We start from the raw sequence: 115,343 nt of genomic DNA on the forward strand, positions 1-115,343 counted from the left end.
GGCATATTCCCAGGCATTACTCACCCGTCCGCCGCTCGCCGCCCAACAAATCCCCCGAAGGTTCAATGTTGTCGCTGCCGCTCGACTTGCATGTGTTAGGCCTGCCGCCAGCGTTCAATCTGAGCCATGATCAAACTCTTCAATTAAAGTTTTGGCTCAATGAAATACTGTTAAACCATTACCGAAGTAATGATTGAATTGACTGTGCCAAATAATAAGTAAACTTAAAATTTGTATTGGTCACTCAGTTTCATTGATAATTCTTTTGTTGACTATCATTTCACGAGTGCCCACACAGATTGCATGGTCAAATTGTTAAAGAACAATACTGATTGGTTAGCGGCTTAAGTTGCCGTGCTCCGTGTCAGTGAGGTCGCATTATAGGGAGAGAATTCGAGAGGGCAACAGATTTTTTGAGAAAAACAAACGACCGAGCACTTTTTGAGCACAGGAGTAAAATATGGCTATTTTTTGTAGCAGAAATTCACAAGAAATTAGTCAAACTCGCTGTACTTTGAGATAACCGTCTCAAGCTTCACCACCTGATCCTGCTTCAAGCGGTCTTTCCAGCTGATAGATACCGTAATCTTTTTGGCATCAGGTACCGGAGAGTTATCGATAACATCTACCTTTCTATTTACAGTCATTCCAGCCATCGAAACTGACTCTGTATGACTTACTATAGAGCTATAAGCAATCGTTCCACCCGCCGCGCTCTGTGCTCGAGTACGAAACACCTCCAACTTTTCTTCAGCCAAGTAAAGCGCATCTAAGGTTTTCAATGCATGCTCAGCCCTTACTTCCATGTAGGATTGCATCTTTATCAGGCCCATCACACCGACAGCCATAATAGTGAGAGCAATGAGTACTTCTATCAGGCTAAAGCCCCTGTGTTCAGAAATCATGCCAAGACCCTTCAGTCCATCCGATTTCATTACTGCTACTACTAAATTTATTAAAATAACTACTGTTATAAGTCATGCCAAAGGAATCATTCAGCAAAGCATTTTGAGAGATATACTTTTTGCTTGTATTATCATAATGTTTTGCATCGAGGAGCAATCCACCGTCTAAATTCAAAGCGCCATGAAGATAAAAACTAGCTAGATTAACGTTATCTCCAAATACAGATGGTATATGAGTTAAATGACTATATGCCTGGCTTGTTTTCCAATCATCAAAATTAAAGGCATATTCATAGTTGTAGTGAAATATCATACCCTGAAATTTCAAATTATTAGGGACAGCCTTAGGGAAGACAGAGAACATACCATCATGGACCAGTACGATAATCCCATCCATGTTATTGGATAGTTTTACTATATCAGTATATATATCTCCTGATACTTCACAGTTTCCTTCGACCCATACACTCTCATACCCACTTGATAATGCCTCCTTAATAGCTTTACCACACTCTGTTATACCTGAGTATTCAAGATGACCTGGCGACGATGGCACCTCGGTAATGACCACATCAAATTTATTATTTTTTACATCATCGTGTTTTACATCAGAAACCCCAAAAAAGTTCTCAAAAGGGCTTAAGTTAGGATCGTGAATAAAGTCACTCTTTAGTGCCGCTATCCCTACGCCATTAGTTTTATGGGAAATAGTACAGTCTTGACTATTAGGCTTATCTGATAATCCACTATTTGTTATAGCCGCATTAGGTACAAATGCATTTCTATACCTTAATGCAATGCACTCCCACCCATCTTCGGCTAGTACTCCAGGGTCTGGCGCATAAATATTCATAGATGAATTCGAGAACATACTTGAACCAGTCTGAATAGCACCGCTTTTTGACTTTGACATGACCTCAGCTGACTTGGTCAAACTCGCCTTTGCCATTGACGCCAGAGAAGCACTGGACGCAATACTAAAGTTCTCGACGGAAGAAAAATGGAAGTTAATTGTTGTGCCAGCAATACTCGCTTCACAGGCATTTGGGTAAAGAGGATTGTTGGGTAAAAAACCGGACACTTTTATTTCAGCAAAAGCACACTCTATAGCCCCCTCCGCTAACCAATGGGCTTTTCTTGCCAGCACTTCATTCTGGGTACGCTTTATCTGGTAAAACACATTTTTATACGAAGCCAAAGAGAACACCAAAGACACAACCAGTATCATGGTTGTCACGAGTAACGTTACAAGGCCTCTCTGTCTATTCATCAGTACCAATTCCTTGTTTTGACCTTAACGTTTTTTGATAAGCTGAACTCATCATCAAGCGTAGAAACATCCAACTGAATAGTTAGAAGCTGGCTGGTTGCTGTCCCTGCATTTAATATCTTTTCCGCTATCTCAAACTTTGTCACTTTCAACTGGGTATAATCCAAGATTGAATGGCCATTTTTACATGTACCTGAAATGTCAATGACCGAGCTCTTGGTCATAAACACATTAAGTTTTTTATCCTTAAGGTAATAGGACCGATAATGTTTTTCACTACCATCGTTATAGCCATACCCAATACACGATGATTTACCCGCAACAGGTGAGTCTAAATAAACCGTTTTCGTTGCCCCGCTGATCACAAATGTAGATGACGCTCCAGAAGCAAAGCCTGCTCGCAAAATATCATCTTTAATCATGCGAAGAGCATCATTGGTATCTTGTGCCAACATCAATTGGAGTGAGCGCTGTGATGCACTATTAAAACCAGAAATGAATACCGACGTTACGGAAGCTAATACCAACAGCGAAATAGCTGTAGCAACTAACAGCTCGACAAGGCTAAAACCACGGTTAACTACTTGGGCAAATACCATACCCATACCCTCCGCGTTCACTGCAGACATATAACCTGCCAGTCATATTACTGGTTGTTACTTCTACGCTTTCATTGTTCCTGACAGAAAAAACAAAGCTACCATTGTAATTTGGCCGTCCGGTCATAGAATCGAAGGAGATTTCGTTAGTATTAAAGGTCTTATAAAAGGAAACTTTAGAAAACTGCTCTCCGATCACCTTTCCAATAATCTCGTTACTGCTAGAAGTCTTTGCCTGTATTATCCAGTCAGCCTCAGTGTCAGTTGCTGAATCACGGCCAATACCAAGCATTTCAACAGTCATGGATTCGCCCCTCATTACCGCCTCTGATTTCGCTTGCGCTAGCAACCACTCAACCTCTGTTGCTAATCGCTTAACTTCATTCGATTGAATAATACTTACGAACGACGGAGCTGCTGAACTGAGCAAAACAGTCAAAACCATCAAGGTTATGAGTAGCTCGAGTAGGGTAAAGCCATTTCTTCGCCAAACTCTTGGTGCTTTTTGCTGTAAACCATACACCGATTCTCGACCCATTCCCCATTTCTGCCTAAATAGTTATAGATAAAACCAATTCAAGTTGATTCATATATTAACACCCAGCCAAAATGCACTGGATAAAGTTAGAGGAAGTTATCGAGTGAGCTCGAAAATTTCAGAGGGATAAATATATGGAAAGACAAAAAGGCGTGACCTTGATCGAGCTATTAATCGCAGTGGCAATAATCGGCATTATTAGTGCTATCGCCTACCCCTCATACGTTGAGCAAACGATGAAAGGATATCGATCGCAAGCAATGGCAGATCTCATGAAAATTCAACTGACACTAGAGGAGCAGTTTACTAAGAATAATAGCTACGCTTTTAATGTAGTCAGTGGAGGAACATGCTCATTTTGCGAATCGAATTTAGATCGCTACAAACTTTCAATTGATTCCAGTGGCTCCGGTGAAAACCGCTATATTATTGCCGCGACACCCCAGTCAACTTCTGGACAAAACAAAGATATCTGTAAAACTTTATCTCTCAACGCTGCCGGGGTAGGTACAGCGTCAGATAATGGCACCGCCATCAGCGGCTGCTGGTAACAGGAAGATACCAACAACGGATTACCCGCAAATTTCAGGCACAAAAAAGCCAGCTTTACGCTGGCTTTTTTATCAAAGACGAAACTAGCCTTAACCGGTCAGATCATCGAAGAACTTCTTCACACCATTAAAGAAACCTTCAGATTTAGGCTTGTGCTTACTTGCACTTTTACCACCTAGGCTCTCTTCAAGTTCTTGAAGCAACTCTTTCTGGCGAGCACTTAGGCTCACTGGCGTTTCAACCACAAGCTTACAGATGAGATCGCCCACTGCACCACCGCGTACAGACTTCACGCCTTTACCGCGCATGCGGAACATACGGCCAGTCTGGGTTTCAGATGGTACTTTCAGGTTCACACGGCCATCAAGGGTCGGGACTTCTACCTCACCGCCAATAGCAGCCATGGTAAAGCTTACCGGTACTTCGCAGTATAGGTTGTTGCCATCACGCTCGAAGATGTTGTGCTGAGCCACATGCACCTGTACGTAAAGATCGCCTGCTGGCGCGCCGAATTCACCGGCTTCACCTTCGCCCGATAGGCGAATGCGGTCACCCGTATCGACACCGGCTGGGATTTTCACAGACAGGGTCTTGGTTTCTTCTTTACGACCTTGACCATGACAAGTACCACATGGGTCTTTGATGATCTTGCCGCGACCGTGACAATGCGGACAGGTTTGCTGAACGGCAAAGAAGCCTTGGCGCATCTGTACTTGGCCTTGACCATGACAGGTACCACATGTGGTTGCAGATGTGCCTTTCTTAGCACCAGAACCGTCACAGGTATCACAGTGAACCAAGGTAGGAACACGGATCTCTTTGCCGCAACCGCGAACCGCTTCTTCCAGTGTCAGCTCCATGTTGTAGCGCAAATCGGCACCACGCTGCGCGCGCTGCTGACCACCACGACGACCACCGCCACCGAAGATATCGCCAAACACATCACCAAAAATATCACCGAAGTCAGCGCCGCCGCCGAAGCCGCCGCCACCGCCCATACCACCTTGTTCAAAAGCGGCATGACCGTACTGGTCATAGGCTGCTTTCTTCTGAGGATCCGTTAGGATTTCGTATGCAGTCTTAACTTCTTTGAATTTCTCAGCCGCTTGATCGTCACCCTGATTACGGTCAGGGTGGAATTTCATCGCAAGGCGCTTGTAGGCCTTTTTGATATCACGCTCTGACGCATCACGACTTACGCCCAGAACTTCGTAAAAATCTCGTTTTGACATACTGATCTGTTACCTGCCTTAATACAGCTACGGGCGCAAGAGTAACCTCCAACGCCCGCGCTCAAATAAGATTATGAATTAACTATCTTATTTTTTGTCGTCTTTAACTTCTTCGAACTCAGCGTCAACAACGTTGTCGTCTTGTTTCTCTTGCTGTGGCTGTTCAGCACCACCTTCTTGAGCTTGCTGCGCTTGAGCTTGCTGTTGAGCGATTTCCATCAGCTTCTGAGAAGCTGCGATAAGCGCCTGAACTTTAGCGTCGATAGCTTCTTTGTCTTCGCCTTTACGTGCTTCTTCAAGCTCGTTTACAGCCGCTTCGATAGTCGCTTTGTCTTCTGCTGGAAGTGCATCGCCTGCTTCTTCGATTTGCTTACGCGTACCGTGAACTAGCTGGTCAGCTTGGTTACGTGCAGTTACCAACTCTTCGAACTTCTTGTCCGCTTCTTTGTTAGCTTCTGCTTCTTGTACCATTTTCTCGATATCGTCGTCGCTCAGACCGCTAGATGCTTGGATAGTGATCTTCTGCTCTTTACCCGTGCTCTTATCTTTCGCAGATACGTGCAGGATACCATCGGCATCAAGGTCGAAAGTTACTTCGATTTGAGGCATACCGCGAGGTGCCGCGTTGATACCTTCAAGGTTGAACTGACCAAGAGACTTGTTGTAGCCCGCTTGCTTACGCTCACCCTGTAGAACATGGATAGTTACCGCGCTCTGGTTGTCTTCAGCAGTCGAGAACACCTGGTTCGCCTTAGTAGGGATAGTGGTGTTTTTCTCGATTAGCTTAGTCATTACGCCGCCCATGGTTTCGATACCAAGAGACAGTGGAGTAACGTCTAGTAGAAGTACGTCTTTAACGTCACCAGCAAGTACACCGCCCTGAACTGCAGCACCGACAGCAACAGCTTCATCTGGGTTTACGTCTTTACGTGGCTCTTTACCGAAGAACTCAGTAACTTTCGCTTGAACCATAGGCATACGCGTCTGGCCACCCACTAGGATAACGTCAGTGATGTCGCCTACAGATAGGTCAGCATCAGCAAGAGCAACTTTTAGTGGCTCAAGAGAACGCTGAACTAGATCTTCAACTAGAGATTCTAGTTTCGCACGCGTCACTTTGATGTTCATGTGCTTAGGACCAGTCGCATCAGCAGTAACGTAAGGTAGGTTCACGTCAGTTTGCTGTGCAGAAGACAGTTCGATCTTCGCTTTTTCAGCCGCTTCTTTAACGCGCTGCATTGCTAGCGGATCGTTCTTCAGGTTGATACCTTGATCTTTGTTGAACTCTTCAACTAAGTAGTTGATCATGCGGTTATCAAAGTCTTCACCACCTAGGTGTGTGTCACCGTTGGTTGCTAGAACTTCAAATGTTTTCTCGCCTTCAACTTCATCGATTTCGATGATAGAGATATCGAATGTACCACCACCAAGGTCGTAAACAGCGATAGTGCGGTCACCGCCTTGCTTGTCTAGGCCGTAAGCCAGAGCAGCAGCAGTTGGTTCGTTGATGATACGCTTAACTTCTAGACCTGCGATACGGCCAGCATCTTTTGTTGCTTGACGCTGAGCATCGTTGAAGTAAGCAGGAACAGTAACAACTGCGCCAGTTACTTCTTCGCCTAGGAAGTCTTCAGCTGTTTTCTTCATCTTTTTAAGAACTTCAGCAGATACCTGAGGAGCAGCCATTTTCTGGCCTTTCGCTTCTACCCATGCATCACCGTTGTCTGCCTTAACAATTTTGAAAGGCATGATTTCGATGTCGCGCTGAACTTCTTCGTCTTCAAAACGACGACCAATAAGACGCTTGATTGCGAATAGCGTGTTTTCAGGGTTTGTAACCGCCTGACGCTTAGCTGGCTGACCAACTAGAGTTTCACCATCTTGAGTGTATGCGATAACAGATGCTGTTGTGCGCTCACCTTCAGCATTTTCAATTACACGTGGCTTGTCACCATCAAGTACTGCTACACAAGAGTTAGTTGTACCCAAGTCAATACCAATGATCTTACCCATCAGGCTTTCTCCGAAATTCGTTTAGCTTATTTGCCAGCCCGTTATCTAAACGCCACTGACAATGCGGTATAACCCGCAGAAAATGATTTACGATGTCGTATGACTACTAAATAGGGGCAGCCAAATTGTTTTCAAGGGCGACACCGAAAAAAAATCAAAAAAAATTAAAAAGCCCGCCTTAAAGCGGGCCTGTTTAATCACAGTCCCGCTTACGCCTGGGTATCGATGTTGCCAGCTGCCGCTTTCGACACCATGACCATCGCAGGGCGAATCACACGGCCGTTCAGCTCGTAGCCTTTCTGCATCACTAGCATCACGGTATTTGGCGCGTGCTCGGCACTTTCCTGGATAGACATTGCCTGGTGGAATTCAGGGTTGAAGGCTTCACCCATTGGGTTTAGCTGCTTCAGGCCGAACTTCTCAACCGTGCCCATCATGGTCTGAAGGGTTAGATCTACACCCTCTACCATTGGTTTGATTGCCTCGTCGTTTTTGTCTGCCATCTCGATAGCACGTTCCATGTTATCGATAACTGGTAGCAGTTCTTCAGCAAACTTGTTCAGGGCAAACTTACGCGCCTTGTCAATTTCCTGCTCGCTGCGGCGACGCATGTTTTCAACATCAGCACGGGCACGCAATACGCTATCTTGCTGCTCACGCACTTTTGCATCGCTAGTTAGCAATGCAGCTTCAAGCTCAGCGATGCGGGCTGCCTGCTGCTCTTCAAGGGTCATTTCAACCACTTCTTCCTCAGCAGATTCAGTTTCAACCGCTTCAACATCTTGCTGCAGCTGTTCGTCCTGTACTTTTTTCTCTTCGTTGCTCATGCTTTCGCTCTCCGCCAAGATCATGGTTTTCAATCGGGGGATAGAATAATCAGCTCTATCCAAAAAACTCGCTTATGCGCCTATTATGGGGATGAAGTTCAATGATTCAAGCCGATATCGATCACAATGCGCGACAACTGTCTAATCCTGACGCTATACTGGCCTTCTCTTTATTTGTCGGATCATGGACATGACACGCGTTTTCCAGACTATCGCGATAATTGGCAAACCCCGTAACCCCGAGGCACTGCAGACCCATATGAGCCTCTACAACTGGCTGGTTGAAAAAGGCTATGACGTACTTGTTGACCACCGGCTGGCCAATGATTTGTCACTACCCAAAGCAGTCTTTTGTGACTTACTGACTATTGGCGACAAAGCCAACCTGGCGGTTGTGGTCGGTGGTGATGGCAATATGCTGGGTGCGGCGCGGGTGTTGTCCCGTTTCGACATAGCGGTGATTGGCGTTAACCGTGGCAGCCTCGGCTTTTTGACTGATCTCGACCCCGACGACTTCGAAGATGAACTCGATCAAGTACTCAATGGCGAATATGTGGTCGAAAAACGCTTTCTGCTAGAAGCGGAAGTTCACCGCCATGGTTTGATTAAAAGCCGCAATGCCGCCCTCAACGAAGCGGTATTGCACCCAGACAAAATCGCCCACATGATTGAGTTCGAAGTCTACATAGACGATACCTTTGCCTTCTCGCAGCGCTCCGACGGACTGATCATCTCGACCCCGACAGGCTCGACAGCTTATTCCCTGTCCGGAGGTGGCCCTATCCTGTCCTCCGAGCTCAATGCGATTTCATTGGTGCCCATGTTCCCGCATACCCTGTCGTGCCGACCGCTGGTCGTCGATGGCAACAGCCGGATCAAATTAATGGTTTCGCCAACCAACGGCAGTACACTCGAAGTCAGCTGTGACGGTCAGGTCTCACTGCCTGTCAGCCCGGGCGATGAAATTCATATTTACCAGAGCCCGGAAACCCTCAAGCTGATCCACCCGAAGAACTACAGCTACTACGAAGTTCTAAGAGGCAAGCTGGGCTGGTCGAGCCGATTATTCTAAGCCAGAACCAACGTAAATAACCGATCCTAAAGCCAACCACCCGGTTGGCTTTTTTGTTTCTAACTTTCAGACCGTTACCTCAGATCAAACTTTCCCGGCAATTTTTTATCTACAGTACTTTACTGTATGTAGATACAGTATATACTGTATGAAAAAACAGGTGTTGATTTAAACAGGTGAACACATGCTGGCTCATATGACGATCTCTAACTTTGCTATTGTCAAAAACCTTGAATTTGAACTTAAACCGGGAATGACCACCATTACCGGTGAAACAGGTGCAGGTAAATCCATTGCCATTGATGCACTTGGCTTGTGTTTGGGTGATCGCGCCGAAGCCTGCATGGTTCGCCCAAATGAAGACAAAGCAGAAATCTCTGCCGCCTTCTCATTGCTGAACAACCAAGCGGCCCGTCGCTGGCTGGAAGACAACGAACTGACTGATGGTGACGAGTGCATCCTGCGCCGTGTCATTACCAAAGAAGGCCGTTCACGTGGCTTTATCAATGGCAGTCCGGTTCCGGCCTCGCAGCAAAAAGCCTTGGGCCAGTTACTGATCAACATTCATGGCCAGCACGCCCACCAGCAGCTAATGCGCCCGGATTACCAGCAACAAATGCTGGATCAGTACGCCGGGCACCATCACCTGATGGAAAAAACCCGCAACCATTACCAACGCTGGCGTCAGGCCAACAACGAATACAAACGCTTGGTCCAAAACCGGGAAGAGAACGAAGCACAGAAACAGCTGATCCAATACCAAGTCAAAGAGCTCAACGAACTGGCTCTGGCAGAAGAAGAATTTGCCGAGATTGAAGAAGAGCACAAGCGCTTGTCCAATAGTGGTGAACTCGCCGTTTCCAGTCAAAACGCCCTGGCCATGCTGTATGACAACGAAGATTGCAATGCTCTGAATATGCTACAAACAGCCTGCCAAGAAGTGGCTAACTTAGGCGAAATCGACAGCAACTTAAGCGCCATCCCGCAAATGCTCGACGATGCCATTATCCAAGTGCAAGAGGCCAGCCAAGAGCTGCGCAGCTACCTCGACAACATGGATATGGATCCACAGCGCCTGATGTACCTTGAAGAGCGCTTGGCCAAGATCATGTCACTGGCTCGTAAGCATTACGTGATGCCGGATGAACTGTACACCAAGCACCAAGAACTGCTCAAAGAGCTAGAGCAGCTTGATTGCAGTGACGAACGCTTGGAAGAAATCGCTGAAAACGTCGAGTGCCTACGCCAGAAATTCTTGGCCAGCGCCGAAAAACTCAGCAAGAGTCGTCAGCGCTATGCCAAGGAGCTCGACAAGAAGATCTCCGATAGCATGCACCAGCTCAGCATGGAAAACGGCGTGTTCAAGATTGATGTCCAGAGCGATACCGAAGGTATGCTCAGCCCGCTAGGCTTCGACACGATAACCTTCTTGGTGTCCACCAACCCAGGTCAGCCGCTGCAGCCGTTAGGTAAAGTCGCATCCGGTGGTGAGCTATCGCGGATTTCCTTGGCGATTCAGGTGATCACCGCCCAGAAAGTCGAAACCCCAAGCCTGATTTTCGATGAAGTCGATGTGGGGATCAGTGGGCCGACCGCCGCTATTGTCGGCAAGATGCTGCGCACCTTGGGGGGATCAACTCAGGTCATGTGTGTAACCCACTTGCCGCAGGTTGCCGGTTGTGGTCACCAGCAGATGTTTGTGGCGAAAAAATCCAGTAAGGGACAAACCGAAACCAACATGTACCCGCTGACTCAGGATGCCCGTGTTAATGAGCTGGCACGCCTGCTGGGCGGCAGTGAAATTACCGAACGCACACTGGCAAATGCGAAAGAACTGCTGATTGCGGCATAAATAGAATAAACTTAACGGGCAGTGCAACTAATTGGTTGTGCTGCAGTCTCAATTACAGTTTTTTTCTTTACTGCTTTTTTACTTCTGCTCGGGGGTTGTTTATCATCGCTGCAGAATAAAGCGAACATGCCGGGATGCTATGAGTTGGAAAAACCTTGCTGCCGTAACTTTAGCGGTCAGTTTATTGGGTGGCTGTTCAGTCGTTGAACGACTGGTTTACCGAATTGATATCAACCAGGGTAACTACCTGGAACAGAAAGATATCGACACCCTCCGATATGGAATGAACAAAGAGCAGGTACAATTCGTGCTTGGCTCGCCTATGCTGGTTCAACCCGAGTATCCAGATACGTGGTATTACGTTTACTACCACAAGCCTGGTCACGGAGAGCCGCAACAGAAGAACCTGATCCTGAAGTTCAGTGCCCAGAATCAGCTGACCAGCCTTGAAGGGGACTACGAAAAAAGCCCCCAATTCATGGAGCAGTTCAACTAAGGTTGCTACATAGCCGTAGTTTCTGGTTGCCAGAAAACAAAAAAAGCTCGCCTTTGGCGAGCTTTTTTATTTGTATCTGTTACCCCAAGAAATTAGGCTTTCTCACCTTTTGCAGCCAAGGCTTCTTGTTTGGCTTGCTCCGCACGCTTGCGTCGGATCTCTTTTGGATCGGCCAGTAATGGACGGTAAATCTCAATACGATCGCCATCGTGCACCGTCGCTTCCAACTTCACATTACGGCTGTAAATGCCTACCTTGTTCTTTTTCAGGTCAATCTCAGGATACAGTGTCAGTACACCGGATTGTTCGATGATCTGCTGCACCTGCATATCCGGCGTGACCGTCACGCGGATCACCTTCTGCACATCAGGCAGTGCATACACCACCTCTACATGGATCAACTTATCTTCAGAAGTCATATATCTCTCGCGCACGCTGGGTAAAGGCAGACACCATGTTATTGGTCAAATCACGGAATACCTTACCGAACGCCGCTTCCACCAAGCCATTGGTAAATTCGAAGTCCAGCTTAAGCTCAACCTTGCACGCCTCGGCATCGAGTTCGGTGAAGTGCCAGCCACCCACCAAGCGGCGAAACGGACCATCGACTAGCTGCATCGCGATCACACTACTGTCTGTCAGATCATTACGGGTCACAAATGTCTTCTTGATCCCAGCCTTAGACACATCAACAGCGGCCATCATATGCTGCTCTGAGCTTTCCAGAATTTTAGTCCCGGAACAGCCTGGCAGAAATGCAGGGTAGGATTCAACATCGTTAACAAGTTCAAACATTTGTTTTGCACTAAACGGTACTAATGCAGAACGGCTGATCTGAGGCATAGCTTCTCCTTACGGTTAAAACGTGCCACCTGTCACGCGAAAACCTATGACAAGGACAAACCCAATGATACCATTACTGGGCTAACAGCCAAAATAAGCGTGTTTATTGTCATCATCTCATTGATTTATAAATAAACACTTTTCGACCAGCCAATGTACTAAAGGCTGGGACAGCAACATTCAAGAGTATTTATGGCCAAGAAAAAACCAAAGCAAAGTAGCAATACAATTGCCAAGAACAAAAGCGCCCGCTTCGAGTTCGCGATCAGCGACGAGTACGAAGCTGGAATATCACTGCAGGGTTGGGAAGTAAAAGCGATCCGCGACGGCAAAGTTAACATGACTGAGAGTTATGTGTTCTTGCGTAACGGTGAAGCCTTCATTTCGGGCATGACCATCACCCCGCTCAACGCCGCTTCTACCCATGTGGTGGCCGACCCAACACGTACCCGTAAACTGCTACTGAACCGTCGTGAAATCGATAAGTTGTCAGGCGCAGTAAACCGTGACGGTGAAACAATTGTCGCCCTTAGTATGTATTGGAAGGCATCCTTTGTTAAACTGAAGATAGGTACAGCGCGCGGTAAGAAGCTTCATGATAAGCGAGCAGATACCAAAGCACGTGATTGGCAGCGCGATAAGGCGCGCATCATGAAAAGCAGCAACCGTTAATAGCAAATAGTCATAAGATGTTGAGGATTGGTGGTTTATCAACCACCTAGTTAGACTTCAGTAGTCTTTCTGTTGACCCTAACGAATTTTCTGATAACATCGATCGAACTCTGGGGCTGATTTAGGATTCGACAGGATCACGAAGGCTTGTGGAGCATGCCGAGGTGCGGTTGGCCTCGTAAAAAAGCCGCAAAAAATAGTCGCAAACGACGAAAACTACGCACTAGCAGCTTAATACCCTGCTGAGAGCGCTCCTGCCCTAGCTTCCGCTTGTAAGACGGGGATTAACAGGGGTTCAAACCCAAACAAGATAGCGAGGGAATCTTTGACTAGAGAGATGAACCGCGAAATAGAATTCTGGTATGTATTTGCATAGCGTGTCAGTTCGCAGTGTAGGTACGAGAATAAAGACTGACTAAGCATGTAGCGCCATCTGTTAGACTGATTTTGGACGCGGGTTCAACTCCCGCCAGCTCCACCAAACGTTTGGAAAGGCCACCTTCGGGTGGCCTTTTTTGTATCTGGCAAAACTCCTCCTTTTGCGCAAGCTATCTCCTTACATCATGTAGATACAGAGCACGTACGTTGATCTTAATCCTTATACTTAGATCTATGCATATCTAATATGTACTCGGGATGAGCATATAGAATAAGTAACCGCTTGTAGTACTCAAGCTATGATATTTATAGCACTTGAGACGTTATTTGGTCGATACGGCTTTATATATCCCAAACCACAAAGTTAAAAAAGCACCAATATGCTCAACAACCAACCCTGCAATTCTAAGAAACAAAAGAATCATGATATCTTGTTGCCCAAGGAAATTAGCCTGGTATGATTACTCAGTATTTAAATTGGAAGAAACAGTAAATGAAAGCAGGTGAATTTCTAGTTATCGACCTATTCGCAGGTCCCGGAGGGCTTGGTGAGGGGGTCTCATCATGTACTACTGAGAATGGTGTTAAACCATTTGATATTGGCGTGTCGGTCGAAAAAGAACCATCTGCACATAAGACATTGACAACTAGAGCATTTTTCAGAAAAATCGCTGATAATCCTGTAGCTAGAAAAGACTATTATAAATACGTTCGTGGACTAATAACTCGCGATGAGCTTTTTTCTATATACGATGAGCAAGCTCAAGCGGCACTTAGGGAAACATTACATCAACCAAGGGCTCTTGGTAAAGATAACGAGCTTATCCATGAAAGGATTCAGGAACTAGTCGCTGGACACCAAGGTCCTAAAATAGTCATTGGGGGCCCACCTTGCCAAGCATACTCTTTAGCTGGTCGTTCGCGTAATGCGGGTATTAAAGATTATAAAGCTGAAGATGATCATCGACATTTTTTATACAAAGAATACTTACAAGTCATCTCTATTGCTCAACCTGAAGTTTTTGTAATGGAAAACGTCCGGGGCATATTATCGGCTAAAGTTGATGGGAAAATGATGTTTCCCCAAATCCTTGAGGATTTAAGGAACCCTAGTGCAGTTACCGGTGTAGTTGGCATATCAGGTTACAAAATCTACTCTTTAGTTGTTGAGGCTGATGATCAGAAGGATCCTCGCTATATTAGCTCATCTGACTTTCTAATACGCTCAGAATTCTATGGTATACCCCAGGCAAGACACCGAGTAATCCTCTTGGGTGTACGTGACGATATTGAAGCTGTTCCTAGAACATTACAACAGGCAGGAGAATATCCAATTACGGTACGAAGTGTACTGAATGACTTACCAAAATTGCGAAGTGGCTTCTCTAAACAAAAAGATGATACGTACATATGGACTAGTACCGTTAAAATGCATGCTAAGCAGTTAAAGCGTGTATTAAGTAATCAGTATTCGGATGAAAAGCTTACAGAGTTAGATTTAACCCCATATGAAAATCTACAGCGTAAAAATTCAGTACATTCCGATATAGAAATTGCAGAAATTCCACAACCACTAAGTAATTGGTTGTTAGATGAAAGTTTAGGCTGTGTACTAAACCATGAAACAAGAGGCCATATGGATGAAGATTTACTTCGTTATGCCTTCTGTGCAACCTACTCATTATTAAATAATGGTATTTCACCTAAATCTCGTGATTTTCCAGCATGCTTAGCACCAGCACATGCTAATTGGGATACAGGGACACATGCCGATCGTTTTCGAGTTCAATCTGCAAATAAAGAAGCTACTACTGTAACCAGCCATATTTCAAAAGATGGCCATTACTTTATCCATTACGATCCAAAACAATGCCGTAGTCTAACTGTTCGCGAAGCTGCAAGATTACAAACATTCCCAGATAATTATCTATTTGAAGGCAACCGAACTCAGCAGTATGTACAGGTAGGAAATGCTGTGCCTCCTTTTTTGGCACAGCAAATAGGTAAGGTCGTAATGGAGCTGTTAGACAAAAGTTGATTTATTCTGGACGAGAGTAATCCGGAGTGCCAATTCGGCTGAGTTATTTGCCAAGCCTTTCTACTAAATATAGGACAAAGCACTAGAAAGGCTTGTGCAAGAGTATCTCTTAGTGAATATACTTAGTAGGTACTTGTTTATCTAACCCGCAAGTAACAACATTAAGACCTTTATTTAATTTTACTCAACATTCTCAAGTGACAACCTTTCAGAATAACGACCCAACAGTTTAACTAATACGGTTGACTGCTTTTCTGATGGTAATTTCGTGGGATTTTTTGCCACTTGCAAAATACGCATCAAGGCAGGTGTTGCAGCATCGTCATCAAGCAAATACATCTCAACTTGTTCCCATGTTTTCTTAGGTGTTTTCAGAACTTTTTCCTGTGCGTGAATACCATCATCTATCATCTGAACCTTTTTTGAAGTTAAAGCTTGTTCCATAGCATCAGCTTTGCTTATCAAGAAAGTATTAACTTCAAGAATATCGCATTCTAATTTCTTTACTGTATCCCAGAATACTTGCCGCTTCGCGTATTCACTAGGATTTCCTACGGGGCGATTATCAGCAAGCAATAATTCATTAATCGCATAAGATAGTTTACGTAGAGTCATCATGATTGGTTCCGGTACAACCGGAGATCTCCACAAAACATCCATATTCCAATCTAAGGATTGCTCACTAATCTCAAGCGATAAGCGAGCAATGGCATATGTAACGAGGTTAGCACGATAACCTGAATACCAATCTTCTTTCATTATCACTTTTTCAAGTGCTCTGAAAATACTTGCTCGACAAATCAACTTACGGAAATACGACTCATTGAACACTAAATCATCTTTCCTCCACTTAGCATCGACAAGATCAGCAAATTTTGCGAAGTTCTTCTGTGCACCTTTACTTACCTCATGTGGTAAGCAGTCCCATGAGTTCATAATCTTCGCGACATCAGTCTTTGTAAGTAGCTGAGAACGAGGGTGAAGTTGCTGAAACTGCTTTTTCTTTGATTGTGTTAGATATGCCTGTGCATCCAGGTACTGCCCTCTTGCCCTTTCATAAAACCAATGCGTCTGTGCATTCTGACCTGCGCGTACAGGAATCCAAACTCTCCTTGAAAACTCTTCCAAACGAACATGAAATGGATGGTTTGAAAAAAGATCTGCGTCTGAAACTTTATTCTGGGAGTTGGCGTACCTGGAAATCTTTGGTACAAGCTCTGTTGATGCCTCATCAGAAAGAACGGTGAGTTTCATTTGCAGAGATATTCGCGATAAGTCAGCCTTATCCTTGACGTATGCACTGTAAATTGAAGCTGTTGTTTGCCCGCCGTTAACAATCTGGAGGTTTCTAAGCTCAACTATCATTGGTCCGTGATTGGTTTGCTCAATGACTACCCCTTGAGCCGTTGTTGTTAATCCGTTGTTATATGCGAAAAAGTGAGTTGGGTCATTCAGGATAGTTGTCCGAATCCCCTTATTTACTTTTCCTCGATGTTGAAGGAAACTTCTGACATTCTGCTCAAGTAGTCGTGCTCCCCATTGCCCATAAAGTGAAACAAGTCTAGCACCAGGCATTACAGCGAGTATTGACTGTTCCCCTTCTGTATCATCATGAGCTACCAAACATGGAAGCGGGTTATCACGAAAATCTATAATCATTTCCTCTCGCTCATTACGAGAGGATTCGAGTTTAAATATCCGCCTAAGATCCCATAAATGGACAGTACAAGGGCGATCATCGATATCATCAATTGTAACGTCACGCATTCTTTCTGAAGTGGGCTGGTTAGACACAACAACAAACCTGATTCGGGATATATCAGACCAGTTATCCAAAATTAGTCGAGCGGTTTGATAACAATTGCTAGATGGCTCAAAGACTGAAGACAAGTGCTCTGTAAGAGTTTTTTTTACAAACTTGGATAGCTTCTTTATTGCTGATTCAATTTCACGCTTCGTTAGTGTTAACGGCTCTTCTGATGAAGAGATTAGAGTTACAAACAATGACAAAGAAAAGTTATTTGTATCAAAAGAGTAACCATCAATCAGCCACCTGCCGGCACCATCTCTGCCATCTTCCACGATCACATAGTCATCAAACTCACCAGCATCAGATAAAAGATCAAGAATGTAGCTAAGAAATTCGAACTCTATTAAACGTCCTTCAACATCTGATGAAGCCTTTACATGTTCGATAAGAGAGGTGTAATACTCTGTCAGTTCATTCATATCAGCCTTTCACTATCTCGCTAATCTCACCAATCGCACATGCCCACTCAGCAGCTAAAGACAGATCAAGATCATATCTGACCCTACCAATAGCCGGTGGAAGGTTATCTCCTGTCAATCGTGGAAAGTCATCTTCAACTCGATACACTCTGGGCTCACCTAGTTCGAAATACAACTCATCGTAACAATCGTCTTTGATGTATCGAGCACTGAGCAATAATTCATCAAAGGCGGCATATTGACTAAGAGGTATCATATTTCTCGTTTCTTCCACAAATTCGTTAAGCGTCACCCCATTACCATCCGAAGATAAACTTCCTGGATATACTGTAAGAAATAAACACCCTTCGGCATCAAGCTGCTCTCGTGATGAGATTTTAACGACACTTGAATCAAATGCATGAGATTTGATTTCTACAGTCACACCAATCGTCTCATCACAGAAGTCCTGCGCCGCTCCCGTCGGCCCCTGCCAACCCAAAACACCGTTTGTAGATATATTGGGGATCCAATTTTCACGTAAAAACTTTAGTTCAGAGATAAGCCCTAAGCACTCCTCTGGACTCAGCTTTCGCCTCCCCTTTTCAAACAACCTTTGCCATACAAGAACTCGACGCTTTAAAATCGCCACAATCTGCTCTGGAGATGTAGAAAACTGACAGGCAGACACAAGATCAAGGCACAGCCGATAAAATACTGTAGCAAGCTCAGAAGCACCGATGACCACCCCTAAATAATGCTCACCATTCGCATCATTAACACGAGCAATGTTTAGCTTTGATGTTCCCTTTATAGATGCAGTTGAAGCAACTGCACCACCGGGAAGCTGAATAGCAACACCAAATTGACCATCTTTACACCGTATCCAGTACCATGAATTATTTTGCTCTTGATCCACTAGAATTGTTGTTAATGCACCAGTTCTAGGTGCTTGCATTTTTGTCCATGGAGTTTCAATACTACTCATAACTCAAACTCATCGATTAACTCTGCACCATATTTTTCAAACCAATCAATAGTCACATTCCACAGAACATCAGGTCGTGGTTCAGAAGACTCAGGAATGGATATGGCCCAACCAAGAACATTACGCTCTGACAAGACATTTTTCATATCAGAACCATCGTACTCACATGCCTTAATAACATGAAAAATTAGCGTAGGCTTCTTTCTCGCAGCTCGGTACTTCTTATCTGCCACAAGTCCTGAACCTTGCTCTACAGCATCAATTTCATCTTGTGTGAGCCCTAACGCTTCGACCCCACGGCTAGTAATCGATTGTTTTCGACTTAACCGTAATTCATGAAGGTTTTTCTCGTTCTTTGGTTTATCAACTATTCCTCTTCGTAGGCGTGCGAACCTCTCTCCATCACTCGCTATCCATTCACCTTCTTTGGGCTTATTTGGCTGATAAACAAATACATCCCAGATTGCAAGTTCATCACCTGAACGTTCTTCTAGATACTGTAGAAACAAGTTATTCTCTGCCCAAAAACCACAACTGGGATGATTATTCAGTGTTCTAAGACCTTTGATAATATTTCCTGCATCTACATTCTTAAAATGAATATGCTGACGATGTGCTTTTGGTATATCAAAACCGCTGTAACGTTTATCCGCTATTCGCCCCAGAAAGTTGGAGAACTCATCAAAGTTGTTTTCAATAACATCTGGTCTTGAGTCAACACAATCTGTTTCCAAAAGCCTGTTATCAAAACGAAGTCGAGTCATAATAGTTTTTGCTGTTCTCATCTTGTTGGCAGCGGTTACCATCAGCGAATCTGGAGACGCCTGAACTCGAAGACCAAACTCGCTTGGAGTCATCTTTCTGCGCTGCATCTCAGCAGCTTGTTCACGCAAGTCGTCAGATGCTTCCGAAATATGAGCGTACCAATCCAAGGACTCGGAGGTAATCCAAAGACGTAACAGATCTTGATATCCATCTCTGTAACCGTACCAACGCCCCATTTGCATGAGGCTGTCATACATTACCGAACGTCGATAAAAGTAACTTACAACCAACCCTTCAAGCGTAAGGCCACGACTGAGTTTAAGGCCGCCTATCGCAATCTGTTTTTTAGGGCCATCTTTTTCATATGTCAGCGAATCGCCGGATTTGCTGTGAACTGTAACCGTTTTAGGTTTCTCCATTTTAGCCAGAGAATTACGTACTTCATCCCAAGACTCTTTGGAGCAACTTTCATAGTGCTTACTCCAGATAAAGTGGAGAGCTTTCATACCCTCAGAGCTAATTTCAGCCCCTAACTTATGTGCGTGTACAGTAATCGCACTCCAATATTCATCCAGGCAAGTATCCACCAAAGGAGTGATATCAGATTGTACTGTCGTTAACCTTGACATATTGATAAGCATTGAGTCATGGTCGTGCTTGATCAGGTACTTACTACGGCGGATATCCTTAATAGCACTGGCTAGAAGGAAAGCTCCAATTGCCTCTTTTAACGACTTCGGTATGGAGGTCACAGCAGTACCCGGCTTGTGAGTTATCGGGAGATGTTCTCCCGCATCTTCAATTTCAACACAAGTTCGATCTGTCACCTCGTTATTCCTAAAGAAATAACGTGCACCGCAGTAATTATTTGGCGGCTCCAATGCCACGATAAAGTCTTTAGGGAACAAATCGTCAGTGTCAGCCCTATCGCCTTCCGAATCTGGATGAATGAATATATTGGCAAAAGGAGTAGCCGTATAAGCAACATAGCTCGATCTTCTACATGCGTGAAGTACTTCACGTATCAGGCGATTGATGGTTTTTGGATCTTCATCATCGTTGCCTGTATTAACTGAAGCATTGTCAGCTTCATCATCAATAATTAAGACAGGCTGTTCCACTCCACCATTTTTTGCATTGACCTCAGAGGTTAGCCAAGTAACAAGTCGCTGCAGTGGATGCTTGTTCTTTTTGGTAACAACAAGAATTGGCTCACTTATTGTGGAAATTCTGTAACGAGGATCCTTCTTGATATCATCGTCACGATCTGTCAGGCAGAATGGAAGCCTTGAGTCATTTGAGCGACCAACCCCTATTATTTTTGTTTCTCGGTCCTTATTGGACTTCCCCGCAATTGAGACACTACCAACAAAATCCTTATCAAGCCTTTCCTGAGTTTGCTGCCTGAGATCCTCTACGGTTCCTGTCAAGACAATGATTAGTTTATAGCCTGCATCGGCAGCCTTGTTGATTAAAGCAGAATAGTTGTTAGTTTTTCCAGCTTGAACATCACCGATCACCATTCCTCTACACGGAAAACCTGAGCTAGACTCAGGGTCGCCGATGAGAGAAAGAATTCGGTCAGTATCAGTGTCAGTCCTTTTTAATACACTTTCCGGTATATCTTTAGTCTTAAAATGATCCTTGAAGCGTCGCCAGTAGTACCAGTCAATCGCCTGCTTCTTGTCTTCTGTTAACCACTCCTTACGTGGTTCATCGCTGGTTAGAATTGCCGCTTCTCCAACGGTAACAGCAACTTTTTCTCGAAAAAGCTTTTCAATAACCTCAATATCAACCTGCTCAAGGTTTAGTTTGGTTCTATAGCTATCTAACTGCTCATCAATCCAGTTTTTTGTAATTTCTCGATCGTAACGGTGTGCATCTTTTTCCATCTGATTCACAACCATTTCAACGATTGTATCCTTAGATAACATTACCTAGCCTCTATCTTATTTATAATTTTCTCGGCCTGCTCTCGAGTAAGGCCAATATTGCTGTCGTTAACTAACGCATTAAAGATAATTTCAAGATCGATTCCGGCTTTGAATAGATTTTCAGCCAATATCTGACTTTGACCAAACAAATCTTCTGAGTCTTGATCTAGTTTTATATTTGTCGCTGATACATCATTTTTTATCAGTGCTAAAGGCAACGCAGTCTCGATAATGCTTACCAAAGCAGACCTTGTTTGACCGCAAGTAATTGACTGTAGCATTACAGCAAGCGCAGAGTGGCTGCGGTTAAGAACGTAATGAACTCGTTCTTTCTCTCTATCATAAACTCGCTGCCAAACTGGCTCTAAATCTAACGATGGCATCTTTGCCCGGCGGGTGAACGTAGTTGATGATTTATTTGAACACTGAATTATTACTCTTCTAAGCTGTTCACGAAGTGAAGCTGGTAAATCTACTCGAGACTTCCGTACGTCAATACGCCATAAATGATCAGCATTGTTATCAAAATCCACTTGAATTCGAGCTAACTTGTTAGCTTCAGATGCACGCGCAAGCCGATACCAGCTACCTGAAGATATTAGCCTTCCTGCACGATAAATATATAAGCCTTGTCCAGCATGATGATCACCGTTGAGAGATACTCTTTGGGCAAATGAGTGAGTCATGCTTGATGGGTGTGGTAATAGATAGGCTTTTATCTTAATAAAGCAATGGCCCAACCTCAGAGTCTCATCAGACAATAAAGTCGATGCTTGCCTACCTGTTTCTGGCTGAGTTGCAAACGGATCCATCCCCTTAATAAGCCGTTTATTAAGGCGCAGAGTAAGCTTCTTTGTACCCTCCCTCCCTCTTATAAACCGATGGAAAGTAAGTGCAAGATGATCAACTAGAGAGCTAAGGCGCCTATCATAAGCTCGCTCAGCACTGGCAGCAGTCAAGTCTAAAGCTCTATCAAAAGTATTCCATATAACTGCAGTACCTTTTGAATGTTCGAATCCAACATCTTGCAGGTACAACTCACAGTCAGCGGGCTTAATAATTTGCGCTATCCACTGGTTTTCTCTCTCAACCAAGTCAAGATCCCACCGTATTCCGTACCAATCATCATAACTGTCTGCCCTACTGATAAGTGTAAGCTTCTTGCATTGAGAAAAAGATGCCGTTTTAAGCCCCATCCCAAATCGACCAAGATCATCAACAGACCGCTCATTCGCGGGGTCCATAGCACCAAGTTGCATGGCATCCTGTACACCACTCGGTGTCATCCCATGGCCATCATCTATGATAGCTAGCACAGGATCACCATTGCGCCACTCAGTGAAGATATCTACATGACTAGCTTTTGCTGATATGGAGTTATCAATTAAATCTGCAACAGCAGACTCCATCGAGTACCCAATACTTCTGAGGCTATGGATAAAGGATCGTACAATAGGAGGTAAAAGAATTGACTCCATAGAAGTATATAGCCCCTAATACATATAGAAATGGACAATTCTAACAAAACACAAAACGTCAAAGCTAATTCAGTCTCTCTTTTTCGCAAAATTAATGACACATGTGACTCATAGTCCGTAGACCATTCCGCTCAGTCACGTCATAGTTACGGTCAGGAGGACTTGCTATGTATGAGCATGAGGATATTGAAAATGAACTGGAATACAAAGGCTTTAGTATCTTCATTGAAGACAACCCAGATCAGTACAGCGAAGGAGTTGAGTACAGTGTTTCTCGAGGAACAGATATTTTAGAAATTGGGCTTGAGTTCAGCTTCACCAACGCAGTAACGTCAGCCAAGAGCTGGGTTGATGAGAACACTTAACCGTTAAGACTGAAGATCTTTATTGTGGCCCAGAACACAAACTGGTTACCGCCTAGAATTACCTATCAACTGAAGCTTGGTAACTTTATAGGTGTCAAAATTAAGTTTCAGCAAAGGTAACGGGGCTCCTCCGCTTACTTCGCAGGAGTGGCAGTTTGCTACCAGCCAGCAGGCTATGAAATCCAGCAGTTGATCTATATCGAACTTGGCAGGCTTACGTATCGCACATTCCCAAACAACCAACACACGCCACCCGTGAGCTTTAAGCCATTGTGTTGAGAGTTTGTCACGCAGTCGGTTTGCTCTGAATTTTGCCAGCCAGAATTGTTTGTTCTTCTTCGGAAAGGTAAAACTAGAACAACCACTATGCGCATGCCAGAAGCAACCGTGGACAAAAATCACAGCCCTATACTTGGGAAAAACCAAGTCTGGCCTGCCCTTGAGTTTCCGGTCATGCAGGTGGTAGCGGAAACCCCGGGCGAACAACAACTTTCTGAAGAAAACCTCAAGTTTGGTATCCCGAGAGCGGAATAACGACATATCCGGCATGGCAGTACCTCTATAGTTCCCCTCTTAAGTTATAGGCCTTAAAATAAGAACCGCAGAGCTATTCTGCGGCCTTTTTCTTCGGGCTTAAAGACTTGTTCAGGACTGCGACTTGAACATCAGTCGCAGCGAAAAGAAGTGGCCTAGCGATCAATCTTTGGAGAGTAAAGCGAATAAGCGGTGATCTGCCCTGCTACAATCGCTGAAAACATGAAGATGGCAGATAAGCCGATATTAGGAATTGGCAAGATGGATTGCTCGAAGACTGATTGGCTCGCGCTGATCAAAACTCGGCTACCGGGAACCAGAATGATGATCCCCTGCACAATATAAATAGAGCCTGTTAGATTAAGAAGCTTGGCAATTTTAGTGCCATACAGGGTGATCAACACGGTTGTAACCCAAGTGCCCACGACCCAGTCGCCACCAAAACCCAAGTACATCGGCCCCCACATCCCCAATACTGCCACTGGTAGCCCAAGCAAAATATCTTGTGGGCGGGCATTGAAGATCACCCCAATAGATGTAGAAATCAACACCAAGCCAAAGACATGCAGCCATAGGGGGATTTCATTGGTATACGGAAGAGTATTCACGGGCCCCCACCAAGCTTCGCCGATGTTCAAACCAATCATCACTCCGATAAACAGTTTGAGTAGGGTTAGCATACTTTGTCCGAGTAAAGCGGTCCCAGAGACCAAATCGTTGAATGCCAAACACTCTAATGAATTAGCAATCGATAATCCGGGGACAAATAAGACTATCGAAGCAATGCACAACGCCCAAACAGGCACATTAGTACCAAGGCTAACGATAAAAGCAACAAACAAACCGGTTAGCAATGCCGCTATAAACTCAGCGGCAATTGCACGGCGGCCATGACAAATCAACTGTACTAGCCAAACCATCAATCCAAGCAAGGTGGCATACCCTACCGCTTCCAGTGTACTCCCAACCAACATCAGATAGGCAGGGGGTATCCCCATATTGGCCAATGCCACAACCCATTTAGGGTAGTGAAAGTCTTGCGCTGGTTTTTCTTTACGAGGTTGATTAATGCGATCAATGGTATTAGCCAGTAAGGCAAGGTCAATAGAGGCGGGTTTGTGGCGCTTTAGAACTACGGTATCTCTCTTGCCAAGAAACTGATAGTTAATCGAGGTTGGCATGGCCTGCACCATGACATCCGCATCATATTTTTTTGCATAGTGCTGAGTATACTTTTCCACCTTATAGGGTGGGCACCCACAACGGTGCAAGGTATCCCCAATTTCTACAACTTTATTAATTATATATTGCGAAGCCATAGCCAGTTCAGAATGAGCCAAAAACGGCGTAAGGTAACAAATAAGTGCCACAGAAACGAGTGAGTAAGATCTCAGAATTAAGATTTTAGCTCTGCTATTTCATACACAATCACTTTTAGCAGTTTAATGCTGCTAAGCCATTGAAATTAAAACGCTAACCATCTTATTAAACACTTATCATATCATTATTATTACGCTTTTTAGGCATCGTATAATATTCAAAAACTTAGCCTAAACATTCGTTATTGCTAACAGTTTACTTGACTGCCATTTCTCTTTTCCTCATATACAGGAATATTACTACCAGCATCAAAAAACTGCGTTAAGCCTAGAAGAGCGCCCCCCTTAACCTGCATAAGGAACTGATTTATATAAGCAAACTGTCTTCAAGCATCAATCAACATCTTCTAATTAGTTGATAGAATTCAGAATTCATACAATGACACACCACCTCGCAAGCATGTAACCGCTGCAGAACACCTCCCCAACCCCACCCGCACATTTCCCCAACAACACAACATAATCACCTTAACATTTGAGGTTTTATAGTGATTCCACCCACGATATTGGTGGACAGATCAAGGTTAGTTCAGCCAGTTCACGTAATATGGCAGTCATAACGGAGGTGCTTTAAATGGCAAATATCAATCAGGACCGTCTGGTCCAACACTTTATTGAACTGGTTAAAATCGACAGTGAGTCGCGCAACGAGAAAGCAATTGCCGAGACACTGGCCGAGCAGCTAGGTGAAATGGGCTTTGACGTACAAAAGCTACCTGTTCCTGCTGAGATCTCCAACGGCTTCAACATCTACGCCAAGCTAGAAGGCAAGCTGGAAGGTACTATCCTGCTAAGCTGCCACATGGATACGGTTACCCCAGGTAACGGTATTGAGCCAATCATCGAAGACGGTATCATCCGCTCGAAAGGCGACACCATTCTAGGCGGCGATGACAAATCAGGTATCGCGGCGATCATGGAAGCGGTACGCTCTATCAAGGCTGACGGCCATGAGCACCAGACTATCGAACTCGCGTTCACTGTATATGAAGAAGGCGGCCTGCACGGCTCGCAGAACTTCGACATGAGCAAGGTTGAATCGCTAACCGGTATTGTATTCGATTCTGGCGGCCCTATCGGCACCATCATCACGACGGCACCGGGCCAGCAAAACCTGAAGGTGAACATCACCGGTAAACCAGCCCACGCAGGCCTTGCACCGGAAGAAGGGATCAACGCCCTTACCGTTGCTGCCGATGCAATCACCAACATGAAGCTGTCTCGTATCGATGAGGAAACCACAGCAAACATCGGTGTGGTGAAAGGCGGCCAGGCGACCAACATCGTCATGCCAGAACTATTTATCGAAGCAGAAGCGCGCTCGCTGGATGACGACAAGCTACAAGCACAAGTCAATCATATGGTAAGTACGTTCGAAGCAGCAGCTGAAAAGCACGGCGCGGAAATCAACATTGCGTCTAAGCGCGCTTACAACGCTTACCGCATTGCTGACAACGACCCGCACGTAGAGCAAATCAAAGCCGCTTTCGAAGCCAACGGCATCGTGCCTATGACCAAGCCAACTGGCGGCGGTAGCGACGCAAACATCTTCAACAGCAAAGGCCTGAAGACGGTAAACCTGTCTACCGGTATGGCGAAGGTGCACACGACGGAAGAGTTCATCAAAATTGATGACATGGTAGAGATCACCAAGTTCTTGTACACCTACCTAACTCGCTAATCCCCTTGAAAGAGGAGGCCTCGCCCTCCTCTTTATCCCCCAAAGGCATACCTGTTTGACTCATCCCCCCCTAGATCCTCTCGGTACTTTTTTGCTATCTGTCATAAATTTCAAACCAATATGAAACAAATTCATAACCAAAACCAATACCGAGAAGCCCTTTCATTGGGAATGGTTATCAACAAACATAAAAACATCGCAAATCAATGATAATGCATTGTTTTAAATAGAATTAATAACAATCAAAAGCAAAAAAAAGCTACAATACCGTCTCTTAAGCCTTCCATCTGTGAGTAACAAAAAGTGATCTTAGTCCAACAAAACTGCCACTAGGATCTTATTTCAATTTGCGAAAATTGTTCCCTTTTTTGCCCATCTTGAAAAAAACTGATATGCCCATAACGAAACCAATCGCATTTTTTATACCTGTTAGATCCCTAAACGATTGTTATCAGTACAATCAATATGACATTTAAGAATGCGTTTTTGCATCAGACAATTTTTCAGCAGGAAGCTAGTGAGTATGGAATATTTAGAACGAATTAAGCGATTAGCTAAAATCCAAGGGATCAGCCAAAAACAACTGGGCGAAGCCCTTGACCTTCAGCAAGGGACTATGAGCCGTAAGCTGTCTGGCAAATACGGTATTGAAGTCCGCGAGCTGGAGAAAATTGCCGAAGCTCTGAGCACGTCAATCAGTTATCTGCTAACTGGCCAAGTGGATACTGGCACTCAGGCGACGACGACGATCAACAGCAACGTTGACCAAGGCACCACCAGCACCTACATCCCAATCATCCACCGCAAGGACTTCATGTCATTTCGCAGTGGCGCTTCGGTGGATGTGATCAGCAAGCGTGCTATCCCGCAACATCTGCTACGTGAAGATTGTCTGGGCCTATTGGTGGATAACGAAAACATTGCTCAGTGTGCACCAGTGGGTAGCTATGCCCTTGCCACCAAAACCGCGGTTTACCAGCCTAAGCAACCGGTATTCGCCTCTGTACGTGGCAGCGAACCTGACTTCTACCACATGACCCAGCTGGCCGATGGAGTTGTATTCTCAACGTCGCAGCCCGACTTCCCTAACTTGTTCGTCAACAACGGGGAATTCCAAATCCATGGTTACATCATCCAGTCAGACTGGGCTTACGACCGTTAATCACAGGTAGCAAAAGTCCTGCTGATTAAGCCAATTTAGCGGCGTGACAACACGCCGCCAAGTCAAATACCAAACCTCTCTGATATGAAGACTATTATTCAGTTTGGTATTAATATAGTAAGCACTCAGATAATGGATGTTTGCTATGCCTAAGATTATTGTCGCCTCAACCAATCCCGCCAAGATTTCAGCTGTTGAAGACGCCTTCAACCACACCTTTCCAGACCACCATTTTACCATTGAAGGGATCAGCGTAGACAGCGGGGTCCGCGACCAGCCAATGTGCGCAGACGAAACCTTGCAGGGTGCAAGAAACCGCGTCAGCAATGCTCGACAAGCTTCACCGGAGGCTGATTATTATGTTGGTCTTGAAGCCGGTATCGATGGGCCTTTTACCTTTGCCTGGATGGTGATCGAAAATGGCGAAAACCGTGGCGAAGCACGCTCGGCATCACTACCGCTTCCACCGCAGGCACTGGACAAACTTCACCAGGGCGAAGAGCTGGGTGATGTCATGGACGAAATGTTCAACCAGACTAATATCAAACAAAAAGGCGGCGCAATTGCGATGCTGACCAACCACCTGCTCAGCCGCAGCTCGGTCTACCAGCAGGCTTTAATCTTGGCACTCATCCCGTTTATTCATCCGGCATTATTTTCAAAGTAAATTAAGCGCTATATTGGTCCGCTGCCGGGAATAAAAAAAGCCCCCTGAACGTGCGTTCAGAGGGCTTTTTTCATTGTATGCTAATAAGCGATATATCAGTTATTAGGACTCTGCTCTTTGAGCAGGGCTGATAGCCACACCTTGATGTCATCATCATGGTGCTTGAGCTCATTGGAGCCCCGAGTGATGGTTGCCACCCCGACTCCCAGCAGTTCACTGATCTTGCGTTGGCTACGCTCGCCGTTGAGCAATTCATGTAGAATATTGACCCGGGAAAGTAACACCGACCGCTCATCGGGCGTGAGCAACAGCCTCAACAAAGTATCGTCTTTCTGCTCTGTTGTTGCCTGGCGTAAAATATCAACCACCTGTTGCCACTCGGTAAATTCCGGAGTTTCTTGAATATTCGACATGTCATCCTCATTTGATGTACTCGTTCTCGAGTACTGATTCTATCCCTTTAACCACCGACAACCTAGCCCTTGTATAAAAAAAGCTAATACTTGGTGTTGATTTCATTATCTGTCAGTAATGGAACCTGGCTTTGGGTCAGGTCGCCATAATAGATTTCAAACATCAAAAGATTCTGAACGTACCCCCGGGTTTCATTGAACGGGATAGCCTCGATAAAGGCGTAGACATCCAATCGGCCGTCGGTCCCTTTGCGCCAGCGTGTCACACGGCTCGGTCCGGCATTATAGGCGGCAAAGGCGAAAATACGGTTGTTGTCATATTGCTCAAGCATCATTTTCAGGTAGCCGCTACCAAGCCGGATATTGACCCCAGGATCAAACAGGCTGCTTTTCCCCTCGTAGTTACGCCCCAGCTTTTTAGCCGTTTCCTTGGCCGTCGCTGGCATCAGCTGCATAAGACCTCGGGCACCAACCGGCGAGACCGCCTCAATGTTAAGCGCACTTTCCTGGCGGGCCAATGCCATCATGGTGGTCACTGGCAATTCACGTTTCTTACTGAAGAAATCAAACCACCACTTGTGGGCAATCGGGAAGCGCAACTCGACGTAGTCCCACAACTGACCGGAAATAGTCGCCTGCACCGCTAGGTGATGCCACTTGTTGGTGGCGGCATAAGCTGCCAAGGCCACGATCTGATCGTTATCCAGCCCCCGCAGCAAATAATGCCACTCGCGGTTCGCCGCTAACAGTTTATCGGTGGCAATCAGCTCCTTGACTCGATCCAAGGTTTGCTCGTACTCCTTGAGCTCAACCCGGGAGTCCCCAACGGTCTTGATCGGATAGGTAATAGGCTTGCCCAGCACGGTGGCGGCAGCGGCACTGTAGAAATCCCGCTGGCCGATGATCTGGTTGTACTTTTCCGCGGCTAGTTCTTTGTTACCTTCTCGCTCAGCCAGGCGTGCCTGCCAGAAAGTCCAACGTGTACTCTGCTTGGCTTTATCAGGCAAGCGGTTCACCCACACCTCGACCTCATCCCACTTGTCTTCCCGCATCGCCTGGCGAATACGGCGCTCGAGCAAACTGACATTGGCAGTTTTCGCCAATGCTTTATCCCGCCACTTCTGCAGCGACTCATCATCGGTAGCCATCAACCGGCTGGCAGTATAATCAGCCAACGACTGGCGCTTGGCTTCCTCAAAGTGCTGCCCTTGTACGGTCTTGTGGTACTGCTTCACCGCTTCTTTGACGTCGCTGCGCACCAGCTTTTTGTAAGCCAATACGGTCAGGTTCTGATTAAGCGGAGTGACTTTGCTACGCTTGGAAAAAGCAGCCACGCCTTGCGGTTTGTCATAGAGATCGATTACTGACTTTCCGGATTGCTTGCTCTTGGCGCCTAACTGTTTGTTAAGGTAATTCAGACGGGCACGATGACCTTCGGCGTACACCAACAGCATACGATCCAGTATCAGGGCATCGGTCCTTTTCCCCGCCTTTTGCCAGGTGTTGAGCAGGGGATCGCAAGCGTCATGGGTCGATTTTCCAGTCAGCCATAGGGTCTTCGCACCTTGCCAAGCCACATCTTTGTTGCCGAGCTTGCTCTGGGCGTAATAGTAATGGCAGCGCAGCACCTGGCTGCGCGGGGGCAGCGGCTGAACATCGACAAAGTTCTGCCAACGCTCGGTGGTTGCAAGGTGGGTCAGGTAGCGATCCTTGACCGTGGTACTGAATGGCAAGGCGGCATATTGCTCGATGAATGCCTCCACCTCACTGGGCGATTTGGCATACAGGGTCTGAATAAATTCGCGGTAATCAAGATAGGGCGTCAGCGGATAATCATCCAACTTACCACGCAACTTCTTGTACGCAGCCTCATCTTTTTCCTCAAGGGAAACTTGGGCCTGTTCATACCATTCACGCTGCTGCTCTAGCGTCGACGCTCGCATAAAGGGCGACAGCAGCAAGCCAACAAACAGCACGAGACCTGAAAATACTTTGACGTTTTTATTGCTAGACACAGCACCCTTCCATTCATTACCCATATTGATTCAGGTCAAACAACCCATGTGTTTTATTGCATATTAATTCCATCTCTACAAGCCTCCCCCACCAGCAAAAGCACTGCCATGTCCAATAGGCAGCCCACTATTGAGCGTAATACCAATTTGCACATTTTAATAATTGTAATATCCGCCCTTGCTATCGCGGGTCAACACCGACCCATGCAGCACAACAGAAAATTAACATGACGATGTTGCAAAGAAATAACGCAAGAAAATGCACTGGCAACACAAAGATGTGTGCTGAGTGGTACCTTAACGCTCACTTGGGGCACTAATTATGAACATTGCTGTTAAACTTATGTCCAGAACAGGTAAAATACCCCTTTCATTTAGTTTAGAGATCGCAAACGGATATGGCTGAATACGTCTATACCATGTCGCGCGTGGGCAAAATCGTCCCACCAAAGCGTCAAATCCTAAAAGATATTTCATTAAGCTTCTTCCCTGGTGCCAAAATTGGTGTACTCGGTTTGAATGGCTCCGGTAAATCAACCCTACTGCGTATCATGGCAGGTATCGATACCGATATTGAAGGTGAAGCTCGCCCGCAAACCGGCTTGAAGGTCGGTTACCTTCCCCAAGAACCGGTACTGGACGAAGAGAAAACCGTACGCGAAATCGTAGAAGAGTCTGTGGCTGATGTTAAACATGCCCTCACTCGCCTTGATGCTGTCTACGCTGCTTACGCCGAACCTGATGCAGACTTCGATGTGCTGGCCAAAGAGCAAGGCGAGCTTGAAGCGCTGATCGAAACCAAAGACGGCCACAACCTAGACATGCAACTTGAGCGTGCGGCTGATGCCCTGCGCCTGCCTGAATGGGATGCGCAAATCAAACACCTATCAGGTGGTGAACGTCGCCGTGTCGCTATCTGTCGCCTGCTTCTCGACAAGCCAGACATGCTGCTACTTGATGAGCCAACTAACCACCTTGATGCGGAATCTGTGGCTTGGCTTGAGCACTTCCTTGTGGATTACAGCGGTACTGTTGTGGCTATTACCCACGACCGTTATTTCCTCGATAACGCTGCAGGCTGGATCCTTGAACTTGACCGTGGTGAAGGTATTCCATGGGAAGGTAACTATACCTCTTGGCTAGAGCAGAAAGATGCCCGTCTAAAGCAGGAATCTTCCCAAGAGCAAGCTCGCCAGAAAACCATCGCCAAAGAGCTAGAGTGGGTTCGTCAGAACCCGAAAGGCCGTCAGGCGAAATCAAAAGCACGTATGGCGCGCTTTGAAGAACTAAACACCAGCGATCACCAAAAGCGTAATGAAACCAACGAGCTGTTCATCCCGCCAGGTGAGCGCTTGGGTGACAAAGTCATCGATGTAACGAACCTGACCAAGTCATACGGTGATCGTGTTCTGATTGATGATCTGTCATTTAGTATGCCTAAAGGTGCGATTGTTGGCATCATCGGTGCGAATGGTGCGGGTAAATCAACCCTCTTCAAGATGTTGAGCGGTGCTGAGCAACCTGACTCTGGCACCATTGATATGGGTACCACCGTCAGCCTTGCTTCTGTTGATCAGTTCCGTGACAGCATGAACGATGACAATACCGTGTATCAGGAAATCTCTGAAGGCTCGGAAATCATCCGTATTAACAACTACGAAGTCCCTGCTCGTGCGTACGTATCGCGCTTCAACTTCCGTGGTAGTGATCAGCAAAAACGCATTGGTGATTTGTCGGGTGGTGAACGTAACCGTGTTCACTTGGCGAAGCTACTGAAAGCAGGCGGCAACGTACTGCTACTCGATGAGCCAACCAATGACCTTGACGTTGAAACACTGCGTGCACTTGAAGAAGCGCTGCTTGAGTTCCCTGGCTGTGCCATGGTGATCTCGCACGACCGTTGGTTCCTTGACCGTATCGCCACCCATATTCTTGACTACCGTGACGAAGGTCAGGTTAACTTCTTCGAAGGTAACTATACCGAATACACGGATTGGCTGAAGAAAACACTGGGCGCGCAAGCGGCTGAGCCACACCGTATCAAGTACAAGCGTATTGCTAAGTAATTCACTTACCCTGCGCGAGATACCAAAAGGGCTGCATGATGCAGCCCTTTCTTTTACCTATCGCGTAGTACCAACTTACAGCGCTACCCGCTCGAACGCCGTGAGAGCTTCCTGCAGATCTTCCACCGCGATAATCTCGATGCCCGGGATCTGTCGGCTGGCATTGGCCTTGGGTACAATTGCCCGGGTGAACCCCTGCTTAACCGCCTCGCGGATCCGCTCCACGCCATTGGCTGCCGGCCGGATATCGGCATTCAGGCCAATCTCGCCAAACACCAATACATCCTGCGGGATAGGGGCGTTTTTGAAACTGGAGAAGATAGACAACAACACAGCCAAATCCGCCGAGGTTTCTTCAATCTTGATCCCCCCAACACAGTTGACGAAGATATCCATGTCAGACAGCATGACCCCGCCGTGGCGGGCGAGTACCGCTATCGACATCGCCAGACGGTTATTGTCATAACCCACCGTCAGGCGGCGGGGATTCTCGGTCACCGAGTTGTTGCACAGCGCCTGTATTTCTACCAGCAGCGGACGAGTCCCCTCCCATAGCGTGGTACAGGCTGAGCCGGCATGGTTCTTGTCCGAGCGGCTAAGGAAAATCGCCGACGGGTTCTTCACCTGCTTCATCCCGGTCTCGGTCATGGCAAAAAAGCATGACTCGGAGTCGGCACCGAAACGGTTCTTGGACGTACGCAGTACCCGGAACTTTTCATCCGCCGTCGACGACAGGGCAAACAGGCCATCAACAATGTGGATCAGCTGCATCGGGCCCGCCACGTTGGAGTCTTTGTTGATGTGACCGACGATCATGAACGTCACACCTTCGGTCTTGGCAAACCGGGTCAGTGCCGCCGCGGATTCCTTGACCTGGCTCGGGCTTCCTGCTGCCGAATCATTATGGGCGACCGTCATGGTCTGGATCGAGTCAATAATCACAAACTCGGTTTTCTGCGCCCTAATATGTTCGATAATCGCTTCCACCGAGGTTTCGGCCACCACATTGATATTATCGAGGTTCTGGGTACCCAAACGCTTCGCCCGTTGGGAGATCTGGTGGATCGATTCCTCACCCGACACATACAGCGACGGTTTCGATGCCGCTACCGAGCCGATACTCTGGAGCAACAAGGTCGACTTACCCGCCCCAGGATCACCGCATAGCAATAGCACGGAGCCCGGTACAATCCCGCCGCCAAACACCCGATCCAGCTCGGAAATACCGGAACTGTAACGAGGCAGATCTTTGGTTTCGACCTCGGACAGTTTTTGTACCTTGGTCGCCGCGCCGGCATAACTGCTCGTACCAGCAGCCGAAGCCGCGCCCACGGCCGAGCGTGTTTTGGGAACTGTGAACTCGGTTATCGTATTCCATGCCGCACACGCGCTACACTGGCCCTGCCAACGGGGAAAGTCTGCGCCACAATCACTACACACATAGGCCCGCTTGGTTTTTGCCATGACTCACCTTGATATATTTGGTTAAACACATCCACAAAAGGGATGTAGAATAGAGCTTGCCTGTAGGTTGAAGAAAAGCTCAACTCGTAGGGAAATATGCCGATAATAAACGAAGAATGAGATAATCAAAAATAACTATGGTGCTTGACGATTACAAAGGACTGATTGAAAGACTGATCCCTGTCTACGATAGCGAGGATTTCGACGACGTCTTCCAGATGATGACCGAAGGCGAAGACGGCCCAACCCGGCTGCAGTTGAAAATGGAATTGAACCGCATCATGTCGCCTTGCATGAAAGCCGTTGACCTGCGCGGTCGCGTTCAGGGGGAATGCCGCCCCTACCAACTCAACGGTCGCCAGCATTGGCTCGATGATGTGGCGATCAATACCTACCACAAGCGGATCAAAATCTTTGGCAACCAGTTCAGGGTCGGCCTTTACGAAGCGCTGATGAACACCCGCAACAACTTCCGGGTAATGCACCAGCAAGGAAAGCTGCAACCCAAACCGGTCGCCCAAGCGGCCCCGCAGCCAGACAACCCGCTTGTGGCACCGCTGCTTCGTTTTGGTCACTACCTCACCCGTGACGAGAACCGCTGGCAAATTGCCACCCAAGTCGTTCTGGAGCTACCGTTGAGCCAAACGATCAATGGGATCAGTGCTGATTTATCTTATTCAGGCGCCAAATTCAAAGTCCCTGCTGCGTTCAGCTATAAGCTAGGTATGAACATTGTGGTGCGCTTTCCGACGCTGGCCGAGAAATTAAATGACCCACGCTTGGTCGAGGGGATGAGCTACCGGATCCTTGGGATTGACGAAAATCCGGATAACGATAGCTATAAGTGGTTACGCCTAAAACTGCTGAGTGACAATACATTGATCAAATCGGTGATTGATCAGGGGCTGAACCAGTCCCAAAACCGGACCCGGCACAACTACGATGACAAAGTTATTCAAATCCGTACCCGTGGTTACGAGCACTGTTTTCTCAAGCACAGTACCAGCCTGCCGGTATTTCTCTCTGATACCCAGCTGACCTACTGCCTGCTGACCCAATACAATCGTCATATCTGGGCCCACTGGCACGATGAAAGGAACCAGCCGGTCCTCAACCACCTAATATCGCAAGAACGCTTGGCCAGCTTGGGCAAGGCGGGCCTGAAACAGTCCAGCACACTGCTGTACAGCTTCTGTCATGAACATGATGGCAAAACCTTCTTCTATTCTGCTGCCCTGCCGGAGATGAATGCTGAGCAGCGCCGGCTGTTCTGGCATGTCGGGGCACAGCGTGACAGCTGGCGGGTAATGCGCTTGAGCTTGCAGCCTATCGACCAAGAAGATATCGACAGCCTCAAGCAAATTGCGCCAGATATGGTCGATAAGCTAAGCACCTTGACCCATGTCGGGGTGTTGCAAGATCTCACTAACCGCTATGCCCAGCAAGATTACCGATTGAGCGTCAAACCGCAACTGCCTAGCAAGACCCTACAGGCATTCCGGCACCCTCGAAACCCGGTTTCGGCAGCCAAAGCGGTGTATTTTGATCCACGACCACAGCGTAGCGAAGACCGATACCTGTTCGATACGCCTATCGCCCTATCCACCGCGGCTAGCCAGACGGTCACAGGACAAAGTATCGACTTTTCTACCCGTGGCCTGAATATCAAACTCACCAGCCCAGTCGCCCTACGCCGCGACGAACAGGTAGAGATCTCGTTTCCCGGCCTGCAAAAAAGCAATAAAAATGGCCCATTGAGCCACGTCCCCTACCACGTCGTCAGGGTCAGCCCTGACTACTGCAATATCCAGCTGACGACAGGAGCAGGGCAACAAGCGGCGCAAAGCGAGCACTTCCTGCGCAAGCTAATACTGCACAATGAAAATAAACTGGTGATGACCGAGGAGAAATTACCGCAAGGAGCGTTGCTGCTGGCCATGCACCAAATGCTGCTGACCAAACTGAAGACGATTCCGTACTTTGCCGAAAAAGTTGACCACAAGATACAATTGAAGGCGGTTGGCTGTAACTTCCCACCTCCGCCGCCGATCAAACTGTTCAACCAACTGGCCGACGGAAAAGGTTGCTCGCTGGAACCATTGTTTCGCAACCGGGTAAAACAATTGCTGGCCGAAACCATGCGCCCGGTTGAGATCAACCAGCCCTACATCCATGAGCTCTATCTGGCGGTTGAACAGCAGCCGGGACAGCCCTTGCGGGTCGATGCCAAGCTACTTGATGAATTCCGCACTATCGAAGAGCGGATCAACTATATCAAACACGCAAAAGCGGCCGGCAACTTTATGGCGCTCAGACTCACCGCCGCCCCGGTCCTCAGCCCGATGACCGCTTTGATAGGCAAAGAGCTGGGCGAGCTTGCCCGACTGGTATTACACCGAGCAAGGGCACTGGAGCAAGAGCTCAATTCGGTCATCGGTGGCGGCGAGATCCTCGACATCACCGATGAGGTGCTGATCAGGCTCGAAATAAGATAACCAGCCTGCTTTCTTTGGTGCCTACCAGCCCAGCTGCTGCGGCACTAAAGAGACCGACAGTAAACAGATCAAGCCCCCGAGATCGGCAAACCGGATAGCCACCGGGGCCTCATCCTCGACTTTCGGCTTGGCATGGTAGGCAACACCAAGCCCAGCGGCGTTGATCATCACCAAGTCATTGGCTCCGTCGCCGATAGCCACGGTATTATGCGGTGGAATGTCATATTGCTCGGCCAAATTGCGCAATATCGTCGCTTTGGCCTGTGCATCAACCACCTCGCCCAGTACCTTACCCGTTAGTTTGCCGTCAACAATTTCCAGCGTATTAGACTGGGCATGGGCCAAGTCCAGCTCTTGCTTGAGGTGATAGGAAAAGTAAGTAAAACCGCCTGATGCAATCGCCGCCTTCCAGCCATAGTGGTGCAGGGTTGCCACCAGCTCACGCAGCTCGGGCATAAATGGTAGCTGACTTTTGACTTGCTCGAGAATGTCGGCATCGCTGCCCGCCAATGCCGCAACCCGCTGACGCAGGCTCTGTTCGAAATCCAGCTCCCCCTGCATCGCACGCTCGGTCACTTCTGCCACCTGCTCACCAACGCCTGCCAATATGGCGATCTCATCAATACACTCGATTTCAATCGCCGTTGAATCCATGTCCATCACCACCAAGCCGGGCTCGCGTAGATCTGGACATTGAGTAAGATCGGCAATATCAAGCTGCGCACTGGTCACGCATCGCTCCAACTGCAATGAATACGGTGTCGCCAGCAACAAACAATCGTATTGCCCCACTTTCCAGGCTGCCGTCAGCGTCAGCGGTGCACCATACGCGGCTTCTATCGCGTGAAGCGCAACCGCATCTATTGAGCGGCCGAAAATCAAGGCTGTCGAGCGCTGTCGATCAAGATTACTGGCCGACACCACTTCCGGGAATCGGTTTAGTAATGAGGTGTGTTTCCTTATTTTGAGCACTTGCAAACCATCCATGTTAAAGTAAACGCTTAAATATCCAAGTGACCTCAAGATGCAGGATGCAACACTGAACCGAGCATTTTGAAGTCGCTTGGCTAAACAACTTACCCTATTGCAAATTACCAGGGCAAGCCCAAAAATGAGATTGGTCTTGAATACACCGCTGATATGATGAAGAAAAAACATACCCAATTCCAAAAAGCCTGGCGGCTATTCATCCTTTTCGGCTGCCTGGCGGCGCTGATCACCATGGTTGAATACGGCTCGAATCTAGCCAAGCAAAACTACCGTACCCTGAGCGATCAAACCCAGCAACTGTCACGCTTGGTTGTCCGACAGGCCGCTGATACGGCATCGACGGACGTGATTGAGAAAAACCAAGACCGGCTGCAAGTGCTGGTCGAGCAACTGGCCAAGGAGCCCTTGCTACTCGATGCCAGCATCTATGATCTGGAAGGCATCACCTTGGCCAAAAGCCAAGACGCCTTACCGCTGCCGCAAGTGACCGGGCTTTCCACCCCGTTGGCTGTTGCCAGCTATGGCCGCCAACAGCTGATTGAGCCAATCATGAGCCAGCACCAGGTGGTGGGCTTTGTTCGTATCACGCTAGAGCACGACAAGCTTATCGCCGAAACCATGGCCGATATTGATGCAATCACCAACATTATCCGTGCCCTGATCGCCAGTGCCATGCTGATCGGTTTCCTGCTCGCCATTACCTTCGGTAACCGCAAAGAAAACTGGCACTTCCCCATCCTGCTCAGCGACGGTAAAAACGACTAGACAGTCCTAATGGGTACGCGGAAAAGTCATAAAAAAGGGCTTGCCAGTGGCAAGCCCTTTTTGGTATTCGAATACGACGGTTGCTTGCGCTTACTCAGCGTCGCCCAGCAAAACGGATTCCAACGCGATTTCCATCATGTCATTGAAGGTCAGCTGACGCTCTTCAGAGGTCGTCGCTTCGCCACGCAAGATGTGGTCGGATACCGTACAGATAGTCAATGCTTTTGCACCGAACTCAGCAGCCAGACCGTAGATACCTGCCGCTTCCATTTCAACACCCACGATGCCGTATTTCTTCATCGTCTGGAAGAAGTCGAAATCAGGGTTGTAGAAAAGATCGGCAGAGAAGATGTTACCCACCTTCACTTCAACGCCTTTAGCTTTTGCCGCGTCAACCGCGTTCTGTACCATGCCAAAGTCAGCCAGCGCTGCAAAATCGTGATCACCAAAACGGATACGGTTGACTTTAGAGTCCGTTGACGCACCCATGCCGATCACAACATCACGCAGGTTCACGTCATCACGTACTGCACCACAGCTACCCACACGGATAATTTTCTTCACGCCGTAGTCTTTGATCAATTCAGTCGCGTAGATTGAACATGAAGGGATACCCATACCGTGGCCCATTACAGAGATCTTACGGCCTTTGTAAGTACCTGTGTAACCGAACATGTTACGTACGTTACACACTTCTTTTGCATCATCTAGGAAGGTTTCTGCAATGTACTTGGCACGTAGCGGATCGCCCGGCATCAGTACTACGTCTGCAAAGTCACCCATTTCAGCATTAATGTGAGGAGTAGCCATCGTTATTTCCTTTCTGTCATCTGTTGGTTTTTTGCATTACCAACTCAATGTAATCTTGTCTTGCAAACACTGTTTCGATCTAGGACAAATATAGACCGAAACAGTAAAAAGAATGGTATTTTTGGGCAGGATATAACTGCCCAGGCCTGTTATAGGAATGACTTACCGTATTCCATGTCAGACGTACCGAAGTACTCTGCCAAGCTTTGGCCGATATCGGCAAAAGTCTCGCGGCGGCCCAGTGAGCCTGCAGCAATTTTAGGGCCAGACACCAATACCGGAATATGCTCGCGGGTATGGTCGGTACCAGGCCAGGTTGGATCACAACCGTGATCAGCCGTTAGGATCAATACGTCGTCTTCCTGAAGCAGCTCAATGATTTCAGGCAAGCGCTTATCGAAGTACTCCAGTGCCGCAGCGTAACCGGCTACATCACGACGGTGGCCGTAGGCAGAGTCAAAATCAACAAAGTTGGTGAATACAATCGTGTTGTCACCCGCTTGTTTGATTTGCTCTAGCGTCGCTTCAAACAGCGCAGGGATACCTGTTGCTTTCACTTTTTGGGTGATGCCACAGCCGGCGTAGATATCAGAGATCTTACCGATCGACACCACGTCACCGTTTTTCTCGTCGACCAGCTTCTGCAACACAGTCGCAGCAGGCGGCTCAACCGACAGGTCACGGCGGTTACCAGTACGCTCGAACTGACCTTTTCCCGGGCCAATGAACGGACGGGCAATCACTCGGCCGATATTGTAATCTGCCAGCTCTTCACGAGCGATTTGGCAAAGCTCTAGCAAGCGATCAAGGCCATAAGTCTCTTCATGACAAGCGATCTGGAATACCGAGTCCGCAGAGGTGTAGAAAATCGGCATACCGGTTTTCATGTGCTCTTCACCCAAGTCATCCAGTACCTGAGTACCTGATGCATGGCAGTTACCCAAGTAACCAGACAGACCAGCACGTGCAAGGATGCGATCGGTCAACTCTTTCGGGAAGCTGTTTTCTTTGTCGGTGAAATAGCCCCAGTCAAACAGGACAGGCACACCGGCAATTTCCCAGTGACCAGACGGGGTATCTTTACCTGAAGACAGCTCGGCAGCATGAGCATACGCACCGGTAATTTCAGCGTCGGCATCCAGACCTTCAGGGAAATAACCCGAAGACTCTTCACAAGCCTTACCCAATCCGAGTTTGTTTAGGTTTGGCAAATGCAGTTTACCGCTGCGCTGTCCGTTGTCCGCTTCTCCGCGGGCACAGGCTTTGGCGATATGGCCCATAGTGTTGGAGCCGACGTCACCGAACTTAACTGCATCTTCAGTAGCGCCAATCCCAAATGAATCTAGAACAAGAATAATAGAACGTTTCATGATGACTCCATTAAACATCTTCAGGGCGAACACGACGGTAAACTTCTGGTGTCGGCTCTGGTTTCTGATCAGAAATAGTAATCGCGGCACGTACTGCCTTGGCTGCTTCTTCCCACTGCGCTTCGTTGCGAGCGTGGATCACTGCCAGCGGCTTGTCGGCATTGGCTTCATCACCCAAACGGATCATGTCACTCAGGCCTACTGCATAATCGATAGTGTCAGCGGCCACACGACGGCCACCGCCCATACCCACAACCGCCATACCCAGTGCACGGGTATCCATGGCAAAGGCATAACCTGTGGTTTGTGCGTATATTGGCTTAACCAGATCAGCTTTTTCCAAGTAGTTGTCGTAATGGGTCATGAAGTCTGCCGGGCCACCTAGGCCTGCAACCATCTTACCGAAACACTCAGCCGCCTTACCGTTATCCAGAACCGCCTGAAGTTTCTCACGTGCCTGCTCGATATCTGTTGCTAAACCACTGTTTACCAACATTTCTGCACACAATGCCATGGTGACTTCAAATAAGCGAGGGTTACGGTATTCACCGGTCAGGAATTGCACGGCTTCACGGACTTCGAGTGCATTACCAGCAGTCGACGCCAGCACCTGGTTCATGTCTGTCAGCAATGCTGTGGTTTTGGTACCGGCACCGTTTGCTACCGCTACGATAGACTTTGCCAGCTCTTCAGAGGCTTCGTAGGTTGGCATGAAGGCACCAGAACCTACTTTCACGTCCATCACTAGCGAACCTAGGCCCGCAGCCAGCTTCTTCGACAAGATAGAAGCGGTAATAAGCGAGATGTTATCAACGGTTGCTGTTACGTCACGGGTCGCATAAACACGCTTGTCAGCCGGCGCAAGATCGCCAGTCTGGCCGATAATTGCTACGCCAGCATCTTTGGTCACTTGACCGAATACCTCGTTGCTCGGGGTAATGTTGTAGCCCGGGATAGATTCCAGCTTGTCCAGTGTACCCCCGGTGTGACCCAGGCCACGACCAGAAATCATCGGTACGTAACCGCCACATGCCGCCACCATAGGGCCAAGCATCAATGAGGTCACATCACCCACACCACCTGTGGAGTGCTTGTCGACAATCGGGCCATCAAAGTTCATGTGGCTCCAGTCGATAACCATGCCCGAGTCGCGCATCGCACACGTCAGTGCCACACGCTCGTCCATGGTCATGTCGTTGAAGTAAATCGCCATAGCGAATGCTGCGATTTGGCCTTCTGATACGGTATCTTTGGCAATGCCCTGAATGAAGAAGTTAATTTCGTCTGCAGTCAGTTCAATGTTGTCACGTTTCTTACGGATGATTTCTTGTGGTAAATACATGGTATTCCCCAGTAAATTCTAGTGTAGGGTCATGACTGTTTACTTAGTCTGTACGCCTTCGCCGTTAACGGCTATTGAGCGCAAAATCTGATTCTCGGGTGCGGGGCAACCGCCCGTTAGGCTGCATAATGCAGTTAGGCAAGAACCAAACAGTAAAGAGTCACAGGTAATTAAAAACAAGGTGGCCAGAAGGCCACCTTATTGGAAAGAATTAGTAGCCGCCTTCAGCCGCTTTTTCGCCTTCGCCAAGCGTGTTCAGAAGGTTAGCCAGTAGGCTTGAAGCACCAAAACGGTAGTGCATGTTGTCAGCCCACTCAGCACCTAGGATACGGTCAGCCATATCTAGGTATTGCTGTGCGTCTTCAGCAGTGCGAACGCCACCAGCAGGCTTGAAGCCAACAGTCTTCGCTACGCCCATGTCTTTGATCACGTTAAGCATGATTTCAGCGTATTCTGGGGTTGCGTTCACTGGCACTTTACCGGTAGACGTCTTGATGAAGTCAGCGCCGGCTTTGATTGAAATTTCAGACGCTTTCTTGATTAGCTCTTCAGTTTTCAGCTCACCGGTTTCGATGATCACTTTCAGCATGATGTCGCCACACGCGGCTTTACACTGCTTAACCAGCTCAAAACCCACTTCTTCGTTGCCAGCCATTAGCGCGCGGTATGGGAATACTACGTCTACTTCGTCAGCACCGTAAGCCACTGCCGCTTTGGTTTCTGCAACCGCGATGTCGATATCGTCGTTACCGTGCGGGAAGTTAGTTACTGTCGCGATACGTACTTCAGGTGTACCCTGTTCACGAAGCTGCTTCTTAGCAACTGGGATAAAACGTGGGTAAATACATACGGCCGCTGTGTTGCCTACCGGGCTCTTTGCGTTCTTACACAACTCGATCACTTTTGCATCCGTGTCGTCGTCGTTCAGAGTGGTAAGATCCATTAGTTTAAGTGCACGTAGTGCAGCCGCTTTCAATTCGCTCATGACTATCTCCAGTCCAATTAGTTTCTACCAAGCTATTTCTACTTAGTAATAGATACGCTTGGCGGTATTCATTGCGCCACCGCCAAACGGTTCGCAGCGCGAACAGTATCCCGCCAACCAGCCATCAGTCGACGGGGTTACGGACTTGACTCCTTGAAGACTCAGGTAAACAATGCACTCGCATTTTCCTGATTGCTATCCTTTTCACCGCATGGGAGGTGACAATAAACACTTCCCAGCAAATGCGCTGTCCTGGCCTGCCTAGCGATAGGTAACACCATGACGGTATTGACCAGAACAGCGAAAATCAGTTTGTGATGGTGCTGCCCTATAATACCAAGCAGACCTTGTTGCCACCACGAAATATGCGTTTCCCAGCGTGGACAATGTGTTTACCCAACGAACAGATTTCGTCAAGTAAAGAATCGTTCGACTATCCACTGGTAGGCAACCCCACCACCATAGACACCGACAATTCCCATTACCCCCGAGAGCACCGGCGGAGCCGGTATCGGCAGTTTAATCGCAGAAAACAATACACCGACAATAAACCCAGCGACCAGCGCCAGCAGTACTTCACTCATAATCAATTTCTCTGTCTGTTACAGCACAAAGAAAAGTGTAGTCTGCTCCGCAATGAAAGTAATGGTAGCAAAGGGGTTTGCCAGAAACCGGAGCGCAATCGATTTTATGGCATCAAATAGAAGCAATAGCGGGGATGTTTACTGGATCTGTTGAAAGGCGATGGGCGATGGGCGATGGGCGATGGGCGATGGGCGATGGGCGAATCAGAGTTTTGTGAAGGCTTAACCCTGTCAAGCTATTGCTTCAGCCCTTTGCTCTACCTCTAGCCTCTAGCCAAGCTCTTTACCTCGATCCAGAAAAACAAAAACGCCGCGGAAGACCGCGGCGTTTTATCAGGTTATCAACTCTCTGCCATTAAGCCAGAGTAATGAATAGACCTGCGATTGTTGCAGACATCAGGTTAGAAAGCGTACCTGCTGCTACCGCTTTCATACCGAAGCGTGCGATGTCGTGGCGACGGCTTGGAGCCAGACCACCTAGACCGCCCAGTAGGATAGCTACTGAAGACAGGTTTGCGAAACCACATAGTGCGAACGAGATGATAGCTTTCGTCTTATCAGAAAGAACAACCTCAGCACCTTCCGCTAGGTATGGGGCAAAGTTCAGGTAAGCAACGAATTCGTTAACTACCAGCTTCTGACCGATGAATGAACCAGCGATTGTTGCTTCTTCCCACGGCACACCGATTAGGAATGCAAGTGGTGAGAAAACATAACCAAGGATAAGCTCAAGTGTCAGCTCAGGCATACCGAACCAACCACCGATGCCACCTAGCATACCGTTGATCAGTGCAATCAGACCGATGAACGCAAGAAGCATTGCACCAACGTTCAGAGCAAGCTGCATACCAGAAGAAGCACCCGCTGCTGCTGCGTCGATAACGTTCGCTGGCTTGTCGTCAGCGTTATTAGCGTCGCTTGCTAGCTGCTCAACAGCTTCTTCAGTTTCAGGCTTGATGATCTTAGCAAATAGAAGACCACCCGGAGCTGCCATGAATGACGCTGCGATTAGGTACTCTAGAGGTACACCCATAGAGGCATAACCAGCAAGTACACCACCCGCTACAGACGCCAGACCACCACACATAACCGCAAACAGCTCAGACTGAGTCATTTTTGGTACGAACGGACGGATAACCAAAGGTGCTTCCGTTTGACCAACGAAGATGTTAGCTGTTGCAGACATGGATTCGGCGCGAGAAGTACCTAGTGCTTTCTGTAGACCACCACCTAGGATGTTGATCACTACCTGCATGATGCCCAGGTAGTAAAGTACGCTGATCAGTGCAGAGAAGAAAACGATTACTGGTAGTACGCGCAGGGCAAACACGAAGCCGCCACCGCCGAACACTTCAAACATCTTGTCTGAAGTCAGGCCACCGAATAGGAAGTTGATACCGTCGTTACCATAAGCGATAACGTTGGCAACGGCTGTAGACATACCATACAGTACGTCACGGCCAACAGGTACATAAAGAACAAATGCACCTAAACAAAATTGAATGGCAAATGCGCCACCCACAGTACGTAGATTAATAGCTTTACGGTTATCAGATAGAAGTACTGCAAGACCTAGCAGTACTGCCATCCCAACCAGGCTCATAAACATGCTCATAGTTTATGGCTTCCCTTTAGTTAAGTTTGGCGTCTCGACAATTCGGCTCATTAAGAGTCCGGCGCATTATACTCATGCAACGGCGGATAAAATAACGCCGGCATCACAGTTTGCAAGGAAAGGGAGTGAAAGTTCAATCCCAAACGTGAGCCCCATCACGGTTTAACGCAAACGATTTACGCAAACGTTTATTTTGTGACAACGCTTCACATCTGAATACCGAAAAGTTCAGCAGTGGTTAAGCTAGTTACCTGCTTAATTTCCTGTTCGCTTTCCGTTCGGATTGCTGCCAGTTCACTCAGTACATTCACTAACCGATCGGGTCGGTTAGGCTCCCCTTGAAATCCATCGACTGGCATATCGGGTGCATCCGTTTCCAACAGTAATGCACCCAATGGCAGTGCTGCTATTGTATTGCGAGTCTTATTGGCACGGCGATATGTAATCGTTCCACCGACTCCAATTTTGATACCTAGATCAATAAGCTGCATCGCTTGTTGATGGCTGCCACTGAATCCATGATACACCCCACCGGCAATCGGCGTATTTTGCCTCAAAACCCGAAGCAATTCGGGAAAAGCCTTGCGACAATGGAGTATGACCGGCAATTCAAAGCGGTTAGCCAACTGTAACTGGGCTGCCAATAACGAAATCTGTTGATCACGGTCGGCATTCACAATGGCAAAGTCTAGTCCACATTCCCCGACAGCAACGCAGCGTGAGTGTTTTTTTTCTCGTTGTTCGGCCTCCGTCGCAAGCTCTGATTCTAATTGAATCAAGGCATTGACATCGTGCTCGGCACTGAAAAATGGGTGCAGCCCCAAGCCAAAGTAGAGCTGGGGAAAACGGGCTGACAAGTCACGAACCGCCTGCCAGTTTCGCTGGCCAACCGCCGGGATCACGATTTTCCCAATCCCGGCCTGATGCGATAATGCCAAGTAGTGCTCGGGATCATCACAAAAGGGCGCAAAGTCGAAGTGGCAGTGGCTATCAATCAGCATCCGGTTTGACCTGTGCTGTACTGTTATCTTGTTTGCCTTTATTCGTTGGATTGCGAGGATCATCACTGTCATAACGGACCGGTGCGCAACAACGGCGGTTCTCGGGGACTAGCCCCATTTTTTCACACCAGCGGTCATAAGCCGCTACCCCACGCTTAATCAACGACATCATGGCTATCTATCCTGTTAGTTTGTGGCTTTGGTGGCCTTGGCTACCATGACGATCATACTACGCCCGGTTGCCAAAATGGTATCCCGGGTATAAAGCGGTGCCTCATCAATGGAATAAATATCATGGGGAGACGGCTTGGCGGTATTGATCACCAAGTGCCAATCACTGCAGTGGCGATCCGGTAGGGTAAACTCGAGAGGATCCCAAAAGGCATTACAAACCACGTACAGTTCGTCTTGAGTGATCGGGTGATACACCGTCAATGCGATAGAGTGGGAGTTTTCCGACCAGTCCGGCTGCTCGGGCTGGATTCCGTGCCAACGGATCCCGACATCCTCCAGCACAGAGTTGAGCGACATATGCATGTTCCAGTCTATGGTTGGTTCGGCGGTACGCAGCTGGCTGAGATGGGTAACAAAGCGCAGTAAGTCGCTGTGGGTATCCACCAGACTCCAGTCGAACCAGCTGAGTTCATTGTCCTGGCAGTAGGCGTTGTTGTTACCCTGCTGGGTCCTGCGGACTTCATCACCCATATTGAGCATCGGCGTACCGAGCGCCAAGAACAATGTGGCTAACATGTTCTTGCACTGCCTATGGCGCAGCGACTCTATCTCTGTAATATCCGTCGGCCCTTCGACGCCATAGTTGCTCGACAGATTATGATTGTCACCATCACGGTTGCCCTCCCCGTTGGCTTCATTGTGTTTCTCGCTGTAGCTCACCAAGTCATTGAGGGTAAAGCCATCATGGGCACAGATAAAGTTAACCGAGCGGTGCGGTGAGTGATGGTGGCTACAGTACATATCCGGAGAGCCAAGGATCCTCGAGGCAAAGCGGCTAACATAGCCAGCATCACCACGCCAGAAAGCCCTGACATCATCACGGAACTTGCCGTTCCACTCGTTCCAGCGATCGCCGATAAACGAGCCAACCTGGTACAGCCCCGCCGCATCCCACGCCTCGGCAATGATCTTGGTGCTGCAGAGGATCGGGTCCGAGTCTATCGACCACAGCAGCGGCGGCTCTTTCATCGGATAGCCCTGGCTGTCGCGGGCCAGTACCGAGGCCAAGTCAAACCGGAATCCGTCAACATGCATCTCGGTCACCCAGTAATGCAGCGCATCGATGATCATCCGGCGCAGGACGCTGTGGTTGGCGTTGCAGGTATTACCACAACCGCTGTAGTTGCCATAGCTGCCCGTTTTCTTGTCCAGCAGGTAGTAAGCGCCATTTTGCAGCCCTTTGAAACAGAATGTTGGCCCGTGCTCATCCCCTTCCGAGGTATGGTTGAACACCACATCGAGGATCACCTCAATATCGGCTTTATGCAGTTCACGCACCAAGGTTTTGAATTCATCGATTGCACTAAGGGGGGCCTTCTCGACACTGTAGTCGGCATGGACAGCAAAGAAATTAATCGGACTGTAACCCCAGTAGTTGCCGCGCCCTTCAGGTGCGTCATCGACATCGAATTGCTGAACCGGCATCAATTCAACCGCCGTCACTCCGAGCGATTTCAAGTACGGAATTTTCTCGATGATCCCAGAGAAGGTACCTTGCTTGGCCTGCACCACACCGGAAGAGGGATGACGGGTAAATCCGGCAACATGCATTTCATAGATAATGGTATCGGTTAAAGAGTGACGAGGAGCCACATCACCTTGCCAGTCGAAGTCACTGTGATCGACCACAATACTCTTCATGCAGGCATCCATGTTGTCTCCCGACTCGATAGCTCGCTGGCGGCTGTAATTACGACCAAAGCCTACCGCCTGACTATAGGGGTCAATTAACACTTTCTCGCAGTCGAAACGCAATCCACGCTCAGGTAACCACGGGCCATCGACCTGGAAGCCGTAATATTGACCATGGCCGATATTCCCCACAAAGATAAACCAATAATGACCGCGCTTGTGCAGTGCAGGGCTCAACTCAAAAGAACGGAAAGGCCCCGCCGCATCGGCACTGGCAAACAGGTGCAAGGTCACCCGGGTGGCATCTTTGGAATAAACGCTGAAATTGACCCCACCCTCACGTACCGATGAGCCAAGTGGAAATGCCTCGCCGGGTAAGGTATAGATCTGATTATCCGCCGCCAACGCGGTACTTAGTGAGGAACCCAGTTCATCAACCCTGTTCATGCCATCATCCTTATGGTTATTGCGCACCAGCGTGCATAACCAGAATAGTAGACTCATTCATAACGGGTAGAGGTAGGCTTCACAAAAAGTATAAAAAAAGCCGTCACAATGTGACGGCTTCGATGTTGAGCTTGATGCCCGTGGCTTATCGCGAATTAGTGCTCGCGGGTCGCTCGGAAATCAATGTCAGGGAAACGCTCTTTAGCCAGGTTCAGGTTAACCATGGTCGGTGCGATGTAAGACAGGTTATCACCGCCATCCAACGCCAGGTTAGACTGGCTCTTACGCTTGAATTCTTCCAGCTTTTTGCTGTCGCCACATTCTACCCAGCGGGCAGTTGCCACGTTAACGCCTTCATAGATCGCTTCAACGTTGTACTCTGCTTTCAGGCGGGCAACCACCACGTCAAACTGAAGCACACCGACTGCACCAACGATCAAGTCGTTGTTCTGCAGCGGACGGAAAACCTGTACCGCCCCCTCTTCCGACAGCTGTACCAGACCTTTTAGCAGCTGCTTCTGCTTCAGTGGATCTTTCAGGCGGATACGACGGAACAATTCAGGCGCAAAGTTTGGAATACCGGCAAATTTCAGGTTCTCGCCTTGGGTGAAGGTATCACCGATCTGGATAGTACCGTGGTTGTGCAAGCCGATAATGTCACCCGCGTACGCTTTCTCGGCACGGGCACGGTCACCAGCCATAAAGGTAACGGCATCAGAAATACTCACATTTTTACCCGTACGGACATGGTTCATTTTCATGCCCTGGCTGTAAGTACCCGATACGATACGCATAAATGCAATACGGTCACGGTGCTTTGGATCCATGTTTGCTTGGATCTTGAATACGAAGCCAGAGAACTTCTCTTCCTGCGCTTCAACGTCACGCTCGTTGGCCTTGCGTGTTTGTGGCGCTGGCGCCCATTTCGTTAGGCCATCAAGCATGTGGTCGACACCGAAGTTACCCAGTGCCGTACCGAAATAAACAGGCGTCAGCTCACCCGCAAGGAATAGCTCATGATCAAATTCAGGACATGCACCAATCACAAGCTCAAGTTCATCACGAACACTTGCAGCAAGATCATCACCCACAGCGACATCCAGCTCTGGGTTATCAAGGCCTTTGATGATACGCACTTCCTGAATTTCATGGCCATGGCCAGATTCATACAGGATCGTTTCATCACGGTGGATGTGGTAAACACCCTTGAATTCTTTACCGCAACCAATCGGCCATGAAATAGGCGAACAAGCCATACCAAGCTCGCTTTCAACTTCATCAAGCACTTCCATCGGATCACGAACATCGCGGTCCAATTTGTTCATGAAAGTAACAATAGGCGTATCACGCAGACGGGTCACTTCCATCAACTTACGGGTTCGATCCTCGACACCTTTCGCAGCATCGATAACCATCAGGCATGAGTCAACAGCCGTCAGGGTACGGTAGGTATCTTCCGAGAAATCTTCGTGTCCCGGGGTATCCAGCAGGTTAACCAAACAGTCATTGTATGGGAACTGCATAACCGACGTGGTCACCGAGATACCACGTTCTTTTTCCATCTCCATCCAGTCAGACTTAGCATGCTGGTTTGAGCCACGACCTTTTACAGTACCGGCTTTCTGGATAGCGTTTCCGAATAACAGAACTTTTTCGGTAATGGTTGTTTTACCCGCATCCGGGTGAGAAATGATGGCAAACGTACGACGTTTGTTCACTTCAGATAGAAAAGACATAACGTTGATAATCCTGTGAGAGATTTCTCTGATTGAACCCGCGACGACCGCACGCAACATGCAGCGGCAGGTTCCAATGTATTTTTTAGGGTGCTGGACCCAAAGATGGCGGAATTATACGCAAACTCCAGCCAAAGAGACAGCGCTAACACGGTTGGTGACAGTGCAAACGGCACTTCGCCGCCTGCTACATCATCATATAAGTCATGATTAATGCATCTTCGCGGCCATCCGGTGCCGGATAATAGCCTTCACGGCGGTTAATTTCATTGAAACCCAAAGATTCATACAACTGATAAGCACGCTGGTTGCTCGCCCTGACTTCCAGCCATACATCTTGCGCATTCAATCGCTCAAGCTGAGACAAGAAACCTTCCAGCAATAACTTTCCGTACCCCTTCCCCTGAAAAACTGGGTCGATAGCAATATTGAGCAAGGTGGCTTCACCTGCTACCAGTTGGCCAAAGCAATACCCCGCCAGCTGGCCATCGATCTCCAGCGCATAATTGGCAGCGATCTTATTGGGCGCCTTGCGGATCATCGACTCTGCCCAAGGGTACATGTGAGCGGCCTGCTCGATACGCCAAACATCATCCAGATGATGTGGCTCTAGTAAAACGATATTATGCGTCATAAGAACAAATCTGTTGCCACAGCGCTTTTTTCGCGCCGGGGTTGGTATGCATCAATTTCAGTGAGGACGACGTCAGTAGCTGGCAGCCTGCCGGGTGGGCCGCTTCACAACCTGCCACCCAACACCATTGGAGGTGGTGCTCGCGAACTTGCTCAACCGCCGCGGCGGGGATACACAGCGCCTGCTCTGGCGCCAGTTTCATACTGCCGAGGATCCGGCCAAACAGCCAACGGTCATGCTCATCCAGCTCTTCGTCACAAACAAACAACAGCTGGCAAGTTTCCGGCAGATCGATCATCGGTTGCTCCTGCTCGGGAAAAAAGCCCGGTTTACGGATCTGCCAATAGGTTAACCCGATCGCCTTCATCAGCTGTAAATCACGCTGTTTCATCCACTCACCTTGATGATGTTCACTTTGGCCCGGAATACTATCAGAATTTATACCAAACTGAGTAATATTCTGGCCTATCCGCGAGAATGAAAAGGGACAGAGACAAGGCGCTCGATACCGGCTCCAAATTACGTTGATGTTGAGCGAAGCATAAAAAAATACCACCTCGCGGTGGTACTTTCATGAAACGAAGACTCAATGGCAGCCTACAGCGCGTTGAACTCTTCGCTGTAACTGATCATGCCGGTCTTACCGTCCATCGCACCCGGTACCACTTCCAATATCATGAAGGCTTCTTCTGGCACTGGCCATGAGCACTGAATACCTTGGGGAGCAGCAGGGGCGAAGCCGGCTTTCGGGTAGTAGTCGCTGTGCCCCAACACCACGATCACCGGGTAACCCAACTCAGCAAGAGTTTGCTTGGCTTCTTCGATCATCGCCAGGCCAATCCCCTGACGTTGGTACTCCGGCTTGATGGCCATCGGGGCCAAACCCTGCCAGTTGTGATCTTCACCGTCGAGCATCACTGGGCTGAAACACATATAGCCGACGAGCTCACCGTCATCATTGCACGCCACCAGCGATAGGGTACGCTTGCCGTTTTCCCGCAACCGCATCACTAACTCTGCTTCAGCCTCGGTCTCAAATACAAACTTAAGCAAGGAATCGATCGGCATAATATCGGCCGGAGCCTCAGATCTAATGAGCATTCATGACCTCTTCTTGCCCAGCCGCCGACTGCATACCTTTATGGATAAAATCAGCTGACTGGTGCAGTACAAATTTAGCCGGTGCCGGAAGCGAATCCAGATCGATGCTATCCATCAGGTTCTTCACTTCCAGTCCCAGCTCGGTATCCCCTTCGATACGAAGGCGACGCTGGAAGAACAGTGTATCAGGATCTTCCTTGCGAGCAGCAATTAATACCAGATCATTGCATTCGCCGCTAAAGCTGACATCTTCCTGCTCGACATGCTCAGCTACCACCAATTGCTCATTCTGGTAACTGATGTACCAGCGCAGATCCAAATCGCGTACTTCCACTTTTAGCCAGCGATCTTCAAGAAATTCAAAATCACCATCTTCCAGGGCTTCCTTGAATACCATGGCCAATCCATCCAGCATCACTTTTTTCTGCAGCGGGAAGGGAGCCAGTTTGGCAGGGACACGCAATAGCGCCGGGCCATTTTGAACCAGCTGTTTTCTAAGTTGAGCAATCACTGAATAATTTTTCCTGTAGTCGGTCGCATATATGTAGTGATTGTATGGCAATATATGGCAGTGTTTTTATGCCTTGAGTCAAAAAATACAGCTTTGAACGGGTAAAACTTGGTATTGTGACAATGACCTAGATATAGTGGTTGCAAACCCACCTGCCACCTCGCGCCTGCTGGCAGAAACTACGGAAGAATGTCCCAAGATCATGCAGACAGAGCAACTGAACCATTGGTTTCCCCTTCTCACTGATCACAGTCCATTCCTGTTTGCAGTACTGGATCATCAGCATAAATATTTGATGGTAAACAACCGCTACTGCGAGCTTAGTGGCCTTAGCCGTGACGATCTCATCGGGCTCGGCGATAGCGACATACTTGGCAAGACATTCTACCACTCAATGCGCCCCTTTTATGATCGGGCGTTCAATGGCGAAACGCTGGAGAGCGAAGTCATCCTCGATGACAACCACCACGATACCAGCATGCACTTCAGCCTGACCCCGCTGCGTTGCGACAATGGCAAGATAAACCATATTGTGCTGCATTGCGTCGACACCTCTGAACGCCAAATTCTGATCAATGCTATCCAAGAACATGAAAAGCATCTGCAGAGCCTCAACCAGCTAATGAATGACGGCAGCTGTATCGTCGAAGGCGACACGGTGATCTCGGCCAATGACAAAGCGGCCTTGCTATTTGGCTTCGAACACCCCAATGATCTCAAGGGTAAGACTTTCAGCAAACTGGTGGTGGATAATCAGCAGCAGCCAGTGACCCGCACGCAGCTGGCTTCACTCCAGCACGGAGAGGCCTGGCTGTGCCAGACCAGCCGCTATTGTCCGCAACAGCAGACACTGCAACTTTCCACGTCAACCGTCGAGGTACTGGGGACGTCAGCGCAACTGGTGCTTCTGCAACCCTACAACCCGGTGGGTGCCAAACAAGACAAGAGCAACCCTTCTATCCATATTGACCCGCTGACCGGGCTACTGAACCGCCATGGGTTCAGCCGCCAGCTAGAGCAATTGATCCACCAGCAGACCCCATTGGTGATGCTGTACCTCGACATCGATAACTTCAAAAGTATCAATGACTCACTTGGACACCATATTGGTGATCAGGTACTGCAGGAAATTTCACAACGGCTCAAGCGACTATTGCCCGACGATGCCATTATCGGCCACCTCAGCGGGGACGAATTCACGATCTTACTGCCAAATCCTGAGCACGATCAACAAGGCAGCCTGATTGCCGATCAGGTCATCGCCCTGATCAACCAACCTTTCGACCTGCACCATTTCAGCAAGCACTTGGCCTGCTCTCTCGGTATGGTGCAATACCCCGGTGACGGCAATGATGCCCGGATCCTGCTGCAAAATGCCGATACGGCGATGTACGAGGCCAAGAACCGCGGCCGCAACCGAGCCGTCAAGTTCAGCGAAGAGATGAACAAAGAAGCCCGGATGCAACTCTGGCTGGAAATCGAACTGCAGAAAGCCCTGCAAAATAATGGCCTCGAAGTGTGGTACCAACCCAAAGTGCATGCCCGTGACTTTTCGATTAACGGTGCCGAGGCACTGGTGCGCTGGAAACACCCGGTTGAAGGCTATATCAGCCCGGCCCAGTTTATCCCCGTCGCCGAGCGCTCGGGGCTGATTGAGCAACTGGGCCAGGTGGTCATGCGCGAAGTCTTTACCACCGTCCGCTACTGGAAAACCCAAGGCCTGCTACCCGGCAAGGTCGCCATCAACCTGTCACCGCAGCAGTTCGGTAACCCCAACCTGATCCATTTTGTCGACAAGCTGCGCAAGGCGACCGGCGTCAACCCCAACGACATCACATTCGAACTCACCGAGAGTGCAGTAATGAGCGATGGCGAACACACGATCCAAATGCTTAATGCGATCAAGAAACTGGGATTCTCACTCTCTATCGATGATTTTGGTACCGGTTACTCGTCCCTGTCCTACCTCGCCCGTTTCCCACTGGACGAGCTAAAGATAGACCGCGCCTTTATCAAAGATATCGAAGATGTGCCCAAACAGCTGACACTGATCGAGAACATCATCAACCTTGGTAAGTCCCTCAACATGAGCGTGGTGGCCGAGGGCGTCGAAACCCGCCAGCAGGCGACCCTGCTGTCCAATCTCGACTGCAACGCGATCCAAGGGTTCCACTTCTATAAACCGCTGCCGAAAAACGAGCTGGAAGCAACGCTGCATAAACACAACCACCATTGATCTAAACAACCATTTTCGGTTCTTTAGCAGCACAAAAGTGGAAAATAAGTTGTCCTAAATCAACAAAACCTGCCTGACATCAAAACACGCGGGCAGGCTGCCCCCTACTATTTGCTCCATTACTTTCATTTCCACCCTGGTAGATAAAAATAATATGGAGCTACTCTGCCCCGCCGGTAACTTACCGGCGCTGAAAACTGCCATTGATAACGGCGCAGACGCGGTTTATATCGGTTTCAAAGACGATACCAATGCACGCCACTTTGCAGGTTTAAACTTTACAGGACGTAAACTCGAGAAAGCGGTGCAATACGTACGTGACCACGACCGTAAGCTGCATGTCGCCCTCAATACCTTTGCCCACCCAGATGGCTTTGACCGCTGGCGCAATGCTGTAGACAACGCGGCGGCCATGGGCGTCGATGCGCTGATTGTCGCTGACATTGCGGTATTGGAATATGCTGCGACCAAGTACCCGGATCTCGAGCTTCACCTGTCGGTACAGGCTTCGGCAACCAACACTGCAGCCATTGATTTCTACCGCCAGAACTTCAATGTCAAACGGGTCGTACTGCCACGGGTATTGTCTATCCACCAGGTCAAACAGCTGGCACGCAATACCGATGTCGAACTGGAAGTGTTCGCCTTTGGCAGCCTGTGCATTATGTCCGAAGGGCGCTGCTACCTGTCGTCCTACATGACGGGCGAATCACCGAATACGGTCGGTGCCTGTTCACCGGCGAAATTCGTCCGTTGGCAGGAAACCCCGACCGGCTTGGAATCACGCCTCAACGAGGTGCTGATCGACCGCTATGCCCACGGTGAGAATGCCGGCTACCCAACCCTGTGCAAGGGTCGGTTCGACGTCAACCTTGACGGGGAAAACCGCCGCTATCATGCCCTCGAAGAGCCAACCAGCCTCAATACCCTTGAGATCTTGCCTGAGCTGTTCAAGGCCAATATTGCCTCGGTGAAAATTGAAGGCCGCCAGCGCAGCCCTGCCTATGTTGAGCAGGTCACCCGCACGTGGCGTGCCGCGATTGACCGCTATCTGGCCTCGCCGGAAAACTACAGCGTTGAGCCGGCTTGGAATGCCTGCCTCGGCAATGTCTCGGAAGGCAAGCAAACCACCCTCGGTGCCTACCACCGTAAATGGCAATAAGGAGCCAACAATGAAATATTCTCTTGGCCCCCTACTCTATTTCTGGCCAAAAATGGACGTTGAGGCGTTCTACCAGCAGGCTGCAGAAGCTAACACCGATATCATCTACCTCGGCGAAACCGTCTGCTCCAAACGACGCGAGATGAAGCCGGCGCACTGGTTCGATATTGCCAAGGCGCTTTCTGCCAGCGGCAAACAGGTCGTACTGTCTACCATGGCCCTGCTCGAAGCCCCGAGTGAAGTCAATGTCATGAAAAAGTACATTGATAACGGCGACTTCGCGATTGAGGCCAACGATGTCTCAGCGATCCAGCTAGCCCATGAAAACAAGGTACCTTTCGTGGTTGGCCCAGCCGTGAACTGCTACAACGCCCAGACCCTCAACCTATTTTTGAAAAAAGGCATGATCCGCTGGTGTATGCCGGTTGAGCTATCCCGCGACTGGCTGCAGAACGTCACCAGCGAATGTGAGCAATTGGGGATCCGTGACAAATTTGAAACAGAGGTGTTCAGCTACGGCTACCTGCCGCTCGCCTACTCGGCCCGCTGTTTCACCGCCCGCGCTGAAGACAAAGCCAAAGACGATTGCGAGACCTGTTGTATCAAATACCCGACGGGGATCACGGTCAACAGCCAGGAAGAGCAGAAAGTCTTTACCCTCAACGGCATTCAGACCCAATCCGGTTACTGCTACAACCTGATCAACGATCAGCCGGGCATGGCGGGTTTGGTGGACGTCGTACGCCTCAGTCCGATGGGTATCGATACCCTGTCGCTGGTCGATAGTTTCCGTGCCAACCAGCATGGTGAGCAGCAACAACCCCTTGAAGGTGGTCATCACTGCAACGGCTACTGGCATAACCTTGCCGGCCTTAATATCGAGTAGCACTAAGGGCTATTAGTACCTTGAACGAAAAAACCGCGGCAATGCAATTGCCGCGGTTTTTGTTTAAAGCTTGTCTTATCCTGAAGTGACTAAATCACACTTCTTCTTGCGCTGGCGGCTCGGCCGGTTGGCTAAGACTGACTTCTGTCATCAAGCGGTTGAGCTCAAGCAAGGCAAAACGGTGTTCGACAAACTCGTAGACATTCCCCGACAAGGTCAACTTGTACAGCATCAATGCTGACGAGAAGTCTTTGTTGAAATGGTAACGCTTGCCCAGATAGAAATACGCTTCCGTCAGGCGTTCGGCCAAAACATCGTTATCTTCACTTTCGGTGGCGATCTGGCGCAGGAACTCGGACTCACTGACATCGTCGAGGTAAAGGCGAACAATTTGCCAGCCCCAGTCCTGATGGTCAATGGCGGCGTCATAGCGGTTGCGTAATTTCTCAGCAGCGGCAACCGGGTCTAGCTCCTGCTCGACCAAGTAAAGCCATATCACCCGATAAGGATCATTGATGTTCTGCTGGTAATGGGCATTGAGATCTTCAAACGCCAGCTCATAGCGCCCCCCATAGTACAAGGCAATACCACGGTTACGCTGGGCAAAAGGGTGACGGACATTGAGCTCGAGGGTTGAGTCAAAGGCCTCATAGGCAGCATCGAAATGGGCACCTTGGGTAAAGTACACGCCAAGGATATTGAAAACATCTGGCTGATCCGGTTTCAGAGAAAGCGACTGATTAAAGTCCAGTCTTGCCAAATCACGCAACCCTAGGCTGTCGTGCAGCAAGCCACGCTCATAATAGACCTGAGCCAAAGTTTGGTTATCCAAGTCATCACGCTTTAGCAACTGGTCAATCCGGGCCAACTGAATTTGTTGTTGGATAGTCGGCTGGAACGGTACCGCCATCGGGGGTTGGGTCCATTGCGGCTGAGGTGATGAACAGCCGGAAAGTATCAAGACCAAGGCAAGGCACGCGAGTTTTATCCTATTTGCAATCAATGCAGTTCTCCCTGAATGAGACACGTCTATCTCTAGCATATACCATCGTAGCCCATAAGAGACGCCACCGCGTTCTCCTGACCGATTATTGCAAGGGATTTTCCGGTGAGCTCTCAATAAAATAAAAAAAGGGGCTGAATAGCCCCTTTATATCATGGTTTTAGCAAAAAGCCTTATGCTTCTGGCTTCTCTTCGCCAGCGGCTGCTGGGTTCAGATCAGCTTGTGCTTCTTTCATGCTTAGACGGATACGGCCCTGGCGATCGATTTCCAGTACCTTAACCTTAACTTCCTGACCCATCTCAAGGTGATCGGCCACTTTCTCGATACGCTCTTGAGAGATTTGAGAAATGTGAACAAGACCTTCTTTCGCACCGATAACAGAAACGAATGCGCCGAAGTCAACGATACGCATTACTTTACCAGTGTAGATACGGCCTACTTCAACGTCAGCAGTGATCTCTTCGATACGGCGGATAGCTTCTTTCGCAGCAGTACCTTCAGTCGCTGCAATCTTCACTGTACCGTCGTCTTCGATTTCGATCGTTGTGCCGGTCTCTTCGGTTAGTGCACGGATAACTGCACCACCTTTACCAATCACATCTTTGATCTTCTCAGGGTTGATCTTCAGCGTGTGGATACGCGGAGCGAATTCAGAGATATCTTCGCGAGGTGCGTTGATCGCCTGATCCATAACATCAAGGATATGCGTACGCGCACCTTTTGCTTGGTTCAAAGCAATCTGCATGATTTCTTTAGTGATACCTTCGATTTTGATATCCATCTGCAGTGCAGTGATACCGTCTTGAGTACCCGCTACTTTGAAGTCCATGTCACCAAGGTGGTCTTCGTCACCCAGGATGTCAGAAAGAACAACAAAGTCATCGCCTTCTTTAACAAGACCCATTGCGATACCCGCAACAGATGCCTTGATTGGCACACCTGCGTCCATAAGCGCAAGAGATGTACCACATACAGAAGCCATTGACGATGAACCGTTAGATTCAGTGATTTCCGATACAACACGTACTGTGTATGGGAATTCGTCAACAGATGGCATTACTGCAGCAATACCACGCTTGGCCAGTTTACCGTGACCAATTTCACGACGCTTAGGCGAACCAACGAAACCTGTTTCACCTACACAGTATGGAGGGAAGTTGTAGTGTAGAAGGAAGTGATCTTTCTTCTCACCCATTAGGCTATCGATGATTTGTGCATCACGCTGAGTACCAAGCGTTGCAGTCACAAGCGCCTGAGTTTCACCACGAGTGAAAAGTGAAGAACCGTGAGTACGTGGAAGGACACCAGTGCGTACGTCTAGCGCACGAACCATGTCTTTTTCACGACCATCGATACGTGGGTTGCCAGCGATGATGCGGCTACGTACAACGTTCTTCTCTAGAGAACCAAGCATGTCACGAACTTCGCGCTCGTCCAGTGCTTCGTTTTCTGCTAGCAGTGATTCAACAACGTCAGATTTGATTGCGCCAACTTGCTCGTAACGCGCCATCTTTTCTGTGATTTGGTAAGCCGTCGCTAGACGTGCTTCTGCTTTTTCAGCAACAAGCGCTTTAAGCTCAGTGTTAACAGCCGGTGCAGTCCAATCCCATGCAGGCGTCGCAACTTCAGCCGCGAAATCTTTGATCGCGTTGATCACAACTTGCTGCTGGTCGTGGCCGTAAACAACCGCTTGTAGCATTTGTTCTTCAGATAGACGGTCAGCTTCTGACTCAACCATCAATACTGCGCCTTCAGTACCCGCGACAACAAGGTCTAGCTTGCTCTCTTCAAGTTCAGTGTTGCTTGGGTTCAATACCAACTGATCGTTGATGTAACCAACACGTGCTGCACCGATAGGGCCGTTGAAAGGAATACCAGAGATAGCCAGTGCCGCAGAAGTACCGATCATTGTCACGATATCTGGGTTAACGTCTGGGTTGATAGAAACAACAGTAGCAATTACTTGTACTTCGTTCTTGAAATCATCTGGGAATAGCGGACGAATTGGACGGTCAATCAGACGGGCTGTTAGTGTTTCGCCTTCTGATGGACGGCCTTCACGCTTGAAGAAACCACCAGGAATTTTACCTGCAGCGTAAGTACGCTCTTGGTAGTTAACAGTTAGAGGGAAGAAGTCTTGGCCTTCAACCGCTGTTTTCTTACCAACAACAGAGACGAATACAGACGTATCATCCATGCTTACCATTACAGCAGCAGTAGCTTGACGTGCCATTACACCAGTTTCGATAGTAACCGTGTGGTTACCGTACTGGAAAGTCTTTACGATAGGATTCACGTGAATTTCCTTAATTTATTCCGCTTTCTATTTGCGCCGTTAAGTATATCTGACACAAGGAAAAGCGTCATGTGATGAAAAGCACTTTACGGTAATTTCACGTATCGCGACTAATGAAAATTCCCTCTCGGGAGGAAAACTGTCATTAGTCGCGACCTGAAGGTCGACGAAAACGACTCGTGTTATTACAGATGGAAGTGCAGGGATAAAAAGAAAGGAGCCATTCGGCTCCTTTCAGAAAGCAATCTTAGCGACGTAGGCCTAGACGCTTGATTAGGTCTTGGTAACGATCTAGGTTCTTACCTTTAAGGTAGTCTAGAAGCTTACGACGACGAGAAACCATGCGTAGTAGACCGCGACGGCTGTGGTGGTCGTGCTTGTGGTTAGCAAAGTGACCTTGAAGGTGGTTGATCTGTGCTGTTAGCAAAGCAACCTGAACTTCAGGAGAACCAGTGTCGTTTTCGCACTGCGCGTAATCAGCAACGATTGCTGCTTTAGTTTCTGCATTCAGAGACATAACTCATTCCTAATACAAAGATGTTTCTAATTTGCGCCAGCCAATCTCTGATTCAGCCGACACCCGAGCCGCGGATTATACGTGGAGCACAAAATAACTACAAGAGAATTTGTTAGGAAGAGTCGTTCCTGGTTTCTGCGAAGCATTTACTGCTTGCTATATCGAGTCAAGCTCTCGCTCTTTATCTTTCGCTCTTCCCGCTTCTCCTAGGAACTAGGTTCTAGGCCCCGCTCTGTCCTAGGCCATTGGCTAAAAAAATCCCCAGCACTTGGCTGGGGATTGAGGCATCAGTTACTGCTGAGTTTGCTTGTTCGCCATGACACGTTTCGGTGCCAACTGCCCCTCAGGGTCAACCACACCAATACCGATGAACTCTTTCTGCTCGGCAACGGTGATGCGTACTAGCGTACCTTCTGCTGGCAAGCGGCCTGCCTGCACCGGGTTACCATTTAGGATATATACCGCCGAGGCTGGAGGGATATTCACTTCAGGTAGGTCTTGCACCGCGGTGTCAGTGGGTAACAGGAGCGGATCCAGCAGCTCCGAAGGGGCAATATCTTGCTCCTTAGCCTGCTCTAGTAGCGCTTCAAGCTGCTCGATGGTCATCATCCGCTCCATTGGGTAGTTGGATACTCCCGTCCGGCGCAGGAAGGTGACGTGTGCACCACAACCTAGCATCTCACCAAGATCGTCAACGATAGTACGGATGTAAGTGCCTTTCGACACATGCAATTCCATTTCCACTTCGTTGTTGCTAAAGCGAAGCAACTCCACCGAATAAACAGTGATTTTGCGTGATTCGCGCGGTACTTCAATCCCCTCGCGGGCATATTCGTACAGCTTACGGCCTTGGTATTTCAATGCCGAATACATCGACGGGATTTGATCGGTCGTACCACGGAACTTGGCAATACAGCGTTCAAGTTGGCCACGGTCGACTTTCACGTCGCGGGTCTGCACCACTTCACCGTCAGAATCTGAGGTATCAGTGCGCTCGCCCAACTTGGCAATCACCCGGTAGCGTTTATCCGAGTCCAACAGGAACTGGGAAAACTTTGTCGCTTCACCGAAACAAATCGGCAGCATGCCCGTCGCTAAAGGATCTAACGCTCCTGTATGGCCGGCTTTTTGAGCAAAAAAGATACGCTTCACTTTCTGAAGTGTATCATTTGAACTAATGCCCGTTGGCTTATCCACCAGAATTACACCGTCAATTGGACGGCCCTTACGACGACGTGCCATGCTTTATTCCTCGCCTTCAGCTTCTGGCTCGTCACCGCGGCGATCTTCGTCGTCACGCACAGCTTTTGAGACCAGATTAGAAATACGCATACCTTCAGTCAAAGATTGATCAAAGATGAAGTTTAGCTCAGGCGTCACACGTAGGCGGATTTCCTTACCTAGCAATGAACGGATGTATGGTGCAATTTCACGGAGTGCTTCTAAGCTGCCTTCCGGTGTTTGCTCACCAATTGTTAGGAAAGTCACATACACTTTCGCGTAGTTCATATCTCGCGATACATCAACACTAGAGATGGTTGTCATACCAATGCGTGGATCTTTCAACTCGCGCTGCAGGATCACCGCTAGCTCTTTTTGTAGCTGCTGCGCAACACGCTGGGTGCGGCTAAATTCTTTAGACATTCAATTCCTCTCTTAGAGAAAACTCTCTTGAAAGAATGGGGAGCCGAAGCTCCCCATAAAATTACTTGTTATAAAACAGCTTTTTGGCTCTTGTTATTAGTCAAGAGTACGCTGAATTTCAACAATTTCGTATACTTCGATCTGGTCACCAACGCGAACATCGTTGTAGTTCTTAACGCCGATACCACATTCGTAGCCGTTCTTAACTTCTTGAACATCATCTTTGAAGCGACGTAGTGATTCTAGCTCACCTTCGTAAATAACAACGTTATCGCGCAGTACGCGGATTGGGTTGTTACGCTTGATGACACCTTCCGTTACCATACAGCCCGCGATTGCACCAATCTTAGGTGACTTAAATACATCACGAACTTCAGCAAGACCGATGATTTCCTGCTTGAATTCAGGAGAAAGCATACCGCCCATTGCCGCTTTTACTTCGTCAATCAATTGGTAAATGATTGAGTAGTAACGTAGGTCTAGGTTCTCAGTTTCAATTGTACGGCGCGCAGATGCATCAGCACGAACGTTGAAGCCAAGAAGAATCGCGTTAGATGCTGCAGCAAGCACGGCATCCGTCTCGGTCAGACCACCAACACCAGAACCAACGATGTTAACCTTAACTTCGTCAGTCGATAGCTTACGTAGTGAATCAGCAATCGCTTCAACAGAACCCTGTACGTCAGCTTTCAGTACAACGTTAAGCTCAGCAACTTCACCGGCAGTCATGTTCGAGAACATGTTTTCCAGTTTCGCTTTCTGCTGGCGAGCCAGTTTAACATCACGGAATTTACCCTGACGGTAAAGTGCAACTTCACGCGCTTTACGCTCATCACGTACAACAGTCGCTTCGTCACCTGAAGAAGGCACACCAGAAAGACCTAGGATCTCAACCGGGATAGAAGGACCAGCAGACTCGATGTCTTGACCCAACTCATCACGCATTGCACGAACACGACCGTGCTCTAGACCACAAAGAACGATGTCACCTTTACGTAGTGTACCGGCTTGTACAAGAACGGTTGCAACTGGACCGCGGCCTTTATCTAGGCGTGATTCAACAACAACACCGCTCGCCATACCTTCTTCAACTGCTGTCAGTTCAAGAATTTCAGACTGAAGCAAGATAGCTTCTAGCAGGCCGTCAATGTTAGTACCTTGTTTCGCAGAGATGTGAACAAACATGTTCTCACCGCCCCACTCTTCAGGGATAACATCGTACTGAGCTAGCTCATTCTTAACGTTGTCTGGGTTTGCGTCTTCTTTATCGATCTTGTTCACTGCAACAATCAGAGGAACACCTGCCGCTTTCGCGTGCTGGATTGCCTCAACAGTCTGTGGCATTACACCATCGTCTGCTGCAACAACAAGAACAACGATATCTGTCGCTTGAGCACCACGAGCACGCATTGCGGTAAACGCGGCGTGTCCAGGAGTATCAAGGAAAGTGATCATACCGTTGTCAGTTTCAACGTGGTATGCACCGATGTGCTGCGTAATACCGCCCGCTTCGCCCGAAGCAACGTGCGCTTTACGGATGTAATCCAGTGTTGATGTTTTACCGTGGTCAACGTGACCCATGATGGTAACAACAGGAGCACGAGGAACAACAGATAGGTTTTCGTCACGGTCAGACAGTACCGCTTCTTCAAGTTCATTCTCTTTACGTAGAACAACCTTGTGACCCATTTCTTCTGCAACTAGTGCTGCAGTTTCCTGGTCGATAACCTGGTTGATGGTTGCCATCGCACCCATCTTCATCATCACCTTGATAACTTCAACGCCCTTCACAGACATCTTGTTAGCAAGTTCAGAGACAACGATAGTCTCACCGATAACGACATCTTGCTTAGCAACGGTCGCTGTCTTGTCAAAGCCGTGCTGCATTGACGTCGGCTTGTTCATTTGAGGCTTACCACGACCACGCTGGTTGCGGCCACCGCGGTTGTCTTGCTTAGGACCCGCTTTTTTCTTCTTGCGGCGACGGGTAGTACCACCACCCTCTTCCTTGCGATCTTGCTCGTCTTCAGCTGCGCGTGCGTAGCTAGACGTTGTAGTATGGTAGTCTGCTTTATCCATAGTACCTTTTTCCTGGTCAGGTTTTGACCAGTTCTTTTCATTCATTTCTGCCATTTTGCGTGCCTCTTCTAGCTGACGCTGACTGTCTTCTTCGGCTTTACGCTTGGCTTCCTCTTCCCGGCGACGTTGTAGCGACTCAGCTTCTTTTTTAGCCTGTTCATCAGCGGCGGCGCGTTTGGCTTTTTCTTCGGCCAAACGCTTATCTTCTGCGTCACGCTTCTGCTTGTCCTCAGCATTGCGATCCGCATTCTGTTCTGCATTTTGTTTAGCTTTTTCTTCAGCTAAACGCGTTTCTTCAGCAGCACGCTTAGCAGCTTCTTCAGCTTCGCGTTTTGCCTGCTCTTCTGCTTCACGCTTGGCAGCTTCTTTGGCTGCTAGCTGAGCGGCTTCTTCCGCTTCGCGCTGGGCTGTGTCTTCAGCCTGGCGTTTTGCTTCTTCCGCGGCACGCTGTTCTTCTTCAAGCGCAGAACGCTTTACGTAAGTGCGCTTTTTGCGCACTTCTACCTGAACACTTTTATTTTTGCCACCTGAGCCCGAAACACTCAGTGTGCTTCGGGTCTTACGTTGCAAAGTAAGGCGTGTAGGAGCCTCGCCAGCACTGCTATCGCCACCATGTTCTTTCTTCAGGTGGGCTAACAGTGTCTGTTTTTCCTGTTGGCTTACGCTTTCTTCAGCTTTCTTGCTGATACCAGCATCGGCAAACTGTTGAAGCACACGGTCAATCGGCGTACCAATTTCCTCGGCTAATGCTTTAACTGTAACCTCTGACATGCTGCTTCTCCCTTGCGTATGAATTTTTTATGCTTCGTCACTGAACCAGCAAATGTTACGAGCAGCCATAATCAGCTCGCCCGCTCTTGCTTCATCGACACCTTCGATATCAGTGAGATCATCAGTAGCCTGATCAGCAAGATCTTCTAGCGTTGCAACGCCTTTCGCGGCCAGCTTAAACGCAAGCTCACGCTCCAAGCCTTCCAGACCCAATAGATCCTCAGCAGGCTCAACACCTTCGAAAGATTCTTCCTGAGCAAGGGCAAGCGTGGTTAGCGCTTCTTTCGCGCGGTTACGCAGCTCTTCAACAGTGTCTTCATCCAGACCATCTACACCCATCAGCTCGGCTACCGGTACGTAGGCGATTTCTTCAAGCGTAGTGAAGCCTTCTTCAACCAATACAGTGGCGAAGTCTGCATCAATATCAAGGTGCTTAGTGAACACTTCGATAGACTCTTGGGCTTCTTCTTGGTGTTTCTTCTGAAGATCTTCAACTGTCATCACGTTCAGTTCCCAGCCAGTCAGCTGAGACGCCAAGCGAACGTTCTGACCACTACGGCCGATTGCCTGAGCAAGGTTATCCTTCTCAACAGCAATATCCATAGTGTGGTTGTCTTCATCAACGATGATAGAGCTTACTTCTGCTGGCGCCATCGCATTGATCACGTACTGGGCGGCGTTCTCGTCCCACAGTACGATATCGATACGCTCGCCACCTAGCTCGCCAGAGACAGCCTGTACACGTGCACCACGCATACCCACACATGCACCCACAGGGTCGATGCGCTTGTCGTTAGTCTTCACAGCGATCTTGGCACGAGAACCAGGATCACGAGCCGCACCCATCAGTTCAATCATCTCTTCGCCGATTTCCGGCACTTCGATGCGGAATAGCTCAGATAGCATTTCAGGCTTAGAGCGAGTCATGAACAATTGGAAACCGCGTGCTTCAGGACGTACTGCGTACAGAAGTCCACGAACACGGTCACCTGGACGGAAGTTTTCACGTGGCAACTGGTCATCACGCTGGATAACAGCTTCTGCATTATTACCAAGGTCAATGATAACAGCATCACGGTTAACTTTCTTTACTACACCGGTGATTAGCTCACCTTCGTTGTCAATAAACTGTTCAACGATTTGTGCACGTTCAGCTTCACGTACTTTCTGTACGATAACCTGCTTGGCAGTTTGTGTCGTAATTCGGTCGAAAGTTACCGATTCGATTTCGTCTTCAACGAAGTCGTCAAGCTCGATCGTTTCATCATCAAACTTGGCAGCTTCCAAAGTGATTTCCAGCGTTGGCTGAGTCACTTCTTCAACCGCTTTCCAGCGACGGAAGGTTTCGAATTCACCAGTCTTACGGTCGATAGCTACGCGAACATCGATTTCCGCTTCGTGTTTTTTCTTCGTTGCTGTTGCCAGTGCGATCTCTAGTGCTTCAAAGATACGCTCACGAGGTACAGCTTTTTCGTTGGATACCGCTTCAACGACAGCCAAGATTTCTTTGTTCATTTCTAATGCCCCAATTTAGCGGTTAGAATTTTGGAACCAGGTTGGCCTTGGAAATATTGCTCAGTGCAAATGTTTCTTCATTGCCATCAACATTTAATGTGACAAGCTCACCTTCAACGGCAACGATATCACCTTTCCACTTACGACGGTTGCCCATCGCCATTTTCAACACCAAGTTGACCTCGTGGCCAATAAACTGTTGGTAATGTGCGGCTTTAAAAAGCGGCCTTTCTAGACCCGGGGAAGAGACCTCCAGGTGATAGGCTACAGTGATTGGATCTTCAACATCCATCACCGCGCTTACCTGGCGGCTTACTTCGGCACAATCATCAACGTTGATACCGTTTTCATGATCGATGAATACTCGCAGTGTTGAGTGTTCACCTGCACGGATAAATTCCAGACCGACAAGTTCATAGCCTGTCGCCGTTACCGGCGCATCAAGCAGTTCGGTCAATTGCATCTCTAAAGCTGTCAAGACAACCCCCCGGAAACAAAAAAAGGGCTATAAAGCCCAGTAGATACCTGAATGGTCATGTTTCAGATAATAAAAAACCCCGAATTACGGGGTTTTTTATCACTGGACCCTGATTATCACAGCGGGTCGCTGTGATAGAAAAAACAACCTTACTAATAATAGCTGTTTTTTCGGAAAGTGGTTGCGGGGGCCGGATTTGAACCGACGACCTTCGGGTTATGAGCCCGACGAGCTACCAGGCTGCTCCACCCCGCGTCCGTAATCTGACAGCGATTATATCGCTCAGACATCACTCTTTCAAGTGACAAATAATGGTGCCGAGAAGGGGACTTGAACCCCTACACCTTGCGGCACTAGCACCTCATGCTAGCGTGTCTACCAATTTCACCATCTCGGCTAAATTCTTTATTTACTCAGGAATGTCACTGTTAACGGGTGCATTCTGAGTTGGCTCAACAACTTGCTCAGTCGCCGGAGCGCTTAAGTCTTCCCAACCACTGGTTTCGTGCGCCTGTTTGGTGCTCATGTTGCCAAGCACTAGGCTGATGACGAAAAAAATTGTCGCAAAAACTGCGGTCATTCGGGTCAAAAAGTTTCCAGAGCCGCTCGCGCCAAACAGGGTTCCTGATGCGCCAGCCCCAAATGAAGCTCCCATATCTGCGCCTTTACCTTGTTGAACCAAAACTAGGCCAATAACACCAAGCGCAGCCAACAGATAAATCACAAGTAGAATTTCGTACATGGGTTCCACCTATGGTTAAATTGTTGTGCCGGCTTTGCTTCAGCAGTGCCAGCGCACCCCTTCCATTAGGAGCGGAATGAATACTAGCGAAAGCGCTCTTCACTGACAAGTAAAATCTCCACGAAAACTCTGTTTCTTGAATCACTTGTCGAAGATTTAGACAAAACCGACATCAGTTAGTTGAATTTAGGACAAAATCAGCAGTTTTCTTTCACTGCGTCAGCAATCAGCAAGGCTGATTCTTTGACCAGTGCTGCATCTTCCCCTTCCACCATTACACGGATCAAAGGTTCAGTACCTGATTTACGTAACAAAACGCGTCCCTTATCACCGAGTTTAGCTTCAACGGCTGCGGTTGCAGCGAGAACTGCGTCAGATTCCAACGGATTAGAATCACCTTCAAACCGAACGTTCTCCAATACCTGAGGATACATAGTCATACCATCCGCCAGCTCTTTCAGGGTCATCTTGCTGCCGACGATCGATGCCATCACCTGCAGGCCAGCGACAATACCGTCACCTGTCGTCACCTTATCCAACAGGATAACATGGCCCGAGTTTTCGGCGCCGATCAACCAACCGTGGCTCTTCAACTCTTCCATCACATAGCGGTCACCCACTTTTGCACGGACAAACGGGATCCCCAGGTTCTTCAGGGCATTCTCCATGCCAAGGTTTGTCATCAGCGTGCCGACGACACCGCCTTTGAGCTCACCGCGGCGCAGTGCATCGCGGGCAATGATATAGGCAATCTGATCACCATCGACTTTGTTGCCTTCCTCATCGACCATGATCACGCGGTCGCCATCACCGTCCAACGCAATACCAAAGTTTGCTTTCTCTTCCAACACCTTCGCCTGCAAGGCCGCAACGTCGGTGGCGCCGACTTTGTCATTGATGTTGGTGCCGTTCGGCTCACAGCCAATGGTGATCACTTCTGCACCCAGCTCTTTGAATACGCTTGGGGCAATGTGATACGTCGCACCGTGGGCACAGTCCACGACAATTTTATAACCGGACAAATCATACTTGCTCGGAAAGGTGCCTTTACAAAACTCAATATAACGGCCAGCAGCGTCGTTGATTCGGTACGCCTTACCCAACATTGCGGACTCTACGCAAGTCAGTGGCTTATCCATTTCAGCTTCAATCGCCAATTCAACTTCATCCGGCAGTTTTGTACCTTCAGACGAGAAAAATTTGATGCCATTATCGTAATACGGGTTATGTGATGCTGAGATCACGATGCCCGCTTCCGCACGGAATGTACGCGTTAGGTAAGCAACGGCCGGGGTTGGCATAGGGCCGGTAAAGGCCGCCTGCAAACCGGCTGCTGCCAAGCCTGCTTCCAATGCCGATTCCAGCATGTAACCAGAGATGCGGGTATCTTTACCGATAATTACTTTCTTGGTGCCCTGCTGGGACAACACCCGTCCAGCAGCCCACCCTAGTTTCAATACAAAATCCGGTGTAATCGGGGCCTTGCCCACCAAACCACGTATCCCGTCGGTACCAAAATACTTACGCTCAGCCATTATCTGCTCCTAGCAATTGATCTATTTTCTACCCTGCCCACAGGCATTCATTCGCCCCGTAACTGGGACAATGTCATTTCACACACTTTCAAGACATCAACGGTCTCTTTCGCATCATGGACCCTAATGATCTGGGCCCCTTTCATTGCGGCGATAGTGGCGCAGGCAAGGCTACCAGCCAAACACTCGGCCGGTTGTTTATTTAATAATTTAAATACCATCGACTTTCTCGACATCCCCACCAACAACGGGAGGCCAAAGCGATGGAACTCATCGAGGTGAGCAAGCAACTGGTAATTATGCTCCAGGGTTTTGCCAAACCCATACCCGGGATCCAGCAGCAATTGCTCGCGGGGGATCCCGACCTGCTCACAGGCATGAATACGCTCAGCCAAAAAATCACCGACATCGGCGATAACATCTTGGTATATGGGCTGATGCTGCATTGTACGCGGTTGACCCTGCATATGCATAACACAAATGGGGACACCTGCCTTGGCAGCCGCCTCAAGTGCCCCTTGCTCCTGCAGGGCACGGACATCATTGATCAAATCGGCGCCTGCCGTCACTGCTTCACTCATCACCAGTGCCTTGCTGGTGTCAATCGAAATCCAGCAATCAAAGCGCTGGCGTAGGGCCTCAATCACCGGCACGACCCGTTCAAGCTCATGCTCAGTGGATACTGCGTCGGCCCCAGGACGGGTTGACTCACCGCCAATATCCAGAATCGATGTTCCCGCGGCCAGCATCTCCTCGGCATGGCGCAAGGCCGCATCCATCCGGTTAAAGCGCCCGCCATCAGAAAATGAGTCTGGGGTGACATTCAAAATCCCCATGGTGTGGGGACGGGAAAGATCTAACGTTTTGGTTTTGCTCTTGAGGATCACGTTTACCGCTCCTGGGTATTCGGTGTTCTATATGCAAAAAACCCCGAACTAAGTCGGGGTTTTTGATTAGCTATCAACGATTAGGCTTGTGGCTTATCGTCTTCCTTGTTCTGCACTGACGGAGTCTCAGGTGCTTGCTCAGGTTGCGTTTCGGCTTTTGGTTCAGCCGCCGCTTCCTCTTTCTCAGCACGCTCCTGTCCATCGTCATGCTTCTCATCAGTAGCAGCGTCAGCTTTCATGGTGTCGTCTTCGTTACCCCAGCCTTTTGGTGCTCGGATAACTGACTTACGTTCCATCAGGTCATCAATTTGACCAGCATCGATCGTTTCGTACTTCATTAACGCATCTTTCATTGCGTGCATGATATCCATGTTTTGCTCTAGGATTTCACGCGCTCGCTCGTAGTTGCGGTCAATAAGCGTACGAACTTCATTATCGATAAGCTTCGCCGTATCGTCTGACATGTGCTTGCTCTGCGTGACTGAACGACCAAGGAAAACCTCGCCTTCATCTTCAGCGTAAAGCAATGGACCAAGCTTGTCAGAGAAGCCCCACTGAGTCACCATCTTACGGGCGATATCTGTCGCACGCTCGATATCATTCGAGGCACCAGTCGATACTTTGTCAACACCGTAAATCAGCTCTTCAGCCAATCGGCCACCGTAAAGGCTTGAAATCATCGACTCCAAGAACTCACGGGAGTGGCTGACACGATCCTGCTCAGGCAGATACATGGTGACACCCAGTGCGCGGCCACGAGGAATGATAGAGACCTTGTAAACCGGGTCATGATCCGGCACCAAGCGACCAATAATCGCGTGGCCTGCCTCGTGGTATGCAGTGGATTCTTTCTGATCGTTCGTCATCACCATTGACTTGCGCTCTGCGCCCATCATGATTTTGTCTTTCGCCAGTTCGAATTCCACCATAGACACGGTGCGCTTGTTGCCACGGGCAGCAAACAATGCCGCTTCATTGACCAAGTTCGCCAAGTCAGCACCCGAGAAACCCGGTGTACCACGAGCGATTAGCTCAGGCTTCACATCACCGTCTAGCGGTACTTTACGCATGTGAACTTTCAGGATTTGCTCACGGCCACGTACATCTGGCAGGCCAACCACAACCTGGCGGTCGAAACGACCAGGACGCAATAGCGCAGGGTCCAGTACGTCAGGACGGTTAGTTGCGGCGATAACGATGATACCTTCGTTACCTTCGAAACCATCCATTTCAACCAGCATCTGGTTCAGGGTTTGCTCACGTTCATCGTGACCACCACCAACACCAGCGCCACGCTGACGGCCTACCGCATCAATCTCATCGATAAAGATGATACAAGGCGCGGCTTTTTTCGCTTGCTCGAACATGTCACGGACACGGGATGCACCCACACCAACAAACATTTCAACGAAATCAGAACCTGAAATAGTAAAGAATGGGACTTTCGCTTCACCGGCAATGGCTTTCGCCAACAGGGTTTTACCTGTACCAGGAGGACCAACCATCAGGACACCTGTTGGGATCTTACCACCCAGTTTCTGGAAGCGGCTTGGATCGCGCAGGTAATCCACCAACTCTTTCACGTCTTCTTTGGCTTCATCACAACCCGCTACGTCAGCGAAGGTTGTTTTGATCTGGTCTTCACTCATCATGCGAGCCTTAGACTTGCCGAACGACATGGCGCCTTTACCACCGCCGCCCTGCATTTGGCGCATGAAGAAGATCCAGACACCGATGAGCAAGAGCATCGGGAACCAGGATATAAAGATTGAGGCCAGTAGGCTTGGCTCCTCAGGCGGAGTCCCCATGACCTTTACGTTAGCGTTAATAAGATCGTCTAACAGCTTTTGGTCGTTAACGACAGGTAGATAAGTGACGTATCGCGTGTTATCACGTTTGAATACGGTAATTTCACGATCATTGAATCGCACTTCCCTTATCTGATCCTGACCGATTTCACGGACAAAGGTTGTATAGTCGACTTGACGGCCAGCACTATCACCGGGACCGAAACTCTGAAAAACAGACATCAGAACCACAGCGATGACCAACCACAAAATCAAGTTTTTTGCCATGTCACTCAAGGTGTTAACCTCGCGATAACTAATAGATGAATTTAGGGTACTACAGTTTGTAACCTGTAGCTACAATATATACCTCACGAGAGCGATCTCGTGACGAATCTGGCTTACGAATTTTGACAGCCTTGAACATACTACGCACTTCTGCCAGATATTGGTCAAAGCCTTCACCTTGGAAAACTTTTACCGCAAAGCTGCCATCAGGCGCAAGTACTTGTCTACACATATCTAATGCTAGTTCAACAAGATACATAGCTCTAGGCTGATCTGAAGCCAAGTTGCCACTCATGTTCGGTGCCATGTCAGATAACACGACATCAACCATGTCCGGCTTGATACGCTCAAGTAGCGCATCCAAGACTGCCTCCTCTCGAAAATCCCCCTGCAGAAAACTCACACCAGGCAGCGAGTCCATTGACAAGATGTCACAGGCAATCACCTGTCCCTCATCACCAACAACCTCTGCTGCATACTGCGACCACCCGCCAGGAGCCGCCCCCAAATCAACCACGGTCATGCCGGGCTTCAGAAGCTTATCTTTGTTTTGAATTTCTTCGATTTTAAAAATCGCGCGAGAGCGGTAGCCCTTTTTTTGAGCTTCTAGAACATATTTGTCATCAAAATGTTCCTTCAGCCATCGGCCAGAACTGCCCGAATGTTTTTTCTTACTCATGATTTACCTAATGAGTTTGGGTACTTATCAAGTATACTCAGCAACACCACAAATGGCGTATACTAAACAAATTAGTCATCTAGACTATATGGCGTTAGAATACGCGGTTTTCAACCCTAATTTAATAATAGAGCCGACATGAATCTAAGCACCAAGCAGAAGCAATACCTTAAAGGTCTTGCCCACAACCTAAAGCCTGTTGTCCTAATGGGCGCAAATGGCCTGACTGAAGCCGTGATTGCCGAGATTGAACTGGCACTTAACCACCACGAGCTAATCAAGGTTAAAGTGGCTGCTGAAGAGCGCGAAACCAAGGTGTTGATCGTTGACGCAATTGTTCGCGAAACCAAGGCAGAAAAAGTCCAGGTGATCGGTAAGACACTGGTACTGTACCGCCAGAGCGAAGAGCGTAAGATCGAGCTTCCGCGCAAATAAAAAAGGCCGCCGCTGCGGCCTTTTTTATGCCTGTATCATGGCACGGAATGCCATGATCCATCCTTTACTGATACATTTAATAACAATTTAGTGGAATTAAATGTAAGCGACTTCCGAAATTTCAAACTCACGCGCACCGCCCGGTGTGGTGATCGTCACTTCATCGTCCTGCATCTTACCGATAAGGCCACGGGCAATCGGCGAATTCACCGAAATACGACCGGCTTTGATATCCGCTTCATCATCACCCACGATCTGGTAAGTCACTTCTTCTTCGGTATCCACATCGATCAGGCTGACTGTAGTCCCGAATATCACTTTACCGGTGTTCTGTATCTTGGTGACATCAATCACCTGCGATACAGACAGCTTGTACTCGATATCACGGATCTGTGCTTCACAGATACCCTGCTCTTCGCGGGCAGCGTGATATTCGGCATTCTCTTTCAAGTCACCCAACTCACGTGCTTCACCAATGGCCTGTGAAATGATCGGGCGACGCTTCATTAGTACTTCCAGTTCTTCGCGTAGCAGCTTCTCGCCGCGTACCGTCATTGGAATCTTATCCATAACTCTTATTACCTCAACGCCCGTATAGCCACAGCTATTAGGCAAAACAAAGCCAGTCCGACAGATTCGTCGAACGAAGCGATTACTAATGGGAACACTTCATTCTAAACAAAGATGCCCAAGAGATCATCCTGTTCATTGAGTGGCATACATTACATGACAGGCGCTACCCCAGCCGCCATAAATCATAAAAACTTCACAATCTATACGCCTAACGCATAGTGATTAATATTTATGCGCTAGGGATCACAAATTCACGCATTTAAACAATTTTCCCCACCTAAAAAGGCAAACGATAAAGCCTAAAAATAGCTAAAAAGCGCCTTTAATATCGAACTTTTTTGATCGCAGCTAACCACCTGATATATGGAAAGTTCAGTAACATCAAAGGCATTAAAATCATTGAAATAAAGTATTTTTCAGTTTTTTTTACTAACAGATCAGGCCAGAGACCAGTAAAAAGAACAGCATGCATTTAGCACAGATATGCATACAACAAAATAATTCCAAAAGGATTCGACAATGAACAAGAAACTGATTGCTCTAGCAGTAGCAGCAGCATCAATCTCTTCTGTAGCAACAGCAGCAGAAGTTTACTCTGACGAAACTTCAAGCCTAGCAGTAGGTGGTCGTCTTGAAGCACGTGCTCTAATGTCTGAAGACAACGCTGGTGACAACCAGGTTTCAGACCGCTCACGTGTTCGTATGAACATCGCTGGTAAGACAGACATCACTGATACTGTATACGGTATCGGTTTCTACGAAGGCGAGTACACAAGTTCTGGTACTTCTGCTGACAGCGGCAACGTAAACAACCGTCACATCAATGCTGGTATCGGCGGCGACTTCGGTAAAGTTGTTTACGGTAAGACTGACGGCTCTCTAGGCATGATCACTGACTTCACTGATATCATGTCTTACCACGGTAACGAAGCGGGTGGTAAAATTGCTGCTGCTGACCGTACGTCTAACAACCTTGCATACGTTGGTTCTTTTGACATCATGGGTGACAACCTGACTGTTAAAGCTAACTACGCATTCGAAGGCGCTAAAGACACAGACTCTAGCGACAAGACTACTGCATACGGCGACGGCTACTCTGTTGGCGCAATGTACGTTATGGACATGGGCCTAGGTTTCGGTGCGGGTTACGGTGAGCAAGACGTAAACACTTTCGATGGCAAAATCGTCGATGAAACTCAGAAGAACGCATTCGGTGCTATCTCGTACACTTACGGCGACTTCTACGTTTCAGGTCTATACCAAGACTCTCGCAACACTGTTGCTGACAAAGTACAGGGTTACGAATTTGCTGCCGCTTACACATACGGCAAGACTGTATTCGTAGCGACTTACAACTACCTTGAAGACAAGACTGACAACGTAGACGTTGCAGACTCAATCGCTGTTGACGCAACTCACTACTTCAACAAGAACTTCCGCACTTACGCGTCTTACAAGTTCAACAACCTAGACTCTAAAGATGTTGGTAAAGCAGACGCATCTAACGAGTTCGTTCTAGGTGCACGTTACGACTTCTAATCCCATTTGGGTATAGAGCGTTAACACAGCCTTTTCTAAACACCGGCCTTTGGCCGGTGTTTTTTTATACATCAAATCCAGCAAATAACCCCCTTGCAACTTCCGCCTTTAATAAGCTTTCCTATCTCTGACTTTTTATCTGCCCCATATTGTTTATCATGGTCACTCTGATATTCAAATCTTCATATTCAAAATCTAATGTTCAAAAAATTATCATTACGAATCTTATCGCTCAGAAAATAAGGCCCACCATGCAACTGCCATTTCGTCTTTTGCTTATTACCGTAAGCTTATCGCTGTTTCCCCACGTCGCTGCGGCCAGTACGGAGAATGCCGTACAGCCACCAACAACAGCTGCGGCTTATCACCCAGATTTTCGCTCGCTGCCCGACGGCCATGACACAGCCCTGCTCGTTGCAGAAGCCAATAGCGGCAAGGTGGTTTACGCGCAACGTGAAAGCCAGTACCAACCGCCTGCGAGTACCCAGAAAATGGTCACCGCACTGGCTGCCCAGCTATACCTTGGCAAGGACTTCCGCTTTACCACCCAGCTAGAGCAGCATGGGGATGATATCGTCCTGCGTTTCAGTGGTGACCCCTCTTTTTCACGAAAGCAGCTCACAGAGATGCTGGGCAAGCTCAAGCGGCATTCCGGTGCGACGATTCAAGGCAACCTACTACTGAATGGCAGCCAGTTCAGTGGCTATGAGCAGGCACCAGGCTGGCCGTGGGATATTCTGGGGGTTTGCTATAGTGCGCCGTCAAGTAGCCTAAGCCTTGAACACAACTGCGTACAAGGGGCGCTATACAGCAATCGCCAAGTCGGTGAAAAAACCAGAGTCAATATTCCCAGCCACCAGCCACTGACTGTCACAACCAGTGCGCGGGTGACAACCAAGGAAAAGCAGAAAGCAAGTCACTGTGATCTTGAGCTGATCGATAAAGGAAGTAACCACTATCACCTAAGTGGTTGTCTTGTTAAGCGCGACAAACCGCTACCGCTCAATTTTGCCGTACAGGACACCGAGGCCTACATCAGCCAAGTGCTAAAGGCAGAATTAAAACGACTCGGTATCAAGCTAAAAGGACAAATAAAACGAGATGACAAGGCCACAGACACTAAGGGCAAGGTCATTGCGACTCATCGTTCAGCACCGCTAAATGAATTACTCGACCATATGGTCAAAGATTCCGACAACCTGTATGCCGATAATATTGCCAAAACCCTAGGCGCCAAATATTTCAGCCAGCCGGGCAGTTTTGCCAACGGCAGCAAAGCGATCAAAGCCATCCTCAAGGACAAAGCCAATATCGACCTAGAGCGGGCAATAATGGTCGATGGTTCTGGCCTGTCGCGCAACAACCGCATGACTGCAAGCCAAATGATGGAAGTGATCACTTACATTTACCGGCATGACGACGAGCTAGATCTACTGGCAACCCTGCCAGTCAGCGGCCAGAGCGGTACCCTACGCTACCGCCAGAGTATCCGCCAACAACCACTGAAAGGTAAAATCCGCGCCAAAAGCGGTTCACTATATGGCACCTATAACCTAGCAGGGGTGATCCAAACACAATCCGGCAAGACACTGCTGTTTGTCCAGATGGTGAGTAACTACTTCCCGGCAGAGCGAGATGAAAGTCTCCCCGCCATCGCTCCGCCCATTGAGACCTTCGAGCGCACTCTGTACCAAGGGTTATACAAGCAGTAATAGGGCGTGTTGAACTGACAATGCAGAAACAAAAAAGCGAGTGGCTCATCACCACTCGCTCTTTTATGAGTCGATACTGAATGCTACTGGACTAGGACAGTGCTAGGAATGCATTGACCGTCTTGAAGTAGATAATCATACCGGTAATATCGACAACCGATGCCAATACCGGGCTAACCAGTACTGCAGGGTCAAGCTTCGCTGCACGGGCAATCATCGGCAGCACGCCACCCACTGTTGTCGATAACACAACCTGCAGCGAGATCGCGACCCCGATAGCCATCGAGATATCCATCAGCTCCATACCGATAGGCAACGACGAGCCATCACTGAACATCATCACGCGCCCCATAATAACCGCAGCCAGTACACCGGCGATCATCAGTGCGACACGGAACTCCTTCCACAGCACCTTGGCCCAATCCCGGCACCGTATCTCTTCCATTGCCAGGGCTCGCACCACCAGGGTTGCCGCCTGAGAGCCGGTATTACCACCTGCAGCCGCAATGACTGGCATGTATACAGCCAGCAATACCAACTGGCTGAGGGTATCTTCGTAGTGAGAGATAATCAGGCCAGAGACAATACCCAGCAAAGCTAGGCCAACAATCCAGCCAATACGCTCACGGACATGGCTGAATACGCTGTTTTGCAGATAGTGGCCCGCAGGCTCCGCTTCAGAGCAAATTAAACCCAGGCCGTTAGCCAGATGACGCATGCAGACTTCCTCGTCCATATCATCAAGCAGATCCAACAAGATCTGTACATGGCGAAGAGGGATCTCATGCAAAATAGCAATCGCTTCTGAAATAGGCATCTTAACCAGCAATTTGGCCTGCTCGTCGATGTCATATTTCAAAAACGCGTTGCGTACGGCCAGAACATCGTTCTCAGCCAAGTTTTCGTTTAACAGTGCAGCATCAGCTGCATAGTTCATTACCGCCATGGCGAATCTCCCGATTAGCTAACAGTAACGACCACCAGAATTCGCCATAACACGGCAGGAATGTGCTAGTCCCTATCTGCAGTGACATATTAGTCGATTAGCAGACAGCAAAAAGCCTGTCATTCACCACACATTGGCGAGATTCTATATTGAGATAATGGCTGGGAAAACCGAGGAAAAGTATGTTTGAAAAGGGTCATCAAAAGATGAGAAATAACAGACTATTCCGAACCTGAGGTTAGTTCGGAATCATAGGAGACCGACACCGTTAACAGGTTTGATTTTCCACCTTCATACTCGGGGGATGGTCGGTATCGTTCATCTAAGTCTCCAAAAAAATAAGTATCGCTTATGCGACGCGGCTAATTGTACGCGCTTCAGTTGAGTGTTGCAAAAGGATTTTCAACCACAAATGACACAAAGTATTAATGGCGTCACAGTTATTCAATACCATGACATTAAGGTGAATTCTGCTCGTCCAAAAAACCCGCTACAGGCCCTTTTCGGCATAAAAAAACGGCCTGCTCATGCAGGCCGTTTTATACTATTTTTCGCTAGCGGAAATAGTGATTATGCGTCTTTGATACGCGCGTGTAGCTCTTGCACTGAAGTCACCTTGTTACGGTCATCGGCAGTCCAAGCCATACACGTTGCAAAGGCGGCATTCAGCGTCGTGGTGTAGTTCACCTTCTCTGCCAACGCGCCGCGACGTAGGACTTTCGAGTCTTCAATCGCCTGGCGGCCTTCCGCGGTATTCACAATGTACGAGTACTCGTTGTTCTTGATACGGTCAAGAATGTGAGGACGACCTTCGTGTACCTTGTTCACCAAACGAGGGTTGATACCCGCTTCACCTAGCACGACTGCAGTACCGTGCGTTGCATCCAGCTCGTAACCTTGTTTAACCAGCTTTGAAGCAAGGTCAACCACACGCTGCTTGTCATTACCGCGAACAGACAGCAGTGCACGACCTTTCGCTTGCTTCTCTTTGCCACAACCCAGTTCCGCTTTGGCAAACGCTTCTGCAAACGTGTCACCTACACCCATCACCTCACCGGTAGAGCGCATCTCTGGGCCCAATAGTGGGTCAACACCCGGGAACTTGTTGAACGGCAGTACCACTTCTTTTACAGAGTAGTACGGCGGGATGATCTCTTTGGTAAAGCCCTGCGACTCTAGAGACTGACCAGCCATTACACGAGCAGCGATTTTCGCCAGCGGTGCGCCTGTTGCCTTCGATACGAATGGTACCGTACGAGCAGCACGCGGGTTAACTTCAATCAGGTAGACTTCGTTGTCTTTCACCGCGAACTGGGTGTTCATCAGGCCACGTACGCCCAATTCGAACGCTAGCTTCTCAACTTGCTGGCGCATCACATCTTGGATGTCCTGGCTCAGGGTATAAGCTGGCAACGAACATGCCGAGTCACCCGAGTGAACACCTGCTTGTTCGATGTGCTCCATGATACCGCCGATAACCACACGCTCGCCGTCGCAGATAGCATCAACGTCAACTTCGATTGCATCATCCAGGAAGCGGTCTAGCAGAACCGGAGATTCGTTAGATACGCTGACCGCTTCATTGAAGTAACGGCGTAGGTCTTGCTCATCGTATACGATTTCCATCGCACGACCACCCAGTACATATGACGGGCGAACAACCAGAGGGAAACCAATTTCTTTTGATTTCTCAACAGCCTGCTCCATTGTCGTAACGGTTGCATTTTCTGGCTGTAGCAGGCCAAGACGCTCAACAGCAGCCTGGAAACGCTCGCGGTCTTCTGCACGGTCAATCGCATCCGGGCTGGTACCGATGATTGGTACACCTGCCGCTTCCAGCGCACGAGCCAGTTTCAGTGGCGTTTGACCACCGTACTGAACGATAACGCCTTTTGGCTTCTCGACACGGACGATAGCCAGTACATCTTCCAGCGTTACCGGTTCGAAATACAGACGGTCAGACGTGTCGTAGTCAGTCGAAACAGTCTCTGGGTTACAGTTAACCATGATGGTTTCGTAACCGTCTTCACGCAGTGCTAGTGAAGCGTGAACACAACAGTAATCGAACTCGATACCCTGACCGATACGGTTCGGGCCACCGCCCAATACCATGATTTTGTCTTTGTCTGTCGGCTGTGACTCACACTCTTCATCGTAAGATGAATACATGTATGCTGTATCTGAAGAGAATTCAGCGGCACAAGTATCTACACGCTTATAGACAGGGTGGATGTCGAACTGGTCACGCAGTTTGCGGATTTCAGATTCAGCCACACCCAGTAGCTTCGCCAGACGGGCATCGGCAAAACCTTTGCGCTTAAGCTTGCGTAATACCGTTGCGTTCAGGCCAGCAAAACCGCCTTCTTTAACCGCTTGCTCTTCTTTTACAATATCTTCGATTTGTACCAGGAACCAACGGTCAACATTGGTCAGGTTGAATACGCCATCCACTGACATGCCAGCACGGAATGCATCGGCGATGTACCAAATACGCTCAGAGCCCGCATCTTTTAGTTCATGACGAATGGTAGTTAGTGCATCTGGTGCGTCTAAATCAACCATTTCATCAAAGCCGTTTGCACCGACTTCTAGGCCTCGTAGGGCTTTTTGCATTGATTCCTGCTGGTTACGGCCAATCGCCATCACCTCACCGACTGACTTCATCTGCGTGGTCAGACGGTCGTTAGCACCAGCAAATTTTTCGAAGTTGAAACGAGGGATCTTAGTCACAACGTAGTCAATGGTAGGCTCGAACGAAGCAGGTGTTGCGCCACCTGTAATATCGTTCATCAGCTCGTCGAGGGTAAAGCCGATAGCCAGTTTCGCTGCCACTTTGGCAATCGGGAAACCTGTCGCCTTCGATGCCAGTGCAGAGGAGCGAGATACACGCGGGTTCATCTCGATGATAACCATACGGCCATCTTTCGGGTTGATACCAAACTGTACGTTCGAACCGCCTGTCTCAACACCGATTTCGCGCAATACCGCTAGCGATGCATTACGCATTAGCTGATATTCTTTGTCTGTCAGTGTTTGCGCTGGGGCAACGGTGATGGAGTCACCGGTGTGGATCCCCATCGCATCGAAGTTTTCAATCGTACAAACAATGATACAGTTATCATTCTTGTCACGAACAACTTCTGTCTCGTACTCTTTCCAACCGATCAGTGATTCATCGATAAGCAGTTCGTTTGTCGGTGACAAATCCAAGCCACGACGACAAATGTCTTCAAACTCTTCTTTGTTATAGGCAATACCACCACCGGTACCACCCATGGTGAACGATGGGCGGATGATACAAGGGAAGCCAACCATATCGAGAACCTTGTAAGCTTCTTCCATGGTTTTCGCGGTATCAGCACGCGGACACTCAAGACCAATTGACTTCATCGCTTTATCGAAGCGAGAACGGTCTTCGGCTTTATCAATCGCATCAGCCGTGGCACCAATCATTTCCACGCCGAACTCTTCCAGTACGCCGTGCTTCTCAAGATCAAGCGCACAGTTCAGTGCAGTCTGGCCACCCATGGTTGGAAGAACGGCATCCGGACGCTCTTTTTCGATGATCTTGCGTACGACTTCCCAGTGGATAGGCTCGATGTAGGTAGCATCGGCCATGTCTGGGTCAGTCATGATGGTTGCTGGGTTCGAGTTAACTAGGATAACTCGGTAGCCTTCTTCACGCAGGGCTTTACACGCCTGAGCGCCTGAGTAGTCGAACTCACACGCCTGACCGATAACGATCGGGCCAGCACCTAGGATTAGAACACTTTGAATATCTGTACGTTTTGGCATTGCTTACTACTCCGGCTTAGGCGCTGTGCTGCTTAATTAGGTCAATGAAGTGATCAAATAATGGCGCTGCATCGTGCGGGCCAGGGCTTGCTTCAGGGTGACCCTGGAAGCTAAATGCTGGCTTGTCAGTACGATGGATACCCTGTAGCGAGCCATCGAACAGTGACTTGTGGGTCGCACGCAGGTTTTCAGGCAGCGTTGCTTCATCAGCGGCAAAGCCGTGGTTCTGAGAGGTGATCATGACAACGTCGCGGTCAAGATCTTTAACCGGGTGGTTGGCACCGTGGTGACCAAATTTCATTTTCACCGTTTGAGCACCAGAAGCCAGAGCGAGGATCTGGTGGCCTAGACAGATACCGAAAACCGGTAGACCTTTTTCTAGGAACACTTTGGTGGCTTCAATCGCATAGGTACATGGTTCTGGGTCACCAGGGCCGTTTGATAGGAATACGCCATCTGGGTTCAGGGCCAATACTTCTTCTGCAGAGGTTTGTGCAGGAACCACGGTCAAACGACAGCCACGGTCAACCAGCATACGTAGGATATTGCGCTTGGCGCCGAAATCGTACGCCACAACGTGGTATGGCAGCTCGCTGTCATCTTTGGCTTCAGGTAGGCCGCCTTCCAGCGTCCAAGACCCCTGCTTCCATTGGTATGCTTCAGAGGTTGTTACCTCTTTAGCCAAGTCCATGCCTTTCAGGCCAGGAAACTCTTTCGCTTTTGCCAGTGCCAGCGCTTCGTCCAGGTTGTTACCTGCAACGATACAGCCGTTTTGTGCGCCTTTCTCGCGAAGTAGGCGAGTTAGCTTACGGGTATCGATATCGGCGATGCCAACAATATTCTGGGATTTCAGGTAATCAGAAAGGGACTGTTGATTACGGAAGTTTGAAGCGATTAGAGGGAGGTCACGAATTACCAGGCCTTGGGCGTGGATTGAAGAGGATTCTTCGTCTTCGGAATTGGTTCCGGTATTACCAATATGGGGATAAGTAAGAGTAACAATCTGCTGAGAATAAGAAGGGTCGGTGAGAATTTCCTGATACCCCGTCATCGAGGTGTTAAAAACAACTTCACCAACGGCGGAACCATCTGCCCCAATGGACACGCCGCGGAACACTGTCCCATCTTCCAGGACTAACAGCGCTGATTTGCTCAAGACAACCTCCAAAAAAAATAAAAATGCAGTTAAAACAGATAAAGTTGCAATTACCCATTCCATACAAAGTCAAAACCCGAGTCAAGCCGAATTTTGACAAATTGCGCGCATTCTAGTGACGGCAGCGGAATCTGTCAACAGATCACGAAAAATAAAATTATTTTTCAGCCACCCCACCCTGAAAATTAATAGAGATGGGCAAAACAACAAGAAAACCCCACCTTTAAACGGTCTTTTTTTCATCACTGATTTGGTTTATCGTTTGCCTAGATCGCGCAAAAATAAAAAACAAAAAAAGCAGCATCATTTTGCTATAAAAGCCACACTTTACATCCCTTTTTACGCACAAAATGCAGCCACAGCAACAAACAAGACAAAACAACAACCAAACTCAAGAAAACAGCGTCTATCTTCCAACCCCCACACAAGACGCTAAACAGACGGAAAGAAAGTGGCTGAATATGCACTCACCAAGCATAACGGCGATGCCAGCAGGCTGGTAAAATACCCCTAGGGAATGGCTTGCACCATTCATTGACTGCCACAGTTGCTGTCATTGATCGCCGCCACGCCCGTTATAGGATAAAAAAAACCGGCCAATGGCCGGTTTATTCAGGATAACTTATAGCTCATCGAGCCCCAGTACATCGTGCATGGTATAGAAACCAGCCGGTTTGTTGTGGAGCCAGGCGGCAGCACGGACGGCACCATTGGCAAACGTCATTCGGTCAGTCGCCTTGTGGGTGATTTCTACCCGTTCACCAATATCAGCAAACATCGCGGTATGCTCGCCGACAATATCGCCAGCACGGATAGTGGCAAAACCAATTTCATCACGGCTACGCTCGCCGGTGATCCCTTCACGGGCGTACACTGCGACATCGCTCAACTTGTTACCCATTGCGCCAGCGATCGCCTCGCCCATACCGATCGCCGTACCAGACGGAGCATCGACTTTGTGGCGATGGTGGGCTTCGATCACTTCAATATCGCAGTAATCCCCCATCACCTTGGCCGCTTTCTCCAACAGCTTAAATACCAAGTTGACACCAACGCTATAATTTGGCGCCATCACCACGGATACGGACTGGGCGGCTTTATCTATCTGGGCACGCTCTTCATCACTGAACCCAGTGGTACCAATCACGATTTTCTTGCCGTGCTGCTGGCAGAAAGCCAAATTCGCCAGTGTCGCTACCGGTGCAGTGAAGTCGATAAGTACGTCAAAGTCGTCTGCGGCCTTGACCAAGTCCTCAACAATAATGACCGACACCGCACCGATACCTGCCAACTCACCGGCATCAGCACCAATCAATGTCGATTCGGGACGCTCTGTCGCTGCACCCAATACCGCCTTCTCGGACAAATGTGTCGCTTTCAGTAACTGACGGCCCATACGTCCTGCCGCGCCAGCAATCGCAATTCTCACCATTGCGTTTCATCTCCCTGGTTCTGTTTGGTATTACTCTATGGCTCCCAATGTAGCCTGTTGAGAACGATAAAAAAAGCCCCAGCAATAGCTGGGGCTGATAAATCCAAAAAGCAAACCATCGACGGTTTGTGTTTAGACGTTCTTAACCTGCAATTCGCGCGGCACTTCGAAAAACATATTCTCTTCACGGCCAGTCAATTCGTCTACGCTAGCATCGGTCAGTGACTGGATCCGGGAGATGATCTGGTTAACCAACTCTTCCGGTGCCGATGCCCCCGCTGTAATACCAATTTTCGCTTTGCCATCAAACCAAGCCTGATCGATATCTTCAGGGCAATCAGTCAGGAAACCCGGCGTACCCAGTTTCTCGGCAAGCTCACGCAGGCGATTGGAGTTCGACGAGTTCTTCGAGCCAACCACGATCATCACATCGACATCCGTTGCCATCTCACGTACCGCATCTTGTCGGTTTTGGGTCGCGTAACAGATATCATCCTTACGCGGCCCCTGGATCTCAGGGAACACTTCACGCAGCTTGGTGATCACATCAGCCGTCTCATCAACCGACAAGGTCGTCTGGCTCACGTAATGCAAGTTGCTTGGATCTTTCACGCTCAGCGTTTCGACATCTTCCGGCTTCTCGACCAGATACATGCCACCAGTCTCACTGGCATACTGCCCCATGGTGCCTTCCACTTCTGGGTGGCCGGCATGGCCAATCAGTACCACTTCCATACTGCGACGGCTGGCACGGGCGACTTCCATATGTACCTTGGTCACCAACGGACAGGTTGCATCGAACACGGTCAGCTGACGTGCCTTCGCTTCGTTGCGCACTGCCTGCGATACTCCGTGGGCAGAGAAAATCACAATATTGTCGTCCGGTACTTCATGCAACTCTTCGACAAAAATGGCACCGCGCTGCTTAAGTCCTTCAACCACAAAACGGTTATGAACGACTTCATGGCGAACATAAATTGGCGGCTGGTACATATCCAGCGCACGCTCAACAATACTGATAGCTCGGTCAACACCGGCACAAAAACCCCGAGGGTTCGCGAGTAAGATTTTCATTGCTAACGACTCTTAGTTTTCAATGGCAACGACTTCCACTTCGAAAGTCACACGCTGCCCTGCTAGCGGGTGGTTGAAGTCAACGGTCACAGAGTCACCGAGAACTTCCGTAATGATGCCCGGGATATCGCTGCCGTCGGGTCCGGCAAAGGCGATAATGTTGCCGACTTCGGCTGGGGCATCAGTACCAAACTTGGTACGATCAACATGGTGGATATTATCAGGATTGGGCAAGCCAAACGCATCTTCAGGCTCGAGAGCGAAACTGCTTTTCTGTCCCATCGCCAATCCCAGCAGACATTTCTCGAAATTATCGGTCAGGCTGCCATCCCCCATGGTAAATTTTGCCGGTTTGCCCATCGACTGGGTTGAGTCCGCCACAGAGCCATCTTCTAGCTTAATGGCAAAATGCATGAGAACTTCACTGCTTTCCGTAATAACCGACATGTAGGATCCCTTCTTGAATATTTTATCCGCCCATTTAACAACAAAGCGCCGCCCGTATCAACGGGCGACGCTTAGGGTTATTAAGCTCAAGCAAGGTTAGTGCTTAACGGCTTGCTTCTTTTTATCTTTATCAGACAAAAAGCCTTCGAGGATGATCAACCCGGCACCAATACATATCCCCATATCGGCGATATTAAAAGCTGGCCAATGGTAAGTACCCACATAGAAATCCAAGAAGTCGACCACAAAGCCATGGTACAGGCGATCAAACAGGTTGCCCAACGCTCCACCAATGATCAGGGCGTAGGACACATTCGCCAGTTTTTGGCTTGCCGGAAGCTTGCGCATCCAGAACACCAGCATTGCGCAGACCCCAAGGGCTATCGCTGCGAACAACCAACGCTGCCAACCGCCAGCATCACTCAAAAAACTAAATGCTGCACCTGTATTATGTACATACAGCAAGTTAAAGAATGGCAGCAGTTCAATACGGTTTGGCCAACCGTATTCCATGGTATTCATCACTAGCAGCTTGCTGGCGATATCAATAACAAAGACCAGAGTCGCTAGCCATAGCCAGCGAACCCCAGATTGTTTCAGCGATAGTCTGTTCTCAGACGATAACTTACTCATTAGGCAAACTTACGCTCTTCACCTTCACCTTCGACATTGCTGACACAGCGACCGCACACTTCTTCGTGGCCTTCGATAGTGCCAACATCGGCAACGTGGTGCCAACAACGATCACACTTCGCTGCTTCAGACGCATTCACAGTAACGAACAGACCATCAACGTCAGTTTCCTGCGCGCCTTCTGGCTGGCTGTCGGCAACCACGACTTCTGCTTTTGATGTTAGCAGAACAAAACGCAGTTCATCTTCCAACTTGTTCAGCTTAGCTGCCAAGGCTTCCGATGCGTGCAGCGTGATTTCAGCCTGCAGTGCACCACCGATCACTTTGTCTTTACGTGCACCTTCAAGCAGTTTGTTCACCGCACCACGCACGGTCTGGATTTCAGCCCAGAACTCGTTGTTTAGCTCTTCGCCTTCCGCTAGACCGAATAGACCTTCGAACCACTCACCGGTAAACACGAACTTGTCACGCTGGCCTGGCATTTCATTCCAGATCTCATCGGCGGTAAACGACATGATAGGTGCCATCCAACGAACCAAAGCTTCTACGATGTAGTATAGTGCGGTCTGACAGCTACGCTGCGCATGGCCACCTTGTTTTGCTGTGTACTGACGATCTTTAATAACATCCAGGTAGAAAGAACCCATTTCAACTGAGCAGAACTGCATCAGGCGCTGGGTCACAGCGTGCAGGTTATACTCATCGTATGCCTTGATGATTTCTTCCTGCGCAGCCATCGCACGACCCACAGCCCAACGATCAAGTGCAACCATCTCTTCAGGTGCAACCAAATCAGTTTCCGGGTTGAAGCCGCTCAGGTTCGCCAAGAAGAAACGTGACGTATTACGGATACGGCGGTAGGCATCGGCTGAACGCTTAAGGATCTCATCAGATACTGCCACTTCACCGGTGTAATCCGTTGACGCAACCCATAGACGCAGGATATCGGCACCTAGTTTGTTAGTCACATCTTTCGGCGCCACAACGTTACCGATAGATTTCGACATCTTACGGCCCTGGCCATCTACCACGAAGCCATGAGTCAGTACTTGGTTGTACGGTGCTTTGTCTTTCATCGCTACCGACGAAATCAGTGACGACTGGAACCAACCGCGGTGCTGATCAGAACCTTCGAGGTAAAGGTCAGCACTGTTGCCGTTGTACTCTTCACGGCTATCAACCACCGAGAAGTGAGTCACACCTGAGTCGAACCATACATCCAAAGTATCAAGTACTTTCTCGTACTTAGCGGCATCGTCTTCACCCATGACTTCAGCAGGGTCAAGATCCCACCATGCCTGGATGCCTTTCTGCTCAACCAGTTTTGCTACTTTCTCGATCAGCTCAGCACTGTTCGGGTGAAGATCTTGTGTCTCTTTGTGAACAAACAGGGCAATTGGCACACCCCAAGTACGCTGGCGAGAGATACACCACTCAGGACGGCCTTCAACCATACCTTCAATACGGCTCTGGCCCCACTCAGGCATCCACTGTACGTTCTTGATTTCTTCCAACGCTTTCGCACGTAGGCCCGCTTGATCCATCGAAATGAACCACTGCGGAGTCGCACGGAAGATGATCGGCGTCTTGTGGCGCCAGCAGTGCGGGTAGCTGTGCTCGTAAGCGTGATGGTGCAATAGCGCACCGTGCTCTTTTAGGGTTTCAACAACCGCATTGTTAGCCTTGAATACATGCTGGCCAGCAAACAGTTCGGTGTCTGGCAGGTAAACGCCGTTGCTACCCACTGGGTTCGCCACTTCCAGGCCGTATTTCTGGCCTACCGCGAAGTCTTCCTGGCCATGGCCTGGTGCAGTGTGTACACAACCCGTACCGGATTCAGTTGTAACGTGATCGCCAAGGATCACCGGCACGTCGAAGCTGTAAAACGGGTGGTTGAATTGCACCAACTCCAGATCAGCACCTTTACAGAAACCAAGGTTGTGGAAATGCTCGATACCCGCACGGTCTAAAACATCTTTCGCTAGCTCAGAAGCCACGATCAGGCGCTCTTTCTGCTCGCCTTCAACCTGGATAAGTACGTATTCCAGATCATCGCGGACAGCAACAGCACGGTTTGCAGGCAGGGTCCAAGGCGTCGTGGTCCAGATCACGATAGAGATATCACCTTCACCGGTATGGCCATCGGCACACTGGAACTTAGCAGCGGTCGCCGCTTCATCAGCCGCTTTAAAGCGAACATCGATAGAAGGAGAGACTTTATCTTTGTATTCTACTTCCGCTTCTGCCAATGCAGAGCCACAGTCAGTACACCAGTGAACCGGCTTGAAGCCTTTTAGCAGGTGGCCCTTATCGGCAATTTTGCCCAGCGAGCGGATGATATTGGCTTCGGTGCCAAAATCCATAGTACGGTATGGCTTGTCCCACTCACCCAGTACGCCCAGGCGCATGAAGCTTTCTTTCTGGCCTTCAACCTGACCGGCAGCGTAAGTACGGCACTTCTCGCGGAATTCCGCAGCCGTTACTTTCTGGCCCGGCTTGCCCACTTTCTTCTCTACCATCAATTCGATAGGAAGACCGTGACAATCCCAACCAGGAATATATGGCGCATCAAAGCCTGACAGAGTCTTTGACTTAATAATAATGTCTTTAAGAATCTTGTTTAGCGCGTGACCAATGTGAATATCACCGTTGGCATATGGAGGGCCATCGTGTAGTACGAAGGATTTCTTACCCTTCTTGGCTTTACGAATTTCACCGTAAAGATCTTCATCGTACCAACGCTTAAGCATTGCTGGCTCACGCTGAGCTAGGTTGCCTCGCATCGGAAACCCTGTTTCAGGCAGGTTCAGGGTATCTTTATAGTCGCTCATTGATTCTCGATTCCGTTACTTGGGCGAAGTTGGACATTATTACGCTCAGCCAGCCACACCCGTGCTGACTGCGCATCACGCTCGATTTGTGCTTTCAACGCATCAAATGATTCAAATTTTATCTCGTCGCGCAGCTTATGGCATAACACGACGTCAATCTGGGCTCCGTAGAGATCAGATTGGAAATCAAATAGGTGCACTTCCAGTTGGCGGCGCACACCATTTACCGTTGGTCGTCGACCGACATTGGCCACCCCGGCAAGCGGTGTGTCGGCCACGCCGTGGACTTGGACGGCATAAACGCCAGAAACCGGCGAGACCCGGCGTTTTAGTGGGACGTTGGCTGTCGGAAAACCGATAGTCCGTCCTAATTTTCGGCCATGGGAGACACGTCCACCAATACTGAAAGGACGTCCTAACATGGACTCTGCCAGCTCGAGCTGATCGTCGGCCAATGCCTGACGAATAGCAGTACTGCTGACACGCTGCTCGGAGACGCAGAAACTCTGGGTACTCACGACAGTAAAGCCAAATTCTTTACCGGCGGCTTCCAACATAGCGAAATCGCCACTACGGCCTTTGCCGAAGCGAAAATCGTCGCCAACTACCAGAAACTTAACACCCAATTGCTCAACCAACAAGCGGCGGACAAAATCTTGTGCCGACAAACTGGCAAAGTGGTGATTAAAATTCACGCACAGAAAACGCGCCAAACCTTGCTCTTTCAAGCGTAAGTATTTGTCGCGAAAGCGGGTTAACCGAGCTGGCGCGTTATCGCCAGCAAACAGCTCCTGAGGCTGGGGTTCGAAGCTCATGACTGTCGCCGGACAGCCCAGCTCCTTCGCCTTGGCCATGACATTGCTAAGCACTGCCTGGTGACCTAGGTGAACGCCATCAAAATTACCAATCGTCAGCACGCAATCGCGGTGCCTAGGCTGGATATTATGTATTCCTCGGATCAATTCCATGCGTCAAGTTCATTTTCGCAGAGTGAAAAACTGACGGATTATATACCCAAACCCCTACCTTATGCATCAACCAGCGAGATTTTATCGGCGATTTATCGCCTCCCGCTGGCTCTTTCGGCTCAGTTAACTGGCCGCACGCAGGTGGCGGGGGCGGATCCCCATCAACATGACAACCACCAGATACACGCCGGCACCAGCGCCGATCAACCCAGCCAACCAACTAGCCCGGCTCAGGAAGCTCCATTCCAACCAGACTGCCATATCAGGCAGTAACCACAACAGTGCACCGGTCATCGCCCCCCCTGCAATGACAAGACGCATGACGAACCACAGAGTCTCGGCGGTCACCTTGTACACACCGGCAATGTGCAGGCCGCGGTACAGCAACGCTGCATTGACCAACGCAGACAGTGCCGTTGCCATCGCCAGACCAACGTATCCGTAGAAGTAGGCAAAAATGGCATTGAAGACCATGTTCGTAACCATGGCAATGATGCCAAACTTAACCGGGGTCTTAGTGTCTTGCCTTGCGTAATAGCCCGGTGCTAGCACCTTAATCAACATAAAGTTCAGCAAACCGGACGCATAAGCCAACAAGGACATCGATGCCTGATGGACATCATTAGGGCTGAATTCACCCCGCATAAACAAGACCATCAGCATCGGCTTAGCAAGTACCATCAGGCCGAGCATTGCCGGAAGACCGAGCAGCAGCACCATGCGTACCCCCCAGTCCATGGTATGGGCAAATTGCTCCGGGCTTTGATCAACGTGCTTGCGTGACAGTGCAGGCAGGATCACCGTGGCAATGGCAATACCGAACAAGCCGAGCGGAAACTCCAACAGGCGGTCGGAATAATACAACCAACTGATCGAGCCGGTCGCCAGGAAGCTGGCAATAAAGGTATCAAACAGCAGGTTGATTTGGCTGACCGAGACACCGAACAGCGCCGGGATCATCAAGGTGCGGATCTTCACCACCCCCGGATCATGCCATCCCCATTTGGGTTTCACCAACATGCCTTCTTTATACAAAAACGGCAGCTGGAACAAAAACTGGATCAGACCACCGAGGAAGACCCCTAGTGCCAAGCCTATTTCAGGCTGGCTCAAGTTCGGTGATACAAACCAAGCACAGGCAATAATCGCGACATTAAGAAAGACCGGAGTAAATGAGGAGACGGCAAATTTCCCCAGCGTATTGAGGATCGCCCCCGACAGCGCAACAAAGGTAATAAACCACAAGTAAGGGAAGGTAATCTTCAGCAACAGGCTGGCCAACTCGAATTTAGGTGCCGACGGCCCGTCATTGAGCCAATCGATAAACCAACCGGCTCCGAACAAGGCGGTCACCACACCGGAGCCCAAAATGCCCAGCAGGGTAACGATAGAGACAATCACGCCCAAGGTACCCGACGCCCTTGCTATCAATTGGCGGGTACGGTCTATCTCACCGGACGCATGGTATTCGGTCAGAACGGGGACAAATGCCTGCGAAAAGGCGCCCTCAGCGAATAGCCGCCGCAGAAAATTAGGTATTTTATTGGCAAAGAAGAAAACATCAGCCGCAGCCCCGGCCCCCATTAGGTTGGCGACCACGACATCCCGCACCAAACCAAGCACTCGAGAGACCAATGTCATGGTGCTGACAATCAGTCCTGAGCGCAAAAGACGCTTGCTCACAAAAAAAACCTCATAAAGATGGCCCCAAAAGGTGACTTCCGTAGCCAAATGCTGGTAAAATCTGCCGCCATATTAACCGTGTTAATCCGCAAGTGCCAATTCAATTGGTTAGGCGGTTATTTGCACAAATCATTTGACAACTACGGGCAAAAGAGGCATAGTCCTCGGCCTTAAAATGTCACCGTACCAAGTTTTGGAGTTATACCCTTGGCTAACATCAAATCTGCTAAGAAACGTGCGATCACTTCAGAAAAACGTCGCCAGCATAACGCTAGCCGTCGTTCTATGATGCGTACTTTCTTCAAGAAAGTAATTGCTGCTATCGAAGCGGGCAACAAAGAAGCTGCTACTCAAGCTTTCAATGAAATGCAACCTGTTATGGATCGCATGGCTACTAAAGGCCTGATCCACAAAAACAAAGCTGCACGTCATAAAGCTCGTCTAGCTGCTAAAATCAAAGCTCTTTAATTTGAGTTTCTGATTTCGATAAAAAAACCGGCTAACGCCGGTTTTTTTATATCTGCTTTTCAACAATCGCTGCGCTGCTAGGTCCCGCAATACATCTTGTGTAACAACTGTATCATCGCTTTGACCTCATCGCTCTTGAGCCGGTAATACACCGTCTGAGCGACCTTCCTTGTCTCTACCAGGCCATCGCGCCGCAACCATGCCAGATGCTGTGATAAAGCCGACTGGCTTAGCCCCAGCCGCTCACTCATCATACCGACCGACATCTCTTCTTCCAGCAAGTAACACAGGATGAATAAACGCCGCTCGTTGGCCATTGCTTTTAGCAGAGCTACGGCTTTAGGGGCATTTTGCTCCATTTGCTGTAGTTCCATACTGCTACCACCAGTCAATTAAGTTAACGCTAATGTACTTAATTTAAACATGGTTTTCTAGCACACTGTATGGATATTTGACTCAATCGAACAAAAAACCGCAACCTTATTTAAACAGTTTTCTAAAATCCGCCTCACATATCCGCTTAACCGCTGGGTGCATGATCATCCGCTCGGCGAAAATAACATAGTACTCCTCGCGAATTTCCTTCACCCGTTTCACTTCGCGGATATTGTGGTTGGTATCTTCCAGTTCAGCGGCATAAATCGACGGGGCGACGAACATCGACTGCTGATACAAGCCAAACGCTTTCATCAGGGCTGCATCATCAAATTCGCCGAGGATGTTGGGGGTGATACCCATCTGATCAAACCAATGGATCAGCTTGCGTCCCATAGCCGTACGACGGCCTGGGATCAATAACTTGTAATCCTCAATGCAGGCCGGAAAGTTCAGTGGCTTATCCGGCTCGGTACAGAAGAAGCTCATGGTCGACTCCCCGAGCTTCTTACTGTACAGGCCAGGGCTTTGGGTAGAGTCCACCGGACAGTCCGACAGGATCATATCCAGCTTGTGCTGTGACAGCTGCTCCAGCAACATTTCGTGGGTTGACTCATAACAACGCAGATGAATGCGATCATCTTCAGGCAAGCCTTCCATCAATACCTTGCTGACAAGACGTTTTGACAGCGCATCGGCGACCCCCACTTCCAGCAACAGATTCTCGCGCTGGGTGTAATTGACGATATCCAGCATTTCATAGCTGAGATCGAACATCTTATCGGCGTACTTGAAAACCAATTGGCCCAATTCGGTCGGTTCGATATTACGGCCGACCCGCTTGGTCAATTTACCTTTGAGGCGCTCTTCCAGCGCCCTAATCTGTCCGGTGACCGTCTGCGGCGCCAAAAACAACGCATCGGCTGCCTTGGTGACCGAGCCCTGCTTGCAGACCATCCAAAAATAATAAAGGTGGTTGTAGTTAAGATGAGACATGTTTAGCAACCATTTTCCATAAGCAGTGTATTTCCAATCGGGAGGGCAAGGGCCAACATAGAGGTTGAGCAACCAAGTACAAGAAGAGTTTACGGTAACGTCGTCAAGTTACCAAAATGCTGATTGGAAATTCGACTGCCCTAAAAATAAAAACCCAGAAGCCAGCTTACGCTGAGCTTCTGGGCGCTTCAACCGTAATCATTCATTCACCAATGAAATATTACACTTATTCAGTTTTCATATAGCGAAAAAAATGTTTATCACTCAACCGTCGAAGGTGTCTTTTGCTCAATCGACGTCATTTTTCGATAACGCTCGCCAACCCGCTGTTCAAGGGCCCGGGAGCGGAATGAGCTATCAGTCTCAACCATAGCCGTGGTCTCTGCTGCCGACTTCCCCTGATTCAACCCCGCCAAGTAAGCTTGGCAGATGTCAGAGCTGCTGTCTTGGTTACAGCTTTGATAATCCGGTACCGCCATCGCAGAAGCTGACACCATGATCCCAACAATAATCAATGCGCGTTTCATATTACACCTCCATTTTCCTTGGCAACACGACTGCTCCTTGGCAACGACCGGCTTAGCATCATGTAACCCAATACAGCGGATACTGTCGACCCCAACAAGATTCCTAGACGAGAGTATGTACTGAAGTCCTCAGGTGCACCGACAAAGGCCAGCGACGAAATAAAGATGGACATGGTAAAACCGATACCACACAGTACTGAGACCGCAAAAATCTGCTTAAACCCAATCCCTTCCGGCATGGTAGCCAGACCGGTCTTGATAGCCAGGTAGCTTGCGGAAAAAATACCTAGCGGCTTGCCAATCATCAGGCCAAGCGCAATACCCAGCGGTAACATTGATGTTAGGCCAGACAAAGACACGCCATCGAGCGAGATCCCGGCATTGGCAAAGGCAAATAGCGGCAGAATAAAGAATGCGACATACGGATGCAGGGCATGCTCCATTTTCTTGAGCGGTGAATGCTCGTCAGACAAGCCGTTGTCACCAGCAAGCGGAATCGCAAAGCCCATCACCACACCTGCCAGCGTTGCATGGACACCAGACTTCAAAACGCTGACCCAAAGGATCAAGCCAACCACCACGTACCACGAAATTTTGGTGACATTTTTCGCATTCATGACGAACAGGGCTGCGGTTGCCGCAAACGCAACAGCTAGCGCAAGCGTCGATAGGTCACTGCTATAGAACAGGGCGATAATTACGATAACACCCAGGTCATCGATAATAGCCAGCGCCAGCAGGAAGACTTTCAGGGTGACAGGGACACGGCTCCCCAGCAGGGCCATAATACCTAGGGCAAAAGCGATATCTGTAGCAGCGGGGATCGCCCACCCTTTCACCGCCATTGGGTCAGCAAAATTAAATAGGACATAAACCAGCGCCGGCGCAATCATACCGCCCACAGCCGCAATAGCAGGGAAAATCGCTTTTTCCTTGGTGTTGAGCGCCCCTTCAATCAACTCACGCTTTACTTCCAAGCCAATGAGCAGGAAAAACACAGCCATCAAGCCATCGTTGATCCAGTGAGAGATAGATAGCCCTGCAACATAGGTGTGCAGTGTGCCGTTATATAAATCCTGCAACGGAGAGTTTGCTATCACCATGGCCACCGCTGCCGCGATGATCAGGATAATCCCACCAGCAGATTCTAGTTTTAAGAATTTACGAATCGCATCGGTCATAGACCGGAACTCCTTTGCATGAAACATATATCACAATAAAAATGTAAATTTAGTTTAGACGTCACAGCACTAAACTGTTAAATCGTTTGTTCGGAGCATACACATCGGAAAAACCGAACAATAACACCTCAATACAAGCAATAACCGTACTGTCTTATTTACACTGTCATATTTGTCATTTATCACTGATTAAAAAGACATCGACTACTAAATAATTCTAAAAAAACAACATTTACAAGAGAAAAAAATTTAACGACATCATGAAACATTTAAATCAAAAAACACCCTTTGAAATCATACCTTTAAACTCAAAGTAAAATATTCATTACACTGAGAACAACGACTTCACTTCGCAAAAAGAGCACAAACTTACTTTGTGACAGTAACTGTCATATTTCTGAAATATTCGATCTCTACCATCGCCCTCAGATTTCAAAAATATGAAACCCAAACGACATATTCCTGTCACGGAGAAATGATTATGACTACCCAAGCCACTACTGCTGAACAGCCAATGAACAGCTCTATGCGTTGGGTCCGCTGGGCTAATCTAGCGTTCATGCTTTACGTTCTACTTGTTGCTGTCTCTGTTGTGAGCAGCGGCTTTAAACTATCTGTTGGTGAACAAGCTAAAACGCTCTTTGAGTTTGCCTCGCATCCGATTGCTGGCCTGATGATCGGTCTGGTCGCGACGTCGCTTATCCAGTCATCCAGCACAGTAACCTCTATCATAGTCGGTCTGGTTGCTGGCGGCCTGCCCGTTGAAACCGCGATTCCTATGGTAATGGGTGCCAACATGGGTACCACACTAACCAATACATTAGTTAGTCTAGGCCATGCCCGCTGTAAAGAAGAATTTCGCCGTGCGTTCGCCAGTGCGACCGTTCACGATTTCTTCAACCTGCTAGCGGTTGCGATCTTCCTGCCTCTGGAAATGATGTTTGGTCTGCTGGACAAAATTTCGACCTGGTTGGTATCGCCGATGATGGGTACAGCCAACATGGATATGGGGGGTATTAACTTCATGAAGGCCGTGACAGGCCCGGGAGTTAACCTAATCAAAGGTCCGCTGTCTAGCTTTGGTTCTATGGGCGGTCTGTTTATGATTGCCATTGGTATCGGTCTGATTTTTCTTTCTATTACAGCCATGGGCAAACTCATGCGCAGCCTGATGGTTGGCCGTGCCCGTGAAATCCTGAAAAGTGCCATTGGCCGTGGCCCTATTCACGGTATCGCTTCAGGTACAGTTGTAACGATTTTGGTTCAGTCGTCTTCTACGACAACCAGCCTGATGGTACCGCTGGTAGGTACAGGCGTACTTAAAGTACGTGACATCTACCCGTTCACACTGGGTGCGAACATCGGTACATGTATCACAGCCCTGTTAGCAGCAACCGCAGTATCGGGTGAGTTCGCGGTATTCGCCCTGCAGATTGCTCTGGTTCACTTGGCGTTCAACCTAATGGCAACTGTGCTTATCTATGGTGTACCGTTCCTACGTGAACTGCCTCTTAAAGGCGCGTTCTTCCTAGGTGACCTAGGTACCAAGAGTAAAGCAGCTGTCGCGGGTTATGTTGGTCTGGTATTCGTTATTATTCCAGGCGCAATCCTAGCCATGACAGCGTAATTACTTCGCTTGTCCCACTTTGTAAAACCCCGCTCCGGCGGGGTTTTTTGTTATCCCTTTTTAGCCTTTTCCTGTATTCCTATCCACTGCAATACCATCTCCCCCAACTTCTACCATCCCTTAAAATAACTCAGCCGCTCGCTAACAGCTCTAAACACCACTTCCACAGGGTAACTACTAAATACCATCGATATGCTACCTCCGTACGGTTGAGGAGCGTTCAGCCTAGTGGTTTGCATTGCCATACTTGTTAGTAACGTTGACTGTTTCGGTCAATCTTATGCAAGCAAAAATACGCCTGTGTTTGTATTTTGTTTCCCGACCTGAGGTATAAAAAAAGCCCCAAAAGGGGCTTTTAAGGGGTAAAAGTTATTTCAGCAACAACACCTTGTTACCGGGAGAAATACTTTTATACAGAAAAAGGGTACTTGATTGGGTCGTGGTGCTGGTAGCCAACGACTTCGAAGTCATCCATGGTGACCCAAGTCTCGAGATCTTCCAGCGACTTGATGTCTGGATTGATCTTCAGCTGCGGCGATGGGAACGGCTCACGCTTAAGCTGGACGTCACGCATTAGCTCCAGCTGATCTTCATAAATGTGAGCATTGACGATTTTATGGTAAGCCTGGCCCGGTTTGTGGCCAGTGATCTGGGCAACAATCGCCAATAGGGCGAAGACCTGGATCTGGTTGAAGTTCAACCCCAGCGGCACGTCGCAAGAACGTTGGTAACTGGTGAGGTGCAGGGTATCACCCAGCAAAGAAAACGTGTGGGTATGCATACACGGACGCAGGCACCCCATATCAAACTCGCCTGGGTTATAGAAGGTCAGGATCTCACCGCGATCGTCAATCCCCTTGCTCAGGTTATCAACAATCTTGCGCAGCTGGTCGATAGTGCTGCCGTCGGGTTTTTGCCAACTACGGCCCTGTACACCGTAGACGCGGCCCATATCATCTTCACCCTTACGGTGGGGATTGGCCTGCCACGCGGCGTTGTCATTGGCGTTCATATCCCAGGTTTTGGTACCCAAAGCCCGAAAATCAGCGGCGTTATCATAGCCACGGATATAACCCAACATCTCGGCAATCGCGGCCTTCCAGAAGCTTTTGCGCGTAGTGATCAGCGGAAACTGGTTGTTAGCTACATCATAATTCAAGTCGGCATTGATCACCGTCAGGCAACGCTTGCCTGTTCGCTCGTTCTCAACCCATACTCCTTCGTCCACAATGCGCTGGCAAAGCGCGAGATACTGTTTCATGGTTCCGCTGGCCCTAGTTCAACAAATAAAGTGCGGCCAATTCTACACGAATTATTCCGTTTATTGGTATTACAAAAAAGGGCAGCCCAAAGGCTGCCCTGTCTTGGTGTACGTGCGAATTAAGCCGTTTTGCCTTTCGGCTGATATTTGTAAGCCCACAGCATCAACACGGCCCCGCCAATCACCATCGGCAACGACAGGATCTGTCCCATACTGATCCAGCCACCAAACAAGCCCAGATGCGCATCCGGCTCGCGGAAGTACTCAACGATAAAACGGAAGCTGCCGTAGCCGAATAGGAACAGGCCCGAGGCTGCTCCAGCCGGTCGCGGTTTACGGATAAACACGTTGAGGATGATCATCAGCACCAAGCCTTCGAGGAAGAATTCATACAGCTGCGAAGGGTGGCGAGGTAGCGGACCACCTGTCGGGAACACCATACCCAGCGGCGAGTCGGTAACCCGGCCCCACAGCTCACCATTGATGAAATTACCCAAGCGGCCGACACCTAGACCGAATGGCACCAGTGGTGCAATAAAGTCAGCGACGTTGAAGAAGGTTCGGTTATTCTTGTAGGCATACCAGAACATGGCTGCAATCACACCAAGCAAACCACCGTGGAAAGACATCCCGCCGGTCCAGACCTTGAACAAGTAAAGCGGATTATCAAGGAACAACGGGAAGTTGTAGAACAGTACATAGCCGATACGACCACCGAGTACGACCCCGAGGAAACCGGCAAACAACAAGTCACTGACCTGATCACGGGTCCAGCCACTGCCCGGCTTGTCAGCCCGGCGATTAGCCAACCACATGGCAAACACAAACCCCAACAGATACATCATGCCATACCAGCGGATGGCTAACGGTCCGATTTCAATCAACACCGGATCAATATTCGGAAACGTAAAAAAACCTTGGCTCATCTAAACAATCTCTATTCCTCACAGGCGATATACCTATGATGATTAACCCATAAACATTTTGATACTGATAAACAGTAAAAAAACCGCAAATATTTTCTTAAGTATCGGTGTCGGTAAGTGGCTCACCCAAGCCGCACCAAAGCGTGTCGTTTGCATCGAGACCAACACGATGCCCAACAAGGCCGGTAGGTACACATAGCCCAAACTCATGGCTGGCAGCGTCTGCTCACCGACCCCCGCCAGCACAAACCCACTCATGCCAGCAATCGCAATCAGGGCACCAGAAAAGGAGGCGCACCCGATCGCCCGTCGCATTTCGACCCCATGCCAATTCAGATAAGGGACCGTCAGTGAACCACCACCAATACCGGCCAGGCTAGACACGACTCCTATCACCCCGCCAGAGCAGAATGTCCCCATCCCGCCCGGCAAATCACGCTGGCCGCTAAAACGCAGCGACAACAGCATTTGGGTTGCCAGCAATAACACAATAATGGCAAAGATCTTCGGCAACATCGATGAAGGCACTAACTCAGCGACAAAACTGCCGCCCAGCCCTCCCAGAATGACCCCCGGCGCTAGGCTTCGAACTATGGCTACATCCACGTTGCCGAGCCGAAAATGGTTACGCGCTGACGAGCCCGAGGTCAGCACAATGCTGGCTAGCGATGTCCCCAAGGCAATATGCATCACCAAATCAGCATCAATACCCGCCTGAGGCAACAGCCACACCAGCGCCGGTACCACCAGCAAGCCACCACCAATTCCTAGTAGGCCCGCCAAAATCCCGACCACGCCCCCAAGAGCCAAACAACAAGCAAACACCCACAACTCGTTTGCATACAAAGACAACATGCCGGCCATACGACTTTTACCAACCAACTAAAATGATGAATTTACTTACCGGCACGAATGAATCCACCCAAGCCATGGCCATCAACAAACTCAATGGTGTTACGCCTTACCTCGTCGGCATAGGTCGCCGACAGAGCGAAATCCGCCAATTGTTCCATGTCACTGACCGATACGTGACGCAACATGTATTTTATCTTCGCAACGTTACGGGTATTCATGCTGAGCGATCGATAGCCCATCCCCACCAGCAACAAGGCACCAATCGGATCACCGGCTAACTCGCCACATACGCTGACCGGCAGTTCAAGCTGCTGACTCACGTCGACAATATGCTTGAGTGCATGGATCACGGCTGGGTGCAGCGCATCATAGACACCGGCAACCCGTGAATTGTTCCGGTCAACGGCTAACAAATATTGAGTTAAGTCGTTACTACCGACCGAAATATAATCCACCCGCCCTTTCAAGACAGGCAACTGGTAAAGGATGGAGGGAACTTCAATCATGATCCCGATCCGTGGCCGGCGCAATACATACCCCTGCTCAGCCGCTGTTTTTGCCACCTCGGTATAGGCCCGTTCAATCAAGGCCAGCGATTCGTCCAGCTCAGCAATACCGGAGATCATCGGCAGCAGGATATCCATGTTGTCATGCCCGATACTGGCTTTCAGCATCGCCCTCACCTGAATCAGGAAAATCTCTGGATGGTCGAGGGTGAAACGGATCCCGCGCCAGCCCAAAAAGGGGTTGTCCTCTTCAATGGCCAGGTAAGGCAACGGTTTATCACCGCCAATATCCAGGGTTCGCATGACCACCGGCTTGCCGCCGTAGGTTTTGAGAATAGACTGGTACTGCTGGGTTTGTTCTTCTTCCGACGGAAAGCTGCGCTGTAGCAGGAAAGGCACCTCGGTACGGTATAAACCGACACCATCAACGCCGCGGTTAACGGCTATACTGGTGTCGGCACTCAGGCCGGCATTGAGGAAAATATTGATACGTTCATCATCAAGCGTCGCCGCAGGCTTGTCCAAACCGGTCTCGACGACTTCGGCCAGTTCCTGCTCTTCTTTCTGCAAGCGTAGGTATTCAGCCAATACATGGCGGTTGGGGTTGACCAGTAGATCGCCACGATACCCATCGACAATGACTTGGCTGTTGTGAATTTTTTCCGGGACGAAATCGACCCCCATCACCGCCGGGATCCCCAGAGCCCTGGAAAGGATCGCAGCATGGGAATTAGCGGCCCCTTCCTGGGAAACCACCGCTGCCAGCTTGTCGCGCGGGACACTGGCCAGCATCGCCGCGGTCAATTCACGGGTCAGCAAGACCACCGGCTCCTCCCAGGTGTGCTCAGCGGCTTTCTCGTTTGCCAAAAAGTACAACAGCCGCTGGCCAAGCTCGCGGATATCCTGCGCCCGCTCCTTGAGATAGACATCTTCCATATTGGAAAAGCGGGCAGAATAGCTTTCCACTACCTGACGGATCGCCCATTCAGCCAAGTCCCCGCCAGCGATTTTACGGAACAGATCCTTGCGCAGCATAGGATCATTGAGTAAGTGACTGAACAAGTCGAAAATCGCCAACGTTTCCTTGTGCAGCTCGCTGTCGAAACGCTTGCGCAACCGGCGAAATTCCGCACTCGCCAGTTCAATGGCGATACTCAGGCGCTCTTGCTCTGCATCCCGGTCCAAGCAAGAAGCCGGAGCCACCAACTCAAGTCGCGGCTGGTTATCATCCCACCAGGCGCGGGCAACTGCGACCCCGGTTGACGCTGCCGAACCCACCAAGTGCAAACCGTTATGTTGATCCGGCCACATTCCCTGCGCTTTGGCATGGGCAAGCAATACTGCCAGCTGAGCGGCCAGCGTGACCATGAAGGACTCTTCGCTTTCATCGAACTCGCGCTGTTCACGCTGCTGGATCACCAACACCCCAAGCACTTGGCGCTGATGGATAATTGGCGTACCGAAAAACGAACTGAAGGATTCTTCCCCGATCCCGGGGAGATGTTTGAAATGAGGATGGTGCCGGGCATCGGCAACATTGATTGGCTCAGCCCGGTCAGCAACCAAGCCAACCAACCCTTTACCAAAAGGCAAGCCAACATGGCGGTGGGGCTTTTTAAGCCCCTTGGTCGCCATCAAGGTGAAGCGCTGGCGCTGGTGATCAGCAATGTATACCGAGCAGCACTCGGTCTTCATCGCCTTGCACGTATTGATCACCAGTTGTTCAAGGGCATCAAGCAGACTCGGGGCCGTCGCCACCTTTTCAACAATTTCTCTTAGTTGCGTCAGCATAATCCGCCCCGCTCCCTACCAACAACCCTAGCCGCGCTTGCTCCGGCGCTTTTTTCGTTCTTTGCGCTCTTTAAAAGGCATGGCTATGGCCGCAAATTCTTTTAATGCTCTGCGATAAACATCTCGCTTGAAAGACACAACCTGACGCACCGGATACCAATAGCTGACCCAGCGCCAACCATCGAACTCTGGCGTACTGCCACGTTGCATATTCACCTTTGACTCATCGCACTCTAGACTAAGCAGAAACCATTTCTGCTTTTGCCCGATACAAACCGGCTTGGAATCCCAGCGCACTAGGCGCTTGGGTAACTTGTAACGAAGCCAGTGGCGGCTTGACGCCACAATTCGTACATCCTTCTTGGTTAGCCCTACTTCCTCGTATAATTCCCGGTACATGGCTTGCTCTGGGGTTTCCCCTTCATCAATCCCACCTTGCGGAAACTGCCAAGAATGTTGTCCATATCGTCGAGCCCAGAATACTTGGCCATGGCTATTACAGATCACAATACCCACATTAGGGCGGTACCCATCGCCATCAATCACTGGACGACCTCAATTAAATCTCTATTAATAGTGATTTTTTCACAGACAACTCAATGGGTAAACAAACATTGTTATTTATCCGTCTATTTTCCTAGCCAAGCCTCATTATCTGGATAACTTTTAGTGCCCGGATACTTTATGAACATCGCAATGAGACATAGCCCACATTTATACACGTTTTCTGTGGATAGATTTGTGAAGAAGCCGTCAATCCAGAGGCTCAATCCCTACTTTACAGTCACCAACCAATAAAAACCATGGCTCAACATTCAAATAAAAACCTTAATAAACATGAATTAAAAATCAAAAAACCATCTCTAACCACGCTTTATGACTCGATCATTTTCATCCCTGATCGCGATCGGTCAAAGATCAACCAATCATCATTTTATCCACATCAAAAAGCACCAACCACTCAAAAAAGCACCACTCAACTGATTAAATTACCAACCAACACCTGTATAAATGCACAGACAGAGTGGGATAAAGTTTTTCTTCTGTTAACCCTGTGGATAACTGGGTAATAGGATCCTCCACGACGGCTATGGTAGGATCACCAGCCACAAAGAAGGTAAACGTCATGCAACCCACCCCAAAGACTGAACAGGAACTTTTGATACGTGCCAACGCCCTCGCCGGAATGACCCTCGGTGAACTGGCACAGATCGCCAATATTGCCGTCCCGCCAGATCTACGTCGTGATAAGGGGTGGGTAGGACAACTGTTGGAGTGGCACCTCGGTGCCAGCGCTGGTAGCAAGCCTGTGCCTGATTTCGCCGAGCTTGGCATTGAGCTCAAGACTATTCCGGTGGGCTATCACGGCAAACCTCTGGAAACAACTTTCGTCTGTGTTGCCCCACTGATAGGACTACATGGCCTAAGCTGGGAAAACAGCCATATACGCCACAAACTGGCACGAGTTCTGTGGGTCCCGGTTGAGGGAGAGCGGGACATTCCCCTTGCCGATCGCCATGTCGGCTCCCCGATGTTGTGGAGCCCTTCACCAGAAGAAGAGCAGCAGCTCAGGCAGGACTGGGAAGAGCTGATGGATATGATCGTACTCGGCCAAGTCGAGCAGATCACCGCACGCCACGGCGAAGTGCTGCAACTGCGACCAAAAGCGGCCAACAGAAAAGCGCTGACCGAAGCCTACGGCGCCAATGGCCAGCCAATCAAAACCCTGCCAAGAGGGTTCTACCTGAAGACCCAATTTACCGCCAGCCTACTGGAAAAGTACTTTATCCTCTAGAGGGGGCCTAAAGTGCGATCGTCATATCCTCCCGACAGTTGCTCAACTGGCCGTCAGGCGAGAACTCATCATAGGGATCAATAACCCTTAGCGTCACGCTGGTGATCCCCAGCGGCCGTAACAGCTCCCTCACCTGTTCGATGGACTGGAACTTGACCATGTCCCCGCTCTCAGTCTTGAGCGGTTCGAGATGATGCTTGTATTCCACTTCAAGCAGGTAGTCAGAACAGCCGGCATAACTTGTCAGAATACAAGCAGGGATGGCCCCACCTCCCGCTTTGGTCCAGTGTTTCAGTTGTGACAGCTTCATCGCGCCTCCCCCAGCGTTGCTCAGCATTACCGACACGGCAATACCTAACTATTGGTCACAATCCCTAACCCGGCAAGGTCAAGATAGCGGCGAGCCGAGGTGTTGTGGGACTTCTCACACTATTGAACTCGCGCTATAGTCGAAGACAGAACATCTGCTGAGCCCAAGGAGGGCGAATGAAATACCACAAGATCCCTCACTCGAGTCTTGAGGTCAGCAAAATCTGCCTCGGCACCATGACCTTCGGTGAGCAAAACAACGAACAAGAGGCACATAGCCAGCTAGATTTGGCCTTTGATCGCGGGATCAACTTCATTGATACCGCCGAGATGTACCCTGTTCCGCCCAACGCGCAAACCCAAGGACTCACTGAAACCTATATTGGTAACTGGCTAAAAAAAACCGGCCAGCGCGACAAGGTGATCCTCGCCACCAAGGTGGCTGGGCCCCGCAATTTACCCTATGTCCGACCGGAAATGGCTCTAGACAGGCGCAATATCCACGACGCTGTTGAAGCCAGCCTCAACCGGTTGCAAACCGACTATATCGATCTGTACCAGCTACACTGGCCACAACGTGAGACTAACTGCTTCGGCCAACTCAACTACCAATACCAAGACGATCATTCCGGCGTTACCCTGACAGACTCGCTGGAAGCGCTGGCCGAACTGGTCAGGGCCGGAAAAATCCGCTATATCGGCTTATCCAATGAAACCCCCTGGGGCGTCATGTCATTTTTACATCTAGCCGAAAAGCATAATTTGCCACGGGTAGTCACCATCCAAAATCCCTACAACCTGCTCAACCGTAGCTTCGAAGTCGGCTTGTCCGAGATCAGCCACCATGAAGGGGTCGAGCTACTGGCTTACTCACCACTCGCATTCGGCACCCTCAGTGGTAAGTACCTCGATGGTGCCCGTCCGGAAGGAGCCCGCTGCAGCTTGTTCGAGCGCTTTTCGCGTTACTTCAAGCCGCAAGGCATTGCCGCGACCGAAGCCTATGTCAATATAGCCCGCAAGCATGGCTTGAACCCTAGCCAAATGGCACTGGCCTTCGTCAACCAACGTCCTTTTGTCGCCAGCAATATCATCGGCGCCACCACGCTCGAACAACTTAACGAGAACATCGACAGCCTGGATGTCGAACTGAGCGAAGAGGTACTGCAAGATCTCCAGGACGTTGGTATTCAGTATTCCAACCCCTGCCCTTGATCCACCTAACCCCATCAAGCGCCAGCTCAAGTAAATAGCAGGCAAAAAAAAGCCCCCGTAATACGGGGGCCGAAAAACATTAGCTCAACCAACTTAGGTAGACACCTTTGTTGATGCCTGGCTACTTTACCTAAGCTTCCGCCCTTGCTCTAGGGAGCATTCGTCGCAAAGCGTTGGTAAATGTTACAAGCCATGACGGTCTCTACCTGTCGCTAACAGTTCGTCATATTTTCCTCCCCCGCAAGCGTGTTACGGGGGGAAGCATTACGTCACGAGTCTAGATTTGTATTTCCGTCTCAAATGGCGAACTTTCCGACTGGCTGGTGTGCTCAGCAAGTGCGGGGCTATACGATGCTCTTTATCAATGCCGATATCTTTCAGCAAATAAACCGAGAGATGGTATGGCAGGTGGACCTGAACACGGCGGTGTTCACGCCGCCATTGGGCATCCTCGCGTTTGACATCGAGTTGGACAAGAAAGACTGCAAGGCGTAAATAAACTGATTGGCGCATAATTGTACTCTCCAAATTGATTACAGATAGTTGGAGGGACACAGATCCTGCCGTTCAGGCTGATAACATAAGTAAAAACTTAACTAGCCGCGACAGAAATCCGCGGCCCATTTACACAGCGGATTGCCGTTAATGATTTGGTTTGATGCAGGTATCACCGAATGAACAGGTGTGCGACATCATGACAGTAGTTGGCATATCAGTTCCTCCGGTAATAAGTTATGAAGATGTGAAATATGGCTTTATTGTAACAACCCGTGACTGCAAAACAACCACTTAACTAAAAATGCGACGATAAAAACAACAATACTCTGCATTTTTGCTCAGACTACCGGCCATTGGTGAATTATTCACCGTTATCATGCAGGGCACCAGACAATGCCACCAGTATCAGCTTTGACGGAAGTGCTTGGGCGGTGGCACCAAGTCATGCTTGTTGAGCAATCGGTACATGGTCGCCCTCGACACCCCCAGCTCCCTGGCGGCGGCTGAAATCTGCCCCTTGTTGTTTTCCAGTACAGCCAATATCGCTCCGCGCTCCGAATCAGCTCGAATTTTCTTGAGGCTTTGCTTGTCATCCATCACTCTGGGTAAATCAAGGTGATCGGCTTCCAATAGCTTATCGTCAGCCAGCAAGATTGCCCGTTTGATATGACCGATCAGCTCCCTGACATTACCAGGCCAGGAATACCCCTCCAGTAGCTGGCTGGCCTGCGGAGACAGTTGCTTGACCGGGCTGTTGTACTGACGAGCAAATTTCAGCATAAAGAACTCAGCCAGCAGCACGATATCCTCACCCCGATCACGGAGTGCGGGCACCATCACTCCCAGGGCATTGAGCCTAAAATACAGCTCCTCACTGAGCAGCCCAGACTCCAAAAGCTCTTCTTGTGAATAGCGGGTTGAAACTATCACCCGGGTATCCGTCGCCACTTTGCGGCCTGATTCCGTGGTAAAAGTGTCATCTTGCAGCAGGCGGACCAATTCATGCTGGCGCTGCAGGTCAAGCTGGGTAATTTCGTCAAGAAACAGCACTCCACCATCAGCGGCTTCCAGGCAACACTCGGGTGGCTTACCGGCCACAAGTTCTGTCATCCAGCTCGCCGTTAACGATTCACACTTCACGCAGACAAATGCGCCTTTACCGCGGGTCGATGCTTGGTGGATGGCTTGGGCAACCAGTTCCTTGCCAGAGCCTATCTCTCCCTGGACCAAAACCGGTACATCTGCCATCGCAATCCTTTTTACATGATGACGAAGCTTTTTCATCGCCGCCTGCTCTCCTTGCAAACCCGATTGACCAAAAACCCCCAGTTGCGGCCACACTCGATGCTCCAGTTGGAGCATACCTAACTGATGACCGATAGTACTGAGTAACTGGGATTCAGGCACCGGATCAGTGAAGTAATCGATACAGAAGTTAACGATGAACTGGCAAATAGAATCATGACCAAGTTGGCGCTCTTGAACCAGTGCCAGCCAGCGTACCTGCTTGTTGCGATTGACCAGCCCAGCCACCCCTTGCAGGCTAAAATCATCCCGGGTGAGATCGACCACACCAATACAGGGGCCAATTTCCAGCATCAGCGATTCGGCAGCACGGAGATCGTAACAGCGATGGCAAGCCCAGCCCGCTTTCTCCAGTACCTTTATCCAGGTCGGAGTCCCCCCCCCTAAAATCACCAATGTCCCCAATACAGAACTGTTTCCCTTTGTTCTTTTCATCCACGATACCTTCTCGGCCAGAGCAACCCTGTTGGCTGAGGTGCCATTTCAGACATAGTCTGTACCCAACCAGCTAATACGATTCAATTAATGCGCAATTAATTTAATATTAAAATTGTAGCCAAGTCTGACGATTGGAAGAAATTTTAGACGCAAATAAAAAAAGCGCCCGAAGGCGCTTTCATATTTCATCCCATAAAGCCCTATTGTTAACTCACCGCAACTCGCTCAGGCTGTGGCTCAGCACCGGCTTCAGTGGTACCGATTTCATTTTCTGATTTAGCCACTATGGTGTTGACGGCTGTATCACCGACGACATTCGAGCTGGTACAGAACATATCATTGATACGGTCAACGGCAGCAATAATGGCCAAGCCTTCTGGTGGCAAGCCTAGTTGGTGCAGCAATACACCCACCATCACCACACCACCGCCCGGTACACCACCTGCACCGATAGAGAGTAGAAGGATAGTCAGCCCAAGAGTAAAGATATCAGCACTGTTGATTGGCTGGCCGAATGCATTGGCCACAAACAAGGTCGCCAAGGCAATGTAGATAGAGACCCCAGACATATTCATGGTTGCACCCAGTGGGACACCAAAGCCAGCCACAGACTTAGACACACCAATCTTGTCAGTCAGGGTACGCATCGTCACAGGAATGGTCGCATTCGAGCTCGCAGTTGATAGCGAAAACAGGACCTGCTCGCGGGTATGGCGTAAAAACTCACTCGGCTTGATACCCGTCGTCAGGCTCACCATCATTGGGTAGAAGAAGAAAATCCAGAACACCAGCATCGAGACAACCAAGGCCACATAGCCGGCTACTGACATTAGCGTATTGGCATCCAATGTCGCACCCAGTTGGATCATCAGGGCAAACACACCAAATGGTGCCAAGCTCATCACCAGGCCAACCAGCTTCATCATGATCTCATTGGCCATTTTGAAGGTCTTAATGGCAGGGCCACCACGGGTATCCAGCGCCTGAATAGCCAGTCCAGTAAGGATCGCCATGAAAATGATCTGCAACATATCACCATTGGCGAATGCCTGAACCGGGTTACTCGGTACGATGTTTACAATCAGCGAGAAGATATCCGGGGTTTCTGTCGTCGTCAGTTCAACGGCTTCCGACACGGTACCGGCCAAATTGGCATCGGCGCCCGGTTGGAAAATCATCCCAACCGTTAAGGCGGCGGTGATGGCGATGATGGTATTGATAATGTAAAGGGCAAAGGTTTTACCACCAAGGCGACCAAACGCGGTAATGTCTTTTAGCTCAACAATGCCGCAAACAATCGAGACATATACCAAAGGAACAACCAATAGCTTGATCAGCGAGACAAACATGCCGCCAGCACCTTCTGCCAGGCCGAGCACATAGGTATCCATCAAAGTCACGCCGTTAAACAGGTACTGTATTGCCGTACCGATGATCAGGCCGGCAAATAAGCCTGTAAATATCTTTCCTGATAGCGATTTCTTCATCGTCCATCTCCAGTCTGTTGTGCTTTATAAACTATGTTTACTTCCCATTCCCGCTGTCCATCGCGAGATTGGGCGTCATTTTACACAGCCACTACAAACTTAAAAGAACATTTTTTACAATTTACCTACAATTGAAACACATTATTAATCACTAACATTGAAGCAAGAGAACAAAATAAAACACCAAAAGCTATGCAAAACGGTAACTTATTCACACCATCAATAGCATAAAGTTTGGCGAGATATGGCTCTGTATACAAAATTATCAATTACGGAAAACGTGTCCTTCATCACACCCAAAAATTCACTATATGAATATTTTGTGACCATATTTCATTATTGGAAACCATAAAAAATGGCTTTCCTGAGCCTGTTCAGAAAAGCCATTTGAAGAATGCTGCTGATGAATGACTGGATCAATCCGAGTAAATGACGGCTTAAGAAGAAAGAGACTGACACGTCTCGTTAGTCACAATATTCGTCAAAAAACCGCCTCCGCCAGAAAACCAATAACGGACTCCCAGCCCTTGCTGAATTTCGTGACCTAGCTTCTCGCAGGCCGAGGGAAACTCTTTCTGCTCGAACTCCTGTTGCCCCAAATTCCACGACCACCTTGGGTTGGGCAAGCGAAATATCACCGTCAATAATGACGTATCATTATCGAAATAGAAGGTTTGCACGCCCCCACGAAAAGGCGTGCTCGGCAGGGTATTGAATTGCTCCAGCTCCTGCTTATAGACTTCAGGGAGGTTACCCTGATACTCACTCGGTGGGGGTACCAATTGCAAAGAGGTACAGCCCACCAATAGAGAACCTGCAACAGCCAACGTCGCCACTCGATATTTCATTATAATCCCTTATATTTGTTGATTTTTTCAATGTGGATTATAAATCAAAGAGTATGGCCATTCCGTCATACGAAGCACAAAAATGCAACCAATCGATCGCAATGGATATCCCACCAATAAAAAAGCCACCCGGAGGTGGCTTTCATCATTCACTATCAGCGTGGATTAGTCGTTGTTCTGCGGGCGCATTGCCGGGAACAGCAGGACATCACGGATCGTGTGAGTATTGGTGAACAGCATTGCCAGACGGTCGATACCGATACCCTGGCCCGCTGTTGGCGGAAGGCCGTGCTCCAACGCAGTGATATAGTCAGCATCGTAGAACATCGCTTCGTCATCGCCGGCATCTTTTGCTTCTACCTGCGCCTTGAAACGTGCGTCTTGATCTTCTGCATCGTTAAGCTCAGAGAAGCCGTTTGCCACTTCACGGCCACCGATGAAGAATTCAAAGCGGTCTGTGAAGAACGGGTTGTCATCGCTACGGCGTGCCAATGGCGAGATGTCCGCTGGGTAGCCAGTGATGAAGGTTGGCTGGATCAGTTTTGGCTCAGCCGTTTCACCGAAGATTTCCTCAAGCAGCTGACCACATGTCCAGAAATCTTCCACTTCAACGTGAACAGACTTGGCAATAGAGACCATTAGCTCGCGGTTCTGCAGATCTTCTTCTGTCAGTGCCTGGATTTGCTCATGGTTCGGGTTGTAGTGCTTGATCGCTTCGAACATGCTCATACGCGTGTATGTACCGCCGAACTCAACCGTCTCATCACCGTAAGGCATAGCCGTTGAACCCAGTACATCCATCGCAACCGTACTTAGCATCTCTTCAGTCAGATCCATCAGATCTTTGTAGTCAGCATAAGCTTGGTAGAATTCCATCATGGTGAATTCTGGGTTGTGACGTGGCGATAGGCCTTCGTTACGGAAGTTACGGTTGATTTCGAACACACGATCAAAACCGCCCACAACCAAACGCTTTAGGTACAGCTCTGGTGCCACACGCAGGTACATGTCGATGTCCAGCGCATTGTGGCGGGTGATAAACGGGCGTGCCGTCGCACCACCAGGGATCACGTGCATCATAGGCGTTTCAACTTCAAGGTAGCCTTTCGACATCATGAAGTTACGGATAGCAGCAACCAGCTTAGAGCGGATGATGAACGCATTACGCGAGTCGTCGTTAACGATAAGGTCAACGTAACGCTGGCGGTAACGCATTTCCTGATCAGTCAGGCCATGGAATTTCTCTGGTAGAGGACGCAGTGCTTTAGTCAGCAGCTCGTACTCGTCCATGTTCACGTAAAGATCACCTTTACCTGACTTGTGCAGGGCACCTTTAACACCGATGATGTCACCGATATCCAGGCCAGAGTATTTTTCTTTCAGCTCTTTCTGAACGTTCTTGTCGGCATAAGCCTGAACACGGCCAGAAACGTCTTGAATCGCTAGGAAAGGACCACGCTTAGCCATTACACGGCCAGCAATCGCGACGACGTTACCCGCTTCAGCAAGCTCTTCTTTGCTTAGTTCGCCGTATTTAGCCTGCAGATCTGCCGCTAGGCTATCGCGACGGAAATCATTTGGGTGGCCGTTTGCCTTGCAGTTTTCGCGGATCTTATCCAATTTCGCGCGACGTTCAGCAATCAGCTTATTCTCATCTTGTAATTGATCAGTCATGGGTTAACCCTTAAATGTTTTAACCGGAGTCGGTTACAGACCTGATTTCAGGCTGGCTTCAATAAAACGGTCTAAATCGCCGTCAAGTACGGCCTGGGTGTTACGATTTTCCACCCCGGTACGTAAATCTTTAATACGGGAGTCATCCAGCACATAAGAGCGGATCTGGCTACCCCAGCCAATGTCAGACTTCGAATCTTCATTGGCTTGCTTCTCAGCATTCTGCTTCTGCATCTCAAGCTCGAACAGTTTCGCTTTCAACTGTTTCATCGCCTGATCTTTGTTCTTGTGCTGAGAGCGGTCATTCTGACACTGCACCACGGTGTTGGTCGGCACGTGAGTAATACGTACAGCCGACTCGGTGGTGTTTACGTGCTGACCACCCGCGCCCGAAGCACGGTAAACATCGATTCGCAGATCAGAAGGGTTGATCTCGATATCAATGTTGTCATCCACTTCCGGGTAAATAAATGCCGAAGAGAAAGATGTATGACGGCGGCCGCCGGAGTCGAATGGTGACTTACGCACCAAGCGGTGAACACCGGTTTCAGTACGTAGCCAACCGTAAGCATACTCACCGCTAATACGGACAGTGGCCGACTTAAGGCCAGCTACATCACCTTCAGATACTTCGATAACTTCGGTTTTGAAGCCCTTGGCATCTGCCCAGCGCAGGTACATACGCAGCATCATAGACGTCCAGTCCTGTGCCTCGGTACCACCCGAACCTGCCTGTAGATCGATATAGCAATCTGAGCCATCGTGATCGCCAGAGAACATACGACGGAACTCAAGCTTGGCCAGTTTGCTTTCTAGCTCAGCGAGTTCTGGTTCAATCTCGTCAAATGTCTCTTGGTCTTCTTCTTCAATCGCCAGCTCAAGCAAACCGTCGACGTCTTCCACGCCTTGGTCCAGCTGATCGATCGTATCAACAATCGCTTCTAATGATGAACGTTCTTTGCCCAGCGCCTGTGCGCGTTCGGGTTCGTTCCATACATCAGGCTGCTCTAACTCTGCATTGACCTCTTCTAGACGCTCTTTCTTGGCATCATAGTCAAAGGTACCCCCTAAGGACATCAGTACGTGCTGATACATCCTCAAGTCGGTTTTTAATAGGATTAATCTCGAACATTGCCACTCTTCATAGCCGAAATGGACATAACCGAAGGATTCTATCGAATTGTAGATAGAATATACAGTGGAAAGGGAAGGGAATCGGCGAATTTATTTTTTTAACCCGATCACAAAAACACCGTCTGTCACAGAGAGGCCACATTTCGCCTTGCCTCTCTGCAACCGGGAATACGACAGGTTGTTTTTTGCCTGCCAGCGGAACCTAAAGCGCGGCGATATGCTCGACCAATAACTGGGCGCTGCGGTTACCGCGAAACTCGTTAACATCCAGCCTGTATGCCAATTCGACCTGTTGGACCGAGGCATCCGGCCAGCGGCGAACATCAACATTGAAGGCGATAGCATCAATCACGCTGCCACCGGCTAATGGCTCGAGCATCATCTTGAGGTGCTTGCTGCCCACCAGCTTCTGGTGCAGCAGGCGGAAGCGGCCATCAAACATCGGCTCGGGGAACTGCTGGCCCCACGGTCCGCCTGCCCGCAATACTTCCGCTGTCTGCAAATTAAGCTCCTTCGGCATCAGTTCACCATCGCTGAGCAATACGCCGCGCAATGCATCTTCATCGAGCTCGGCACGTACCGCGTTGTCAAAGGCTTGGTTAAAGGCGTCCAATTGCGCCTCAGGAATGGTCAGCCCTGCCGCCATGGCATGGCCGCCGAACTTGAGGATCATCCCTGGATTTTGGGTATCGATAAGATCCAATACATCGCGCATATGCAAACCGGGGATCGAACGGCACGACCCCTTGATTTCACCGTTACCGGCATCAGCAAAGGCAATCACCGGGCGGTGATACTGCTCCTTGATACGCGAGGCAAGGATCCCTATCACGCCCTGGTGCCAGTCACGCTGGAACAACGACAAACCGTATGGCATGTCCTGTTTGTTAAACTTTAGGCGCTCGCAAATCGCCACCGCCTCTTCTTTCATCCCGTGCTCAATTTCTTTGCGGGTCTGATTCAGGGCATCCAACTCGGTGGCCATCCTGCGTGCAGCCTGAATATTGTCACACAGCAATAACTCGACCCCGAATGACATATCATCCAAGCGTCCCGCCGCATTGATCCTCGGCCCCAGGGCAAAACCCAGATCGGTCGCCACCAAGCGAGCCGGATCGCGATTGGCGACTTCAATCAGGGCCCGGATTCCCGGTCGACATTTGCCTGCCCGAATACGCTGCAAACCCTGATGAACCAAAATACGATTATTGCCATCCAGTGCCACCACATCGGCCACTGTACCCAGCGCTACCAGGTCCAGCAATTCGGCCAAGTTAGGCTCAGGCAGCCCCTGCTCGGCAAACCAGTTTTCCTCACGCAGCGACGCACGCACGGCCAGCATCAGGTAAAAAGCAACGCCCACCCCACACAGGGCCTTAGAGGGAAAGTCGCACTCGTGCAAATTGGGATTCACGATGGCATCCGCTTCCGGCAAAACATCTCCCGGCAAGTGGTGGTCAGTCACCAGCACTTGGATACCTCGCTCTTTCGCCGCTGCGACACCCGATATCGAAGAGACTCCGTTATCTACCGTCATGATCATCTCGGCGCCACGTGCGGCAGCCTGCTCAACCACTTCCGGGCTCAAGCCGTAGCCATCGTCAAAGCGGTTGGGGACAAGGTAGTCAACATTACGACTGCCTAGCATCCGCAATGCCAGTACTGACAATGCCGAGCTGGTAGCACCATCGGCATCAAAATCACCGACCACGATAATTCGGCGCTGCTCAGCCAACGCCTGC

Annotated in this window: 98 protein-coding genes, 2 tRNA genes, 1 rRNA gene and 1 other RNA gene (1 of these 102 running past the window's edge); 25 read left to right on the plus strand and 77 right to left on the minus strand. The window is 49.1% G+C overall.

The features are described from left to right. The 5 genes from L4D79_RS22300 to L4D79_RS22320 all read right to left on the minus strand — a co-directional run. Window positions 1-146 (minus strand): 16S ribosomal RNA (locus L4D79_RS22300); the annotation flags it as partial. Between the two features lie 348 nt (window positions 147-494). Beyond that, entirely contained in the window at window positions 495-905 is a 411-nt protein-coding gene (locus L4D79_RS22305) for a type IV pilus modification PilV family protein (RefSeq protein WP_428654530.1), read from the minus strand. Then, a complete protein-coding gene (locus tag L4D79_RS22310) occupies window positions 895-2,175 on the minus strand; it encodes a hypothetical protein (protein ID WP_428654532.1) in 1,281 nt (426 codons plus the stop codon). The genes L4D79_RS22305 and L4D79_RS22310 overlap by 11 nt, the downstream gene beginning before the upstream one ends. Next, window positions 2,175-2,774, minus strand: coding sequence for a prepilin-type N-terminal cleavage/methylation domain-containing protein (locus L4D79_RS22315; RefSeq protein ID WP_428654534.1), 600 nt, complete (start codon window positions 2,772-2,774; stop codon window positions 2,175-2,177). The genes L4D79_RS22310 and L4D79_RS22315 overlap by 1 nt, the downstream gene beginning before the upstream one ends. Further along, a complete protein-coding gene (locus L4D79_RS22320) occupies window positions 2,752-3,312 on the minus strand; it encodes a GspH/FimT family pseudopilin (RefSeq protein ID WP_428654536.1) in 561 nt (186 codons plus the stop codon). The genes L4D79_RS22315 and L4D79_RS22320 overlap by 23 nt, the downstream gene beginning before the upstream one ends. A 134-nt stretch (window positions 3,313-3,446) precedes the next feature. On the opposite strand from L4D79_RS22320, the gene L4D79_RS22325 reads away from it, so the two are divergent. Continuing rightward, window positions 3,447-3,863, plus strand: a complete 417-nt coding sequence (locus tag L4D79_RS22325) for a type IV pilin protein (RefSeq protein WP_428654539.1) — start codon at window positions 3,447-3,449, stop codon at window positions 3,861-3,863. A gap of 90 nt (window positions 3,864-3,953) precedes the next feature. Here the strand turns inward: L4D79_RS22325 and dnaJ are convergent, their stop codons facing one another. The 3 genes from dnaJ to grpE form a co-directional block, all read right to left on the minus strand. Then, the gene (gene dnaJ, locus L4D79_RS22330; RefSeq protein ID WP_428654541.1) at window positions 3,954-5,096 is read right to left on the minus strand and encodes a molecular chaperone DnaJ; all 1,143 of its coding nucleotides are present in this window, start codon (window positions 5,094-5,096) and stop codon (window positions 3,954-3,956) included. Window positions 5,097-5,183: 87 nt separating this feature from the next. Further along, a complete protein-coding gene (gene dnaK / locus L4D79_RS22335; protein WP_428654543.1) occupies window positions 5,184-7,109 on the minus strand; it encodes a molecular chaperone DnaK in 1,926 nt (641 codons plus the stop codon). 209 nt (window positions 7,110-7,318) lie between these two features. Further along, entirely contained in the window at window positions 7,319-7,936 is a 618-nt protein-coding gene (grpE, locus tag L4D79_RS22340) for a nucleotide exchange factor GrpE (protein WP_428654545.1), read from the minus strand. A gap of 181 nt (window positions 7,937-8,117) precedes the next feature. On the opposite strand from grpE, the gene nadK reads away from it, so the two are divergent. The 3 genes from nadK (at window position 8,118) to bamE (ending at window position 11,356) form a co-directional block, all read left to right on the plus strand. Next, window positions 8,118-9,008: an NAD(+) kinase gene (gene nadK, locus L4D79_RS22345; RefSeq protein WP_428654840.1), complete on the plus strand. Its 891-nt coding sequence runs from the start codon at window positions 8,118-8,120 to the stop codon at window positions 9,006-9,008. Window positions 9,009-9,192: 184 nt separating this feature from the next. Continuing rightward, window positions 9,193-10,860, plus strand: a complete 1,668-nt coding sequence (gene recN, locus L4D79_RS22350) for a DNA repair protein RecN (RefSeq protein ID WP_428654547.1) — start codon at window positions 9,193-9,195, stop codon at window positions 10,858-10,860. Between the two features lie 139 nt (window positions 10,861-10,999). Beyond that, entirely contained in the window at window positions 11,000-11,356 is a 357-nt protein-coding gene (gene bamE / locus L4D79_RS22355) for an outer membrane protein assembly factor BamE (RefSeq protein WP_428654549.1), read from the plus strand. 92 nt (window positions 11,357-11,448) lie between these two features. On the opposite strand, the gene L4D79_RS22360 is transcribed toward bamE, so the two are convergent. Together L4D79_RS22360 and L4D79_RS22365 are read right to left on the minus strand one after the other, a co-directional pair. Then, on the minus strand, window positions 11,449-11,775 hold the full coding sequence (locus L4D79_RS22360; protein ID WP_428654551.1) for an RnfH family protein: 327 nt from the start codon (window positions 11,773-11,775) through the stop codon (window positions 11,449-11,451). After that, window positions 11,765-12,199 carry an SRPBCC family protein gene (locus L4D79_RS22365; RefSeq protein ID WP_428654553.1) on the minus strand — a complete coding sequence of 145 codons (435 nt, stop codon included), beginning with the start codon at window positions 12,197-12,199 and terminating at the stop codon, window positions 11,765-11,767. The genes L4D79_RS22360 and L4D79_RS22365 overlap by 11 nt, the downstream gene beginning before the upstream one ends. 192 nt (window positions 12,200-12,391) lie before the next feature. Here L4D79_RS22365 and smpB point away from each other — a divergent pair, with 192 nt between their 5' ends. The 3 genes from smpB to L4D79_RS22380 all read left to right on the plus strand — a co-directional run bounded on the left by smpB (window position 12,392) and on the right by L4D79_RS22380 (window position 15,287). Beyond that, window positions 12,392-12,871 (plus strand): SsrA-binding protein SmpB, encoded by a 480-nt coding sequence (gene smpB / locus L4D79_RS22370; RefSeq protein WP_107351827.1) that lies wholly within the window; start codon window positions 12,392-12,394, stop codon window positions 12,869-12,871. A 112-nt stretch (window positions 12,872-12,983) separates the two neighbouring features. After that, window positions 12,984-13,352, plus strand: a transfer-messenger RNA (tmRNA) gene (gene ssrA, locus L4D79_RS22375). Between the two features lie 390 nt (window positions 13,353-13,742). Next, window positions 13,743-15,287: a DNA cytosine methyltransferase gene (locus L4D79_RS22380; protein ID WP_428654556.1), complete on the plus strand. Its 1,545-nt coding sequence runs from the start codon at window positions 13,743-13,745 to the stop codon at window positions 15,285-15,287. Window positions 15,288-15,467: 180 nt separating this feature from the next. Here L4D79_RS22380 and L4D79_RS22385 read toward each other — a convergent pair whose 3' ends face one another. Genes L4D79_RS22385 through L4D79_RS22400 form a run of 4 tightly spaced genes read right to left on the minus strand, consistent with a single transcriptional unit; the run spans window position 15,468 to window position 22,591 of the window. Further along, a complete protein-coding gene (locus tag L4D79_RS22385; RefSeq protein ID WP_428654558.1) occupies window positions 15,468-17,516 on the minus strand; it encodes an AIPR family protein in 2,049 nt (682 codons plus the stop codon). A gap of 1 nt (window position 17,517) precedes the next feature. Next, the gene (locus tag L4D79_RS22390; protein ID WP_428654560.1) at window positions 17,518-18,483 is read right to left on the minus strand and encodes a PD-(D/E)XK motif protein; all 966 of its coding nucleotides are present in this window, start codon (window positions 18,481-18,483) and stop codon (window positions 17,518-17,520) included. Beyond that, complete coding sequence (locus tag L4D79_RS22395) at window positions 18,480-21,182, minus strand: Z1 domain-containing protein (RefSeq protein WP_428654562.1); 2,703 nt, start codon at window positions 21,180-21,182, stop codon at window positions 18,480-18,482. Before L4D79_RS22395 ends, L4D79_RS22390 begins: the two co-directional genes overlap by 4 nt. Further along, a complete protein-coding gene (locus tag L4D79_RS22400) occupies window positions 21,182-22,591 on the minus strand; it encodes an ATP-binding protein (protein WP_428654564.1) in 1,410 nt (469 codons plus the stop codon). The genes L4D79_RS22395 and L4D79_RS22400 overlap by 1 nt, the downstream gene beginning before the upstream one ends. Before the next feature lie 236 nt (window positions 22,592-22,827). Between L4D79_RS22400 and L4D79_RS22405 the strand changes: the two genes are divergently transcribed. Then, window positions 22,828-23,025, plus strand: coding sequence for a hypothetical protein (locus L4D79_RS22405; protein WP_428654566.1), 198 nt, complete (start codon window positions 22,828-22,830; stop codon window positions 23,023-23,025). Between the two features lie 45 nt (window positions 23,026-23,070). On the opposite strand, the gene L4D79_RS22410 is transcribed toward L4D79_RS22405, so the two are convergent. After that, window positions 23,071-23,574 carry a very short patch repair endonuclease gene (locus tag L4D79_RS22410; protein WP_428654568.1) on the minus strand — a complete coding sequence of 168 codons (504 nt, stop codon included), beginning with the start codon at window positions 23,572-23,574 and terminating at the stop codon, window positions 23,071-23,073. A gap of 140 nt (window positions 23,575-23,714) precedes the next feature. Then, window positions 23,715-24,878 (minus strand): threonine/serine exporter family protein, encoded by a 1,164-nt coding sequence (locus L4D79_RS22415; RefSeq protein ID WP_428654570.1) that lies wholly within the window; start codon window positions 24,876-24,878, stop codon window positions 23,715-23,717. Window positions 24,879-25,512: 634 nt separating this feature from the next. Here L4D79_RS22415 and L4D79_RS22420 point away from each other — a divergent pair. The 3 genes from L4D79_RS22420 (at window position 25,513) to yjjX (ending at window position 28,448) form a co-directional block, all read left to right on the plus strand. Beyond that, window positions 25,513-26,619 (plus strand): M20/M25/M40 family metallo-hydrolase, encoded by a 1,107-nt coding sequence (locus tag L4D79_RS22420; RefSeq protein WP_428654572.1) that lies wholly within the window; start codon window positions 25,513-25,515, stop codon window positions 26,617-26,619. A gap of 523 nt (window positions 26,620-27,142) precedes the next feature. Continuing rightward, window positions 27,143-27,781: a helix-turn-helix domain-containing protein gene (locus L4D79_RS22425; RefSeq protein ID WP_428654575.1), complete on the plus strand. Its 639-nt coding sequence runs from the start codon at window positions 27,143-27,145 to the stop codon at window positions 27,779-27,781. 145 nt (window positions 27,782-27,926) lie between these two features. Continuing rightward, on the plus strand, window positions 27,927-28,448 hold the full coding sequence (gene yjjX, locus L4D79_RS22430) for an inosine/xanthosine triphosphatase (protein ID WP_428654578.1): 522 nt from the start codon (window positions 27,927-27,929) through the stop codon (window positions 28,446-28,448). A 95-nt stretch (window positions 28,449-28,543) separates the two neighbouring features. On the opposite strand, the gene trpR is transcribed toward yjjX, so the two are convergent. Next, window positions 28,544-28,861, minus strand: a complete 318-nt coding sequence (gene trpR, locus L4D79_RS22435; RefSeq protein ID WP_428654580.1) for a trp operon repressor — start codon at window positions 28,859-28,861, stop codon at window positions 28,544-28,546. An 83-nt stretch (window positions 28,862-28,944) separates the two neighbouring features. Next, the gene (sltY, locus tag L4D79_RS22440; protein ID WP_428654582.1) at window positions 28,945-30,876 is read right to left on the minus strand and encodes a murein transglycosylase; all 1,932 of its coding nucleotides are present in this window, start codon (window positions 30,874-30,876) and stop codon (window positions 28,945-28,947) included. A 398-nt stretch (window positions 30,877-31,274) separates the two neighbouring features. On the opposite strand from sltY, the gene ettA reads away from it, so the two are divergent. After that, window positions 31,275-32,942, plus strand: coding sequence for an energy-dependent translational throttle protein EttA (gene ettA, locus L4D79_RS22445; RefSeq protein WP_428654584.1), 1,668 nt, complete (start codon window positions 31,275-31,277; stop codon window positions 32,940-32,942). A gap of 75 nt (window positions 32,943-33,017) precedes the next feature. On the opposite strand, the gene radA is transcribed toward ettA, so the two are convergent. Continuing rightward, window positions 33,018-34,406, minus strand: coding sequence for a DNA repair protein RadA (radA, locus tag L4D79_RS22450; protein ID WP_428654587.1), 1,389 nt, complete (start codon window positions 34,404-34,406; stop codon window positions 33,018-33,020). A 137-nt stretch (window positions 34,407-34,543) separates the two neighbouring features. On the opposite strand from radA, the gene L4D79_RS22455 reads away from it, so the two are divergent. After that, window positions 34,544-36,901: a PilZ domain-containing protein gene (locus L4D79_RS22455; protein WP_428654589.1), complete on the plus strand. Its 2,358-nt coding sequence runs from the start codon at window positions 34,544-34,546 to the stop codon at window positions 36,899-36,901. Between the two features lie 21 nt (window positions 36,902-36,922). Here the strand turns inward: L4D79_RS22455 and serB are convergent, their stop codons facing one another. After that, window positions 36,923-37,888, minus strand: coding sequence for a phosphoserine phosphatase (gene serB, locus L4D79_RS22460; protein ID WP_428654592.1), 966 nt, complete (start codon window positions 37,886-37,888; stop codon window positions 36,923-36,925). A 153-nt stretch (window positions 37,889-38,041) separates the two neighbouring features. Here serB and L4D79_RS22465 point away from each other — a divergent pair, with 153 nt between their 5' ends. After that, window positions 38,042-38,656: a YtjB family periplasmic protein gene (locus L4D79_RS22465; protein ID WP_428654594.1), complete on the plus strand. Its 615-nt coding sequence runs from the start codon at window positions 38,042-38,044 to the stop codon at window positions 38,654-38,656. Between the two features lie 90 nt (window positions 38,657-38,746). Here L4D79_RS22465 and deoD read toward each other — a convergent pair whose 3' ends face one another. The 14 genes from deoD to ubiT form a co-directional block, all read right to left on the minus strand. Further along, a complete protein-coding gene (gene deoD / locus L4D79_RS22470; protein ID WP_428654596.1) occupies window positions 38,747-39,466 on the minus strand; it encodes a purine-nucleoside phosphorylase in 720 nt (239 codons plus the stop codon). Window positions 39,467-39,615: 149 nt separating this feature from the next. Then, window positions 39,616-40,836 (minus strand): phosphopentomutase, encoded by a 1,221-nt coding sequence (locus tag L4D79_RS22475; RefSeq protein WP_428654598.1) that lies wholly within the window; start codon window positions 40,834-40,836, stop codon window positions 39,616-39,618. Window positions 40,837-40,846: 10 nt separating this feature from the next. Beyond that, window positions 40,847-42,178: a thymidine phosphorylase gene (deoA, locus tag L4D79_RS22480; RefSeq protein ID WP_428654600.1), complete on the minus strand. Its 1,332-nt coding sequence runs from the start codon at window positions 42,176-42,178 to the stop codon at window positions 40,847-40,849. Between the two features lie 211 nt (window positions 42,179-42,389). Next, complete coding sequence (gene deoC, locus L4D79_RS22485; protein WP_428654602.1) at window positions 42,390-43,163, minus strand: deoxyribose-phosphate aldolase; 774 nt, start codon at window positions 43,161-43,163, stop codon at window positions 42,390-42,392. Window positions 43,164-43,576: 413 nt separating this feature from the next. Further along, the gene (locus tag L4D79_RS22490; RefSeq protein WP_428654604.1) at window positions 43,577-43,747 is read right to left on the minus strand and encodes a XapX domain-containing protein; all 171 of its coding nucleotides are present in this window, start codon (window positions 43,745-43,747) and stop codon (window positions 43,577-43,579) included. A gap of 355 nt (window positions 43,748-44,102) precedes the next feature. Beyond that, window positions 44,103-45,362: a NupC/NupG family nucleoside CNT transporter gene (locus L4D79_RS22495; protein WP_428654606.1), complete on the minus strand. Its 1,260-nt coding sequence runs from the start codon at window positions 45,360-45,362 to the stop codon at window positions 44,103-44,105. A 206-nt stretch (window positions 45,363-45,568) separates the two neighbouring features. Continuing rightward, window positions 45,569-46,363 carry a TatD family hydrolase gene (locus tag L4D79_RS22500; protein WP_428654608.1) on the minus strand — a complete coding sequence of 265 codons (795 nt, stop codon included), beginning with the start codon at window positions 46,361-46,363 and terminating at the stop codon, window positions 45,569-45,571. After that, window positions 46,353-46,535: a DUF5363 family protein gene (locus L4D79_RS22505; protein ID WP_428654610.1), complete on the minus strand. Its 183-nt coding sequence runs from the start codon at window positions 46,533-46,535 to the stop codon at window positions 46,353-46,355. Before L4D79_RS22505 ends, L4D79_RS22500 begins: the two co-directional genes overlap by 11 nt. Before the next feature lie 14 nt (window positions 46,536-46,549). Continuing rightward, window positions 46,550-48,676, minus strand: coding sequence for a glycogen debranching protein GlgX (gene glgX, locus L4D79_RS22510; protein WP_428654612.1), 2,127 nt, complete (start codon window positions 48,674-48,676; stop codon window positions 46,550-46,552). A gap of 155 nt (window positions 48,677-48,831) precedes the next feature. Further along, the gene (prfC, locus tag L4D79_RS22515; protein ID WP_428654614.1) at window positions 48,832-50,412 is read right to left on the minus strand and encodes a peptide chain release factor 3; all 1,581 of its coding nucleotides are present in this window, start codon (window positions 50,410-50,412) and stop codon (window positions 48,832-48,834) included. A 187-nt stretch (window positions 50,413-50,599) separates the two neighbouring features. Next, entirely contained in the window at window positions 50,600-51,046 is a 447-nt protein-coding gene (gene rimI, locus L4D79_RS22520) for a ribosomal protein S18-alanine N-acetyltransferase (protein ID WP_428654617.1), read from the minus strand. Continuing rightward, window positions 51,036-51,437, minus strand: a complete 402-nt coding sequence (locus tag L4D79_RS22525) for a DNA polymerase III subunit psi (RefSeq protein ID WP_428654619.1) — start codon at window positions 51,435-51,437, stop codon at window positions 51,036-51,038. Before L4D79_RS22525 ends, rimI begins: the two co-directional genes overlap by 11 nt. A 206-nt stretch (window positions 51,438-51,643) precedes the next feature. Beyond that, on the minus strand, window positions 51,644-52,147 hold the full coding sequence (locus L4D79_RS22530) for a GNAT family N-acetyltransferase (RefSeq protein WP_428654621.1): 504 nt from the start codon (window positions 52,145-52,147) through the stop codon (window positions 51,644-51,646). Beyond that, window positions 52,137-52,658: a ubiquinone anaerobic biosynthesis accessory factor UbiT gene (gene ubiT, locus L4D79_RS22535; RefSeq protein WP_107350676.1), complete on the minus strand. Its 522-nt coding sequence runs from the start codon at window positions 52,656-52,658 to the stop codon at window positions 52,137-52,139. Before ubiT ends, L4D79_RS22530 begins: the two co-directional genes overlap by 11 nt. 202 nt (window positions 52,659-52,860) lie before the next feature. On the opposite strand from ubiT, the gene L4D79_RS22540 reads away from it, so the two are divergent. From L4D79_RS22540 to L4D79_RS22550, 3 genes are all read left to right on the plus strand, one after another. Further along, a complete protein-coding gene (locus tag L4D79_RS22540; RefSeq protein WP_428654842.1) occupies window positions 52,861-54,894 on the plus strand; it encodes a sensor domain-containing protein in 2,034 nt (677 codons plus the stop codon). Window positions 54,895-55,048: 154 nt separating this feature from the next. Beyond that, entirely contained in the window at window positions 55,049-56,056 is a 1,008-nt protein-coding gene (gene ubiU / locus L4D79_RS22545; RefSeq protein WP_428654624.1) for a ubiquinone anaerobic biosynthesis protein UbiU, read from the plus strand. 10 nt (window positions 56,057-56,066) lie between these two features. Beyond that, a complete protein-coding gene (locus tag L4D79_RS22550) occupies window positions 56,067-56,942 on the plus strand; it encodes a U32 family peptidase (protein WP_428654627.1) in 876 nt (291 codons plus the stop codon). Window positions 56,943-57,036: 94 nt separating this feature from the next. Here the strand turns inward: L4D79_RS22550 and nlpI are convergent, their stop codons facing one another. From nlpI to rlmE, 15 genes are all read right to left on the minus strand, one after another. Beyond that, a complete protein-coding gene (gene nlpI, locus L4D79_RS22555; protein WP_428654629.1) occupies window positions 57,037-57,945 on the minus strand; it encodes a lipoprotein NlpI in 909 nt (302 codons plus the stop codon). Window positions 57,946-58,118: 173 nt separating this feature from the next. After that, window positions 58,119-60,242, minus strand: coding sequence for a polyribonucleotide nucleotidyltransferase (gene pnp / locus L4D79_RS22560; protein ID WP_428654631.1), 2,124 nt, complete (start codon window positions 60,240-60,242; stop codon window positions 58,119-58,121). Between the two features lie 247 nt (window positions 60,243-60,489). After that, window positions 60,490-60,759 (minus strand): 30S ribosomal protein S15, encoded by a 270-nt coding sequence (gene rpsO, locus L4D79_RS22565; protein WP_006646210.1) that lies wholly within the window; start codon window positions 60,757-60,759, stop codon window positions 60,490-60,492. A 291-nt stretch (window positions 60,760-61,050) separates the two neighbouring features. Then, window positions 61,051-62,001 (minus strand): tRNA pseudouridine(55) synthase TruB, encoded by a 951-nt coding sequence (truB, locus tag L4D79_RS22570; protein WP_428654634.1) that lies wholly within the window; start codon window positions 61,999-62,001, stop codon window positions 61,051-61,053. Window positions 62,002-62,004: 3 nt separating this feature from the next. Further along, window positions 62,005-62,403, minus strand: a complete 399-nt coding sequence (rbfA, locus tag L4D79_RS22575) for a 30S ribosome-binding factor RbfA (RefSeq protein WP_107350682.1) — start codon at window positions 62,401-62,403, stop codon at window positions 62,005-62,007. A 96-nt stretch (window positions 62,404-62,499) separates the two neighbouring features. Then, window positions 62,500-65,253: a translation initiation factor IF-2 gene (infB, locus tag L4D79_RS22580; protein ID WP_428654636.1), complete on the minus strand. Its 2,754-nt coding sequence runs from the start codon at window positions 65,251-65,253 to the stop codon at window positions 62,500-62,502. A gap of 27 nt (window positions 65,254-65,280) precedes the next feature. Further along, window positions 65,281-66,768, minus strand: a complete 1,488-nt coding sequence (gene nusA / locus L4D79_RS22585) for a transcription termination factor NusA (protein ID WP_428654638.1) — start codon at window positions 66,766-66,768, stop codon at window positions 65,281-65,283. A gap of 22 nt (window positions 66,769-66,790) precedes the next feature. Beyond that, entirely contained in the window at window positions 66,791-67,246 is a 456-nt protein-coding gene (rimP, locus tag L4D79_RS22590; RefSeq protein ID WP_255041950.1) for a ribosome maturation factor RimP, read from the minus strand. 178 nt (window positions 67,247-67,424) lie between these two features. Further along, window positions 67,425-67,501, minus strand: a tRNA-Met gene (locus tag L4D79_RS22595). A 57-nt stretch (window positions 67,502-67,558) separates the two neighbouring features. After that, window positions 67,559-67,643 (minus strand) — tRNA-Leu (locus tag L4D79_RS22600). A gap of 12 nt (window positions 67,644-67,655) precedes the next feature. Beyond that, window positions 67,656-67,988 (minus strand): preprotein translocase subunit SecG, encoded by a 333-nt coding sequence (gene secG / locus L4D79_RS22605; protein ID WP_428654642.1) that lies wholly within the window; start codon window positions 67,986-67,988, stop codon window positions 67,656-67,658. Between the two features lie 197 nt (window positions 67,989-68,185). After that, complete coding sequence (glmM, locus tag L4D79_RS22610; protein WP_428654644.1) at window positions 68,186-69,523, minus strand: phosphoglucosamine mutase; 1,338 nt, start codon at window positions 69,521-69,523, stop codon at window positions 68,186-68,188. 47 nt (window positions 69,524-69,570) lie between these two features. Then, window positions 69,571-70,410 (minus strand): dihydropteroate synthase, encoded by an 840-nt coding sequence (folP, locus tag L4D79_RS22615; protein ID WP_428654646.1) that lies wholly within the window; start codon window positions 70,408-70,410, stop codon window positions 69,571-69,573. A gap of 80 nt (window positions 70,411-70,490) precedes the next feature. Beyond that, complete coding sequence (ftsH, locus tag L4D79_RS22620; protein WP_428654648.1) at window positions 70,491-72,485, minus strand: ATP-dependent zinc metalloprotease FtsH; 1,995 nt, start codon at window positions 72,483-72,485, stop codon at window positions 70,491-70,493. Between the two features lie 49 nt (window positions 72,486-72,534). Next, entirely contained in the window at window positions 72,535-73,164 is a 630-nt protein-coding gene (rlmE, locus tag L4D79_RS22625; RefSeq protein WP_255041945.1) for a 23S rRNA (uridine(2552)-2'-O)-methyltransferase RlmE, read from the minus strand. Between the two features lie 138 nt (window positions 73,165-73,302). Here rlmE and yhbY point away from each other — a divergent pair, with 138 nt between their 5' ends. Beyond that, window positions 73,303-73,599, plus strand: coding sequence for a ribosome assembly RNA-binding protein YhbY (gene yhbY / locus L4D79_RS22630; RefSeq protein WP_107300350.1), 297 nt, complete (start codon window positions 73,303-73,305; stop codon window positions 73,597-73,599). Between the two features lie 96 nt (window positions 73,600-73,695). Here yhbY and greA read toward each other — a convergent pair whose 3' ends face one another. Next, entirely contained in the window at window positions 73,696-74,169 is a 474-nt protein-coding gene (greA, locus tag L4D79_RS22635) for a transcription elongation factor GreA (RefSeq protein WP_255041943.1), read from the minus strand. A 522-nt stretch (window positions 74,170-74,691) separates the two neighbouring features. Here greA and L4D79_RS22640 point away from each other — a divergent pair. Continuing rightward, the gene (locus L4D79_RS22640; protein WP_428654651.1) at window positions 74,692-75,711 is read left to right on the plus strand and encodes a porin; all 1,020 of its coding nucleotides are present in this window, start codon (window positions 74,692-74,694) and stop codon (window positions 75,709-75,711) included. A gap of 251 nt (window positions 75,712-75,962) precedes the next feature. Beyond that, on the plus strand, window positions 75,963-77,423 hold the full coding sequence (gene dacB, locus L4D79_RS22645; RefSeq protein WP_428654654.1) for a serine-type D-Ala-D-Ala carboxypeptidase: 1,461 nt from the start codon (window positions 75,963-75,965) through the stop codon (window positions 77,421-77,423). A gap of 91 nt (window positions 77,424-77,514) precedes the next feature. Here dacB and L4D79_RS22650 read toward each other — a convergent pair whose 3' ends face one another. From L4D79_RS22650 to carA, 3 genes are all read right to left on the minus strand, one after another. After that, window positions 77,515-78,369 (minus strand): magnesium transporter, encoded by an 855-nt coding sequence (locus tag L4D79_RS22650; RefSeq protein WP_428654656.1) that lies wholly within the window; start codon window positions 78,367-78,369, stop codon window positions 77,515-77,517. A 570-nt stretch (window positions 78,370-78,939) separates the two neighbouring features. Next, window positions 78,940-82,164: a carbamoyl-phosphate synthase large subunit gene (gene carB, locus L4D79_RS22655; protein ID WP_428654658.1), complete on the minus strand. Its 3,225-nt coding sequence runs from the start codon at window positions 82,162-82,164 to the stop codon at window positions 78,940-78,942. 16 nt (window positions 82,165-82,180) lie between these two features. Next, window positions 82,181-83,320 carry a glutamine-hydrolyzing carbamoyl-phosphate synthase small subunit gene (carA, locus tag L4D79_RS22660; RefSeq protein ID WP_428654660.1) on the minus strand — a complete coding sequence of 380 codons (1,140 nt, stop codon included), beginning with the start codon at window positions 83,318-83,320 and terminating at the stop codon, window positions 82,181-82,183. A gap of 115 nt (window positions 83,321-83,435) precedes the next feature. On the opposite strand from carA, the gene L4D79_RS22665 reads away from it, so the two are divergent. Further along, a complete protein-coding gene (locus L4D79_RS22665; protein WP_428654662.1) occupies window positions 83,436-83,756 on the plus strand; it encodes a hypothetical protein in 321 nt (106 codons plus the stop codon). 186 nt (window positions 83,757-83,942) lie between these two features. On the opposite strand, the gene dapB is transcribed toward L4D79_RS22665, so the two are convergent. The 7 genes from dapB to murJ all read right to left on the minus strand — a co-directional run bounded on the left by dapB (window position 83,943) and on the right by murJ (window position 92,388). After that, window positions 83,943-84,752, minus strand: a complete 810-nt coding sequence (gene dapB, locus L4D79_RS22670) for a 4-hydroxy-tetrahydrodipicolinate reductase (RefSeq protein ID WP_428654664.1) — start codon at window positions 84,750-84,752, stop codon at window positions 83,943-83,945. Window positions 84,753-84,884: 132 nt separating this feature from the next. Continuing rightward, on the minus strand, window positions 84,885-85,826 hold the full coding sequence (ispH, locus tag L4D79_RS22675; protein ID WP_428654666.1) for a 4-hydroxy-3-methylbut-2-enyl diphosphate reductase: 942 nt from the start codon (window positions 85,824-85,826) through the stop codon (window positions 84,885-84,887). A gap of 12 nt (window positions 85,827-85,838) precedes the next feature. Next, the gene (gene fkpB / locus L4D79_RS22680) at window positions 85,839-86,273 is read right to left on the minus strand and encodes an FKBP-type peptidyl-prolyl cis-trans isomerase (RefSeq protein ID WP_428654668.1); all 435 of its coding nucleotides are present in this window, start codon (window positions 86,271-86,273) and stop codon (window positions 85,839-85,841) included. A 96-nt stretch (window positions 86,274-86,369) separates the two neighbouring features. Then, a complete protein-coding gene (lspA, locus tag L4D79_RS22685) occupies window positions 86,370-86,906 on the minus strand; it encodes a signal peptidase II (RefSeq protein ID WP_428654670.1) in 537 nt (178 codons plus the stop codon). Next, complete coding sequence (gene ileS, locus L4D79_RS22690) at window positions 86,906-89,737, minus strand: isoleucine--tRNA ligase (RefSeq protein ID WP_428654672.1); 2,832 nt, start codon at window positions 89,735-89,737, stop codon at window positions 86,906-86,908. The genes lspA and ileS overlap by 1 nt, the downstream gene beginning before the upstream one ends. Beyond that, complete coding sequence (gene ribF / locus L4D79_RS22695) at window positions 89,734-90,705, minus strand: bifunctional riboflavin kinase/FAD synthetase (RefSeq protein ID WP_428654674.1); 972 nt, start codon at window positions 90,703-90,705, stop codon at window positions 89,734-89,736. Before ribF ends, ileS begins: the two co-directional genes overlap by 4 nt. A 123-nt stretch (window positions 90,706-90,828) precedes the next feature. Next, window positions 90,829-92,388 carry a murein biosynthesis integral membrane protein MurJ gene (gene murJ / locus L4D79_RS22700; protein ID WP_428654677.1) on the minus strand — a complete coding sequence of 520 codons (1,560 nt, stop codon included), beginning with the start codon at window positions 92,386-92,388 and terminating at the stop codon, window positions 90,829-90,831. 207 nt (window positions 92,389-92,595) lie between these two features. Between murJ and rpsT the strand changes: the two genes are divergently transcribed. Then, window positions 92,596-92,856: a 30S ribosomal protein S20 gene (gene rpsT, locus L4D79_RS22705; RefSeq protein WP_255041925.1), complete on the plus strand. Its 261-nt coding sequence runs from the start codon at window positions 92,596-92,598 to the stop codon at window positions 92,854-92,856. A 77-nt stretch (window positions 92,857-92,933) separates the two neighbouring features. On the opposite strand, the gene L4D79_RS22710 is transcribed toward rpsT, so the two are convergent. The 4 genes from L4D79_RS22710 to nhaA form a co-directional block, all read right to left on the minus strand. Further along, the gene (locus L4D79_RS22710; RefSeq protein ID WP_107350705.1) at window positions 92,934-93,230 is read right to left on the minus strand and encodes an ArsR/SmtB family transcription factor; all 297 of its coding nucleotides are present in this window, start codon (window positions 93,228-93,230) and stop codon (window positions 92,934-92,936) included. Window positions 93,231-93,336: 106 nt separating this feature from the next. Beyond that, window positions 93,337-94,227 (minus strand): transcriptional activator NhaR, encoded by an 891-nt coding sequence (gene nhaR, locus L4D79_RS22715; protein ID WP_428654680.1) that lies wholly within the window; start codon window positions 94,225-94,227, stop codon window positions 93,337-93,339. Window positions 94,228-94,487: 260 nt separating this feature from the next. Next, the gene (locus L4D79_RS22720; protein ID WP_428654682.1) at window positions 94,488-94,754 is read right to left on the minus strand and encodes a hypothetical protein; all 267 of its coding nucleotides are present in this window, start codon (window positions 94,752-94,754) and stop codon (window positions 94,488-94,490) included. Then, complete coding sequence (gene nhaA / locus L4D79_RS22725; RefSeq protein ID WP_428654684.1) at window positions 94,751-95,935, minus strand: Na+/H+ antiporter NhaA; 1,185 nt, start codon at window positions 95,933-95,935, stop codon at window positions 94,751-94,753. Before nhaA ends, L4D79_RS22720 begins: the two co-directional genes overlap by 4 nt. A 481-nt stretch (window positions 95,936-96,416) precedes the next feature. Here nhaA and L4D79_RS22730 point away from each other — a divergent pair, with 481 nt between their 5' ends. Then, on the plus strand, window positions 96,417-97,562 hold the full coding sequence (locus L4D79_RS22730) for a Na/Pi symporter (RefSeq protein WP_428654686.1): 1,146 nt from the start codon (window positions 96,417-96,419) through the stop codon (window positions 97,560-97,562). Between the two features lie 409 nt (window positions 97,563-97,971). Here L4D79_RS22730 and L4D79_RS22735 read toward each other — a convergent pair whose 3' ends face one another. From L4D79_RS22735 to rppH, 5 genes are all read right to left on the minus strand, one after another. Further along, the gene (locus L4D79_RS22735; RefSeq protein ID WP_428654688.1) at window positions 97,972-98,823 is read right to left on the minus strand and encodes a thymidylate synthase; all 852 of its coding nucleotides are present in this window, start codon (window positions 98,821-98,823) and stop codon (window positions 97,972-97,974) included. A gap of 119 nt (window positions 98,824-98,942) precedes the next feature. Beyond that, window positions 98,943-99,749: a prolipoprotein diacylglyceryl transferase gene (lgt, locus tag L4D79_RS22740; RefSeq protein ID WP_428654690.1), complete on the minus strand. Its 807-nt coding sequence runs from the start codon at window positions 99,747-99,749 to the stop codon at window positions 98,943-98,945. A gap of 42 nt (window positions 99,750-99,791) precedes the next feature. Then, the gene (locus L4D79_RS22745) at window positions 99,792-100,613 is read right to left on the minus strand and encodes a sulfite exporter TauE/SafE family protein (RefSeq protein ID WP_428654693.1); all 822 of its coding nucleotides are present in this window, start codon (window positions 100,611-100,613) and stop codon (window positions 99,792-99,794) included. 32 nt (window positions 100,614-100,645) lie between these two features. After that, window positions 100,646-102,901: a phosphoenolpyruvate--protein phosphotransferase gene (ptsP, locus tag L4D79_RS22750; protein ID WP_428654695.1), complete on the minus strand. Its 2,256-nt coding sequence runs from the start codon at window positions 102,899-102,901 to the stop codon at window positions 100,646-100,648. Window positions 102,902-102,928: 27 nt separating this feature from the next. After that, window positions 102,929-103,447, minus strand: coding sequence for an RNA pyrophosphohydrolase (rppH, locus tag L4D79_RS22755; protein WP_428654697.1), 519 nt, complete (start codon window positions 103,445-103,447; stop codon window positions 102,929-102,931). Between the two features lie 580 nt (window positions 103,448-104,027). On the opposite strand from rppH, the gene mutH reads away from it, so the two are divergent. Then, window positions 104,028-104,696, plus strand: a complete 669-nt coding sequence (gene mutH / locus L4D79_RS22760; protein ID WP_428654699.1) for a DNA mismatch repair endonuclease MutH — start codon at window positions 104,028-104,030, stop codon at window positions 104,694-104,696. A gap of 7 nt (window positions 104,697-104,703) precedes the next feature. Here mutH and L4D79_RS22765 read toward each other — a convergent pair whose 3' ends face one another. Next, window positions 104,704-105,006, minus strand: a complete 303-nt coding sequence (locus L4D79_RS22765) for a DUF6482 family protein (protein ID WP_428654702.1) — start codon at window positions 105,004-105,006, stop codon at window positions 104,704-104,706. A 176-nt stretch (window positions 105,007-105,182) separates the two neighbouring features. Between L4D79_RS22765 and L4D79_RS22770 the strand changes: the two genes are divergently transcribed. Next, on the plus strand, window positions 105,183-106,217 hold the full coding sequence (locus L4D79_RS22770; RefSeq protein ID WP_428654705.1) for an NADP(H)-dependent aldo-keto reductase: 1,035 nt from the start codon (window positions 105,183-105,185) through the stop codon (window positions 106,215-106,217). Between the two features lie 264 nt (window positions 106,218-106,481). Here the strand turns inward: L4D79_RS22770 and L4D79_RS22775 are convergent, their stop codons facing one another. The 7 genes from L4D79_RS22775 to recJ all read right to left on the minus strand — a co-directional run. Next, complete coding sequence (locus tag L4D79_RS22775) at window positions 106,482-106,730, minus strand: hypothetical protein (protein WP_428654707.1); 249 nt, start codon at window positions 106,728-106,730, stop codon at window positions 106,482-106,484. Between the two features lie 390 nt (window positions 106,731-107,120). Further along, window positions 107,121-108,455, minus strand: a complete 1,335-nt coding sequence (locus L4D79_RS22780; RefSeq protein WP_428654709.1) for a sigma-54-dependent transcriptional regulator — start codon at window positions 108,453-108,455, stop codon at window positions 107,121-107,123. Between the two features lie 209 nt (window positions 108,456-108,664). Beyond that, entirely contained in the window at window positions 108,665-109,945 is a 1,281-nt protein-coding gene (locus L4D79_RS22785; protein ID WP_428654712.1) for a dicarboxylate/amino acid:cation symporter, read from the minus strand. A gap of 437 nt (window positions 109,946-110,382) precedes the next feature. Continuing rightward, a complete protein-coding gene (locus L4D79_RS22790; protein WP_428654714.1) occupies window positions 110,383-110,793 on the minus strand; it encodes a hypothetical protein in 411 nt (136 codons plus the stop codon). 165 nt (window positions 110,794-110,958) lie between these two features. Next, window positions 110,959-112,467 (minus strand): lysine--tRNA ligase, encoded by a 1,509-nt coding sequence (gene lysS, locus L4D79_RS22795; RefSeq protein WP_428654716.1) that lies wholly within the window; start codon window positions 112,465-112,467, stop codon window positions 110,959-110,961. A gap of 33 nt (window positions 112,468-112,500) precedes the next feature. Then, a protein-coding gene (prfB, locus tag L4D79_RS22800; RefSeq protein WP_428654719.1) for a peptide chain release factor 2 occupies window positions 112,501-113,599 on the minus strand; the annotation gives its coding sequence in 2 pieces (ribosomal slippage) (window positions 112,501-113,523 and window positions 113,525-113,599; 1,098 coding nt in all). A 204-nt stretch (window positions 113,600-113,803) separates the two neighbouring features. Then, window positions 113,804-115,343 carry the 3' portion of a single-stranded-DNA-specific exonuclease RecJ gene (recJ, locus tag L4D79_RS22805; RefSeq protein WP_428654721.1) on the minus strand. Its footprint extends 185 nt past the window's final position, so 1,540 of the gene's 1,725 nt are visible here — the last part of the coding sequence; the start codon falls outside the window, past its right edge; its stop codon occupies window positions 113,804-113,806.

It is taken from the genome of Photobacterium satsumensis (assembly GCF_050336935.1).
Classification (GTDB): Bacteria; Pseudomonadota; Gammaproteobacteria; order Enterobacterales; family Vibrionaceae; genus Photobacterium; species Photobacterium satsumensis.

What these genes read in the sequence shown, in the direction of transcription:
- L4D79_RS22305 (WP_428654530.1), bottom strand. Translation starts at nt 905, where the DNA reads ATGATTTCTGAACACAGGGGCTTTAGCCTGATAGAAGTACTCATTGCT.
- L4D79_RS22310 (WP_428654532.1), bottom strand. Translation starts at nt 2,175, where the DNA reads ATGAATAGACAGAGAGGCCTTGTAACGTTACTCGTGACAACCATGATA.
- L4D79_RS22315 (WP_428654534.1), bottom strand. Translation starts at nt 2,774, where the DNA reads ATGGTATTTGCCCAAGTAGTTAACCGTGGTTTTAGCCTTGTCGAGCTG.
- L4D79_RS22320 (WP_428654536.1), bottom strand. Translation starts at nt 3,312, where the DNA reads ATGGGTCGAGAATCGGTGTATGGTTTACAGCAAAAAGCACCAAGAGTT.
- L4D79_RS22325 (WP_428654539.1), top strand. Translation starts at nt 3,447, where the DNA reads ATGGAAAGACAAAAAGGCGTGACCTTGATCGAGCTATTAATCGCAGTG.
- dnaJ (WP_428654541.1), bottom strand. Translation starts at nt 5,096, where the DNA reads ATGTCAAAACGAGATTTTTACGAAGTTCTGGGCGTAAGTCGTGATGCG.
- dnaK (WP_428654543.1), bottom strand. Translation starts at nt 7,109, where the DNA reads ATGGGTAAGATCATTGGTATTGACTTGGGTACAACTAACTCTTGTGTA.
- grpE (WP_428654545.1), bottom strand. Translation starts at nt 7,936, where the DNA reads ATGAGCAACGAAGAGAAAAAAGTACAGGACGAACAGCTGCAGCAAGAT.
- recN (WP_428654547.1), top strand. Translation starts at nt 9,193, where the DNA reads ATGCTGGCTCATATGACGATCTCTAACTTTGCTATTGTCAAAAACCTT.
- bamE (WP_428654549.1), top strand. Translation starts at nt 11,000, where the DNA reads ATGAGTTGGAAAAACCTTGCTGCCGTAACTTTAGCGGTCAGTTTATTG.
- L4D79_RS22360 (WP_428654551.1), bottom strand. Translation starts at nt 11,775, where the DNA reads ATGACTTCTGAAGATAAGTTGATCCATGTAGAGGTGGTGTATGCACTG.
- L4D79_RS22365 (WP_428654553.1), bottom strand. Translation starts at nt 12,199, where the DNA reads ATGCCTCAGATCAGCCGTTCTGCATTAGTACCGTTTAGTGCAAAACAA.
- smpB (WP_107351827.1), top strand. Translation starts at nt 12,392, where the DNA reads ATGGCCAAGAAAAAACCAAAGCAAAGTAGCAATACAATTGCCAAGAAC.
- L4D79_RS22380 (WP_428654556.1), top strand. Translation starts at nt 13,743, where the DNA reads ATGAAAGCAGGTGAATTTCTAGTTATCGACCTATTCGCAGGTCCCGGA.
- L4D79_RS22385 (WP_428654558.1), bottom strand. Translation starts at nt 17,516, where the DNA reads ATGAATGAACTGACAGAGTATTACACCTCTCTTATCGAACATGTAAAG.
- L4D79_RS22390 (WP_428654560.1), bottom strand. Translation starts at nt 18,483, where the DNA reads ATGAGTAGTATTGAAACTCCATGGACAAAAATGCAAGCACCTAGAACT.
- L4D79_RS22395 (WP_428654562.1), bottom strand. Translation starts at nt 21,182, where the DNA reads ATGTTATCTAAGGATACAATCGTTGAAATGGTTGTGAATCAGATGGAA.
- L4D79_RS22400 (WP_428654564.1), bottom strand. Translation starts at nt 22,591, where the DNA reads ATGGAGTCTGCTGTTGCAGATTTAATTGATAACTCCATATCAGCAAAA.
- L4D79_RS22405 (WP_428654566.1), top strand. Translation starts at nt 22,828, where the DNA reads ATGTATGAGCATGAGGATATTGAAAATGAACTGGAATACAAAGGCTTT.
- L4D79_RS22410 (WP_428654568.1), bottom strand. Translation starts at nt 23,574, where the DNA reads ATGCCGGATATGTCGTTATTCCGCTCTCGGGATACCAAACTTGAGGTT.
- L4D79_RS22415 (WP_428654570.1), bottom strand. Translation starts at nt 24,878, where the DNA reads ATGGCTTCGCAATATATAATTAATAAAGTTGTAGAAATTGGGGATACC.
- L4D79_RS22420 (WP_428654572.1), top strand. Translation starts at nt 25,513, where the DNA reads ATGGCAAATATCAATCAGGACCGTCTGGTCCAACACTTTATTGAACTG.
- L4D79_RS22425 (WP_428654575.1), top strand. Translation starts at nt 27,143, where the DNA reads ATGGAATATTTAGAACGAATTAAGCGATTAGCTAAAATCCAAGGGATC.
- yjjX (WP_428654578.1), top strand. Translation starts at nt 27,927, where the DNA reads ATGCCTAAGATTATTGTCGCCTCAACCAATCCCGCCAAGATTTCAGCT.
- trpR (WP_428654580.1), bottom strand. Translation starts at nt 28,861, where the DNA reads ATGTCGAATATTCAAGAAACTCCGGAATTTACCGAGTGGCAACAGGTG.
- ettA (WP_428654584.1), top strand. Translation starts at nt 31,275, where the DNA reads ATGGCTGAATACGTCTATACCATGTCGCGCGTGGGCAAAATCGTCCCA.
- radA (WP_428654587.1), bottom strand. Translation starts at nt 34,406, where the DNA reads ATGGCAAAAACCAAGCGGGCCTATGTGTGTAGTGATTGTGGCGCAGAC.
- L4D79_RS22455 (WP_428654589.1), top strand. Translation starts at nt 34,544, where the DNA reads ATGGTGCTTGACGATTACAAAGGACTGATTGAAAGACTGATCCCTGTC.
- serB (WP_428654592.1), bottom strand. Translation starts at nt 37,888, where the DNA reads ATGGATGGTTTGCAAGTGCTCAAAATAAGGAAACACACCTCATTACTA.
- L4D79_RS22465 (WP_428654594.1), top strand. Translation starts at nt 38,042, where the DNA reads ATGATGAAGAAAAAACATACCCAATTCCAAAAAGCCTGGCGGCTATTC.
- deoD (WP_428654596.1), bottom strand. Translation starts at nt 39,466, where the DNA reads ATGGCTACTCCTCACATTAATGCTGAAATGGGTGACTTTGCAGACGTA.
- L4D79_RS22475 (WP_428654598.1), bottom strand. Translation starts at nt 40,836, where the DNA reads ATGAAACGTTCTATTATTCTTGTTCTAGATTCATTTGGGATTGGCGCT.
- deoA (WP_428654600.1), bottom strand. Translation starts at nt 42,178, where the DNA reads ATGTATTTACCACAAGAAATCATCCGTAAGAAACGTGACAACATTGAA.
- deoC (WP_428654602.1), bottom strand. Translation starts at nt 43,163, where the DNA reads ATGAGCGAATTGAAAGCGGCTGCACTACGTGCACTTAAACTAATGGAT.
- L4D79_RS22490 (WP_428654604.1), bottom strand. Translation starts at nt 43,747, where the DNA reads ATGAGTGAAGTACTGCTGGCGCTGGTCGCTGGGTTTATTGTCGGTGTA.
- L4D79_RS22495 (WP_428654606.1), bottom strand. Translation starts at nt 45,362, where the DNA reads ATGAGCATGTTTATGAGCCTGGTTGGGATGGCAGTACTGCTAGGTCTT.
- L4D79_RS22500 (WP_428654608.1), bottom strand. Translation starts at nt 46,363, where the DNA reads ATGCTGATTGATAGCCACTGCCACTTCGACTTTGCGCCCTTTTGTGAT.
- L4D79_RS22505 (WP_428654610.1), bottom strand. Translation starts at nt 46,535, where the DNA reads ATGATGTCGTTGATTAAGCGTGGGGTAGCGGCTTATGACCGCTGGTGT.
- glgX (WP_428654612.1), bottom strand. Translation starts at nt 48,676, where the DNA reads ATGAACAGGGTTGATGAACTGGGTTCCTCACTAAGTACCGCGTTGGCG.
- prfC (WP_428654614.1), bottom strand. Translation starts at nt 50,412, where the DNA reads ATGTCTTTTCTATCTGAAGTGAACAAACGTCGTACGTTTGCCATCATT.
- rimI (WP_428654617.1), bottom strand. Translation starts at nt 51,046, where the DNA reads ATGACGCATAATATCGTTTTACTAGAGCCACATCATCTGGATGATGTT.
- L4D79_RS22525 (WP_428654619.1), bottom strand. Translation starts at nt 51,437, where the DNA reads ATGAAACAGCGTGATTTACAGCTGATGAAGGCGATCGGGTTAACCTAT.
- L4D79_RS22530 (WP_428654621.1), bottom strand. Translation starts at nt 52,147, where the DNA reads ATGCTCATTAGATCTGAGGCTCCGGCCGATATTATGCCGATCGATTCC.
- L4D79_RS22540 (WP_428654842.1), top strand. Translation starts at nt 52,861, where the DNA reads ATGCAGACAGAGCAACTGAACCATTGGTTTCCCCTTCTCACTGATCAC.
- ubiU (WP_428654624.1), top strand. Translation starts at nt 55,049, where the DNA reads ATGGAGCTACTCTGCCCCGCCGGTAACTTACCGGCGCTGAAAACTGCC.
- L4D79_RS22550 (WP_428654627.1), top strand. Translation starts at nt 56,067, where the DNA reads ATGAAATATTCTCTTGGCCCCCTACTCTATTTCTGGCCAAAAATGGAC.
- rpsO (WP_006646210.1), bottom strand. Translation starts at nt 60,759, where the DNA reads ATGTCTCTGAATGCAGAAACTAAAGCAGCAATCGTTGCTGATTACGCG.
- truB (WP_428654634.1), bottom strand. Translation starts at nt 62,001, where the DNA reads ATGGCACGTCGTCGTAAGGGCCGTCCAATTGACGGTGTAATTCTGGTG.
- rbfA (WP_107350682.1), bottom strand. Translation starts at nt 62,403, where the DNA reads ATGTCTAAAGAATTTAGCCGCACCCAGCGTGTTGCGCAGCAGCTACAA.
- infB (WP_428654636.1), bottom strand. Translation starts at nt 65,253, where the DNA reads ATGTCAGAGGTTACAGTTAAAGCATTAGCCGAGGAAATTGGTACGCCG.
- nusA (WP_428654638.1), bottom strand. Translation starts at nt 66,768, where the DNA reads ATGAACAAAGAAATCTTGGCTGTCGTTGAAGCGGTATCCAACGAAAAA.
- secG (WP_428654642.1), bottom strand. Translation starts at nt 67,988, where the DNA reads ATGTACGAAATTCTACTTGTGATTTATCTGTTGGCTGCGCTTGGTGTT.
- glmM (WP_428654644.1), bottom strand. Translation starts at nt 69,523, where the DNA reads ATGGCTGAGCGTAAGTATTTTGGTACCGACGGGATACGTGGTTTGGTG.
- ftsH (WP_428654648.1), bottom strand. Translation starts at nt 72,485, where the DNA reads ATGGCAAAAAACTTGATTTTGTGGTTGGTCATCGCTGTGGTTCTGATG.
- rlmE (WP_255041945.1), bottom strand. Translation starts at nt 73,164, where the DNA reads ATGAGTAAGAAAAAACATTCGGGCAGTTCTGGCCGATGGCTGAAGGAA.
- yhbY (WP_107300350.1), top strand. Translation starts at nt 73,303, where the DNA reads ATGAATCTAAGCACCAAGCAGAAGCAATACCTTAAAGGTCTTGCCCAC.
- greA (WP_255041943.1), bottom strand. Translation starts at nt 74,169, where the DNA reads ATGGATAAGATTCCAATGACGGTACGCGGCGAGAAGCTGCTACGCGAA.
- L4D79_RS22640 (WP_428654651.1), top strand. Translation starts at nt 74,692, where the DNA reads ATGAACAAGAAACTGATTGCTCTAGCAGTAGCAGCAGCATCAATCTCT.
- dacB (WP_428654654.1), top strand. Translation starts at nt 75,963, where the DNA reads ATGCAACTGCCATTTCGTCTTTTGCTTATTACCGTAAGCTTATCGCTG.
- L4D79_RS22650 (WP_428654656.1), bottom strand. Translation starts at nt 78,369, where the DNA reads ATGGCGGTAATGAACTATGCAGCTGATGCTGCACTGTTAAACGAAAAC.
- carB (WP_428654658.1), bottom strand. Translation starts at nt 82,164, where the DNA reads ATGCCAAAACGTACAGATATTCAAAGTGTTCTAATCCTAGGTGCTGGC.
- dapB (WP_428654664.1), bottom strand. Translation starts at nt 84,752, where the DNA reads ATGGTGAGAATTGCGATTGCTGGCGCGGCAGGACGTATGGGCCGTCAG.
- ispH (WP_428654666.1), bottom strand. Translation starts at nt 85,826, where the DNA reads ATGAAAATCTTACTCGCGAACCCTCGGGGTTTTTGTGCCGGTGTTGAC.
- fkpB (WP_428654668.1), bottom strand. Translation starts at nt 86,273, where the DNA reads ATGTCGGTTATTACGGAAAGCAGTGAAGTTCTCATGCATTTTGCCATT.
- lspA (WP_428654670.1), bottom strand. Translation starts at nt 86,906, where the DNA reads ATGAGTAAGTTATCGTCTGAGAACAGACTATCGCTGAAACAATCTGGG.
- ileS (WP_428654672.1), bottom strand. Translation starts at nt 89,737, where the DNA reads ATGAGCGACTATAAAGATACCCTGAACCTGCCTGAAACAGGGTTTCCG.
- ribF (WP_428654674.1), bottom strand. Translation starts at nt 90,705, where the DNA reads ATGGAATTGATCCGAGGAATACATAATATCCAGCCTAGGCACCGCGAT.
- L4D79_RS22710 (WP_107350705.1), bottom strand. Translation starts at nt 93,230, where the DNA reads ATGGAACTACAGCAAATGGAGCAAAATGCCCCTAAAGCCGTAGCTCTG.
- nhaR (WP_428654680.1), bottom strand. Translation starts at nt 94,227, where the DNA reads ATGTCTCATCTTAACTACAACCACCTTTATTATTTTTGGATGGTCTGC.
- L4D79_RS22720 (WP_428654682.1), bottom strand. Translation starts at nt 94,754, where the DNA reads ATGAAACGCGCATTGATTATTGTTGGGATCATGGTGTCAGCTTCTGCG.
- nhaA (WP_428654684.1), bottom strand. Translation starts at nt 95,935, where the DNA reads ATGACCGATGCGATTCGTAAATTCTTAAAACTAGAATCTGCTGGTGGG.
- L4D79_RS22730 (WP_428654686.1), top strand. Translation starts at nt 96,417, where the DNA reads ATGACTACCCAAGCCACTACTGCTGAACAGCCAATGAACAGCTCTATG.
- L4D79_RS22735 (WP_428654688.1), bottom strand. Translation starts at nt 98,823, where the DNA reads ATGAAACAGTATCTCGCGCTTTGCCAGCGCATTGTGGACGAAGGAGTA.
- lgt (WP_428654690.1), bottom strand. Translation starts at nt 99,749, where the DNA reads ATGAGCCAAGGTTTTTTTACGTTTCCGAATATTGATCCGGTGTTGATT.
- L4D79_RS22745 (WP_428654693.1), bottom strand. Translation starts at nt 100,613, where the DNA reads ATGGCCGGCATGTTGTCTTTGTATGCAAACGAGTTGTGGGTGTTTGCT.
- ptsP (WP_428654695.1), bottom strand. Translation starts at nt 102,901, where the DNA reads ATGCTGACGCAACTAAGAGAAATTGTTGAAAAGGTGGCGACGGCCCCG.
- mutH (WP_428654699.1), top strand. Translation starts at nt 104,028, where the DNA reads ATGCAACCCACCCCAAAGACTGAACAGGAACTTTTGATACGTGCCAAC.
- L4D79_RS22765 (WP_428654702.1), bottom strand. Translation starts at nt 105,006, where the DNA reads ATGAAGCTGTCACAACTGAAACACTGGACCAAAGCGGGAGGTGGGGCC.
- L4D79_RS22770 (WP_428654705.1), top strand. Translation starts at nt 105,183, where the DNA reads ATGAAATACCACAAGATCCCTCACTCGAGTCTTGAGGTCAGCAAAATC.
- L4D79_RS22775 (WP_428654707.1), bottom strand. Translation starts at nt 106,730, where the DNA reads ATGCGCCAATCAGTTTATTTACGCCTTGCAGTCTTTCTTGTCCAACTC.
- L4D79_RS22780 (WP_428654709.1), bottom strand. Translation starts at nt 108,455, where the DNA reads ATGAAAAGAACAAAGGGAAACAGTTCTGTATTGGGGACATTGGTGATT.
- L4D79_RS22785 (WP_428654712.1), bottom strand. Translation starts at nt 109,945, where the DNA reads ATGAAGAAATCGCTATCAGGAAAGATATTTACAGGCTTATTTGCCGGC.
- L4D79_RS22790 (WP_428654714.1), bottom strand. Translation starts at nt 110,793, where the DNA reads ATGAAATATCGAGTGGCGACGTTGGCTGTTGCAGGTTCTCTATTGGTG.
- lysS (WP_428654716.1), bottom strand. Translation starts at nt 112,467, where the DNA reads ATGACTGATCAATTACAAGATGAGAATAAGCTGATTGCTGAACGTCGC.